The sequence below is a fragment of the Nocardiopsis sp. YSL2 genome (assembly GCF_030555055.1).
Taxonomy (GTDB): domain Bacteria; phylum Actinomycetota; class Actinomycetes; order Streptosporangiales; family Streptosporangiaceae; genus Nocardiopsis.
This window is the reverse complement of the sequence record NZ_JAMOAO010000001.1, coordinates 973,173-1,088,515: the sequence shown is the minus strand read 5'-3', so window position 1 is coordinate 1,088,515 and position 115,343 is coordinate 973,173. Positions and strand designations below refer to the sequence as shown.

Sequence of the window (115,343 nt, the reverse complement as noted above, 5' to 3'; positions counted from 1 at the left end):
TGGGATTCCGCTTCGAGTAGCTGGCATCGAGAGGGAAGTTCAATCATTTTTGGCGTTCAAGCCAGTGTTGATGGGCCTGTTGAATGCGAGGTGTGGAAGGCGGATCCGCCTGTAGTGCTTCCTGCGAAGCTCTTTGAGGTGCTACTCCCATGTCCGTCCGGGTGGCTCATATTGCACGACCCGAACGAATACGCCCGAATGCAGTTTTCGGGGTTCCGTGACTCTGTGATCTGTGAGGCAATGGTGGATGATGTGCAATTTCCGTCAAGGGTTCAGATCTTGCTAAGAGAAGTAGGAAACTAATGCTTCAGTAACTGCTTGGGTGCCTCGGATAAGCTGATTGGTTCGCCTGCGTGAGGCATCGCCGGCCTGTGAGTATGAGCGAGTGACCTCCTCCGCCCCGCGCTCGCCCTCCTATGAGGACCACGCCGCTCTGATCGTTGAGCAGGCCGCCACGCTCAGTCAGCTCCGCGCTGAGCTGGCACGGACCCGTGAAGAGCTCCGAGCGGCCCAGGAGCGGATCACATCGCCACGGACGCTTCGGGGTGTGCTGGCACGGGAGGCTTGCTGAAAGGCTCGTGGGCGGGCTCGTGTGTGCCCGACACCGTGCGCCGCCTGCTCAGGCCAGGCGCGCCAGGCTTTCGCGCTCGGGAAGGTGGATCCATCCCTCCCGCTCGGCCAGGGCGACTTCTTCGCCCTCAGGCCGGGCGGTGAGCCCGAGAGCAGCCGCACGAGCGGTCAACGCTGCGATCAGGGCATCGAAAGCGTGCTCGCTGGTGTGGACACCGGACCGACCGGGTGCGCCAGTGGCAAGTGGACGGGGTGGTGCCGGGGGAGGTGATGGTGTGGACACCCCAGCAGACCATCACCTTCCTCACCCACGCCCGCAAGTACCGGTGGTTGTTCCCGATGTTCCACCTCATCGCGGTCAAGGGGCTGCGCCGGGGGAGGCGGCGGGCTTGCCCTGGTCCCACACCCGCCTGGGCGACGGGGAAGCCGACATCCGCACCCAGGTGGTCACCCTGGGATGGAAGACGGTAACGACGACTCCGAAGAGCGCGGCCGGCCAGCGCACGATCACGCTGGACAAGGACACGGTGCGCGTGCTGCGGTCCTGGAAGCGGTTCCAGAACGAGGCCCGCCTCGCGGCGGGCCAGGACTGGACTGATTCGGGCCTGGTGTTCACCCGGTCCGACGGGTCGGGATGGCATCCGGGGGATGTGACCCGGTGGTTCAACCGGGTCGTCAGGGCGGCGGGTCTGCCGCCGATCCATTTGCACGGGCTCCGTCATGGGGCCGCCTCGCTGGCGCTGGCGGCGGGGGCGGACGTGAAGGTGGTCTCGGGAGAACTTGGCCATGCCACCACGCACTTCACCCAGGACACGTACCAGACGGTGTTCCCGGAGGTGGCCAGGGCAGCGGCCGAGGCGACGGCGGCGATGCTCAAACCCGTGAGCCGGTAGTGCGGTAGCCGGACCGGCGAGCACACCAGGAGCTATACGGCCCTACAGGCCCCAGGACAGACCACGGGTTCACCCCGGCTGGCCTGGGGTTTCCTCGCTCCCGGGGCCAGCATCCGATCGGATCAAAGGTCCGATTGACTCAGTGGGATGCCTTGCCGCTTCCCAGCGGGGATTCAACCTCACTGTGCATGAGCCGAGAGGTGCGCACGGTAGGCGCCAGTGCGCGCGTACTCGCAGGTCGTGGGTCTACAGGGCAGGCGGCGATACCCGTTGAAGTTCGGATGAAACGCGAGGCCCATGAGGGGTCGCATGATCGTGACCTTGCTTTGGAGTGGCTGGATGCGGCCATGGCGGTTTAGGTACTGGTCACGTGCATGGTTTACAGGAATCACATAACTATTCAAACAAGACATATCGCCCAGAAGTCGCATTTTTTCCTGGTTCTGAGTACCATCCCGTGTTGTTCGCACACCGTGCGGCCGAATCTCCGGATTCGTCATCCCACGAGGACTGGCATCCCCCATGCGTCGCGCCCTGACCCGAGCGACGGCGGTCTCGTCCGCCATGGCTCTGGCCCTGTCACTACTGACCGCTCCCTCCGCTCTGGCGGATGAGGAAGACTCCTCCAACACCGATCCGAGCTCTTCCGAAGAGGAACGGGACGCCCTCGCCCTGGCCGAGGAGACAGGTGAGCGGGTGGAGATCGCGGGGCTGACGGACGAGAAGACTCAGCACTTCGCGAACCCCGATGGCACCCTGACCATGGAGACCCACGCGGTCCCGGTCCGGGTCCGCTCCGAGGATGGCTGGGTGGACGCCGACCCCACCCTCGTCGCTACCGACGACGGATTGGTCCGCCCTCGCGCTGCGGGTATGGACATCGCGTTCTCTGGCGGTGGCGACGCGCCGATGGCGGAGATCGGTATCGGTTCCAACAGTGTCGAGCTCGGCTGGAACGGTGAGCTTCCCGAACCCGCGTTGGACGGCGATCAGGCCACCTACGCCGACGTGCTGCCGGATGTGGATCTGGTACTGACCGCGGGAGTGGAGGGTTTCACCCAGGTGTTGGTCGTGCACACCCCCGAGGCAGCACAGGCGCCCGAGTTGGCCGAGCTCCAGCTCGCGCTGGGCACTGAGGGTGTGACTGTGACCGAGGACGAGCACGGCAACCTCGAAGCGGTCGGCGATCAGGGCGGCCAGGGCGTGTTCGCGGTCCAGGCTCCGGCGATGTGGGATTCGGCCGGAGCCGAGGAAGCGGCGGAGAGTGAGGACCCGACGGTCGCACCGCTGTCCGGCTCACGCGTGGAGCAGGTCGAGACCGCAGTCGGCGTGGACTCGATCCGGCTGTTGCCCGACCAGGCGATGCTGGCGGATGAGGCTACCGACTACCCCGTCTACATCGACCCCTCGGTCAGTGCGAACCGACCCAACTGGGGCTACGTCGACAAGGCCTATCCGAACCAGGAGTACTTCAACCCCACGGTCGACTCGGTCGGCGTGGGGCGGATCGAGTGGGACCGCGTCTACACTCGCCGGGCCTTCTTCCAGTTCACGACCATGGGCCGGACCGAGCACTCGAACACCATCATCCACTCGGCGACGCTGCGCACCGAAGTGGATTGGGCCTATGACTGCAACAGCGACTCCCACATCCAGCTGCACCGCGTGGACCGGTTCAACTCCAACACCACCTGGAACAACCAGCCCACCACGCGCACCAAGCAGGACGAGAAGAACGTCACGGGCGGGTGGGCGACCTGCCCCTCTTCTAGCGGTGTGGAGTTCGATGCCACCAATGCCTACAAGTGGGGGCTCGACAACGGCGAGGCCTACATCTACCTGCGGCTGAAGGAGAAGGACGAGTCGGGCACGACCGCCTGGCGTCGGTTCGACACCAAGGACGAACCGCCGGTGCTGGTGGTGGACTACAACCACCCGCCGGAGACACCGAAGACCTCCACGATCTCCGACTCGCTGGGCGGTGTCTGCTCCACCGACCCTGAGCAACCGCGACTGATCAACGACACCACTGTTACGTTGCGTGCCCAGGTCCGTGACCGCGACTCCTACTGGGTGGGCCAGCAGGTCAAGGCCCGCTTCGAGTGGAAGGCCGTGGGCGAGACGGACACCTTGGGGTCTTCGGACTCGGCCTATGTCACCGTGGCCAAGTGGTCCAGCGGCAGCTACCGGTCTGCCACCGCCTCCGACTTGCCCGAACAGCAACTCATCGCCTACCGGGCCCGCGGCCACGACAAGACGAACTGGGGTCCCTGGTCCACCTGGTGCTACGTGGAGATCGACACCAGTAAGCCCGACAGCGGACCCGCCATCTCCTCCACCGACTACCCGGCCGGAGACGAGCCGTACGGCACGGTCGGCCGCACGGGTGAGTTCACCTTCACCAACAACGGTGTCGAGGACGCGAGCGCCTACCACTACAGCGTCAACGACGCCTCATGTTCCACCACCATCGACCTGGACACTCCGGGTGCCGAGGTGACGGTGCCGATCACCCCGCGCCGGGAGGGCCCGAACCTGATCCACGCCCGCATCACCGACGCCCACGGCAACTCCTCCGAGTGCGGTCTGGTGTACACCTTCACTGTCGCTCCGCCTAACGATCCGGTCTCCTACTTCCCTGTGGACGAAGGCCAGGGCACCACCGCCGCGGACGTGCTCGAAGCCGGCCGCACGGCCGACGCCACGGGGCCCGTGGACTGGACGCGGGGCCGAGTCGGGGAGCGGACCAGTGCGTCCTACCGACTGGAGGGCACGGCGGTGGACATCGACGGCTCCGTGTCGCGCATGGCGACCGACGCTCCCGTCGTTGACACCAGCTCCGCGTTCTCAGTCTCGGCCTGGGTGCGTATGGACGACAAGGACCGCAACCGCAGCGCTGTCGCCCAGACCGGTGAGGGCAACAGCGGCTTCTACCTCGGTTACCAGCAGACATTCGACCATGACCGGTGGGTGTTGAAGATGGCACCTTCGGACGAGGTGGGCGCTACGGGGTGGACGCGCGCTCTGTCGGACGAGCCCGCCGAGACCGGGGTGTGGACGCACCTGTTGGGCACCTTCGACCCGGCTAGCGGAGAGACCGTGCTCTATGTCGACGGTGTACGCCAACAGTCCACGGGGACCATGGACACGCCCTGGCAAGCCGAGGGGCCCTTGATGATCGGTGGCGGTCTCTCCTCGTCCGAAACTTCGGAACACTGGTTGGGTGGGATCGACGACGTGCGGGTCTGGGACCGCGTGCTGACAGACGAGTCCCTGAACGGCGACGAGGACACGCCCTCGGAGGCCTGGACGTTGGCCAACCGCCCCGCCGCACTGGAGGGCCGCTGGCAGCTGGACGAGACCGGTGGTACCGCGGTCGCCGACTCCTCCGACCACGGCCTCGACGCGACCCTGCACGGCGACCCGATGACCGCCTGGAACCAGGCCCTCAACGACGTCACCTTCGCCCCCGGCGTCAGCCTCAACGCCGATCACCAGGAGCACATCACCACCGACGCTCCAGCGGTGCGCACCGACCGCAGCTACAGCGTGGCCGCCTGGGTCCGGTTGGACGAGGTCGGCCACAACGCCACCGCGGTCTCCCAGGACGGCAACGACCACAGCGCCTTCTACCTCAGCTACCAGTCGACCTATGAGTGGAACAACTGGGTGATGAAGCTGCCGCCCTCGGACCAGACCGGGGCGACCGGCTGGCACCGGGCCCTGTCCGACCACGAACCGGAGTTCGGGCGGTGGACCCACCTGGCCGCGACCTACGACCACACCAAGCGCGAGGCGACGCTCTACATCGACGGTGTCGCCCAGGGCACCGCTGAGGTCCCGGCGGCCTGGCACGCAAGCGGCTCCACCGTGATCGGCGGAGCGCGATTCGAGCAGGCCTTCGAAGGTGAGTGGGACGGCGACATCAGCGACGTCCACCTCTACCAAGGCGTGCTCAATCAAGCCGACATCGCTCATGTCTATGAGGGCTTCCTACCGCTCAACTGATCCCGGCACCTGACCCGTACTTGTACTGCTCGACCAGCGATCTGCCCGGCGGACACTGTTCCGCCGGGCGGGAGGTTCCCCCTCGTGTCCGACATCCCCCAAACTCCCGCGACTCAGGCCCAGCCGGTCCCAGACCCCGCTGAATCCCGGCGTGGCCGCAAGTCCCTCATCTCCTTCATCGCCGTGACTGTGGCGGCGAGTCTGGCCGCAACGGTGCCGGCCTCCGCCTTGGCCTACAACACCCGCCCGGACGTGGCCGAGACCGAGTCCGTGCAGGGCCAGGCGGCGGTGCAGGCGGCGATCGAGGCCGACAGCGCCGCAGCCGATGCGTCGGTCTCCGCGCTCGACGAGGCGACATGGCCGGACCAGGGCACGGTCGCCTTCGATCTCGACGACCCGGGAGCCCAGCCCCTCAGCGGTCCGGCCGAGAACGGGACTCCGGTGAGCGTCCAGCCGGTGCAGGGGCAGGACTTCGAGGAATGGGACCCCCCGGTCCCCGAACCCGACAAACCCGTACCGGCTCCAGAGGAAACCTCTGAGTCGGACGAGGGCGCCGGTGAGGAGACCGCCCCCAGCGAGCGTCGACTGCCCGCCGAACCCGAGGACGGCCCCGAGGCCCCAGGCGCCGCTGATCCTAGGGAAGGAGCCGGACAGGAAGAGCCGAATGTTCCAGCCCGGCCCAGCCCGGAACCGGCCGAGCCCGAGCACGACAACGAAGACGCCCCCGAGGAAGAGCGTCCGGAACCAGACGAGGCTCCTGAACCCGCAGAGGTGGACGAACCGGAGGCACCGGAACAGCCCGAGCCGGTGACCGCCGCCGAGGTCGAGGTTCTGGACCGCGAAGAAACGGCTGAGCTGGGGCTGTCGGGCCTGGCGCTGCGTGTGACGCGTACCGACGGTTCCGAGACGGCCGGCCCGGTCCAGGTGGAGGTCGACTATGCCGACTTCGCCACCGCCTACGGCGCCGACTACGGATCCCGCCTGTCCCTGGTGGCCCTGACCCCGTGCGACGAGGATGACACTGAGGCCGACTGCCTGGCCTCCCACGAGGTGGACTCGGCCAACGACACCGAAGCCCAAACCCTGATCGCGATGGCCCCGGCCACGTCCTCGGGCACGCTGCTGACCACGGCCGCCACCGGCGACGGCGACGAGGGCACCGGTGACTACACCGCCACGTCGCTGAGCCCGTCCTCCACCTGGAACGTGGGCCCCCAGACCGGTAACTTCTCCTGGAACTACCCCATGGCCGCCCCGAACGTGGCCGGAGGCCTCAAACCGGAAATCAGCCTGGGCTACTCCTCCCAGTCCGTGGACGGACGTACCTCGTCCACGAACAACCAGACCTCCTGGATCGGGGAGGGCTTCGACTACCACCCCGGCTACATCGAACGCCGCTACACGGTCTGCTCCGAGGACGAGACCGCCGACATCCCCGACCAGTGCTGGTCACACCACAACGCCGTCCTTAACCTGGGCGGAAGCTCCACCGAACTGGTCTACGACGACGGCGAATGGACGCCCGAGCGCGACGACGGGTCCAAGGTCGAGCGGCTGACCGGGACCACCAACGGCGACGACAACGGCGAGTACTGGAAGGTCACCACCACCGACGGCACTCAGTACTTCTTCGGCCGCAACCGCCTGCCCGGCCACGCCTCGGGCGATGACGAGACCAACTCGGCCTGGACCGTCCCCGTGTTCGGCGACGACTCCGGCGATCCCTGCTACGACTCCACCCTGGACGACGCCTGGTGCGACCAGGCCTGGCGCTGGAACCTGGACTACGTCGTCGACCCCCAGGGCAACGCCCTGGCCCACTACTACGAGGCCGAGACCAACAACTACGGCCTCAACCTGGAGTCCGATCCCGTCGCCTACGACCGCGGCGGCTACCTGACGCGCACAGAGTACGGGCTACGGGACGACGACCCCTACGCCACCGCCCCCGCCCGGGTGAACTATGGCGTCTCCGAGCGGTGCCTGCCCGACGCCGACTTCGACTGCGCGGCCTCTGAGCGCACCGAGGACAACGCCGAGCACTGGCCCGACACCCCGCTCGACCAGGAGTGCGACGACGACTGCGCGGGTCAGCACTCGCCGACTTTCTGGACCACCAAGAAGCTCGACACGATCACCACCCAGGTCCACGACGGGACCGACTACACCACCGTCGACACCTGGGAATTGGAGCACAAGTTCCCCGAACCCGGTGACGGCACCGACCCGGCCCTGTGGCTGGACTCGATCACCCACACCGGCCATGTCGGCGGAAGCGAGGCCTACCCGGCCATCACCTTCGCCGGAACCCCGATGCCCAACCGCATCGACTCCACCACCGACGGCCTGGCCCCGATGAACAAATGGCGCGTCACCGCGATCTACACCGAGACCGGCGGCCAGATCGACGTCTCCTACGCCACCCCTGACTGCACCGAAGGGGCCACCCCCGAACCCCACTTGAACACCCAGGCCTGCTTCCCCGTCATCCGCACCCACAAGGCCGGCGCCGAAGAGATCACCGACTGGTTCGCCAAGTACCCCGTCGAGCAGTTGGTGGAGGTGGACCTGGTCGGCGGCCAACCGGACATGATCACCAGCTACGACTACGCCGGAGACGGCGCGTGGCGGTACATGGACGACAACGGGTTCGTCGACGAGGACAAGCGCACCTGGTCCCAGTGGCGCGGATACGACCGGGTCATCGTGCGCACCGGCCACCCCGACGAGGTCCAGACCGAGACCGAGCACCTGTTTTACCAGGGCATGGACGGCGACCACCTGCCCGACGGAACCCGCAGCGCGACCGTGGTCGACTCCACCGGCACCAGCGTGGCTGACGACGAGGTCTTCAACGGACAGAGCCGTGAGGTCATCGTCCGCGACGGCGTCGGCGGGGACGTGGTGTCCAAGACCATCACCACGCCGTGGAAGGACCAGACCGCGTCCACCTCCCACTCCTGGGACCTGGACGCGCACAAGGTCGACACCGGCCAGGTCGACACCTACACTGCCCTGGCCGACGGCTCCTTCCGCCAGACCCGCACCGCCAACACCTACGACTCCTACGGCATGATCAGCCAGGTGCACGACGCCGGTGACGTGTCCGATCCCGACGACGACCGGTGCACGCGCACCACCTACGCGCGCAACCCCGACAAGCACTTGCTGTCCCTGGTCGCCCAGCAGCGGAGCGTGGCCGTGGACTGCGAGGCGACGGTCTCGGTCGATGACGTCATCACCCACACGCGCACCCTCTACGACGACGGGGCCTTCGGCGACGCCCCCACTCAGGGGCGGCCCACCGAGACACAGCGGGCCGCGGACTATGACGGAACCGAACCGGTGTTCCAGACCGTGACCGCTTCGACCTTCGATGAGTTCGGGCGCGCGGTCTCGGTCACCGACGCCGAGGGCAACACCACCACCACGGATTACACCGCCGCCCACCCCGGCGGACACGACACTGCGGTGGAGACCACCAACCCGCTGGGCCACGTCACGGTGGAGGAGTACGACGCACGTTCGCAGGTGGTGGCCGAGACCGACGCCGAGGGCAACCGCACGGAGTTGGCCTACGACGCGTTGGGCCGCCTGACCGAGGTGTGGTTGGCCGACCGCCAACGGGACCTGGACTTCAGCCCGTCCATGCGGTTCGAGTACCACGTGTCCAAGGACGCCCCCACCACCGTGGTCACCCACGCCCTCAACGCCCAGGGCGACTACACCACCAGCTACAAGATCCTGGACGGGATGCTGCGCGAGCGCCAGACACAGGCACCCGCACCTGACGGGGGCCGGGTGCTCACCGACACCCTCTACGACTCGCGCGGCAACAAGGTCATCGCCCGCGACCCGTACTTCAACGCCGATGACCCGGCGGGGGAGCTGTTCGTGGTGGCCAACCACGACGAGATCCCCCGCTGGACCAGGACCGTCTACGACGGAGCCGACCGGACCACCGACGTGGTCAACATGTCGCGGGGTGTGGAGCAGTGGCGCACCAGCACCGAGCACCAGGGCGACCGCATCCTGGTCAGCGCACCCGAGGGCGGTACCGGGACCACGTCGATCACCGACGCCCGCGGCAACACCGTGGAGCTGCGCAAGCACCACGGTGAACAGGCCGCGGGAGACTACGACTCCACCCACTACACCTACACAGCTCGCGATGAACTGCAGACCGTGACCGACCCGGGCGGCAACGTCTGGGAGTACACCTACGACCTGCTGGGCCGCAAGATCGCCGCATCCGACCCCGACGCCGGCGTGTCGAACTTCGAGTTCGATGATCTCGACCGGCTGGTGCAAACCACCGATGCGCGCGGGCAGGTTCTGCACACCAGCTACGACGAGCTGGGCCGCACGACCCACCTGCGGGAGGACTCCGCCACCGGGCCGTTGCGTGCCTCGTGGACCTACGACACCGTGATGAAGGGCCAGCTGGCCACAGCCACCCGACACCACGATGGGCAGGCCTACACCACCCAGATCGCGGGCTACGACGAAGTCGGGCGCGAGCGCGCCCGGTACGTGATCGTCCCCGGATCCGAGGGAGAGCTGGGTGGCAGGTACCTGCTGCGCACCTCCTACAACCCGGACGGCAGCGTCCGTTCCCGGGTGCTGCCCGCGGCCGGTGATCTGCCTGGTGAGGCGGTGGTGTACGGCTATGACGAGCTGGGCAATCCCGTCACCATGTCGGGGGAGGACCACATCGTCACCGACACCGTCTACTCCAAGGTCGGCGACCTGGTCCAGCGCGAGCTTCACCGGGGCACGCTGGGCTCGGACAAGACTTGGCAGACCTTCGACTTCGATGAGAAGACCGACCGGCTGTCCATGGCCAGCGTCGTCCACGAGATCGGTGATGGATCGCTGTCCACAAAGACCTACGGCTACGACGACGTCGGCAACCTGCTCCGCCTGAGCGACGAACCCACCAGTTCCGAAGCCAGCAGCGACGTCCAGTGCTTCGACTACGACCATCTGCGCCGTCTGACGCAGGCATGGACTCCCGATGCCACGGGCGAGCAGGCATGTGAGGCTGTGCCGGAGGCCCAGAACTTGGGCGGTGCGGCTCCGTACTGGCATGCTTACTCCTATGACGCGGTCGGGAACCGGACCGAGGAGGTTCAATACGCTCCCGGCGGTGGACAGACCGTGCGCTCCTACTCCGGACCCGACCAGGGGGAGGGACCCGCGCACGCGGTCACCGGTGTAGAGGAACAGGGTGTCGGCGGCCTGACCGAGCACTCCTATGACTACGACGCGACCGGCAACATGGTCCGCCGCACCACCGGGGACCGCGACCAGGTCTTGGAGTGGGATGCCGAAGGCAACCTCGCCGGTGTCTCGGACGGGTTGGAACAGACCGAGTACGTCTACGACGCCGACGGCGAACGGCTGCTGCGCCGCGCCAACGGCGCCACCACCCTGTACCTTCCAGGGATGGAGGTGACCTGGGACTCGGCCGCGGGGACCGAGGAGGCCACCCGCTACTACATCCACGCCGGTGAGACCGTCGCGGTGCGGGAGAACGACGGAAGCTTGCACTGGGTGCTGTCCGACCACCATGGCACCGGTGAGATCGCGGTGGACGCCGTGTGGGGTGACGCGGCCCAGCGGCGGTTGACCGCCTTCGGTCAGGATCGCGCCGGCGATGGGGACGCGTGGCCGGGCGAGCGCGGCTTCGTGGACGGCACCATAGACGCCTCAACGGGGCTGACCCAGTTGGGTGAGCGCGCCTATGACGCAGACTTGGGCCGGTTCGTCTCAGTAGACCCGCTGATGGACCTGGCTGATTCCCAGCAGATGCACGGGTATGCCTACGCCAACAACAATCCGGCGAGTTTGACGGATCCTGATGGGCTGATGGTGGCGTCAGGTGGTTCGGGGAGTTCTTCGAGCTCGTCAAACGATGGTTGGTGGCATCCGGCGATGGGTGGTGCATACAAGCCCGATCACGTCGATTGGCCTCCCGCCCCTCCCGTGACGTCCAACGGTGGCTGGTGGCATCCGGCCATGGGCGGTGGGTACAAGCCCGATCACGTCGATTGGCCTGCGCCCAGGCCGGTGACTCCGCAGAGGCCTCAGACCAGTGCGACGGTCGACCCCAACACCCAGGCCAACAACGACGCGAGCTGGCTGAGTGAGGCTGGAGACTGGGCGAGCGGTACTTTGGGTTCTGCCGCTGATTGGACTTCGGACAACTGGGACACTATTTACAACGTCGGAACTGTTGTCGGTCTTGGTGTATGCGTGTTTGCAACCGCTGGGGCATGTGTAGTTGCTGGTGGAGCTCTGCTCGCCGCGAATGTTGGAATGGACGCCTATAATAATCGAGACGACTTTAGTCAGATGGATGTCACTGGCCATGTGACTGATGCTGCTATGCTTGCCGCTGGTGGCGTAGTTGGTCGAACGATTGCTGGTACGGGCAGTAGGTTTTGGAGAGACCAAGGATTGTCGCGGCTGAATCATTACACCAGGCGACCGCCAAGCCGCAACGCTGGAGATGTCGATTTGGGAAGTACAGTTTTTGTCTACGGGGCAAACGCGGCCCAGTGGGTGGCGCCACAAGGCCTCAGTGCCAGTGCGAAGTGGATGTACGATGACATGGGAGTTTGATATCCTTGGCCATCTATAAGAACGCTTCATTTGGTCGCGGAAAAGTCCTGAGGAACCGATGGACGGCTGCGTTTGGAATTCTTGTGTCGTTCCTCTTCCTTCTTTTCTGGCTCGCCTGGGCCATGGAAGAGTCGCTTGATCCTGATCCGATAGGAAGGGGATCAATTTGGTTTCTCTCGCTGTTCTTTCCTCTGGTTTGGTGGTTCCTTCTAAAGGCGTCATTCTTCACCAATATTAAGATTGATGAGAATGGCGTCATTGTAAGAAACCTCTTCAGTAAGACAGTAATTCCCGCTGGTAAGATTTCAGGCGTCACCTGGGAGGGGGGTGTCGACGTCATCACAAGCGATGGCAGTAAGTACTGGTGCTTTAACCTCGGGGGGTCGCTGATCGGTGCAATGTTTGGCTTCCCCACCAATCGCCGCTGCGCTCGAGAAATTGAAGCTTTCTTAAATGCGCGCAAGATTGAAAACCGCGGAGGGGTGGGTGGCGAAGTTCGTTTCGGTGCGCATTTGAACATCGTTTTCCTTGTTTCGTCTGTGCTCGTTTCATATTCCTCTTTGCGCATACTTGATTTCTTTTTATAGTCATCTACATAAGTTCTGGTGTTCTGAGTGCTTCCTTGAGAAGCAGTTCGCCGTGGTCGTAGGGGCACCGCAACACCTGGAGGAGGTCGTGCCCCGCGAGGAAGGGGGCGTCGGGTGCGTGGGTCCGGTGGAGCTGGACTACGGGGACGAGTTTGACCTCTCTGTCGTAGGGTTCCTGGGTATCGCGGTCGTAGTGCTCGCCGTCGCAGACGGGCCAGGGCTCGTCCTGGGGCCACAGGAGCGGTCCTCCGACAGAGCTGTCATGGCTGGAGGGTCGGCCGGGGCGGGGGTGGAGGCGTACGGTCTCCCTGCGCCAGGGGCGCAGCTCGGGATACAGCTCTTCGATGTTGGCCGGGCGGGGCGGGGTGCGGCGGTTCACGGAGGTTTCCGGGGGTGCGAGTTGTGCAGGTGATAGGGGACTCTAGGCTCCATAACCGACATCCCGCCGCTCGGCCTTGGGCCGGACAAGGGGACTGGAAATCCGTGGTGTTCGGACATGAGCGGTGTGGGATTGGAAGAGCGGGTCGAAGATCTGCTCTGCCGAGTAGGGTGCTCCCTGTCGCCGGTATCGGCGGTAGGAGACGGAGTGGGATCTGGTCGAGACGGTGCTGGGCGCGCAGACTTCAAGGTTCACGATGGCTCTGGGCTGGGCCGAGCGCGTTCCGTGGGGGATGATGCACCCTGCGGGGCCGTGAGGCACTGGCACGCGGTGGGCGCGCCGGACCATTGGCCGGTGATGGTCTCCTACAGCGGCTCTCTGTGGCGGGAGAAGTGCTCGCTGGAGGACTACCTCCCCTCCTTCGAACGGTCGATGGCGCGACGCGCTTGTCCCGGTTGGTCGAGGGCATGGTCCGTGACCCAGCGGATTCTTGACATGGGCGCGCCGCGCAGTGGGCTGTGGCGTTGTTGTCGTATTCGTGGGCGGCTGTCGTGCCGACCGGGGCGGGCAGGGCCGGGATCGCCCGTGTCGGGGCGGCTGTGAGGCGTTGACGGGCGGACGCGGGCTGTGCCCTGGCCCAGCGCCGACAGGGTCACGGGAGGGCAAAATGCTCCGTGAGGTGCTCGCCGACCTGTACTGGACCTTGTACTGGGGAGCACACACGGAGCATTTTAGGCCCGGATCCGGGCCTCGCGCCTCGTCTGTTCGACTCGTGCACCCCGTTTGACCTGGGGTTTTGTGGTGCACCCGGCAGGATTCGAACCTGCGGCCATCGGATTAGAAGTCCGGTGCTTTCGTGTCTCTGCGTGCCAAAGGCTGCCGTTTCGTCCCTATCGATCCGATCACCACTGTCGTTTCGTGTCAAGAGGTGCTGCCCGGTGCCGTGCCAGTACGGAACTGCGGAGCATAATCGGAGCACACACTGGCCCTTGGCGGCGTCCGATGGCACCTCGCGAGGTCTTCGTTGGCCAGAGACCAACTCTTGCTGCACGGTGAAGACCGACCACTAACACCCCCAGGAGGTCGTTTCCATGTCGTCCACACCGCTGTTCTCCACCTACAGCCACGGCGAGAACCGGGTCACCTCCTCCATGCTGGCCGTCTTCGAACGCGTCGGCCTGTCCCTGACCGAACGCATCCTGGCCAAGGCCTCAGGCGAGTCCACCCTGGAGATGGTTTCCTTCATCAACCAGCCCTCGACCGGTGAGGGCACCGTTCCCGACGCGCGTATCGCAGCCGACTTCATCTACCTGTTCGAGGTCAAGACCGTCCCTAACGCCATCAAGGACCGAATTCAGATCACCGGCCACCTGGAGCACCTCGACAAGGACGCTGGAAGCAAGTCCAAGAGGTTGCTGTTCGTACTCACCCCCGACCCCGTCAGGCCTGCGGTGATCGATGCTCTGGCGAACGAACGGGTGGTGTGGTTCGACTTCGCAGCTCTGCACGACGCCATCACCGAAGTCCTGAACGACACCCTCCTCCCGTCCTCGGAACGTGACCGCTTCCTACTGGGTGAACTCCAAGCCCTATTCGAGGCGGAGGGCCTGATCACACACGACGACGTCGTGGTCGTCGCGGCCGGCCTCGCCTACGGCGAGTACCTCAAGACTTCTGCCTACATCTGCCAACCGGACCGCTTCTTCCAACCCGGGGTGACACATCAGGGCTTCTACGCCGACCGGGCCATTCAACCGGAGATCGCGCACATCCGCGCCTGGGAGGATCGCGTCCCGTTCACCCAGGTCGAGGCTGATCGTCGCGAGGCCCTGGGTGGGAACGATGCCCGGATCGGGCAGCTCATCCGGTGGGCTCTGGACGCCCGCGTCAGGGAGGAAGGGGATCACTACAAGGTGTTCCTGCTCTCAGGTCCGAAGGAATCCGACACCGTGCGGCTTGACGCCCCGATCGTCAATGACAAGACCGCGTCGTCGGGTCGGCCGTGGGCGTGGACGATGAGTCAGGGCTACACCTCCCTGGCCGCTTTGACCAGGCCTGGGGTGTCCAAGACCAGCCACCTGAAGAAGTGACTTGACCGACCTCGACCTCTTGGCACCGCCCCTCCGGGATCCAAGCTGTCAGACGCGGGAAGGAGCACGCCGGACTTCCTGGCGACCAAGCTGTCCGAGGAACGTCTGCACACCAAGGGTGTTCGCAGCACCTCTGCCCCCTTGCTAAGGACCTCCCGGCCGCCAATGCCCGTGAAGCTGACTGGAACGAACGAAACAACCCTCGCTGTCATCGAGGATCTCTGGGCTCGGGAGGAGATCCAGGACGGCTGCCGCGTGCTCCTGGATCAGGGGGAGGACTGGGCCGTGCTCGAACCCGCTCGCCTTGTCCTGCGGCGGCTCTCGTCCTCCTAACTACCGCCCCATCATGACTACCTGCGAATACAGGAGTAGTCGCTGTGGGCGGGTGGCCGCGGCCACCGCCTCGGGATTCTGTGTCTTCACAACCATCGATGATCGGGCGGTGGCCGTTCGTGTGTGCTGGGAACGTCCGGGTCAGCGAGACTTCGTCTCGCAGAGTCCAGCAGGTGGTCATCTACCAGGGCAAACCGAATCTACAACTGGGGTACTAAGTCTGATCGTGCGTGGTATGCGAATGATTCGCCACTCGACCGCGACGCCGGGCTCGATCGATAAACGCCCCATGAGAAACTCTCGTAAATTCATTCACAGAGTTCACACGGAAGCTGTTCCCTTCAGATACGATTGTCCCACCGTTCTTCCCTGCCTGGATCTGTTGGGAGGTGGCCATGGTACCTGGAGACGTCGACGTCCCCGCCTGGGTGGCGTCGATATCCGCAGTCCTGGCGTTATCCAGCGCATGGATCACCTCACAGGTGGCCCGTCGGATGTACAAACTCGAAACGGAGAGGGATCAGCTCTCGCAAGAGGAGCGATCCATCCAAGAGGCCTCCAGGCGCAGGGCCCAGGCGGAACTCCTCAGTTGTTGGTGGCAGGAATCCCCGGAAACCAGTGAGAGCGGAGTTTTCATACAGAATAAGTCGGGCGCTCCTGTCTACCACGCGCACATCGTTCTGTTCTCGTCGGACGGCCGTTCCGAGTTACTGAAATTCCAGGTTGGGGTTCTGCCACCCAAAGCAGATGCGGAACACTTCACCGTCGAGAGCCCAGATGGAGGGGGAGAAGACGGGAGCGACTTCTTCCGTGTGAGGCTGACGTTCACGGACGCCAAAGGCGTCAGGTGGGAGAGAAACCAATATGGTCATCTAACAGATCTTTCCTCCGAAGTTCTTGTCCAAACGGACATGTCGCGCGCTTCCGCGATCAACCTATTCCGCGACGATTTTATGAACACCTATGGTGTGGCCGTGGACTTTGAAGAGGATGTCGGTTCGGGTGCCAGAGAGAAGTTCATTCGCGACTCCTTGGATGGGAAGCTGGTTCCGGATGCGATCATCGCTCCTCATGATTGGATCGGGAGCTTCGCCGACCACGGAGTATTGGAATCGACAACCCTTTCGGTCAAGCACCGGTCCCTCTTCCCTGGCTGGGCACTAGATGCGCTCACCTATAAGGGAGGGCTGTACGGACTTCCGACGACTCTCGACGCTGTCGCTCTGATCAGGAACAAGGAGTTGGTGCCCGAAGTACCCACAACGGTCGAGGAGATGATCACCCTCGGACTCGCTCTGCGAGATAGTGGCCGCGTGGACGAAGTCCTCTGCCTGAGGATCGGTGATCAGGGTGATCCGTTCCAGATATGGCCAATATTTTCCAGTGCAGGAGGGCGGGTACTAGGGCGAGCACCTGAAGCCCCCTGGGACAGGAGTCAGGTGCTTCTGGACTCTGAAGAATCCGTTAACGCACTGGAGACGATCGGACGAATGGGAGAACGCGGCTCCGGGATACTTCGCCGTACCATGGATGCTCGGGAGGCACTCGGCATATTCTGCAATCGCCGATCCGCCTTTCTGATTAGCACTTCAGACGGTCTCAGGCACGCCCGGAGATCCGGAGTTCCTACAGTAGTCAGTCCTGTCCCACCTTTCGCCGAGGGTGGCTCTGCGGTTTCCTTAACCCTGGTCCACGGCCTCATGATGGCAAGAAGAGGGAGGAGTAAGCTGATCGCCCACGACCTGTTCTCTGAGCACCTCGCTCAGGCTTCGGTCATGCAGACCCTGTCCAGTGCTGTCGTCGCACCTGCAGCTCGGAATGGAATCAACAAGGGCGACACCGATCTAGACGTCTACCAGGGGCTTTGTAAAAATGGGACTATGATGCCCTCCTTCCACGATGTCCACCTCATGTGGTCCGTTCTCGGTGAGGCTCAGGCCGCAGTCGTCTCCGGAGAACCCGCCAGGAAAGTTGCTGTTCGTGCAGCATCGAGGCTCCGTGCGTACTTCTCCGCAAACCAATGACCACCTCAGAATCTCGACTCCATACTGACCTTCATGATTGCGCAACCAGTCATAGAAGTACAAAACCCCTGAAAGGTGGGATCGTTCATGCCGCTGCAGCCAGACCCCGAGTGGTGGAAATCCAGTGTCGTCTACCAAATCTACCCCAGCAGTTTCCAGGACAGCGACGGGGACGGCGTAGGCGATCTGGCAGGCGTCATCGGCAGGCTCGACTATCTGAAATTGCTGGGTGTAGACGCGGTCTGGTTGTCACCTATCTATCCGTCACCTTGGGAGGACAACGGATACGATATCAGCGACTATTTTGACATCCACCCCCGTTTCGGAACGCTTGCGGACTGGGATCGGCTGCGGGACGGGTTGCACGAGCGTGGAATGCGCCTGGTAATGGACCTCGTGGTCAACCACACCAGCGATGAGCACCCCTGGTTCACCGAATCCAGATCCTCCGTCGATTCAGAGAAGCGTGGCTACTACTTCTGGCGTTCGCCGCGAGAGGACGGGCAAGCCCCCAATAACTGGGGGTCGGTCTTCTCAGGATCGGCCTGGGATTTAGATGAGGCGACCGGCGAGTACTACCTCCACCTCTTCTCCCGTCGCCAGCCCGACCTGAACTGGGACGACCCACGGGTGCGCAGGGAGGTACACGAGATCGCCCGCTGGTGGCTTGACCGAGGCGCCGACGGCTTCCGAATGGACGTCGTCAATTTCGTTTCCAAGAGCCCCGGACTACCCGACGGCCGACCCGTCGGCGACTTCGGATCTCCCGACGAACACGTCATCAACGGTCCGCGCTTGCACGAATTCCTCAGCGAGATGCACGAGACGGTCTTCGCCGGACGCAATGTCGTAACTATCGGAGAGATGCCCGGTGTCGACGTAGGCCAGGCCCGACTGCACACCAACCCCGACCGGCACGAGCTGAACATGGTCTTCCAGTTCGAGCATGTCGACGTCGACCACGGCCCCGGCGGCAAGTTCGATCCGGTTCCCCTGGATCTGAGGGTGCTCAAATCTTCCCTCAACCGCTGGCAGACCGAACTGGGCGATTGCGGCTGGAACAGCCTCTACTGGAGCAACCATGATCAGCCCCGCGTCGTTTCGCGATTCGGTGATGACGAGCGGTACCGCGAGACATCTGCCAAGACCCTGGCCACGACCCTGCACATGCTGAAGGGAACACCGTTTGTGTACCAGGGCGAAGAGCTAGGCATGACCAACGCCCACTTCGACGACATTGAAGACTACCGGGACATCGAGACGCTTCGTCACTACCGAGAAATAAGGGCCTCCGGGCGGACCACCGCCGAGGCGGTGATGCCGGCTATCAGACGGATGAGCCGAGACAACGCCCGCACGCCCATGCAGTGGGACGCTTCGGCGAATGCCGGATTCACCCCCGGCACCCCTTGGATCAGCGTTAACTCCAACCACACCGAGATCAACGCTCAGGCAGCCGTTGACGATCCTGGCTCGGTGTTCCATCATTACAGGCGGATAATCGATCTGCGCAAGCGGTATCCAGTCATCGTGCATGGCACGTTCGCGCCTCTGCTCGAGGAGCACGATTCGATCTACGCTTACACGCGGACGCTCGGTGAGCAGATCCTCCTGGTTCTTGCCAACTGGAGTGGGGAGGTGGCCGAAGTAAATCTGCGACCGGAGGAGTTCGGGAACAGCCCCCAACTCCTCCTCGGCACTCACAGGGAGCCAAACACCGTACTCGCGCCGCTACGCCCCTGGGAGTCACGCATCTATCTTGGACGCCGGGCCAAGTAAAAGGTGTTCCGTCCCGGGTGCGGTAGAGGTTCTGGTGTGTCGGGATCGCCTCCCGGCACTCGTGTGAACCTGGGAAGCCGTCGAAGGTGATGCTGGGTCCGGCCGGCACCGTATCGCCGGAGGCGGTGAAGCGAACGGCGTGGCTGGTGCTGCGCGACTCCGGCAGGTCGTACCAGCGGGGGCGGGCCGAAGGGTGAAGGGGAGGCTGGTCCCATCTCGGTCCCACCCTGGTCCCATCAGTGCGGCGGCTCCTCGAAGATGAGGCGACGCGCCCCGTTTGAACTGGAGTTTTGTGGCGCACCCGGCAGGATTCGAAGGCCGTCTGGGGCCGTGTGGTGCCGCCTGGTGTCGTGTCAGGACGGAACTGCGGAGCACGAACGGAGCACGAACCGGCGGTGGGCGGCGTCTGATGGCACCTCGCGAGGTCCTCGTAGGCCAGGAGAGTTCTGGTGCATCGTGCCACACTTGTGGCTCCCTCGCGCCTCCCGCTCCGGCTTCCCCCACACGGAGGTGTGCATGTCCCACTTGAGCCTGACACAGAGGGCCTCACAGGATGTTGATCACGGTTGGTGGCGTGGTCGCGCGTGGCGTATCTGTTGTTCAGCCCGGGGTATCCGGGTGCGGCATAGGTGGCTGCTGTTAGTGGTGTTCGCGGCCGCGCAGGTTCTGCCGAAGCAAGGAGAGTGAATGCCCCGCCCCGGGCCGACGCGCCTACCCCCAGCAGCGCGGAGTCGGGGGCGGGACGTGGAGTGCCCGGCAATGTGGGGGTGTACCGGCGAGGTTGCGGTGCCGGTCGCCGGGCAGATCGCGAATGCGCAATGTCGTACCCCGTGTTTAGCCTGCTAGGAACGTCTAGCGAAGGAGCCAACATGGCCAAAGGTTTTGATGCTCGTAAGTTCGAGCGGGAGCTTAAGAAGGTGACCAAGGACCTGGAGAAGCAGGTTACGAAGGAGCTGAACGCCGCCCAGGCCGACGCTCAGAGGGTGACCGACAACGCTTCCGGAAAGACGGAGAGCCAGGTCACGAGCGAGCTGATGCGGGTGTATCGCAAGCATAAGCTCAACCCAAACCAGTCTGAGGTACGCAAGCAGGCACGGTACATCATCGAGCAGTGGCAGCAGGGAGAGAGCTGAACGACGAAGACTCGGAGGCAGTGAGCCTCCGGGCCTTGGGCGCAAAGTCCGATCTCAGCATGAGGGTGCGGAAGTAACCTCCTGTGCGCAAGCCCGAGCTGTGTCAGTTCGACGTAGCCTGCACCTGGACCAGAGCCCAGTTGTCGACCTCGTCGAGCGGGACGCGCCACAGGATCGGCTGGTCGCTGTCGGCTACTCGGAGGTGGACGAACTCCGGCAGGTGCTCGCGCAGGCGTTCCACCGTGGTCTTAGCGGTGTTGATGTCGTAGAGCCCTTCCATCACGGGGCGCACGGCGCTCCGGCTCTCCAGAAGACGTTGGCTCGCCTCGAAGGCTTCGTTGCGGGCGATGCGGTTCGCGTTGGTGCTTCGGCCGGACTTATGCAGCCGCTCGGCCATCTCCTTGCGGTAGGTGAACTCGCCGATCAGTTCGCCCGTGAGTCGCACACTCTTCGTGAGAACGGTGACTTCAACGGTGAGAGCGGGGTCGTCGTTGAGGTCATACCGCCAGCCTTCCCTGGGCGTGTACTGATCTGGGGGAAGGAGCTGGCGGCCGTTATTCTCGACTTCGCTGAGGAGCACGACGAACTGGTCATCTGCACGGGGGTCGCTCATGCGCTGGCCTTCCTGCTTGGGAGGAGAGGTCCAGGATGTCACCGAGGAGGCGCAGGAGCGGAGAGGACGCGCTACGTGTGACCAACTTGCCGTCTTGGGCGAGCTGGCAGATCCACCGTGCGCTGACGGAGCACTCGGCGGCTTTCAATCCGTGGATTGAGCTGAGGCCTCCAACAAATCGCATTCGTCCACCCACCGAGCCAGCAGACTGAGAGTGGACAGTCGCTCCAAAGCGGCTTGCTCATCTAGTTCTTGAAGTTGATGAGTGGAGGAGTTGCGGATCGTCATCTGCACGCCCGGGGCGAAGTTTCGCAGGCCCGCGTTCATGTTTTTCACGTGATTATCGGCTGGATCTCCCGGCCAACGCAAGCGAGGCTTGCCCGGCTGCGGGGCCCTGTCCGCGAAGGTCTCCTGCCACAGAGACGTTTCGGCCACGTCGTTGCGTCCAGTTCGGTTCTTGACCATCTGCACGACCGCTTCAGCAGCTGCGGTCACTGCCTGCCGATAGTGCCTGTCGCGCCACAGACGCTTGGACGCACCCCACACCGTAGGGTGCATTGCCTCCGCTCCTACAGTGGGGGGCATTTCCGCCTCGGCTTGGAGGATCAACCCTTCCAAGTGCCCCAGTGCGTAGTCGCACGTGTGCAGGAGCTCTTTGGGCTCCACTAGGGGTTTGGGCCTGGTCATCGACTGCCAGTTCACGATCGGGTCGATGACGCCCACGCCCTGCACGTTCACTTGGATTCCGGTCAGTGGTGTCACGGCAGCCGCGCGCCCTGCTGCCCGGGACACCTTGGCTGACCGGCGCTCGATCTCTTCCGGGTCGGCGTTATCTAGAGCGAAGACTGCTGGTGCGAGCCCACGTCCGACGGCTCCTGGACCGTCATGAGTCATGTGCAGTTCGAGAAACTCAACGAGAGCGTCTCGAAAGTCCTCCAACGCACGGGAGAGTGACCGCAGGTAGTCGGGGTTCTTATGCGCTTCCATGGGGCCATGGTCGCATTCCGGTACGACAACACAAGGGGTGCTCTGACTGCGGGGCCAAGACACCTCCACGAGGCACAGCTGATTGGATCGTCTGCGGCCCGGAAGGATGTTGGGGCGGGCGTGGCCGTCTGGGGCCGTGTTCGCTCTCTGGTGGGCGGGCTCGGTGCCGCTCTGGCAAGGGGTCGAAGGGCCACGGAACGGCAAAATGCTCCGAACTTACGACTCCTGGGCACGACGGCTGGCCTCGGTCATGCCGTTGAACCCATCCGCGTGCAAGTCGGCCAGGCGCTTGTCCTGGCGCCAGTGGTTCATGGCCTTCCAGTGCTGGTGAGAGTCTTCGTGTTCGATGACGGCCTGAGTCAGTGGCAGGCTGTTGGGCCCCAAGACCTGGCGGGCTTGCTGCCACACTCGTCGTAGCTCGGGAATGACGGCGATCCCGGTGTCCACGTCATCGACATCCACCGCGATCGCGAACCTGTCATCGGTGGGCTCGATGTAGACGGCCACCGGGGTGTCGTCGTGTAGCCGTGGTGCCCACTCAGCCAGCAGACGAACGTTCTCAGGCAGTGTGCCGCACAGGTACGCACTGCAGGATGCGGTCACGGTTGGCTCCTCCGATGAGTGGATGCAGGGCTCCAAGGGAGTGGTGGCCATGGGGGCGTAGCCCCTCCATGACCATGATGCAGGCATGGGGTGGCGTGAGCAGGCAGTTCCCCTGAATCCAAGAGTTCCTTGTGCTGGTAGTGATGGAGGTCCTAGTGAGCCGGGATCGCCTCCTATCGCGCGCCGCAGAACAACTGATATGTAGGGTTTTTTGTCAAGAGCGCAGCGCTGACCAGCGGTGATAGGTGGTGATCTGCCACCGCTGGTCTCCCTGCTGGGGTGGTCCCTGGTCTTCTTCGACAGATGCCGATCCCTCGCGCTGAGCTGGAAGTCAAGGTGGAGCGCCCCGAGCGCAGCGAGGGACGAACGACCTTGACCACCAGCGAGGGCGTGAGGATCCTGAAGCTGGCGGAGAAGGCGCCACAGGTTCGTTATGGGGACCGGTGGGAAGGCAGCCTGCGGCCCGCGTGTCATGCACGACGCGTGGTCAGACTGATATGCGCGGGTTGGCTACCGCAGGACGGGCTGTTCGGCGGGAACGAGGCCGCGGCTCTAGAGAACGAGCGTGGCCCAGGGGGTCAGCCCCGGGCTGCTCATAGCTGTATCGCGGATCGTTCCTCACGCGGCGGCACGCAGCGCCCTCCCACCGGTCGGCTTATCGCAAGGGCTCACTCCTGCACCACGGCCAGTGCCCAGCACCACCCGGCCAGCTCCCGGGCGATCGCGACCACGGCCACCGACGGCTTCTTGCCGCGCTCATCGAAACGGGCCCAACGGCGGTGCAGGCGGTGGTTGCCCGCATGCCCCCGGGACCTGGCCGCTGCCGGGGCCCTCTCCCACCGGGCGCGCATCTCGCGGGTGGGCTGACGGTAGGGGCGGCGGTGGTGCCAGGCGGCCTCCACCAGCAGCCGGCGCACGTGGGTGTTGCCGGTCTTGGTGATCGGACCCAGCACACGGCGGGACCCCGAGGAGTGCTCGCTGGGCACCAGTCCCACATACGCGCCGATGCTGGACCCGGTGAAGCGGTGCCAGTCACCGATCTCGGTGGCCAGCCCGAACGCGGTGACAGTGGAGATCGCGCGCAGGCACCGCAGCCGCTCCACCACCGGCGCCCACCCGGGGTCGGCGGCCTGCTGGGTGATGGCCTCATCCAACCGGTCGCGGCGGTCCCGCACCATCAGGACCTGTTCGTGGGCGGCTTCGAAGGCCGCCTGCAGGGCCGGGTCGGTGAAGGATTGGCGGGCGATCCAGTCGTGGTGGGCCCAGGACCAGGTGTTCTTGCCCTCCCAGAGCAGACCCTGGCGCAGCAGGAGCTTGGACAGGCGGTGGCGGGCGCGCATCAGGTCGGCGCGGGCGTCCTCGCGGGCCCGGGACAGATCACGGGCGGCTTCCTGGGCCGGGGTGGGGACCCGGACCGGGGTGACCTCGCCGAGGCGGAGCAGGCGGGCCAGGTGCAGCGCGTCGCGGGCGTCGGTCTTGATCCGGTCGCCGCTGGGGCGCTGGAGTTTGGAGGGGGCGGCCACCACGCAGTCGAGGCCGGCCCCGGTCAGGGTGCGGGCCAGGGCGAAGCCGGTGGGCCCGGCCTCATAGACGACACGGACCGGGGTCGCGAGGCCGGTGAGCCAGCCGAGGATCTGGGTGTGGTCGCTGCTCAGGCGGATGGTGCTGATTTCGCCGGTGGGGCCGCAGATCGCGCACGCGGTGGTGGAGCGGGCGTGCACGTCCAGCCCGACGGTCGTAGGCTCGAAAGACACCGGGACCTCCCACACATGTAGGCACTACCGTCCAGGTTCTGCCTGGTCGGCAACCCACGGCAACGTGTGAGCGGGGTCCCGGCCTCTTCGCGAACCCTCCCTACATACCGTCTAGGTGAAGGTCCGGACGCACGCCGGCCCCCGGTGGGTGCTCCGGGGGCCGACACGAGGCGGGAGGGTCAGCGGACCTGGTTCTTCACTGGAGCGAGGAAGCCACGCCACTCCGAGACGGGGAAGTAGAGCTGCGCGTCGTCGGGGTGCTGGGAGTCGCGGACGGCGGAACCGGTCGGCAGCTCCGCCACCTCGACGCAGTTCTGCGCTCCTCCACCGCTGTAGGAGGACTTGCGCCACGACAGGTTCTGCATCAGTGTTCACTCTCTAACGCCGCCAGGACACCCTGGAGGAACTCGCGTGACTGAGCCGGGGTGGACGCCGCGTTGTGCACCTCGTGCCACATGGCGTTGTACCGGGCCAGCTCAGGATCGGTCTCTACAAACAGACTATCCGTAGGAGTCTCGGCGAATCCGATCGAAGGGTCCAGGGGCTCGGGGAAGTCCATGATGACGAAGCTGCCGATCGTCGCGGCGTGCAACCCGGCGCTGAACGGCAGGACGTGGATGTGGATGTTCGACCGTGTCGAGACCTCCACCAGGTGCTCGAGCTGTTCACGCATGATGTCGACATCCTGAGGCCTGCGCTGCAACGCGGCCTCATCGATCACGGCGTAGAACTCCGGCGGGTAGAACCGGGTCAGGATCTGCTGCCGCTCCATCCTGGCATCCACGTGCCGTTTGATCTCGGTGTCGTCCAGGGCCGCAGTACCCCGGGCGAGCGCGTCTGTGTAGCGCGGGGTCTGGAGCAGGCCAGGGACGACCTGGCACTCGTAGGTGCGGATCACCGACGCCTCGGCCTCGAAGTCGGGCAGGGCATGCGCGCCGAAGATGTCGCGGTAGCGCGACCACCATCCGCGTTCGCCGGCCTCCCGGGCGAGCGTGTGCATGGCTTCCCGGGTGCCCTCGACGGTGATCTCGTACAGGTCCATCAGGGCGTCAAGGTCGGTGGCCTTGACGGTCTTCAGGTCGCTGGTCTCGATCCTGCCCAGACGGCTCTTGGGGATGCCGGTGCGCTGAGCTGCCTGTTCCAGCGTCAGCCCACTCTTGGCGCGCAGGCGGCGCAGCTCCGCGGACAGCCGTCGTCGGCGCACGCTGGGGCTGTGGGTGCGAGGTATCCGTCTCATGGCTCAGATCCTAACCTTCCCTGTTGATTTAGCGATTCCCCTTGACACTTGGGAATCCCAAGTCATTATTGAAGAAGGTTAGAGCAGCGGACATCCTGGTTCGCACTCGATCTCCCCGTGCTTGCGCGCCACCGCCGGTAGCCGAGCGTGCGGGAGGGGCTCGAGCGTGAGCGCGGGAGGACAGGAGGAGGCGAAACCCTAGAACGACAGAGTCCCGGCGACTGTTCTCGCAGCCCCGGGACATGGTCATCCCTATGCGCTCTCGACACACCAGGTGACAACATGCAGGAGATTACCCGGCTTGGGACAGGCCGGGATAGCACCCCTGACCCTTCTACCGGCCTGTCGCGACTGCCTCGACGCATCAGTTGCGCAGACCCCAACAGGTGGATCGCGGAGTTCGGACATGAAGCCGAACACGTTCGACCGGCGGCCCGCTGGCTGCTGCGAGCGTGCGGGCTGCCGGTGGCTGAAGCCCAGCCGCTGCTGACCGCGATGGGCATCCTCTACGCCAACGCCCTGGAGCACACAGCCTCGGGCCTTCCCAGTGGGGCGGTGCGGATCAGCCTTACCCAGGAGCCCTTCTCCTTCCGGTTGGCGGTCACGGACAACGGCCCCCGTCCGGGCGAGCCGCTCACGTTCCCAACGCTCGCCGAGAATCCCGGCCCTGGTACGGGGAGAGGACTGCGCCGCCTCTCTGACCTGGCGCTCTATTGGGAGTGGGACGGCTGTGCCGGAGGCCCCATCACCGTGTGGGGGGTCTTCGACCGTCACTTCCCACCCGCGCGGTAGGGGCGGTGCCGTGGCCTGGAGCGTTCACCACGACCAGTCGCGCTACGAAGCCGCTCGTGCCCTGCGACGCGAGTACCGGCGGATGTGGACGATTCTCTGGTCGCCGTCCAAGCGGGCTTTCTATGCCTACTTCCACGGTCCCGAGCACGTCCGTCCGCTGATCGCGCCCACCTCCGACGACCTGCGCCGGGACATCCACCACTGCGAATACCGGATCTCCCGCGACCGCGCCGGCTACACGGCCCGGCACAGCTCCTAGATGCGGTGACCGCTCGGCAACCTATCCGGCTTCCTCGCGCCCCTTACCGAACGCCGCTGCCGACGAGCCCCGCAGTGCCCACACCCCTTGCACACCCCATTCCTTCGGAGAGGAAACCCAGACCGTCATGTCCACAGCACCGAAAACACCCGTCTCCGTCGCAGTCGACGTGCTCACCGCCACGGAGGTTGCTCAGGCCTTCCGCGTGGATGCCAAGACCGTCTCCCGCTGGGCCAACGAAGGCCGCATCAGCAGCTTCCGGACCCCCGGCGGCCATCGCCGTTTCCACAAGCACGAGGTGGACGCGCTGCTGGCCGCGAGCACCTCCCTCGCCCACTGACCCCGCCACCGACGACGAAAGTAGCCCCTATGTCCAGGTCCATGCTGTACCTGCTCAACGTCTCCAACGCCTCCCGACTCAGCGCCGACTCCGGGTGGATCTACGCCGACATCCTCACCTCGGCCCTCACCGACGCTGGATGCGAGGTCACCCTCGTGTGCCCGATCCCGGTCACCGACCCCCGCGTCCGCCACATGGTGCCCCCGCCCACCGCGGCCAGCAAGTACCGCGTGCGCCTCACCCACGACGTCGGCTACCTCGCTCAACTCCTGCGCGCCACACGTCCGGACACCGTCGTGGTCAACCAGATCGAGGCCGCCCCGGCTGTCCGCACCGCGATGCTCGACGCGGGCAGCAACGCCCAGGTCGTCGGCTACTGCCACTACCTGCCCTTCTCCGTGGACGAGCACGGCCACCTGCTCAAGGACACCTCCCTCAGTGATGGCGGCCTCGAAGTCCCCATCCGCCTGGCCTTCGCCAGCGGCCTGGCCGCCTGCGACCGGCTTCTCGTCCACTCCCGTACCGCCCGCGACTGGGTCCTGCAGGCCTCCGACACCTACCGGGCGGGCATCGACGACCTCATCCACATCGTCCCGCCGCCCCGCGACCCCCGCCTCGTACGTTCCGAGGCCGTCGCCCCCGAGCATCCGGTTGGGTTGTACAACCATCGGCTCTACCGCCACTACGGCACCAGCCACTTCATCGACATCGCCCAGAAGGTCACCGCCAACGGCCTCACCCTCCGCGTTATGGACCTCTTCGGCCGCCGCGACCCCGCCCGTATCGCCCTGGACCCCAGCCCCGAACACGCCCTCGCCCGACTCTCCGCCACCCCCGGCGTCACCGTCTGCTCCGATGGCGGCGACCGCGAGCGCTACCGCTCCTTCCTCGCCGACAGCACCCTCGGGTTCGCACCCTTGCGGCCCGGGTGTACGTGGTCGATGTCGATCATCGACCTGCACGCCATGGGCGTGCCCGTCATCGCACCCCGGATGGCGTGGATGGCCGAGGCGGTCCACGAAGACCTGCTCTTCGACCCCCACGACATCGACAGCGCCGTCACGCTCGCCGACCGCCTGGCCCAGGACCCCGCCTTCTGGGCCACCCACAGCCACCACGCCCACGACTCCACCCTCCCCCTGGCCCCCGAACGAGTGGCTGCCCGCTACCTGGAGGCGATCGCATGAACCCCCGCCCCGACGCGGTGATGCTCTCCTTCGACGAACCCCTCGCCAACGACCTGCACACCCACCTCGAACAGGTCCTGGACCGCCCGGTCAAGCGCCTCCACGGCGTGGTCGGCATGCGCCGCGCCTACCGACTGGCCGCCGAACTGGTGGACGCCGACACCTTCCTCCTCGCTGACGGCGACTTCCGCATCAACACCTCCTTCACCCCAGACACCGCACCTCTGGTCGAGGGTGTGGCCATGCGCGTGTGGAAGGCCTCCAACCCCGTCACCGGCCGCGCCTACGGGTACGGCGGCATGAAACTCATCCGCCGCGATGCCCTGCGCCACCTGGGCGAGGCCGTCGACGTCCTGGCCGCTCTGCCCGGCACCGTGGAGTTCTCCCCGCACGTGGCCGGCACCACCCGCTTCGACCAGAGCCCCTACCACGCCTGGAAGGCCGCCTTCCGCGAAGTCGCCATGCTCACCCGAGGCTGCGAATACGGCACCCACACCCACACCACACGCGAACAGCTCCGCGCCTGGCACACCCCCGCAGGTGGCGAATTCACCGATTGGGTTCAGCGCGGTGCGGCCGCGGGCGCCGACTTCGCCCGCACCACACCCGCCGACGCCCCGCAGTGGCAGCACCTCAACGACCCCCGCTGGTTGCGCGAGAGGTTCGAGCAGACACCTGAACAGAACGAGGCGCTGTGACGGGGCCAGTGGTGTTCGTGGAACCCGCCACCGAGCACGCGGGCCACTGGCAGGACGCCGTCATCAAGCTCGCCACAGCCGCCACCGCCCAAGGCCATCAGACGGTCGTGGTCACCCTCAACGGGATACCGGGCCACATCCACGATGCGCTCCGAGAACACGGCATACGTGTGGCTCCGCGAACGGAGGGACCGAGCAGCCGGTTCCTCGCCCTGCTGGGAGGCGCGGCCCACCGAACCGCTACGGCCGCCCGTTGCCTGCTGCCTCACCGGCGGCTGCCGCACCAGATCACCCTGCTCGCCCGGTGTCTAATCGAAGCCGCCTCCCTGCGCACCGCCCACCACACCCTGGGGCGCTCGCCGGAGGTGGCGGTGGTCCTCACCGCCAGCGAAGCGCTCCACGGCCTGACCCGGGCCCTGTCGCGAACCCGGCACCTGCGGGTGGTGCACGAGGTGATCACCACCGAGGACGGCCTCATCCGCGCGCTTGGACGCCTCACCCGACCCGGCGAGGTGACCGTGCTGTGCCCCACCGCGGCGGTCCAGGGCGAGATCAGCATCCTGTTCCCCGATCTGAACACCGACGTCCACCCTTTCGCTCTGGCTATCCCTGAGGACCGGATCACCGCTGACGAACGCACCCACGCTCGCCGAGCACTTGCCATCCCCCAAGGGGAGCCGGTCCTGTGCCTGGTGGGCGGCTGGTGGCCCCACAAGGACATGGCCACCGTGGCCGCCGCACTCGAACGACTCACCCGCCCGCTCCACGTCCTCGTCGCGGGAGGACCCACCGACCCGGTGCTCATGCACCAAGTGGCCACGGCACCCAACGTCACCCTGCACACCAGGCCCGGCTCGCTCACCCCCGCTGACATCCGGCAGGTATACGCGGCCAGCGACTTCACCGCCGTGATCCGCCATCCCGGGGTCGGCAAGGAATCCGGCCTGGTCGCGGACTGCGCCCGGCTCGGTGTCCCGCTCCTGCTCTCCGACCACGACCGAGACCTGACCAGCCGCGTGCACGGCTGGGCGGTCGTGGTGCCACCGCGCGATCCCGCCGCTCTCGCGTACGCCATCGACCACGCCGCGACCCACCCGCCGTCCATGCCCCCGCTCACCGCTGCGGAGGACCTGGGGCTGTGCACCCCGGCACAGATGCTCGCCCTCTTTCGCGAGCTGTCCGACACCCTGGCCGCGAAGGAGCCCACACCGTGACACCGCCCGTGATCGCCGTGATCGGCCCCGTCGAGACGGCCCTGCTGCGAGCCTGGGTCGAGCACTACCGCACCCTCGGCGCCAATGACTTCCACCTCGCGCTCCACCTGCCCGAACACGCACCACCAGGCGCGGAGGGCGCCCTACGCGCAACCCTGACGGATCTCGCGGTCACCTCGACCCTGGTAGAACACGGGCCCTGGCACGAGACCACCAACGTGATCCTGCGCGACCGCCTCCGCACCCAGGCAGGGGAGGGATGGCACCTGATCGCCGACAGCGACGAGTTCCACACCTTCCCCGACGCGCTTCCCGAGATGATCGCCACCGCCGAGCAGGAAGGCCACACGGTCGTACGGGGCCTGATGCTGGACCGCGTCACCCGTACCGGGGAACTCACCGGATGGTGCGCCCCAGAGGAGGTAAACACCAGGGCCGATCTGCGAGACCGACTGGATACGGCATATCCCCTGGGCGGTTGGATCACGCACCGGCTCCTCCATGGGGATCCCCGCAAAATCGTCCTCGCACGCTCCGACGTCCCGCTCTCCTCGGGCAACCACCGAGCACCCGGACACCACCCCGCCAACGGGCCGGTCGCGGTCGTCCACCACTTCAAATGGCGAACCGGGGTCGAGGCCGACCTGCGGCGCAGGATCGCCCGCCTCACCTCCGGCACCTGGACCGAGACCAACCCGGCCGTGCGCCACGAAGCCGCCCGCTTCCTCAACCACCTGCGCCAGAACGACGAACGGATCGACACCACCGACCCCGCGCTCGACTTCCGCCCGGTCACGCTCGACCGCACCCCTGCCGCCTGGCAGGGAGAAGCCCACCAGGTCCTCACCCAGTGGCGGCCGAGCCGTGCGGGAACGAGCCCGCAGCGATGACCTCCTCGCCCTCACCCTCCGGGGGATCGAACCGGGCCACAAAGTCCGCCAACGCCTCCGGTGTCACGGTCAACGCGTTGGCGTCCTCACGCCGGTTGCGCTCGGCCAAGCGACGCAGCAACTCAGCCTCGCCGACCGGAAAGTACAGCAGCCGCCACCGCGCCCCGGCCGCCTCGACCAGCTTCTTCCACTCCTCGCGCTCCGCACGCCGCCACAGACCGTGATCCACCACCACGTCACGGCCCTCGGCCACCAGCTCGTGCAGACGCTGTCGAGTCCACTCCACCACTGGGGCCTGGCGCTCGAAGTACTCCCACTCCGGATAGTCCACCCCGTACTGGCCATGCCTCCGGTGGACCTCCTCATCCACCGACAACCGCACCACACCGCGCGGCTCAAGGACCGACCGCGTGTAGGTGGTCTTCCCCGACCCGGTCAACCCGACCAGCAAGAACACCACAGGAACCCGTCCCACACTTCCTCCTCACCGGAGCCGCCGATGAACCCGCTCGCCCGCAGCGCTCTACGCGCCGCGATCCGCCACACACCCACCATCCCACCCGAGCAGGCGGTGCGGCGGCTGGACCGCGAACTCACACACACGCCCGTCACCACGCTCGCACGGAGCCGCTTGGGCGCTCGTTTCCCGGTCACTACCAGTGACATCATCCAGCGCTACCTGTACATGTTCGGCACATGGGAACCCCACCTGACCGCGTGGATCAGCCAACGCCTCAACCCCGGTGACACCTTCATCGACGTGGGCGCGAACATCGGCTACTACACGATGCTCGCCTCCCACCTCGTCGGGCGCGCCGGCCGAGTCGTGGCGATCGAACCCGTCCCCCGGTTCCACCGACAACTCCAGGCCGCCACTCGCCTCAACGGGGCGCGCAACGTACGGACCGTCAACCGCGCCGTGGCCGCCGGGCCAGGCCGAGTGGAAATGTACCTGGGCGGCCCCGGCAACCTCGGAGGTACTTCCATGGTTCGGCCGCGCACCGCAGACGAGTTCTTTTGTGTCACCACCGATGCGCTCCCGGACATCCTCACGTCCGCCGAACTCCAGAACGTGCGACTGATCAAGATCGACGTGGAAGGCGCCGAGGAAGCCGCACTCCGCGGCCTCACACCGGCCCTCTCCCGACTGCACCCGGACGTCGAGCTGATCATCGAGGTCACACCCCGCACCCTCGCCAAACAGGGGACGTCCGTCCAAGGGGTCATCGATCCGCTGCGCGAAGCGGGATTCCACATGTACCGGATCGCCAACGACTACGACCCGGCGAGCTACCCGACCGCACTCCGCTGGCCCTCACTACCGCAGCGGTGGGAACGGCCGGTCACCGAGATGAGCGACCTGGTGGCCTCCCGGATCGACGCCGCCCACCTCTGACGACCAAAACGCCTGATAACGGGCCTATTGGCTTTTCTGGCGTGACGGACTTGAAGAACCTCGCGAACCCAAGCGACCATCGACCACCCCGACGGAAAGGGCGCCCTTTCCGTGGGGTTTAGGGATTTCGCGGCCTTCGTGTGACGTGGGCGGGAAGCGCAGTTCCGGGGGCGTACGGCCCTGGGGCCATTGACACCCGCCCCGCCCAGCACGAAGGCGAACGAACCCCGAGAAAACACAGAAGAGAAGGCGCCTCGGGCGGTGTTCCAGCACCGCCCGAGGCGTGATCCGCCACCTGAGTTAGCAGGAGGAAGATCTATGAGTCATGGTACGGGTCGGCACCGCAGGCGCCGACAGGGATGGGCCGACCGTGTGCGGTGGGCTGTGGGTGTAGCTCTTGCCGCGATCGTCGGGGCGAGGTCCGGACCTCCTTCGCGCCCGGCTGAGCTGGAAGCTCACAAGCCCTCGCCGCGACGGGAACCCCTGAATCCCGCAACTTCGCGTCCGACTCCGGAACCGAAGTGGGTGAGGCGCTATGACGAGGCGCGGCGCTCCCACACGGATCGGGCGTGGTCCCTGTTCACCGAAGGCGGCAGTGGGGCCGCGTGCGATGCTCCGGTAGAGCTGCCGGAGTTCGGTTGGTGTGTGGACGAGGACGGCGTGCGGGCGGTGCGTCCGTACCTGGTCGCGCACGAACAACGCCAACGGGCCGGGCGGCGACGAGCGGCGCCGTCCACCTCTGGCCAGGGAAGGACCGCACCAAATGCCGCCGTCCAGGAGGCTGCTCTGGGTAGCCCTGGTGAGTGGGACGAACTGGCCGGGCTGATCCGCCAGTGGGAGGCGCAACGGGCGCCCGTGGCCTGACCTCGGGGTGCTTATGTAGGGCTGTCTCCTTCAGGAGGCAGCCCTTCTGCTTGCCTGATAGCGCATTCGTGCAGGTAGATCGTGCGACATCGAAAGTCGGTGGTTCTCTTCACACTTTTCGTTACAGCGAGTATCTAGAAAATGGTTGTGACGTCACTCTGTGTGTGGTTAGTGTCGCTCATCGAAAGCGCGGCATCAGGGCCGCGCCAGGTGTGGAATCGGCGGTGGGACGTGCGCGTGCTTGCGACGGGTTGGGCAGCGGTAGCAGCGGTGGCGCTGATGGGATGCGCGGCACAGGAGAGCGATCCCGTCAACGAGCCGACGCGCACGCCTCCCGCTCTCGCCGCACCCGCCAGCTCTTCGGCAGAGGAGCTGGCAGTGGATGCCTACCTCGGGATGATGCGGGCCCTGGTCGATGCCTCCTTGGAAGGTGCCGAGGACCATCCCGATCTGGAGGTGCATACCCGTGGTCAAGCGCTCGAGTTGACCACCGGCATGCTGGACGGAGCCACCGCGACCGGAGAGCCAGTGCTGAGGCCGGAGGTGACGGAGACCGATGTGGAGGCCGAGCCGCCGACCGTCGTGGTCGAGGACTGTATGGACGACACCGAATGGGTGCTGGAAGGTGCCCAGCCGTTGGATCCTGACGATCGCAACACGCGCTTGTTCATTGCCACGGTCACGGAACAGGGCGGAGAGTGGAAGGTCGATGACCTGTGGCTCGGAGAGGCCGACGCGTGCTGAGCTCTCGCGGAAGCGGCCTCGCCGTAGGCGCCTTGGTGTGTGTCCTGGCCACCGCTTCACCGGCTTGGGCTGATGACGGACGGTTCTCTCACAACGTTGAGTGTTCCTCGACCGGGTGTGCGGCCGGAGTCCGCAGCCCCGGCCATGAGCAGTCGACGCCCGGCACGCCTCCCGGTGAGGGCGGGAACACAGACGATCACGGTCCTGCCTGTGTGACGGCGGATGCGGAATTCGCGCAGTCCGGGTTGGAGGGGCCATTGGAGATGCCGCTGGGCATGGCCGAGTGTGAGGCGACCGCCAGCGGTACGGGTGCGGTGGAGGGATTCGATCCTGCGGTGTTGGCGGAGCAGGCGCGAGCCGTGATGAGTGTGCCCGAGCCCGCTATCGGTACCGCTCCGCCGTTGGGTAAGCCGAGGTTCGTGAACATGCCGTCGTGGATGTGGGTGGCTGAGCAGGACTGGGAGCCGGTCACCGCGACTGCTTCGGTGAGTGCGGGGTCGGTGACGGTGGTCGCGGTCCCGGAACGGGTGGTGTGGGACACCGGGGACGGTCATGAGGTGGTGTGCACCGGTCCTGGCACCGTGTTCTCCTCGGACGTCTACCGCGAGGAGGGCTCTCCGGACTGCGGCCACACGTACACGGCCCTGCCTTCGGGCGGTGCCGGGGCGAGGGTGGGTCTGGTCGCGGTGTGGGAGTGGGGAGTGTCCTGGTCCACCACCGATGGGCAGGGCGGGGTCTTGGAAGACCTGACCACAACGAGCACGGTGTCGGTGCCGGTGAGCGAGATCCACTCAGTGGTCACTGACATTCGCTGACCGGGTTCTCGTTGGGATGGTGCTTTGTTCAAGATCCTTCGCGACCGCCTGTGGGCTGCGCTGCGGGTGTCACGAAAGGGGGATGAAGGTCTTCTTTGTATTCGATTGGAAAAGTTTATGATGCTGATCCCTGCGGTCCCTTGAAGCCGGAGTGAGAGCGATGTGAGAACGAAGTGAACCCGGGCCAACGGGTGGTCCAACAAGGGGTCCAACGGGTGGTCCGCCTCGTTGGACCCCCTCTCCACGTGGATAACCGCAGGTCAGGGCCTACTCAAGTGGTCCAACGCGTGTCCAGACTTATACCCAGCGGGTAGTCATCCTCACGTAGGGGGCGGGCGGCGCCCCCGGCGAGCGGGAGGCACCACCCGCCCTGGACACCTCCGTGGGCTCACCCACACCTTTTTCGATCCCCCGTTCTCCTCTCCCCGTATTAACCTTTCTTTTCTTTATGAATCATGAATAAAGGATCCTGTGTGCGGGTTTTCGGGGAGGCGATGCGGGCGCTCGAGTCGCCCGGCGCCGAGCGCTGCACGCCCCCTGGTCCCCTGCACCTGCTCGTGTGGTCTGCGGAAGTGGGGCGTGCGAGGCGCAGCGGGCCGTCCGGCGGGCGAGATCCACTCGGTGGTCACCGGTATCGGCTGAGGGTGTCGGGCCGATGGTTCTTCTGGTCTTGGAGGTGAGGTGGTGTCGTGTCGGGTGCGAGGGGTGGTCTCTTCGAGGTTGGCGGCACCAAGATGGAATGCGAACATTGTTGGTGTCATGCTCACGTTTGAGTATGGGCCGGTAAGTGGGCCTGTGACTCCGCCTATAGGCGGGCCGGTAAGTGGACCGGTAAGCGGGCCTCTGGGAGGGCCGCTTTGAACGGATCACCCTGTTGGCGTTATCAGTGCAGGTCGGGGCCGCTACGGGTGGGCCGATGGGTGCCCAGACTTATACCCAGTGGGTAGTCATCTTCACGTAGGGGGCGGGCGGCGCCTCACGGTGTGAAGGCACCGACCGCCCCCGCTCCCTCGAAGCGGTACCCGTGTCCTGCCATCGTCTCTGCGGTCCATCCCTCTCTGTGTCCAGGTCTGTGTCCCCTCTCCCGCCATAGGGGCGCCACAAGAAGGGTCCCCGAGTTAGTGGCGCGGGTGGAGATCGCCCACCGCCGTGGCCTGGATGATCCTGGCGTTGTCGCCTCGGGCGCGTCTTCTCCGGTCTGGTGGGGTTGTGCTCCGCGCTGGGCGAGGCGAACGAGGTCTTGGCTGCTCATCTCGCGGCGTTGTGAGATCTCAGATTCGATGTCGAATCCGTCCTGGAGGCGTCTTCTTTGGGGGTTATCAGGGCGAGACGACGACACGACGAAGAGGATCGCCGATGACGAGACCCCACCACCTGCACCTGACATCACGGCCCTGGCCAGCGAACCACCCCTGGGGGCGGCACCACCCGGGGGCGGCCTGCGCGGGGTTGTCCCAGCCGGGGGCGTGTGCGGCCACCAGCGCCCCGACATCGGCCCCACCGCCCGGGGCCGGTTCAGCACCCCATGGGGCGCCGCCCGGGGCGGGCGGGCCGTCTGACGGCCCCGCCCCGCCCAGCCCCGGCTCCCGGGCCGGGCGGCCACCCAGGGGGAATGGGGTGAACTCCTACAAAACGGTCTCTCGGGCGAGGTTCTCCGCCCATCGGACGGGGAACCCGCCGAATCCGCTTGACCACCTCGGCGAGATCGAGCGTGGATGCGTACTGCCCTGCCAAACGCAGGGCCGCGCAGTGCATCCGTGCACATCAGAGGTGGTGGGGAGGTGGACGAGGTGGCAGTGAACAGCCCGGCCACGCTGGCTGAGGTCGGGTCGTTGCCGGTGGTGCTTGACCCGGTCACGGCGGGTCGGATGCTCGGTCTGGGCCGCACCACCACCTACCGGCTCCTCCGCCAAGGAATCTTTCCTGTCCCGGCTCACCGGACCGGCAGGACCTGGGCCATCCCCACAGCCGGGGTGCTCGTCTATCTCGGTCTGCCGGTGGGCGGCGGGTGTGGCGGGTGCGGGGCGCGCGAGAACACGCAGACGAATGCGAGGTCGTAGATGGCATCACGTGAGGGGTCCACGTTCAAACGGTGCGGGTGCCGCGAGGAGACATCCGGACGTGCCCTGGGGGTGAGGTGCCCTCAGCTCAAGCGCAGGGGCGGGGGCTGGAATCCGGCGCATGGGGCGTGGGCGTTCCAGTACGAACTCCCACGCACCGCAGACGGGAAACGGCGTCAGGCCCGCCGGGTCGGACTGTCCACCTACACCGAGGCTCTGGAGGGGCTGGACCAGGTCAAGGCGCTGATGGTCCTGGCCTCGGGGGATGAGGACGTTGAGGTGCAGGTCGCGGACCTGATCCAGACCGCACTCAACCAGCGCCGACCACTCCCCGATGTGGAGGAGGTCCGCAAGCGCATCGGTACCGGGGTGGACGTACGGGCCGAGGTCCCCACCGTCGAGTCCTGGCTGAAGGAGTGGTTGGACGGCAAACCCGACCTGGCCCTCGGAACCCGGGCGTCCTACGCCGGCCACATCACCAAGTACCTCGTGCCGCACCTGGGTCGGCGGCGGTTGGACAAGCTCCAGGCCCGCCACGTCGAGGCGATGTTCGCCTCGATCGAGGAAACCAACATCCACATCCTGGAGTGCCGTGAGTCCGACGATGCGAAGGTCAAGGCGTCGGCGCGCGGACAACGGGTCATCTCGCTCTCTACCAAGCACCGGATCCGCGCCACGCTGCGCAGCGCCCTGTCGGACGCGGTGCGCCGCCCGGACCTGCCGGTATCGGTGAACATCGCCTCGCACGTGCGGCTCCCCTCGTGCCCAAGGGTCAAGCCGATGGTGTGGACGCCCGACCGGGTGCGTCAGTGGAAGGCGGACGGGACGGTGCCGGGCGAGGTGATGGTGTGGACCCCGGAGCAGACCCGTGCCTTCCTGGCCCATGCGAGGAAGTACCGGTGGCTGTATGCGATGTTCCACCTCATCGCCGTCAAGGGCCTGCGCCGAGGGGAGGCGGTCGGGCTGCCGTGGTCCAACACCCGGTTGACGGACGGGCAGATCGACATCCGAGTCCAGGTGGTGCAGTTGGCGTGGGAGACGGTGACGACGACGCCGAAGAGCGCGGCCGGTCAGCGCACCATCACCCTGGACCAGGACACGATCAAGGTCCTGCGCACGTGGCGACGCTTCCAACTGGAGGCCAAACTCCAAGCGGGAAAGGAGTGGACGGACACCGGGTTGGCGTTCACCCGCCAGGACGGGTCGGGGTGGCATCCGGCGCAGGTCAGTGACTGGTTCCTGCGCATCTCCCGCGCGGCGGGTCTGCCGCCGATCACGCTGCACGGGCTGCGCCACGGGGCTGCCTCGCTCTCGCTGGCCGCGGGAACGGACGTGAAGGTCGTCTCCAACGAACTGGGGCACGCGACCGTCCACTTCACCCAGGACACGTACCAAACGGTGTTCCCCGACGTCGCGAAAGCGGCGGCCGAGGCCACCGCGTCGCTGCTGCGCGGCGTGCCGGTCCCGGCGAAGGCCCCGGTGTCGTAGCCGGACCACCGAGCACACCAGGAGCTATACAGCCCGACCGACCCCAGGCCAGAGTACGGTTTCACCCCTGTTGGCCTGGGGTTTCCTCGCTCCCGGGGCCATCACCCGATCGGATCAAAGGTCCCCTGGCTGTTCGAACAAACAGCAGTGTGTTCGCGCAGCCCAAGGTGACGCTTATACATAGCCGATTCAAATACCCAAGGATTCGCGTCTTCATCACACCTGGCGGGATTCAGTCGCCTACTGCTACTCGCACTACGTCCTCGAAACCCAGTCCTCGACCCTGCTCCATCAATTCCACCAACCGTTCCTGCCCCAGCGCTTCCCGGATTCGTCCGTGTGTCCCCCGGTGCAGGGCCACCAGCCCTTCAAACCGGAACAAGCGTGGAGCGGTGGTGCCCCACAGCGCCTCCGCTCCGCCCAGCAGAAGAGCGGCGTGCTCGTCGTCGCCCTGCTCCTGCGCATACCAGGCCAATGTCTCTACCACGGCGGGTATCCCCAGACGGTCACCGATCGATGCCTTGAGGCTGAGTGCGTGCCGCAGGTACCCATCGGCCGACAGGTCGCCGCGCAGGAGCAGGTTAAGACCCATGGCCCAGAGGTTGTAGGAGTGGTGCCAGATCTCCCCGTGGCGCTCAGCTATCTCACGTGATCTGGCCAGCCATGCCATCCCCTCGTCCAACCCTCCCTGCAATGTGTAGGCCAGTCCCGTGACGGATGCGCAGAGCTGTCTCATGAATCCCGACCCGTCGGTCGTACTCCACGAGCCCTGGGCCAACTCCAACGAGCGGGACAGGCCACCCCGACCGAGGGTGGTCAGGGCCAGCAGTACGCGGGCGCCGTACTCGGACTCAGTATTGCCCAGACTTCGGGCGATCTCCAGGGCGCGCTTGGCGTGATCACGCGCCACCCCGTGATCACCGTGAACGAAAGCGAGGTACCCGCAGGCCCAGAGTGCCCGGCACAGCGAGTAGGTGGGCTTCGCTGACAGCGACAGTGCGCGCTCCAGCCGACTCCGTCCTTCGGCCAGACGCCCGTTGACCATCCAGTACTGCCACAGGTCGGCGGCGGTGACCTGGACGTGTTCGGGGTCGGTTCCGTCGTGGCAGGCGTTGTCGAGCGCGAGGCGGATGTCGTTGATGGAGGTGCGCAGCCGGGACAGCCAGCACGCCTGATCAGGTCCGTAGCTGCGCGTGTAGGCCTGGTGCACCAGTGCCATGAACCATTCCTGGTGTCGTTCGCGCAGGAGGGGTTGCTCTTTCGTCTCGGCCAGCCTGTGGTGTCCGTAGTCGCGCACGGTCTCCAACAGGGTGTATCCGCGTCCTGTGGGGGTGTCGACCGGGACGACGATGGACTGGTCGACCAGGGAGTCCAAAGCGGTCAGGGCAGAGTCGGCGTCCAGGGGGTCGAACCCGGCGACGGAGCACACGTCCTCGGCCGTGACGGGCCCGGCGAACACGGACATGCGCGCCCACAGGGTCCGCTGTCCGGGGGAGCACAGGTCGTGGCTGTGGTCCAGGACGGTGTGCAGGCTCTGGTGGCGGGCACGGCCACCCGGGCTTGACGAGCGCAGGCGGTGTCGGTCGAGGAAGTGTTCGCGGATCTGGCGGGGGGATAGGGTGCGCGTCCAGCGGGCGGCCAGCTCGATGGACAACGGTAGACCCTCCAGATGGCGGCACAACTCGGCGACGTCACCGATATTGGCCCCGGTCAGGGAGAAGTCCGGCCAGGCCGCTGCGGCCCGGTTCGTGAAGAGCTGGACCGCCGGGTTGGTCGTGGCTTGGCCGTTAGCTCCGCCGTCTGGCACGGTCAACGGAGCCACAGGCCACACGTGCTCTCCCGCGGTGCCCAGGGAACGGCGACTGGTCGCCAGCACCGTCAGACCGGGAGCGGCCTCAAGGAGCGCGTCGACCAGCCGTGCGCAGGCCGCCAGGGCGTGCTCGCAGTTGTCCAGGACCAGCAACATGCGCCGGTCGCGCAGCTGGCGAGCCAGCTGCGCGACCGCGTCCGAGGGGTCGTCCTCCTGGACTCCGAGTGCGGTGGCGACCGTCCAGGCCACCGCCTCGGGGTCGGTCACCGGGGCGAGCTCCACCAGCCAAGCCCCGTCACGGTGGGCCGTGGCACGCCGGGCGGCCACCCGGCGCGCCAGTCGCGATTTGCCCACACCGCCGATGCCGGTCAAGGTCACCAGGCGGGCGCGTTCCAGACGGTGAGCGAGCGCCCGGAGATCGTCGTCGCGGCCAACGAAGCTGTCCGTCTCGGCGGGCAGGTTCCCCTTCGGCCGTCGTGCCGAAGGCACTTCCCTTACGCCACCGGCTCCCTCCTCACCATCGTCTCCGGCTCTCTCGGTCAGATGCCCCCAGCGCTGCTGCCAGTTGCTGAGGACCTCCTTCCCAGCGCCGGGGGTCAACGACAGGCACACCCGAACGAAGGCGGTGACAGTTGCCAGACTGGGGAACCTCTCTCCCGATGCGGCGTTGCGCAGCGAGGTGGCCGACACCCGCAACTCCAGGATCCTCGCCTGTTCGGCCATCCGCTGGAAACTGGGCGAGCCTGCTTCTTCCCTCAACACGCGTAGTCCGAGGGCGAAGGTTCCGAGAGGGCTGTCCGGGGCTGGTACCGGGTGGGAGGGGCGTCCGGGCCGAGGGGGGGTGGTCACCATCATCCATCCATGACGTCTGGGGGTGCGACGCGAGCAAGGTTGATTATCCCCGATCTTCCGGACGAAAACCTCCAGTTCAGGGATCTGGCCTCGGACTCCGCCCCTCCCAGGGCGCCTTCGGACACTATGCGCATAGATTAATTAATCATCATCAACCCAGGGAATTGGAAGAGGATAAGATTATGGACGCATATGGAAGTAAGATGGATGCGCCTTAGTCTGTCGAGAAACAGAGCGGATTGCTGATGGCTACCGGGTTGGAAGTCATCCGAATTTGTTGTGCTGGCTTCGTCCCCGGATCTGCACCGCTGTGGGGCCGTTGAATACGTTCCTACCGGAGGATGCGGGTGGGGAAGGTGATTCCTGTGCGGGTTCCGCGTCAGACTCATGCTTCTTGGAGGAGGCTCGACTCATGAAGACCGTGACTCCAGTGAGGAAGAGACTAACGGATGTGAGAAAGAAGCCGAGAACGCTCGCGAGCTTGTCAGCAGAGTCCAGCCCAAGATAGATGAACACGCCTCCTGCTGCAAGGAACAAGGGGATGAGGATGAAGGTCGCGGTGATTAGGGTGGTTCGCTTGGTCTGCTGGTTCATGTCCTCAAATATATCACTTATGGAGCTGTCTTGGTGATCGATCATTGAAGGTGAAGACGCATGATGTATAAGATTCAGGTAGTGCACTTGTTATGTTGTGTCTCATTTATGGCGCTTTGTGCCGTTTGGCTCGTTCTTATTTCGAACGTAAGAGTGATTGATTAAGTGTGGGTCGATAGATTCAAGGAATTGGAGCCCTTTAATGGAACCCCTGTCTCCTCGAAGTGGCGAGAATGCTCGGAACGAGTTTTCCGGGCCGACGGCCTATCAGCAGAACGGCGAACATCAGAAGCAGTACAACTACTTTGGGATACCCACTAGGGTTCTAGTCATCCTGCTGGCGGCGCTTGTGGTGCTTGCTATCGTTGCATATTTGGGGATAACGAGGCTTCTCGTGCCATCTGTATCCCGCTCGATCCAGGATCCATTCCATGTTGATGTGAGGGCGATCAATGAAGACCTGGGTGGGATGACCTGGGTTTTTCAGGATGCAATTTCTCTAGATGATCAGGAGGTGATTGAACAACTTGATCCTGATCCTTCTGGGAGTCAAGTCCCAGACTGGAATTATGTGGATGAGCAAATAACCGATCTCGGTGGGATTAGGGTTCCACTTTTCTGCGCTGATCCGGAGTCGCCTTGTGCTGGAAGTGGAAAATATCAAATAGTTCTCACGGGGAATTGGGATCAGAGGGTTCGAATCAGGGACATTGAGGCTGTTGTCCAAGAAAGAAGTCCGGCGCCCAGTGCTGCTCGAGTTGAGATTCAGGGAGAGGGGGTGGAAAATGCGGAGTCGATTGTTTTCAATCTTGATGCTGATGAGCCAGTTGCATTGGCTTTGGAAGATGGATTGCTGGCTGGAAACTACTTTGACGGCAAGGCTATTCATCTTGAGAATGGAGAGCCTATTCCGATCAATGTGACGACTTACAGCGGTGAGTGCTGGTGTCGTTGGGAAATCATTGTTCATATTTCCACTGATGGAATTGAAGATTCCATCACAGTGCGGGCCGATGGAACAGAAAATGGACCGTTCTTTGAGAGCCTCGGTGTGTACCCAGAGGCATCCGACTATGTTCTTGACTACGAATATGATTACATGGTCCAACGATTTGTGGAGGTGGGGTAAAATTCGAACTTATTGCAGAGGACCTGCGAGCTGGCTAATAGCCTGCGCGGTTCCTGTGCTGTTGAAGGCTCGGGTCGCGTTTGACAGTCTTGCCGACCTCGTGGCGGAGCGCCCGGCAGCGATTCCTTGAGTCGGATGGGCGGCGCGCTGGTCGGGCAAGCCGCCTTAACCCGGAGGCTGCGAGATCCCCGCAGCGCCCGAGCAGGGGTCGAACGGCTCGGCTCGACGGGCCGCTCCCAGGGACGCGCAAGATCCTCGGCCAAGGGCCAGACGCAGGTGGGTGTGCGCGGCGATCACCAACCAGGTCCACTGGTCGGCCGCCTCACAGGAGCAGACCCTCAGGCAGGTCCAACGCAAGGTCTGCTTGAACAAGCGGAAGGTGTGCTCCAGATCGCCGCCAAAACCTCCGGCGAGGTGAGGCGGCGGGGCTGTCATAGATGAACACCCGGCTCACAGACAGGCAGATCGACATCCGCGTCCAGGTCGTCCAGCTTGCCCGAGAGACGGTGACCTCGATGCCGAAGAGCGGCGAGGTTGCCGCCGATCACGGTGCACGGGCTGTGCCATGGGGTGGCCTCTCTCAGCCTGGCCGTAGGGGCGGACGTGAAGGTGGTGTCCAATGAACTCGGCCACGCGACCACCCACTTCACCCAGGACACCTTCCGGGCAGTGCTCCCGGATGTGGTCAACGCGGCGGCGACAGCGACCGCGCTGTTGTTGCGCGGGGCGGCGCCCGTGTCGGGTCGTGTGGGCGGCTGACACGCCCCGACAGTCATCAGGGTAGCGGCTGGGGTCTTGGGGCACCTGTGGCCGTGCCGGGCCGTGTCTGGCCCTAACCGGCGGACGGACACGGGGCGTCCCAGCACGGGGCCCAGGGTCACGGGAGGGCAAAATGCTCCGCGAGGTCCTCGCCCTGATGTACGGGACCTTGCACTGGGGAGCACACACGGAGCATTTCAGGCCCGGATTCGGGCCCGGCGCCTCGTCTGTTCGACTCGCGCACCCAGTTTGAACTGGGGTTTTGTGGCGCACCCGGCAGGATTCGAACCTGCGGCCATCGGATTAGAAGTCCGGTGCTCTATCCACTGAGCTACGGGTGCCTGATTCAATTGTCGCTCGCCGCGGCTGGCCGCGACCACGCTGTTACCCGTGGTCCGCGGGTGTTTCCGCATGTCGGAAGCGCCGGGGCTGGGGTGCGGCCTACGGTCGGGAGGAACCCCGTGTCGTGGCGCCTGTGGCGCACTGGTCAGACATTCTAGGGTATTCGTCAGATCTCGCCCACAGGTGGGCAAAGCCTCACCAACTACGGTGATTCGTAGTTGTCTCTCGTTACCACTCGCGCTCCACCAAACCGGTCGCTATGGGCCCCGTGCACCACGTTACCGGTGATTAACTCCTGGTGCTGCGCTGTCCCGCTGGCGTTTCGTGATGTGTCGGGTCCGGCGTGCGGGTTGAGCGGGTCAGAAGAACCACCACTGGCCTGCGGGGACGATGACCAGGGTCAGCAGGTGGAGCATCCGGCGCCTCCCCGTGGGCAATTGACTACACTGAGTGTATGGGCAACTACGCAGAGTAACAATCATTAGTTGGTCGGGCGTTGGGCCCGGCCAGGGCTGCTCCTGGCGCGGCTACCGTGGTGGCGTGCGAAGTCTGGGTTTGGTGGCGGGGTTCCTGCTCGACGCGATGGTGCCGGATCCCCCGCGGGGGCATCCTGTGGCGCTGTTCGGCCGTGCCGCTGGTTGGTGGGAGCGGCGGATCTACCGGGACGACGAGCTCACCGGTGCCGCCTACGCGGTGTCGGCGGTCGCTCCCGTGGCGGCGCTCGGGGCGGTGGCCGAGCGCGGGGGCGCGACCGCCACCGCGGCCGCCACGTGGGCCACCCTCGGGGGCAGCATGCTCGCAAGGGAGGCCGAAGGGGTCGCGCGGGCACTGGAGGCGGGCGATCTGGAAGGTGCCCGATCCCTGGTGCCGCGCCTGTGCGGGCGCGATCCCGCCGGGTTGGACGAGGCGGGTGTCGCGCGTGCCGTGGTGGAGTCGGTCGCCGAGAACACCTCGGACGCGGTGACGGGCCCGTTGGTGTGGGGTGCCCTGGCCGGAGTGGGCGGGCTGGCCGGGTTCCGCGCGGTGAACACGCTGGACGCCATGGTCGGTCACAGGAGCGCGCGCTACCGGCGCTTCGGGGCCGCGTCGGCCCGATTGGACGACATCGCCGGCTGGGGTCCCGCCCGGCTCACCGCGGTGCTGGCGGTCCTGGCCGCCCCCGCCGTCGGCGGCGACGTCGGCCGGGCCTGGCGGATCTGGCGCAGGGACGGCCACCGGCACCCCAGCCCCAACTCGGGGCAGTGCGAGGCCGCGTTCGCCGGCGCGCTCGGGCGGACCCTGGGCGGGGTGAACGTCTACCGGGGGCGTGAGGAGCGGCGCCCGGAGATGGGGGAGGGGCCCGCGGTGGACACCGCCGACATCCGGCGGGCCGTCCGGCTGGCCCGGGCGGTCAACGTCGGCGCGCTGGCCGTGGCGGCGGGTGTGGCGCGCGTGCGCGGGTAGCCCTCGCGTTCGCGGTCCCCGCCCGCGGCCCTCGCGCCCCCGGGCCGGCGGGCCCGGGGGCGGTGTGGTCAGGCGGCCAGGCCGCGCGCGTAGTTGACCTGCTGGTTGATGTGGAAGGCCGCGCCCGGGTTGCCGACCGGGATGGCGGTCGCGTGGTAGTGGCCGTGCCCCTGGACGGTCACCTGTACGTGGCCGGACGTTTTCTGCTCCTTGACCAGCAGGAACAGCAGGCCCAGGAGGCAGGTCCACCAGAAGACGAGGATCGCGGTGATGATCGCCCACGTCGGTGTGCCGCGTTCGGTACGGCTCATGTCGGTGACCGTCCACACCGTTCCCCTGATGGGAAAGCGCCCGGCCGGGGTGATCACCGTGCTCTGGGAGATGGCGATGTCGCCGATGGTGGCGAGAGGTGTCTCGCCGGGGGCCGGGTATCCGGCGTCGGCGGGCTGGTAGCCGCCGGTGCCGTAGGGCTGGAGTGCGCCGCCGTGGTGCTGCTCGGGGGGAAGGCCCCATCCGGGGGTCTGGCCGCCGGGCTGCTGCCAGGGCTCGCCCCGGCCCGAGGGGGATTCGGGGTGCTGGTTCATGCGCCGATTGTGTCAAAGAGCCCAGAGCTGTAGGGCGGGACCGGTCGAATGGTCCACGTGCCCTTCCAGATGGGCCGGGTGCGGCGCCGGAGTCGTGGCCGGATGTGGCCAACGACGACTCCTCGTGTCGGCGCTGGTGCGGGTAGTGCCGGTGCGATCGCGGCTGGATGTGGCGCTCGTCACTTCAAACCGACGGATGGTCCGGCGGCCGGTTCCCGGCCGGACGGCAAACATGAAACTCTTTCGCACTTTGCCTACCCGTGCGTAGCATTCCGCTGATCCATCGCCCGCACCCCCCAGGTGGTGAAGCACGTGAGATCCCCGTACCCCCAACGGCTCCGCACGGGTGCCGCAGGTGCCGCGCTGCTCGTGGCCGCGGCCACCGCGGCCGCGCTCCCGAGCACACCCGCGGCCGCCGACCCCCCGCCCGACTACTGCGCCCCCAACGGCTGCCACGACATCGTCCCCCCGGGCCAGAACGGCAGCGCCACTCTGGCCGAGATCCTCGGCCACCAGATCTTCGGGACCCGCCCCCAGCACTCCTCCAGTCAGCTCGACATGTACGACGACCTCGTGCACCACTACGACGGCCTCACCGAGGAGGGCCTGGACGACTTCTTCCTCGACGCCGGGTTCGGCGTCGACTCCGACGACGTGGGCCGGGAGTACCAGCCGCGCCAGGACGTCACCATCACCCGCGACAAGGGCCACGGCATCCCGCACATCGAGGGCACCACGCGCGAGGGCACCATGTACGGCGCCGGCTACGCCGCCGCCGAGGACCGCCTCTTCCTCATGGACGTGCTCCGCCGCGTCGGCCGGGGCGAGCTCACCCCCTTCGCCGGCGGCGCCGGGGGCAACCGGGCCCTGGAACAGGACCTCTGGCGGACCGCTCCCTACACCGAGGAGGACAAGCAGGCGCAGATCGACCGCGTCGCCGGGGCCGGCGAGCGCGGGGCCCAGGCCCTGGCCGACGTCGACGCCTACCTGGAGGGCGTCAACGCCTACATCGAGGAGGCCGACGGGAACCGCACCTTCCCCGGCGAGTACGTCCTGACCGGCCACAAGGACGCCATCACCAACGCCGGCGACATCGAGCCCTTCACCCCCACCGACGTGGTCGGTATCGCCGCCATGGTCGGCGGCATCTTCGGCGGGGGCGGAGGCGGGGAGGTCCGCGCCGCCGTCGTGCGCGCCAACTTCCTGGACCGCTACGGCGCGGAGGAGGGCGCGGAGCTCTACGCCGCCTGGCGCACGGAGAACGATCCCGAGGCCGTGGTCAGCGTCGACGGGGAGTTCCCCTACGCCCAGACCCCCGACGACCCCGTCGGCGAGGTCGTCCCCGACCCCGGCTCGGTCGAGCCCTACGGCATCGTCCACGACGAACACGGTTCCGCGGCCGACGAGGTGACGGCCGCACCCCTGGCCGCCGCCGTCGAGGAGCCGGCCGCGCCGGACGACCCGGCCGAGCCGCCCACCCTGGACGACCTCAGCGCCGCCGACCAGGAAGAAGTCGACCAGATGGTGGAGGAGGGCGACCTGTCGGAGGCCGAGGGCCTGTTCAACGACGGTGTCCTGCCCGACGGCTTCCTCGACCCCCGCGGCATGTCCAACGCCCTCCTGGTCTCCGGTGAGCACACCGAGAGCGGCAACCCCGTCGCCGTCATGGGTCCGCAGACCGGCTACTTCTCACCCCAGCTGCTCATGCTCCAGGAGCTCCAGGGCCCGGGCATCAGCGCCCGGGGCGCGTCGTTCGCCGGCGTGAGCTTCTACGTCCAGATGGGCCGCGGTGTCGACTACGCCTGGAGTGCCACCTCGGCCGGCCAGGACCTCACCGACACCTTCGCCGTCGACCTGTGCGAGACCGACGGCTCGGCCCCTTCCACCGACTCGCGTGCCTACGTCGACTCCTCCGGTGAGTGCGTCGCCTTCGAGGAGCTCAGCGTCACCAACGAGTGGTCGCCCACCGTCGCCGACCAGACCCCGGCCGGCGGATACACGCTGACCTCCCTGCGCTCCGAGTTCGGCCTCGTGGAGTCCTTCGCCACCGTCGACGGGACCCCCGTGGCGTTCACCTCGCTGCGCTCCACCTACCGGCACGAGGTCGACTCCATCATCGGCTTCCAAAGGTTCAACGACCCGGGCGAGATCACCTCGGCCGCGTCGTTCCAGGACGCGGCCCACGACATCGGCTACGCCTTCAACTGGCACTACGTCGACGACGAGGACATCGCCTTCGTGAACTCCGGCGCCAACCCGGTCCGGGTCGAGGGCACCAACCCCACGATGCCCATCGACGCCTACGCGGATGCGGGCTGGTCGGGCTGGGACCCCGAGACCAACGACGCCGACCTGCACCCGAAGGAGGACCACCCGCGGGCCGTCAACCCCGACTACATCGTCAACTGGAACAACAAGCCCGCACGGGGCTACACCTCCGGCTGGTCCACCGGCTCGGTCCACCGGGGCGACCTGCTCGACTCCCGGGTGTCCGCGCTGGTCGAGGACGGGCACGCGTTCACCACGGCCTCCCTGACCCAGGTGATGATGGAGGCCGGGACGGCCGACCTGCGTGCCCAGGAGGTCCTGCCGCGGCTGCTGGAGGTGATCGACGCCCAGGAGGTGGAGGACCCCGACCTGGCCGCGACCGTGGCGGAGCTGCGGGCCTGGCAGGAGGCCGGATCGCTGCGCCGCGAGCCCCAGCGCGACGCCGGGTACTACGAACACGCCGACGCCATCCGGGTGATGGACGCGTGGTGGCCGGCGCTGGTGCGCGCCCAGTTCGAGCCGGGGCTCGGCGAGGACCTGTACGCCGCGCTGACCCGCGCGGTCCAGGTGGACGAGTCGCCCTCGGGCGCGATCGGCGGCGGTGAGGCCGGGAGCGTCAACCAGGCGCAGCCGCACCGGGGCTCGGCCTTCCAGTACGGCTGGTGGTCCTACGTCGACAAGGACCTGCGCGCGGTGCTCGGCGAGGACGTCCAAGGCCCGCTGGGTGGAGAGGCCTACTGCGGGGAGGGCGATCCGGACGGGTGCCGGACGGTCCTGCTGGACAGTCTGGCCGAGGCCGCCGCGGTCCCCGCGGGCGAGGTCTACCCGGGCGACGAGCACTGCTCGGCCGGTGACCAGGTCTGCGCGGACGCGGTGGTCCACCAGGCGGTGGGCGGGATCGGCATGTGGCCGATCGCGTGGCAGAACCGTCCCACCTACCAGATGGTCTACCAGTTCTCCGGCGGGCGCTAGCGGCGGTGGGTCCGTGGCCGGGTCCTGCCGGGACCCGGCCACGGTCGGGCCCCGTCCCAGGCCCTTGGGCGGGTCCGCTCCGGTCTCCGCCTCCTCCCGCCCTTGCTCCCGCCTCTGCCCCCGCCTCCGTCCCCGGACCGGAGGCGGGGGCGGGTTCCGTGCGACTCGCGCGGAGGATGTCCCCGGTGAGGCTTCGGAGGCGGATCACGAGAGCGCACGGGATTCACGTGCTTCGGCGGGCCTGTGTGGGTAGCGTAAGGAATACCCGATACGTAGCGGGAGGGCCCAAGGACAATGCCCGCGTGGCTGATCTGGATCATTCTGGCCGTCGCCCTCGGAGTCGCCGAGGCGCTGACGCTGACGTTCGTGTTGGGTCTCGTCGCGGTGGCCGCACTGGTCGCCGGACTCCTCGGCGCCATCGGCCTGCCCGTGGTCGTTCAGATCATCGGCTTCGCGGCCACGTCCGCCGCGGGCATCATCCTCGTGCGGCCCATCATGCAGCGGCAGATGCGCAGGGAGCCCGACGCGCGTTCGGGAACCGCCGCGCTCATCGGCCGATCCGGGGTCGTGCTCCAGGAGGTCGACGGGGACAGGGGCCTGATCAAGCTCTCCGGAGAGGAGTGGTCGGCACGGTGTATCGACGAGGACCTCGTGATCCCGATCGGCGCACACGTCGACGTCATGGAGATCGACGGGGCCACCGCGGTGGTCTACCCGCGTGAGGCCCTGCCCGAGTCCCACACTCCCGAGTCATAGCCACGAGCTCTAGGCCAGGTGCCCGACATGATCGATCCGGCTATCCCTCTCATCATCCTCGCCGTCCTGTTCGTCGCGATCGCGCTGTCAGCGATCCGGATCGTTCCTCAGGCGAGGGCGTACAACATCGAGCGGTTCGGCCGCTACACCAGGACGCTCAATCCCGGTCTGAACTTCATCATCCCGGGTGTCGACCGGGTCAACACCAAGTTCGACCTCCGTGAGCACGTCTTCACCTCCCGGCCGCAGCCGGTCATCACCGAGGACAACCTGGTGGTCAACATAGACACCGTCCTCTACTACCAGATCACCCAGCCCAAGGCCGCCGCCTACGAGGTCGCCAACTTCCTCCAGGCCATCGACCAGCTCACCGTCACCACCCTGCGCAACGTCATCGGCTCCATGGACCTGGAGAAGACCCTGACCTCCCGGGAGGAGATCAACACCCGGCTGCGCGGCGTGCTCGACGACACCACCGGCAAGTGGGGCATCCGCGTCAACCGTGTGGAGATCAAGGCCATCGACCCGCCGCCGACCATCAAGGAGGCGATGGAGAAGCAGATGCGGGCCGACCGTGACAAGCGGGCGGCGATCCTGCACGCCGAGGGTGAGCGCCAGGCCCGGATCCTCAAGGCCGAGGGCGCGCGCCAGCAGGCGATCCTGGAGGCCCAGGGTGACCAGCAGGCCGCGATCCTGCGGGCCGACGGTGAGGCCAAGGCCGTGGAGCGCGTCTTCCAGGCCGTGCACGCCAACAACGCCGACGCCAAACTCCTCGCGTACAAGTACCTGGAGACCCTGCCCAGCCTGGCCCAGGGCGAGGGCAACACGTTCTGGGTCATCCCCGGTGAGCTCACCGAGGCGGTCAAGAACGTCTCCCACGCCTTCGCCGGGGACGCCGCCCAGGCCGGCCCGTCCACCGAGAAGGACGGCCGGGAGAAGGCCGAGCGCGGCCCGGCCGAGATCACGGGAGCGGACCCGGCGCAGTCCGCGTCGGCCCAGGCCGCCGTGGACGCGGCGGAGCAGGCCGAGAAGGCGGTCGCCGACGCCCGCGACGACGTGCGCAGAGCCGGGGCCAGGGCGGCATCGATGCCCGAGCCGCGGGAGGAGCCCTGAACACGGGCGCCTCCGAACGGGCCTGACGGAACCTCGGGGGCCGGGCTCCGACAACCTCGACCCCGAGGACCCCGAGGACCCCGAGGACCCGATGGGCTGATGGGCCTGAGGGCCCCGTTGATGGCGAGGCCGACCGGGCGCCGGGCGCCCGGTCGACCCATGTCGGCATCAGGTCAGCAGCAGCTTGCCCGTCGTGCGCCGTGCGGCGAGGTCGGCGTGGGCCCGGCCGGCGTCGGCCAGCGGGTACGGTCCGCCGATCCGCACGTCCAGGCGCCCCGCTTCCAACAGGGAGAACAGGTCCCGGCACCGGCCCAGGAGCTCCTCGCGGTCGGCGACGAAGTAGGCCAGTGAGGGCCGGGCGAGGTAGACCGACCCCGCCGCGTTGAGCCGCTGCGGGTCCACGGGCTCCACCGCGCCGCTGGCCTGGCCGAACAGCGCGAGCATGCCGCGCGGGCGCAGCGACGCCAGACTCGCGTCGAAGGTGTCGCGGCCGACGCCGTCGTACACCGCGGCCACACCCTCGCCGCCGGTCAGGTCGCGGACCGACTCGGCGACCGGGCTCTCGGTGTAGCGGATGACCTCGTCCGCGCCCGCCGCGCGGGCCACGCGCTCCTTCTCCTCCGTGGACACGGTGCCGATCACGCGTGCCCCGCGCTCCTTGGCGAGCTGGGTGATGAGCAGACCCGTCCCGCCGGCGGCCGCGTGCACCAGGACCGTGTCGCCCTCGGCGACCGGGTGCACCGAGTGCGTGAGGTAGTGCGCCGTCAGGCCCTGCAGGAACAGGGCCGCCGCCTGGTCGGCGGAGACACCGTCCGGCAGCGGCACGAGCAGGCCCGCCTCGACCACGGCACGGTCGGCGTACCCGCCGGGGGCCATCGCCCAGCCGACCCGCTGGCCCACCGACAGGTCGGTGACGCCCTCGCCCACGGCGGCGACCACACCCGCGGCCTCCATACCCGGAACGAAGGGGAGGGGGACGCTGTACGCCCCGCTGCGCTGGTAGATGTCGATGAAGTTGACCCCGCGCGACTCCACGTCCACGAGGGCCTCGCCGGGGCCGGGGGTCGGATCGGGTCTCTCCGTCAGCCGCAGGACCTCGGGTCCGCCGTGTTCCTCGATGACGATGGCGCGCATGGTCCACCTCTCCTCGTCTGGTCCGTCTCCCGCATCATGGCAGCACGGACCGGCCCCCTGACAGCACGGACGGGTCCAGGCGTCCCACACGGGTGGGCGTCCGTGCCGGGAACGCGGTCCGCCCTACTCCTCCACCACGATCTCGTGGACGGAGAACGCCGTGTAGAGCACTCCCAGGGGGTCGTTGCCCGGGCCCGGCCGTGTGACCAGGCCGACACGGCGGCGGTCCTCGGGGTCCTCGGCGTCTTCGGGCAGGGGCTCGGGGTCCGTGGTCGTCAGGACGTGCTCGCCGTTGACCCACATGGACAGCTCCATCACCGCGTCGCCCTCACCTTCCTCCCGCAGCGCGCACGAGAGGGTGACGGTGTTGGTGGGGACGGACTCGACGTCGAAGTCGTAGGGGCCGCCGCTCGTGCCGTCGCCGGACTCGCTGCGCGCCGACGCGTCGAAGAGGGGGTAGGCCTCGTACGCGGGGACCTCGTTGGTCCGGGAGAGGGTGCGGTCCCCCTCGCCCTCGTGCATCCGGTGGATCTCGGCGCGCTCGCCGTCGTAGCGCAGCAGCGCCTCGTACTGGCTGCGGTACTCCTCGCCGTCGTTGTCCCAGCAGCGCACGCCCAGTGTCGCCTGCTCGGGTCCTTCGGCCGCGTACGCGGTGGTGCTCACCAGCACCTGGTCGGGCAGGGGGTCGTCGCGCTCCAGGGGCACGATCGTCCCCCGGCTCTCGCCGTCCTCGGGGTCGAGCGTCATCACGACGCCGCTCTGCTCGGCCCAGTAGCCGTCCTGCTCCCCGGCCTCGAAGGCGCTGTTGGTCCAGCCGGGATCGGTGGTGAAGTCGGTGTTGTAGATGGAGACGGTGTTCTCCGGTATCGGCGTGTCCCTGTTCATCCAGAACACCGTGCCCGCGCCCGCCACCAGGACGACGGCGCCCACGGCCCCGCCGATCACCGTGAGTCTCCTGCGTGCTCCGCCGCTCCCGGGCGGTGTCCCGTCGCCGGTGCCGTTCGGCCGTCCCGGGCCGCCGGGTCCGCCCGGACCCGCGTAGGCGGCGAATCCGGCCTGCCCGTGCGGAGGAGACTGGTGTCCGTACACCTGCCCGCCCGGGTGGCCGCCCGAGGGGCCGTAGTGCGCCGGTCCGCCGTAGGGGCCGGGGTATCCGCGCCCCGGGGGCGGATGGCCGCCCTGGCCCGGGGGCTGTTGGGCCCCCGACGGGGGCCGGCCCTGAACGGGCTGTTGGACGTGCGGAACCGCGGCGAGCGCGGGGGCCGCGGCACCGGGCTGCTCCTGTGCGGGCTGGATCCGGGTCGGCCGCTCGTGCGGCTGCCGCGCCCGGGTGTCCTGACCGCTGGCGGGCGTGGGCGCTTCGGGCGGTGTCGGCCCTGCCGCCTGACCGTCGGGAGCGCCCGACCGGCCCGCGGACGGCTCCGGGAACGGTTCCGCCCCGGACCGGTCCGCCTCGGACGCCCCGGGCTGGGACCGTTCCGGTTCGCGGTCCCGCGCCGCCGTCTCGGGCGGAGTGCCGGGCACGGGAGCGGAGGACGGCGGTGCCCACGAGGTCGTGATGGTGCGGCGCACCTCGGCCTCCGCCGGGTCCTGCTGACCGACCAGCCGGTCGAGGATCTGCTGGGAGCTCGGACGGTTCCCCGGCTCCTTGTCCAACGCGGAGGAGACCAGGTCGTACAGGCTCGGGTCCAGACCGTCGAGCCGGGGCGGCGCCGAGGAGATGTTGTGCAGGACGGCGGGCACGGTGGCGGCGTCGAAGGGCGCGGCGCCGGTCCCGGCGAAGACGATCAGACAGCCCCAGGCGAAGATGTCGGCCGCGGGGGTGGGCTGTCGGCCCATGATGAGCTCGGGCGCCGTGTAGGAGGGGGTGCCCATGAGCTGGCTGGAGCGGGTGACCGCGCCCCCGGTGCCGTCCAGGGCGCGGGCGATGCCGAAGTCGATGACCTTCGGGCCGACCGGGGAGAGCAGGACGTTGGCGGGCTTGAGGTCCCGGTGGATCACCCCCGAGCCGTGGATGGCGGTGAGGGCGGCGGCCACGCCCAGCGCCAGGCTCTCCAGAGTCCCTCCGGCCATGACGCCGTCCGCGCGGACGGCCTCGTCGAGATTGGGGCCGGGCACGTACTCCGAGACGATGTAGAGGGGATCGCCGTCCAGGCGCGCGTCGATCACGCCGGCGGTGGAGAAGCGGGCCACGCGGCGTGCGGACTCGACCTCGCGGGCGAAGCGTCGACAGAAGGCCTCGTCGTCGGCCAGGTCGGGGTGGATGAGCTTGACGGCCACGGTCCGCTCGGCGGAGTCCCTGGCGAGGTAGACGGTGCCCATGCCGCCCCGGCCGAGGCGGCTGACGATGCGGTAGCCGTCGAGTTCGCGCGGGTCCCCCGCGCGCAGGGGCTTGCCGCTCTGGTGGCCGTTCGACGTCACAGGTGGGGTCCCTCGTATGGATCGTGTGATGCGCGGCTAACAGCGTACCGAGGACGACACGCCGTCTCGCTTCTGGTCTGGTGGGGCGGGGCGGGTGGTCAGCCGGTCAGGATCGCGTCCCGGGGGGAGTCCTCGAGGGGGACGGCGACGGGCCGGGCGACGGCCCCGTCGTCCAGGGCTCGGGCCCGGCAGCCGTCCGACCCCCGGCAGCCCTCCACCCCCGCTCGCCGCCGGCCCGCTCCGGGCGGGGCGGTCGCGGTGGCCTGGAGCTGTTCGACATCTGAGGGCCTCGTCGGTGGTGGGGTGCGGCCCAGCGTACGGACCGAGACGGACGCCCGGGGGCTCGGGGAGGCCGCGGGCGGATCACCAGTGGTGATGCCGCGTGCGCGGAAACGGTTCCAAGCGCACTCCGATTTCGCTAGGGTTAGAACACATGTTCGAACGCTACGGCGAACTTCCCCACGAGCAGTGTCCCGGCGGTGTGCGCCGGGTGCGGGAGTCGGTCGGTGTCGAGGGGAAGCGGGGAAGCGTCGTGGGACGGTACTACGGGGCGTCGGTCTCGGTCGTGGAGGACCAGGGGCGCCCGCTGCGCTTCACGTGGAACGGCAGGGTCTACGGCGTGCGCCGGATCATCGACCACTGGGTCACACTGCGGATGGACTGGACACCGACGGTCGAGCCCCAGGTGCCCGAGCGCCGGCACTGGCGGGTGGAGGCGGGCGCTCTGGAGGCACAGGGCGTGTACGAACTGCTGCACGACACCGTGTCCGACCAGTGGCTGCTCTCCCGTGTGTGGGACTGAGCGGCCTCAGAGCAGGTCGGCGGGCAGCAGGCTGTACACGGCCAGGTGGGTGCGGCCCTCGTGCAGCGGCATCGCGTTGCGTTCGACGCCCTCGGGGGAGAAGCCGGCCCTGACGGCCACGCGGCGCGAGGCCGTGTTGCCGACGGCGGCCTTCAACTCCACGCGCTGGAAGCCCTGGTCGACGGCCCAGCGGGAGACGGCCACGGCCGCCTCGGTCGCGTATCCCCGGCCCCGTGCCCAGGGCGAGACGGCGTAGCCGATCTCGGTGATCATCGCGGGCCACTGCGTGCGCAGCAGGCCGAAGGCGCCCACCAGGCGGCCGGACTCGCGCTCCACGGCCGCCCACTGCTGCCCGTCGCCGCTCGTCCGCAGCGCGGGCGCGGCCTCACGGCACCAGTGCTCGGCGATCTCGCGGGTGTAGGGGACACCCGGTGCGGGGAGGGGGACCCACCGCTGCACGGCCGGGTCGGAGTAGGTGCGGAACACGTCGTCGATGTCGGCTTCGACGAACGCGCGCAGCCGCAGCCGTTCCGTCTCCAGGATCACGGACGGCATCATCGGTCTGGTCTGGGTGTCGGTCACGCTGGAGGTCTCCCGGAACGGCGGTGGGCTGCGCTCACGATACGCGGGCGGGCCCGGTGACCTGGCACGGGGCCGTCCCGCCGCCGTCGGTGCCGTGACCACCGCCGCACGGGCGACCGGCCGCGTGCCCCCGATGACGTTCGGTCGTGCCCCCGTGTCTGGTCGGCGTAGGCGTGTGGGCTGTGTGGGGTGGGATGGGCTAGTGTGCCCTCGTTTCGAGGGGGAGTGTGGACATGGGCTACGACCTGCGGCATCACGGCGACGCCGAGACCGGCGGCGGACTGCTGGACTTCGCCGTGAACGTGCGCGGGACCGCGCCTCCGGCGTGGCTGGGCCGCCGCCTCGCCGACTCCCTGGCGCACCTGGGCGCCTACCCGGACCAGAGCGCGGCTCGGGCGGCGGTCGCCCGGCGCCACGATCGGGATCCCGCCGAGGTACTGCTCACCGCGGGCGCCGCCGAGGCGTTCGTCCTGCTGGCGCGCGCCCTGGATCCGGTCCGGGCGGTGGTCGTGCACCCCCAGTTCACCGAGCCCGAGGCCGCCCTGCGCGCAGCCGGGCACAGCGTCGACCGGGTCGTGCTCGACCCCGACTTCACCCTCGACCCGGCCCTGGTCCCCGACGACGCCGACCTCGTCGTCCTGGGCAACCCCACCAACCCCACGTCCGTGCTGCACCCGGCCCGGACCCTGGCCGCCCTGGCCCGCCCCGGGCGGGTGCTCGTGGTCGACGAGGCGTTCGCCGACTGCGTCCCGGGCGAGCCCGAGTCCCTGGCCGGGCGTCGCGACCTGCCGGGACTGGTGGTGGTCCGCAGCCTCACCAAGACGTGGTCGCTGGCGGGCCTGCGCGCCGGATACCTGCTCGCCGAACCCGCGCTGGCCGCGCGCCTGGCCGCGGCCCAGCCCCTGTGGCCCGTCTCCTCCCCGGCGCTGGCCGCGATCGAGGCCTGCTGCTCCCCCCGCGCGGTCGCCGAGGCCGACGCCTGGGCGGCGCGGCTGGAGGAGCGGCGCCGGGACCTGGCCGCTGTGCTCGAGGCCGCGGGGCTGCACGTACTTCCCGGTGCGCGGGGGTCGTTCCTCCTGGTCAGAGCACCCGAAGCGGATCGGCTGCGCGAGCGCCTGCGCGATCGGGGCGTGGCCGTTCGGCGGGGCGACACCTTTCCCGGGCTGGGGCCGGAGTGGCTCAGGGTGGCCGTGCGGGAACCGAGTACCCACCGCGTACTGGGGCGAACTCTGGCACAGTTGGTGGTGACTTGAGGCGCTCGGCGACCGTGCCGGGCCCGGTTGTCCGGGGTCTGGGGGGACCCGTGCGGATGGGATGAACGCCGCACACTACGCTTACCGGTCTCTAGACGGATCAAGCGGACTACGGGCAGTCGACACACCTCCACGGGGAGCGATCATGACCAACGATGACCGCGAGGACGCCCGGCGCGGCGAGCCCGCGCCGACGGCCGACTCCGGCCTCGGCGGGCTGCTCGACGGCCTGCCGGAGAGCGGCCGCGGCACGCGGGCACAGCGCCCGCGCGCGTCGGCCGGACCCGCCAACCCGTTCCGCCGACCGCCCACGGCACCGGCCGAACCCGCGCCGACGGCGACGCCCCACCCCGAGCCCCGGACCGCGCCGACCCGCCTGCCCCGGGCCGAGGATCCCGCGTCGGCACCGGACCGCACCGAGCCCGAGCCCGAGCCCGAGCCGGAGCCGGAAACCGAACCCGGAGCCGCGTCCGCCGGTGAACCCGACGCCGCCGCGCCGACGGCGACCGACCACCGCCCCAACGTCATCCCCTTCCGCGGCGGCGAACGCGAGCCGGAGACCCGGACGGCCGAGCCCGCCGAGGGCCGTCACCCCGCCACCGCGCGCACCAGCGCCGAACGGACGCCACCACCGTCCGACACAGCCCCCGAGCCCGCGCGGACCCGCGCCGTGGCACCCGAGCCGGAACAGAGCATGTACGCACACGAAGCAGCCGCGCCCGTCGAGGAACCGGACCGCACCGGACCGCAGAGCCACACCGGCCCCCGGGCGGTTCCCGCCGACCAGGCGCAGACCACCACGTCCCCCGCCGACGACCGGCCGGCCCCGTTCGACGACCGGGCCGGACACGCCTTCGACGACGCCGAACGCGACGCCGTCTACCGCGCCATCCGCGAACGGCGCGACGTCCGTGTCGGATTCCGGCCCGACCCGGTGCCGGACGACGTCCTCACGCGCGTTCTGCAGGCGGCCCACCAGGCGCCCAGCGTCGGACACGTCCAGCCCTGGGACTTCCTGGTCATCGAGGCCCCCGACCTGCGCTCCCGCGTGCGCGACCTCGCCCAGGCCGAGCGGGACGACCACACGCGCGCCATGCCCAGCGTCCGCGCCCGGGCGTTCTCCGGGCTCAAGGTCGAGGCGATCCTCGACTCCCCCCTCAACATCGCCGTCACCGTCGACCCCACCCGCGGCGGCCGCCACGGCCAGGGCCGCCACGCCCAGCCGGCCAGCGCCGCCTACGCCGCGGCCCTGGCGGTGGAGAACCTGTGGCTCGCCGCCCGCGCCGAGGGGCTGGGCGTGGGGTGGGTCGGCTTCGTCGACGAGCGGGACGTCGCCGACGCCCTCGAACTCCCCTCCCACCTCGACGTCGTCGCCTACCTCTGCGTCGGCTACGTCGAGCAGTTCCCCACCGAGCCCGAACTCAGCCTCGCGGGCTGGGCCAAGGGGCGTCCCCTGTCCTGGGCGGTCCACCGCGACCGGTACGGTCACCGCGGTCTACCCGGCCAGGAGCCCACAAGCCTGCTGGAGGAGACCATCACCACCATCGGAGGCCTGAACCCCCGTGCCGTGGAGGAGGCGAGGGACCGCCAGAACCGGATGACCAAGCCGCCGGGCTCCCTCGGGGTCCTGGAGGAGGTCTCGGTGCAGCTGGCCGGGCTCGCCGAGGAGTGCCCCCCGCCCATCCCCGAACCCGCCGCCGTCGCCGTCTTCGCCGGTGACCACGGCGTCCACGCGCAGGGGGTGACCGCCTGGCCCCAGGAGGTCACCGCGCAGATGGTGCAGAACTTCCTGGACGGCGGCGCGGTCGTCAACGCCTTCGCCGAGCAGGTCGGCGCGGAGGTCACCGTGGTCGACGTCGGCGTGGTGGGCGACCTGCCCCGCGCCGCCGGACTGCTCCCCCGCAAGGTCGCGCGCGGCACCGCCGACTTCACCCAGGGCCCGGCGATGACCCGCGCCCAGGCCCTCCAGGCCCTGGAAGGCGGCATCGAGGTCGCCCGCGACCTCGTCTCGGCGGGCAACCGCTGCCTGATCACCGGGGACATGGGCATCGCCAACACCACGCCGGCGGCCACGCTCGTGTGCGCCCTGACCGGCGCGGACCCGGCCCGGGCCACCGGCCGCGGGACCGGCGTGGACGACGCCATGCACGAGCACAAGGTGGAGGTCGTGCGGCGCGCCCTGGCCGCCAACCCCGTGGACCGCTCCGACCCCATCGGTGTCCTGGCCGCCCTGGGGGGCCTGGAGCACGCCGCTCTGGCCGGGTTCGTGCTCGGCGGCGCCGCCCTGCGGGTGCCCGTGCTGCTGGACGGCGTCATCGCCGGAGCGGCCGCCCTGGTCGCGTCGGCGATCTCGCCCGAGTCCATGTCCGCCTGCTTCGCGGGCCACCGTTCCAGCGAGCCCGGGCACACGCTCGCACTCGAACACCTGGGGCTGCGCCCCCTGGTCGACCTGGAGATGCGGCTGGGCGAGGGCTCGGGCGCCCTGCTGGCGCTGCCGCTCCTGCAGGGGTCGGCCCGCGCGCTGCGCAACGTCGCCACCTTCGACGACGCGGGCGTGTCCACCGTCCACTGACGGCCGGAGCGACGGATCGCCCGCGCCCGCCCGTACCCGCCCGACTCCACGCGGGTGCGGGCGGGGTCACACTCACGGCGTTGATCCGTTTACGCGTCCGTAATAGCGCTTTGACAAGCTAATTTGGAGCAATCGCCGAACATCGCCGGCGGCGCGGCGGACCCCACCGCCGCGCACCCCGCCGTCGCCGCCGGGGAGCCGGCAGGGACGACCGAAGGGGCGCGAACCATGACCTATCTCCTCGGTCTGCGCATGCAGGGCCGCGACGTCCTCGTCGTCGGCGGGGGCAGAGTCGCCCAGCGCCGGGTTCCGGTACTGGTGGAGGCGGGTGCGCGCGTCACCCTCATCTCCCCGGCCGTCTCCGCCGCACTGGAGGACCTGGCCGCCGCGGGGCACATCACCTGGTCGCGCCGTACCTTCGCGTCCGGCGACGTCGCAGGGGAAGGGGCGCCCGCCTACTGGCTCGTGCACGCGGCCACCGACGACCCCGGGGTCAACGCGGCCGTGGCCGCCGAGGCCGAGGACGCCCGTGTGTGGTGCGTGCGCGCCGACGACCGGCACTCCTCCTCGGCCTGGACGCCCGCCAGCGGAAACATCGGCGACATCACCGTCGGTGTCGTCGCCTCCGGCGACCCCCGCCGATCCGCCGGTCTGCGGGACGCCATCGCCGACGGGCTGGCCGACGGCACCCTCGACGCCCGGCGCGGACGCGAGCGGCTCACGGGCGTGGCCCTCGTCGGCGGCGGCCCGGGTGATCCCGGTCTGATCACGGTTCGGGGACAACAACTGCTGTCCCAGGCCGACGTCGTGGTCGTCGACCGGCTCGCGCCGACCTCCCTGCTCGACCGTCTGGCCGCCGACGTCGAGGTCGTCGACGCCGCCAAGATCCCCTACGGCCGGTCCATGACGCAGGAGGACATCAACGCCGTCCTCGTCGACCGGGCACGGCAGGGCAAGTTCGTGGTGCGGCTCAAGGGCGGCGACTCCTTCCTCTTCGGACGCGGCGGAGAGGAGGCGGCCGCCTGCGCCGCGGCCGGTGTCCCGGTCATCGCCGTGCCCGGCGTGACCAGCGCGCTGGCGGCTCCCGCCAGCGCCGGGATCCCCGCCACCCACCGGGGCGTGGCCCAGGACGTGCACATCGTCTCGGCCCACGTGGCGCCCGACGACGAGCGCTCCACCGTCGACTGGAAGGGCCTGGCCACGGCCGGGGGCACCGTGGTGGCGCTCATGGGAGTGGAGCGCATCGAGGCGATCTGCGACGCCCTCATCGCCCACGGCCGTTCGCGGGACACCCCCGTCGCCGTGGTCCAGGAGGCCACACTGCCGGGGCAGCGAACCGTGACGGGTACGCTTGCGGGCATCGCTTCCGCGGTGCGATCGGCCAACGTTCGGCCCCCGGCGGTGGTGATCATCGGAGAAGTGGTCAAAACAGCGCGGGATCTTGACATACTGCACACGGGAACCCAGTTCGAGATCCATCGACAGGTGACCGGGCGCGATCTCCAGTGAGACCTCAGCCGGCGGTGTTCGTCGCCCGGACCGGCGGGGACCGTCAGCAGCGTTGAGGAGGGCAGACCGACATGACCCGGCCGTCGGCCGCACCGGACACCTCCGGTTCCGGTGCCCCGGACCGGTTCGCAACCGGACCGGACGCCACCTCTGACCAGACCGACCAGGGCTACGTACCGATGCCCTCCGCGGGCAGCGGGGACGCTGCCCGGGGCGGGGGGTCCCACCAGCCGGGCCGGCCCGCCGAGACGGACCCGGCCACACACCGGGGGCCCGCCCCCGACGAACGCCGGTTCGAGCAGATCCTGGAGTCCCTGCGCGGCCACGTCCGCGACCTGGAGTTCTCGGACGGGCTCCCCGGCGCCGAAGAGGGGCGCGCCCTGCGGGCGGACGTCCTCGCCCAGCTGTCCGACTACGTCCTTCCGCGCGTGCGCCGCCCCGACATCCCGCTGCTCATCGCGGTCGCCGGGTCCACTGGCGCGGGGAAGTCCACCCTGGTCAACAGCCTCGTGGGCGAGCAGGTCACCACCACCGGCGTACGCCGCCCCACCACCAACAGCCCGGTGCTGGCCTGCAACCCCGCCGACGTCGACTGGTTCAGCGAGGCCTCCTTCATCCCCACCCTGCCCCGCGTGCGCCAGCAGGGCCTGGCCATGCCCGGCAAGGACGGCATGCTCGTGCTCGCCGCCAGCGAGGCCATGCCCCCCGGGGTGGCCCTGCTGGACACGCCCGACGTCGACTCCGCCGTCGCGGCCCACCACGAGTTCGCGGCCAAGTTCCTCGACGCCGCCGACCTGTGGGTGTTCGTCACCACCAGCACCCGCTACGCCGACGCCCGCGTCTGGGAGTTCCTCCAGGTCGCACGGGACCGGGACACCTCGTTGGCCGTGGTCCTGTCCCGCGTGCCGCGCAAGGGCCGCCGTCAGCTGCTCGACCACTTCGGCGCCATGCTGGAGGCCAACGGCCTGGGCAACGCGGCCCGTTTCGCCATCCCCGAGACCGACCAGATCCGCGGGGAGCGCTTCACCTCCAACGTCGCCGACCACATCCGCGAGTTCCTCGCCGACGTGGCGGGGGAGGCCGACCAGCGCGACCGCGTCTCGCGCCGCACGTTCGTCGGCGTCATCGACAGCTTCCGCTCCCGGGTGCCCGAACTCGCGCGCCAGGTGGAGACCCAGATCGAGGCCGGGCGCGCGCTCGGCGCCGCCATCGACGACGCCTACGCCACCGCGGGCCGCCGCATCGACACCGGACTGAACGACGGGTCCCTGTTGCGGGGCTCGTTGAGCGCCCGCTGGCAGGAGGTCGCCGCCAGCGGCGACCTCGCCAAGAGCCTGCGCATGCGCGGCAAGCGCGGCCGCAAGGCCCGCAGCGAGCAGGCCGAACGCGGCCAGCGGGTGGCCTCCCTGGAACGGGCCGTGCGCGACGCCCTGGAGGCCCTGGTGGTCTCCTCGTGCGAGCGCGCCGCCGACCAGGTGGAACAGTCCTGGCGCGCGGTCAGCGGCGGCTCCGCGCTCGTCGAGCGCGCACGGGAGCGGCCGACGGCCGACCTCGCCAAGCGGATCCGCAAGGAGATCGCCGAGTGGCAGGACGAGATCGCGGGGATGACCACCGCCAGCGGTGCCACCAAGCGGTCCGTCGCCCGGTTCGTCACCTTCGACCACGACATCGTCGCCCTGGTCCTGATCATCGACCTGCTCGGATACGAGCGATCCCACTCCGGAGGCGGCGCCCACGCGGCCGACACCTCCGGTCCATCCCCACAACGCCTGCTCAAGGGCTTGTTCGGTGCTCAGTCCCTGCGCAGTATGGGCGGGACCGCACGGGACAACCTGCGTCGGCGCATCCTCGGGCTGCTCGACCACGAGCGGGTGCCCTTCGACGGCGCCCTGGCGTCCGCCGCGATCCCGACCGAGGACAGTGCCGTCCAGCTCTATCAGGCCACGTACAACCTTGAGATTTCACGATGACGACTCAGTGGAACCCAGCGCAGGCCTACCGGGCACCGGACACGGCCGACCACCGGCCCGACGCCGAGGAACGCGAGAGCGGTCCGACCGGATCCGGGCCCTGGAACGAAGAGCGCCCCGACAGGGGTGAGGCGGCGTCGACCGACAGCGGTCCCTGGCGCGGCTACACCATGCCCGTGCCCGAGCACCCCGACCACGCGGACGCCGTCGGCGAGCCCGCCCACGACGGGATCTCGGGATACCCGGACCCGCAGGAGGGCGCGGCTCCCCAGACCGACCGCGGCGGGGAGCCCGCCGCGCGGGAGCCCGCCGCCGGTCGCGAGCAGCCGGAGCCCTCGCGGCGTCCCGGACGCCACGCCCGGCCCTCCTCGCGCTCGGCACGGGCGCACGCCGCCTCGGCGGACGGGGAGGCCGGGGCGTCCCGGGACGACGGTGGGCGCCAGAGCGCGGCCGAGCCCCAGGACCCGGCCGCGACGCACAGCGCGGTCACGCCTCCGGGCGCCGACGCGGACCCCGGTGCCGCGCAGGCCCCGGGCACGGCGGAACCGGGCGCGGACCGAGCCGGGGATTCCGACCACGACGACCCCGAAGGGCTCGCCGGCTGGGTGGGCAGCCTGGCCGAGGCGGCCGAGGACGCCCAGATCGCCGGGCGCACCACCGGCGCCTTCCCGATCGTGGCCTCGCCGTCGTCCGGCGGCGCCCAGCGGTCGCTGCGGGACGGCCACGCGGTCGAGGACGAGGCCGCGTCCACCGGCACCGGTCCGGGGCCACGTCGACACACCATGGCCGAGACGGTCGCCGGGGACACGGCCACCGGTCCGGCCGAGGAGGCCGCCCCGTCGGCCCCCGCACCGCTGCCGCGCCGGGTGCCCGGGCCCTCCGCCGTCTCCGGTGCCTTCCGTTCGGTGGGTCCCGACACGGCCGCCCCGTCCGAGGGCGCCGACGAGGGGAGCGGTGCCGCGGCCGAGTCCGGGGCCCGACCGGTCCGTGTGCCGGAGGAGACCGCCGGTGCCGGTGCCGCCACCGAGCGGGAGGACGAGGAGTACCGTCCCACCACCCACGACCACTGGCGGCCCACGTCGTCGATCAGCCGCGCCGAGCTGGTCGAGCGCCTGGACGCGCTGTCCACGCTGACAGAGCTCGGACAGGACGACCTGCCCGGGGAGCTGGTCGCGCGGTCCGGGCAGCTCCTCGACCACGCGGGTGCCCGGCTGCGCCTGTCCGCCGACCACACCGTCGTCGCGCTCGCCGGCGGCACCGGCAGCGGCAAGTCGTCGCTGTTCAACGCCCTGTGCGGGCTGGAACTGTCGCAGACCGGCGTCACCCGGCCCACCACCTCCAAGGCCCACGCGTGCGTGTGGGGCCACGAGGGGGCCGACGCCCTGCTGAGCTGGCTGGGCGTGCCCAACCGCTACCGGCACTCGCGCACGAGCGTCCTGGACGCCGGCAACTCCGAACTGACCGGCCTGGTCCTGCTCGACCTGCCCGACCACGACTCGGTCCGCAGCATGCACACGGCCGAGGCCGACCGCCTCATCGGCTCGGTCGACCTGCTCGTGTGGGTGCTCGACCCGCAGAAGTACGCGGACGCCGCCGTCCACCACCGCTACCTGGCCCAGATGGCGGGGCACGGCGCGGTCACCATCGCCGTCCTCAACCAGGTCGACAAGGTCGCGCCGGACGAGCTCGAGGAGCTCCTGACCGACCTGCGGCGCCTCCTGGAGTCGGAATCGGGTGTGCACCCGCGGGTGATCACCACGTCCACCATCACCGACCAGGGCATTCGCGACCTGCGCGAGTTCCTGGCCGAGACCGTGGGGGAGCGGCGCGCCCTGGTCGACCGCCTGGCCGCCGACCTCGACCAGGTGATCGAGCCCTTCGGGGAGTTCCGCGGCGACGCGCCGATCCCGGAGGGCGTCCCCGCCGACACGCGCAGGCGCATCGAGATCGGTCTGGCCGACGCCGCGGGCGTCTCCGCGGTCGCCGACGTCGTCGAGACCAACGACGTCAGGCGCGGCAAGCGCCAGGTCGGCTGGCCGGTGGCACGGCACTCGGCGAGGCTGCGCAAGGATCCGCTGGCCGCGGTCCAGCTCGATTTCCTGCGCCGCGACGGCGAACAGGACGTGAGCGGCCCCGTCGACGCGCACGAGGCCGAACTGGAGACCGTGCTGGGCGAGGCGGCCGACGCCGTCTCCGAGGACATGCCGGAGCTGTGGCGCCGACGGATGCGCACCGCCGCGCGCAGCGCGCTGTCCGACCTGCCCGCCGAACTCGGCGAGGGGGTCTCCGGCGCGGCCGGCGACCCCGGACAGGGCCCCGCGTGGTGGAAGGCGGCCAAGATCGCCCAGTTCGCGCTGGTGGCCGCCGCCGGACTGGGGCTCGTGTGGGTGGTCGTGTCGCTGGTGAGCTGGCTCGGCGGAGGCTTCACGGGGGTGCGGATGTTCGACGACCCGGTGTTCCTGGCCTACGCCGGCGCACTGGTCGCCGCCGCCCTGTTCGTGGGCTGGCTGATCGGTGTCGGATGCGGCAACCTCGTGGAGGTGGCCGCCGTCCAGCGCCGCGAGGAGGTCGAACACGCCGCCCTGGCCCGGGTCAGGGAGATCGCCGGAACACGGGTGGTGGAGCCGATGGAGGCCGAGCTGGGACGCTACCGGGCGTTCCGCGCGGCCTACGAGGTCGCCGCGACATCCGACTGAACCGTGGACGCGCTGCCGGGGGCGGACGGTGTTCGTGCCGCCCGCCCCGGTCGCTCCGCGGCGCCGGTGCGCCTAGATCCAGTGGATGCCGCTGTTCATCTGACTGCTCCTTCGCTGAGTGTTGAGGAACCCGGACATCGGCGTGCCGAAGGTGGATGCCCAGTGTCACGAGTCGGGTACCCGGACGGGATCCCAACGACAGGATGCCGCACTTCGGGCCCGAGTCCAACCCTTCGTGTTCCACTGTGTGTGACCACTGGCGTGACGATGCGTGTCCGGCCGTGACCGACTCCGGCCAGGGCGCGACCCCGTCCGCACCGGGAGGCCACGCCCGGCGGCCTGCTGCGACGCGCCGCTTCGTGGGGCCCTCCGGCCCGCCGCTGCCCGCCCGTGCGAGTCGGACGTTGCTTCCCCCTGTCCTCCGGCCTGCGTTGATCGTACAATCAGCAATTAAGCTATTACCCAAAGTAATGTAAAGTTACGGGTGGCGTCTGCGGCTGCGGGTCCCACTGGCGTAGGGGCGTCGGCCCGGAGGGCGTCGTAACCGAGTGGCACCGTGGGGGAACGCGGTGCGAATCGGGCCCGTCGAAGGGAGAACCGCGGGGGGCGGTGGGCTCATCAGAGACGGGTGTAGGGAACTGGGGGCAGAGAGTGACCGAGGGAGGGAGGGAGAAGCCGTGAGTATCTCGGAGAAGCCGATGGCGGCCCGGGGCAACCCCTCTGGGGATCAGGGCCGCTGGCCGATTCTCCAGCAGCCCCGGGGCCTGCTCGTCTACATGGGGTTCCTCCTCTTCGCCGTGCTGTTCCTGTTCGGCGCGACCATCGCGTTGACCGACGTGCTGATCACCGACCTGACCACCTTCCTCGCGCTCGTGATGAGCGCGTCGGTGTGCGTGGAGGCGATCCGCCGGCTCGGGATGCCCGCCGGGCTCACGCGTGACCTGTTGGGCGCGTGGTGGTTCCCGGTGGTGGTGCTGCTGCCGCCCCTGTACTCGCTCCTGATGCCCCTCCCCGTCTACCTCATGCTCCAGCTCCGCGCCCGTCCGGCCATGGCGCACCGGCGGGTGTTCAACGCCGTCTCGGTGGCGCTGTCGGGCTTCCTGGCGTCAGTGGCCTGGCACGCCTACTGGGCCGGGGACGTCCTCCAGGGCTTGCGGGGCACACAGGACGCGCACGAGAGCCTGGCCACCGGGCTGGGGGTGGTCGTCGCACTGCTGTGCTGCGCGGGGTTCACCGTCCTCAACACGCTCATCGTGGCCGTGGCGGCGCGGATCAGCAGCGGTCCCGGGCACAGCCTCCGGCCGATGTGGGACCGGGAGGCGTTGATCGTGGACGCCGTCGAATTATGTGTCGGCGTCACGGTCGCCATCCTCGCTCACCTGACACTGTTCCTGCTGGTCATCGCGATTCCCCCGGTGGTCCTGCTCCAGCGGAGCCTGCTCTACCAGCAGCTCCAGACGGCCGCGCGGACCGATCCCAAGACGGGGCTGCTCAACGCCCCGACCTGGGAGCAGGAGGCCGCGGTCGAGATCGCCAGGGCCCGTGCCTCCCGGAGCAGGGCCGCGGTGCTGATCGTGGACATCGACCACTTCAAGAGGGTCAACGACAGCCACGGCCACCTCTTCGGGGACCAGGTGCTGCTGGGTGTGGCGACGACGATCGCCCAGCAGCTGCGCCAGTCCGACCTGCTCGGCCGGTTCGGCGGGGAGGAGTTCGTGGTCCTGCTGCCCGGGTCCGACACGACCGAGGCGTGGCAGGCCGCCGAGCGGCTGCGCTCGCAGGTGGGGCGGATGGAGATCTCGGTGGACGAGGTGCCGGTGTCGATCACCATCTCGATCGGTGTCGCGGTGATCGGCGACCACGGCAACGACCTGGTGGAGCTGCTGACCGCGGCCGACCTCGCGCTGTACCGGGCCAAGGAGACGGGCCGCGACCGCGTGTGCCTGCCCGCCGGACGCCCGGGCGTCAGCGGTCGCATCCCCGGGCCACGGGAAGAGGAGATCCCGGAGCCTCCCGACGCCCTGGGCGCCTGACCCGGTCCCGGCGGTGGCGAACCGGGCCCGGTCCTGCGGGCCCGGGGCGTGAGCGCGTCCGGGCCCGCAGGACCGGAGCGGGCCGCGCGCCGCTCGTCCACAGGCGTCACGAGGCCGTTGCGGACGGCCCCGGAGTCACGCACCGTGAGTATATGGACGCAGAAAAGCCACGCTCCGCACGCGAACCCTCCACCCCTGCCACCCCCGAAGACGACCGTTCCCGCCAAGCGCCCGACGGCGGCGGGCGACCCGCCGGCCCCGGCGCGGACGAGGGGGCGCGGATCCCCTCGGACGGTACGGCCGCACCCCTCCACGGGCCGACGGGCGACGGGCCCGCCGAGCCCCCGGAGCCGGCGGTGGCCGTGCCGGCGCCGCGGACTCCGGCCGAGGACGGTTCGACGGCGCTGACCCTGAGCACACCGACCGACGTCGTCGCGGCCCTGCCCTACCTGGTCGGTCAACCGCCGGACCCCGGCATCGTGGTGGTGGCCCTGAGCGGCACCCGTGCGCGGGCCGCCTTCGTCGCCGACCTCGCGCGGGTCCCCGCCGGCCAGACCCCGCTGGAGCGGTCCCGGACCGTCGTCCGGCTGGCCGCCGAGGAGGGGAGCACCGGCCTGGTGGCCGTGGGGCTCGGTCCGGCGGAGGTGGTGGGACCCTACCTGGACGGCGTGGTCGGCGCCGCCCGGGAACGGCGGCTGGACGTGCACGACGCCCTGCGGGTGGCGCGGGGACGCTACTGGTCCCACCTGTGCCGCACACCCGGATGCTGTCCGCCCGAGGGCCATGTCCTGGACACCGGCCGGTCCGCGGTTCCCGCTCAGGCGGTCCTCATGGGGATCGCGCCCGCCGAACCCGTCCGGGCGCCGGGCGAGGGGTGGGCCCGGCTGCGCGCACTGGTGCCGGCGCCGGACGAGGCGGCCGCGGCCGTGATGGAGGGCGTGACGGCCGCGGTGGAGCAGCAGGCCCGGCGGATGGCCGCGGAGGCCGGGGAGTCCGCGCTCGTGCGCCGGGCCACCGCCGAGGTCCTGGACGCGGTGCGACGGGAGAAGGAGGGCCACGGCGTCACCGGTGAGGACGAACTGGCCTGGCTCGGCGTCCACCTCACCCGGACCGGGGCCCGGGACCAGGCCTGGGCCCGCCTGACGCGGGAGGACGCCGCGGTGCAGCAGCGGCTGTGGGCCCGGCTGACCGGACGGGTCTGCCCGCGGTACCGCCCGGCCCCGGCCGCGTTGCTCGCGGTGGCCGCCTGGCAGCTCGACGACGAGCCGCTGGCGCGAGCCGCCCTGGAGGTGGCGCTGGCCGCCGACCCCGGCTACGGGATGGCGGTCCTCATGCGCCGCGCGCTGGACCTGGGCCTGCCGGTCCAGCGGTGGCGGGCGCACGCGCCCGCCTGGCTCGACCGCCCGCCCGACACCTCCGGCCCTCCAGGGACCTCCGGGGCTCCTGATCCGCCCGAGGGGCCGGTATGACCTCCGGCGTGGACGAGCGGGGGCCTCAGGGCCGGACCGACGGCCCAGGAGGACCCTGACGCGTCACAGGACGAGCCGCGCGCTCCGATGACCGGTGGGGTCCGGGCCCCCGCTCGGCTGGGAGCGCCGAGGTCGTGCCCTGCGTGCCCGGGCCGGCCGGGCCCCGCCCCTCGCCGGGCCGGTGTCCGGGATCGCCGGAACCGTCCGGAGCGCGCACGCGCGGGGAGGGCACTCCCGGTCGTCCTGGGATGCGCCGTGTGGTCTCGGCAAGCGACGGGACCCCGTAGCCTGGGAGGCATGCCGGAGTACATCTACACAATGCAGAACGTGCGCAAGGCGCACGGCGACAAGGTCGTCCTTGACAACGTTTCGGGGTCGTTCCTGCCCGGAGCCAAGATCGGTGTCGTGGGCCCCAACGGTGCGGGTAAGTCGACGCTGCTGAAGATCCTGGCCGGCATCGAGCAGCCGTCCAACGGTGAGGCGCGGCTCATGCCGGGGTTCTCCGTGGGGCTGCTCGCACAGGAGCCCGTCCTCGACGCGGACAAGACGGTGCTGGAGAACGTTGAGGACGGAGTCGCCGAGACCAAGGCGATGATGACCCGCTTCAACGAGATCGCCGAGCAGATGGCGACGGACTACTCCGACGACCTGTTGGAGGAGATGGGCAAGCTGCAGGAGCAGCTCGACCACCGCAACGCCTGGGACCTCGACAGCCAGCTGGCCCAGGCCATGGACGCCCTGCGCTGCCCGCCCGGCGACGCCTCCGTCACCCAGCTCTCGGGTGGTGAGAAGCGCCGCGTCGCCCTGTGCAAGCTGCTCCTGGAGCAGCCCGACCTCCTCCTTCTCGACGAGCCCACCAACCACCTCGATGCCGAGAGCGTGAACTGGCTGGAGCAGCACCTGGCCAAGTACCCCGGCACCGTCGTGGCGATCACACACGACAGGTACTTCCTGGACCACGTCGCCACCTGGATCCTGGAGCTGGACCGCGGCCAGTTCTACCCCTACGAGGGCAACTACAGCACCTACCTCGAAACCAAGCAGACGCGTCTGAAGGTCGAAGGGCAGAAGGACGCCAAGAAGGCCAAGCGCCTCAAGGACGAGCTGGAGTGGGTGCGCTCCAACGCCAAGGCCCGCCAGACCAAGAGCAAGGCCCGTCTGCAGCGGTACGAGGAGATGGCCTCCGAGGCGGACAAGACCAGGAAGCTGGACTTCGAGGAGATCCAGATCCCCCCGGGCCCGCGTCTGGGCAACACCGTCGTCGAGGTCAAGAACCTCACGAAGGGCTTCGACGACCGGGTGCTCATCGAGGACCTGAGCTTCTCCCTGCCGCCGAACGGCATCGTCGGTGTGATCGGCCCCAACGGTGTCGGCAAGACCACGCTGTTCAAGATGATCGTCGGGGAGGAGACCCCCGACGAGGGCAAGATCAACGTCGGCGAGACCGTCGAGATCTCCTACGTCGACCAGTACCGCGGTCGGATCGACGACACCAAGAACGTCTGGGAGACCATCTCCGACGGCGAGACCTTCATCGAGGTCGGCAAGGTCGAGATCCCCAGCCGCGCCTACGTCGCCGCCTTCGGCTTCAAGGGGTCGGACCAGCAGAAGCCCTCCGGTGTCCTCTCCGGCGGTGAGCGCAACCGCGTCAACCTCGCGCTCACGCTCAAGCAGGGCGGCAACCTCCTGCTCCTGGACGAGCCCACCAACGACCTGGACGTCGAGACGCTCGGCTCGCTGGAGAACGCGCTGCTGGACTTCCCCGGCTGCGCCGTGATCACCTCCCACGACCGGTGGTTCCTCGACCGCGTCGCCACGCACATCCTCGCGTGGGAGGGCGACGCCAACTGGTACTGGTTCGAGGGCAACTTCGAGTCCTACGAGAAGAACAAGATCGAGCGCCTGGGCCCGGACGCCGCGCGTCCGCACGCGGTCACGCACCGCAAGCTCACCCGCGACTGACACGCGCGGGCAGCGCACGAGGGCGAGCCCCGCGGGTCGGACGAGTCCGACCCGCGGGGCTCGCCCGTCTCCGGGACGGGCCCGGCGATACTCCCTGTACGGCCCGCACGGGCACGGCTAGAGTCCCGCCATGACGATGCTGAGCGTGCCGTACCACCTGGACGAGTACCTGCCGGACTTCCGGCTCCCGTGGCGCGGGCACACGGAGGTGCTGAGGGTGGGGCTGCCGGACTCCGACATGTGGAGCCGGATGGCCGCCCTGCACCGGGCCGTGGCCGCACGCGTCGCCGACGAGGTCCGGGCCGGCCGGGCCCCCACGATCGTGTCCGGCGACTGCATGGTGGCGCTCGGGGCCGCCGCCGGAGTCCAGCGGGTGGTCGAGGGCCCCGCCGTCGTGTGGTTCGACGCGCACGGTGACGTCCAGACGATGGAGACCAGCGCCTCCGGCTACGCCGGTGGCATCCCCCTGCGAGTACTGGCGGGCTACCGGCCGGACCCGGCGATGGACCGGCTCGGATTGCGGGCGATCCCCGAGGAGCGGCTCCTGCTCGTGGACGGGCGCGATCTGGACCCGCCCGAGGCCGAGTACCTGCGCGCGTCGGCCGTCCGGCGCTCCACCGTCGCCGGCCTGGGAGCCGGGGACCTCCCGGAGGGACCGCTGCTCCTGCACGTGGACGTGGACGTCATCGACTCGGACGAGGTGCCGGGGATCCTGTTCCCGACCCCGGGCGGCCCCAGTGCCGAGACCGTCGTCGGGGCCGTCCACCGCGTGCTGGACACCGGTCGCGTCGCGGCGGTGAGCGTCGGCTGCACGTGGCGGCCGGACCGTGACGAGGACCACCCCGGCGGTGTCCGGGCTAAGCTGCTCGCCGCGCTCCTGCGGAGGCGGCACTGAGGGAGCGGGCGCCGTGCCCGCGTGGGGGAGCGGCCGGACCCCGCCAGGGGGACCCGGTTCGGAGCCCGGCCCGGATTCCCGGCCCGCTCCCTCCCCGAACCCGCGCCCGGGCCGGCGCTCCCGGCCCCTGCCCGGCGCCGGCGGTGTCGCATACGCTGGTGGGCGATGACTTCCGCGCGAGATGACCAGCAGAGCAGGGACGAACAGCCGGTGCGAATGACGTTCTACGAGGCCGTGGGCGGGGAGGAGACCTTCACTCGCCTGGTCCGCCGCTTCTACGAGGGTGTGGCCGACGACCCCGTGCTGCGGCCCATGTACCCCGAGGAGGACCTGGGCCCGGCCGAGGAGCGCCTGCGCCTGTTCCTCATCCAGTACTGGGGCGGCCCGCGCACCTACAACGAGCAGCGCGGCCACCCCCGCCTGCGGATGCGCCACGTACCGTTCCGGATCGGGGCCGCCGAGCGCGACCGCTGGCTGGCGCACATGCGAGCGGCCGTGGACTCCATCGCGCTGCCCGCGGCCCTGGAGCGCCAGCTGTGGGAGTACATGGTGATGGCCGCGCACAGCATGGTCAACGTCGCCGAGGACGCCGCGCCCCCGGCCGTGGCCGACCCCACCTCCCTGTCGGTGACCCCCAGTGACAGCGGCGATGACGACGACGGCGAGACCGTCACGATCTCACTGAAGTGACCCGTGCCCGGACCCCGTCCGCCGTGACGGACACGGGGCGCCGACCGCCGCGGTCCGGGCTCAGGCGTAGGCGGCGAGGAAGGCGCGCTCCCGTTCGTTGAGGCGGCGGGCGCGCTGCGTGTCGACGTCGAAACCCACCAGCACCGTGCTGGCGCGCAGGAACACCCTCGTGTCGTCACGGATCTCGTAGGCCAGCGTGAAGCTGGCGTTGCGCACCTCGGTCACCCACAGCTCCACGCGCACGGGCGTGGACCTGGGCAGCAGCGGCGCCACGTAGTCCGCCTCCTGGCGGGCCACGACCATGGCGCCGAACACCTCCTGACCCTCCTCCACCACGCCGTCGTAGCGCAGGAACGAGATCCTGGCGTCCTCCAGGTAGGTCAGCATCCGGACGTTGTTGACGTGGTGCTGCGGGTCAAGGTCGGCGTAGCGGACCTGAGCCAGGTGCACATGCCGCCGGGGCTGTGTCCCGGTGTCCGGGCCGCCGGCCTCGATCTGTGTCACGTCCTGGTCCTCTCGTGGGCGTTCTCCTGGGAAGCGTGTCCTCCATTGTCCCAACGCTCCCCAGGAGATCTCGCGGCCGCCCGTGCCCGAACGCTGTGGCATTGCTCTCGGGCCGACCGGGATCAGGGCAGGACGATCCCCAGGTGGTGGGCGAGGAAGGCGAGCTGCTCGGCGCTGAGCGCCACGCTCCGGCTGACCGAGCGCGCACTGTGCCCGACCTCCGACTCACGGCGCAGCAGGATCGGGGCGTCCTCCAACGGTGCGGAGGTGGCCTCCTGCAGCAGCGCGCACAGCTTGCGCGCGTGCAGCGGGTCCACCCGGGTGTCGTTGTCGAACACGGTGAAGAGCGTGGCCGGGTACCGCGTCCCCTCCCGCACGTTGTGGTACGGCGAGTACCCCAGCAGCCAGTCCAACTGCTCCGGATCGTCCGCGCTGCCGTACTCCACGTTCCACAACTGGCCCAGGCCGAACCGCTCGTAGCGCACCATGTCCAGCAGCGGGGCCGAGCACACGGCCGCCGCGAACAGGTCCGGGCGCTGGGTGATCATGGCGCCGACCAGCAGTCCGCCGTTGCTCCCGCCCATCACGGCCAAGCGCTCGGGCGTCGTGACGCCGGTGGCCACCAGGTGTTCGGCGGCGGCCGCGCAGTCGTCGAACACGTTCTGCTTGCGGTCGAGCATCCCGGCCTCGTGCCACTCCTCGCCCTCCTCCAGACCGCCGCGCAGGTTGGCGACGGCGTACACGCCGCCGGCGCGCACCCATGCCAGCGTGGTCGCCGAGTACCCGGGGCTCAGGGAGATGCGGAAGCCGCCGTACCCGTAGAGGATGGTCGGCCGCGGGCCGTCGGCCTCCTCCGCGGGGGACACCACCAGCATGCGCACCGCGGTTCCGTCCTTGGACGTGAACGTGACCTGTTCGGTGCGCACCGGCGGCACGTCGACCTCGCCGGGGGCCTCGTCCCACAGGGTCACCTCGCCCGTGCGGGCGTCGTAGCGGTACACCGCCGACGGGTGCGCGCTGTCGGTGTAGCCGAACCAGCACTCGTGGCCGCCCTCGGGCCGTTCGAGCAGCCCTCCGATCGTGCCCAGACCGGGCATCGCCAGGGCGCCCAGCCGTTCCCCCGTGGCCAGGTCGTGGCGGGTGACCTCGTCGATCGCGTGGCGGCTCCAGGCGACCAGCAGCTCGGGCCGCTCCATCCCGGGGCCGTCGAGGATCGCGAAGTCCTCCATCACGGCCTCGGGGTCCTCCGCGACCAGCGTGGTCCAGTGCTCAGCGCCGGGCTCGGCCGGATCGGCCACGCACAGGCGCCCACGCGGAGCTTCGCGGTCCGTCTGCAGGTACAGGCGGCCGTCCCGCCCCACGTACGTGTCCAGGGCCGCCACCATGCCCTGCTGGACGGGCACCAGCCGGGGCACCTCCAGACCGCTCTCCGACAGGTCGGCGATCCAGGCGTCGGTCCCCGGTGCGGTGCCCCGCACCGCGCTCAGCAGCAGCCACCGCCCGTCGCGGCTCACCGAGGGAACGAAGTACTCGGTCTTGTCCCGGCCGGAACCGAAGACGAGGACGTCCTCGTCGGTGGACGCGCCCAGCCGGTGCAGGTAGACGCGCCGGTGGTAGCCCTCCTCGCCCTCCGGCACCTCGTCGGCCGGCAGGCGGCGCACGTAGTAGAAGGCCGAGCCGTCCGGCAGCCAGGCGATGGGGGAGTAGCGGGCCCGGTCGATGGGGCCGTCGACCGTCTCGCCGGTGTCGACGTCCATCACCCGCAGGACCGACTCCTCGTCCCCGCCCTCGGAGAGCTGATAGGCGAGGAGGCGGCCGTCGTGGTCGGGCCGCCAGGAGTCCAGCGTGGTCAGGCCGGTGGAGTCGAGCGCCCCGGGGTCCAGCAGGACGCGCTCGGGTCCCTGCCCGTCCTGGACGTAGAGCACCGCGTGCTCCTGGTCGGCGGTGCGCCGCAGATGGAAGCGGCGCTCTCCGCGCCACACGGGCGAGCCCACGGTTCCGGCGCCGAGCAGGGCGCGGACGTGGTCGGCGAACCAGTCCCGGCTGTGGAACCGGGCGGCGAATTGCGAGTAGAGGCCGTCCTGGGCGGTGGCCCATTCCTTCGTGGCGGCGGAGTCCGTGTCCTCCAGCCACCGGTAGGGGTCGGCGACGGCGCGGCCGTGCAGGGTTTCGAGGAGGTCCAGCCGTTCGGCCGGCGGGTAGCGGAGTTCACGCATGCTTCGCACCCTATCCACCGCTATCCACCCCGCAGTGTTCGGCGCGGCGCCAAGGTGAATCCGGGTTCTGAGGGAGCACAATGGGGCACAGAAAGCGGAGTTCAGGCGATTCTGGGGTTCCCAACGTAAATTGGGGTGGCGCCGAAGCGGTCCGACCACGCAAACTGAATGCGGGACGCAACTCGGCGGGACCACCGGGAGGTCCGTGTGGCAAGGCGAACGGAACCACTGATCCTCGGATCAGTGCACAGGGAGGTCTCCTGGCTGGCCGAACGGCTGGCCGGGGAAGAGACACGGCCGACGGCCGGGGCGAGGCCATGAGCGCCGCGCGCAGCAGGGAGGGCGGTCCAGGCACCGCCCGCCGCCACGTGTTGCTGCTCAACGCCAGCTTCGAACCACTGACGACACTGCCGCTGCGCAGGGCGATTCTCCTCGTCCTGCGGGAGAAGGCGGAGGTCGTGCACGGAGACGACGCCGGAACCGTGCTCCACTCGGCGACACGCTCCTACGACGTGCCGTCGGTCATCCGGCTCAGACGTTACATCAGCGTCCCGTACAGCCGCAGGGTGCCGCTCACCCGCGTGGCACTTATGCGTCGGGACCGACACACCTGCGGTTACTGCGGGAAGAAGGCGGAGACGATCGACCACGTCGTGCCCAGAAGCCGAGGTGGCGCGCACATGTGGGAGAACGTGGTGGCGGCGTGCAAGCCGTGCAACCACCGCAAGGCCGACAAGTTCCTGGACGAGCTCGGATGGGAACTGCGCATCACCCCCAAGGTGCCCAAGGGCCCCCACTGGCGGCTGATCAACGGTGACCTGCACGGCGACCCCCAGTGGGAGCCGTACATGGCCCACCTGGCGGCCTAGGTCGGCGAAGGATCCGTCCTCCGGCGGGCCCGGACACGGGCCCGGAGCGGAGGACCGGGGCGAGGACGAGGGGCCGGGACCAGGCGTCCCAGCCCGGCCCCCGTCGCACCGAGGGGAGTCCGTATCCTGGGTCCATGCCCAGATACGACTTCCGCTGCCGCGAGTGCGGCGACACCTTCGAGCTCTCCCGTCCCATGTCCGACTCGGACACACCGGCCGACTGCCCCCAGGGGCACGGCGACACCGTCCGGCTGCTGTCCACCGTGGCCGTGGGCGGGCGTGCCGCCGCCCCCGCGCCCTCCGGTGGCGGAGGGTGCTGCGGGGGCGGTTGCTGCTCCTGAGGTTCGGGGGCGCTCTATGCCGGGGCCTTCATCGTCGACGTGCCTTGCTCGTTCCTCGCTGCGGCCCCGTCTCCTTCTGCAGACACCGGCGCGCCCCTCACCCCAGTGCCTTCTTTGGGCCTCCGCTCGTGCCCACGCCGTCGCCCACCACCACCCTCAACGGACGGCCTTCGGCCGCAGCCCTTCCTGCTTTGGCCCGATCAACCCCCTGGGGCCCCGGGAGGCCGAACCGCCCACCTTTGACCCCCTGGGGGTTCCGCAGCCCCCACGTGCACCTCTAACCCCCATGCGTCCTGCAGGCTTGCATGCGCACGTTCAACCCCCATGCGTTCCGCGCGCCCACATGTGCACGTGTTCGGCCCCCAGTGGTCCCGGGGCGCGGGACCACTGGGGGCCGGGTGGAAGACGGGGCCGTCGGTGTGTTCGCCGAGCGGCGGGGCGCGTCAGTCCTCGATCTGGGAGACGTCGCGGGCGGCCCCGGTCGAGGCGGAGGTCGCCATCGCGGCGTAGGCGCGCAGCGCGGCGGTGATCGGCCGCTGCCGGTCACGCGGCCTGAACCGGCCCAGCTCCTTGAGCAGGCGCTCCCTGCGCGCGGCCAGCTCGTCCTCGGACACCTCCAGGACCAGGCCCCGGTTCGGGATGTCGATGCTGATCACGTCGCCGTCCTCGACCAGGGCGATGTCGCCGCCCGCGGCGGCCTCCGGGGAGGCGTGCCCGATCGAGAGCCCGGACGTGCCGCCGGAGAAGCGGCCGTCGGTGATCAGCGCGCAGGCCTTGCCCAGGCCGCGTCCCTTGAGGAAGCTCGTCGGGTACAGCATCTCCTGCATGCCGGGGCCGCCCTTGGGGCCCTCGTAGCGGATGACCACGACGTCGCCGGGCTCGATCCGCTTGTTGAGGATGCCGTCGACCGCGTCCTCCTGGGACTCGAACACCTTGGCCGGCCCGGAGAAGGTCCACAGCTCCTCCTCCACACCGGCGGTCTTGACGATCGCGCCGTCGGGGGCCATGTTGCCGAACAGCACCGCCAGGCCGCCGTCCTTGGTGTAGGCGCTGGCCACCGAGCGGATGCAGCCCCCGTCGCGGTCGGTGTCCAGGGTGTCCCAGCGGACGCTCTGCGAGTAGGCCTTGGTGGTGCGCACGCCACCGGGGGCCGCGTGGAACAGCTCCACGGCCTCGGGCAGGACGGTGTCGGAGACGATGTCCCACTCGGCGATGAACTCGCCGATGGTCTTGCCGTGCACCGTGGGCAGCGAGGTGTCCAGGAGGCCGCCGCGGGCGAGTTCGCCCAGGATGGCGGGGATACCGCCCGCCCGGTGGACGTCCTCGATGTGGTACTTCTCCGTGTTCGGGGCCACCTTGCACAGGCACGGCACCCGGCGGGAGACCTCGTCGATCTCGGGGAGTCCGAAACCCACGCCCGCTTCGGTGGCGGCGGCGAGCAGGTGCAGGATCGTGTTGGTGGAGCCGCCCATGGCCACGTCCAGGGCCATGGCGTTGCCGAAGGCGGCGGGCGTGGCGATGGACAGCGGCAGGACGGAGGAGTCGTCGTCCTCGTAGTAGCGCTTGGCGGCCTCGACGACCCGGCGTCCGGCGTCCTCGTACAGCGCCTTGCGGGCGGTGTGGGTGGCCAGCACTGTGCCGTTGCCCGGCAGGGCCAGGCCCATGGCCTCGGTGAGGCAGTTCATCGAGTTGGCGGTGAACATGCCCGAGCACGAACCACAGGTCGGGCAGGCCGCCTCCTCCATCTCGTCGAGTTCGGCCTGTGAGACGCTCTCGTCGGCCGCCGCGATCATGGGATTGATGAGGTCGAGCTTGCGCACGGTGGTGGCGGTGCCGTTGACGACGGTGACCTTGCCGGCCTCCATGGGCCCGCCGGAGACGAACACCGTCGGGATGTTCAGGCGCAGCGCGGCCAGCAGCATGCCCGGGGTGATCTTGTCGCAGTTGGACACGCACACCAGCGCGTCGGCGCAGTGGGCGTTGACCATGTACTCGAGGGAGTCGGCGATGAGCTCGCGGCTGGGCAGCGAGTAGAGCATGCCGCCGTGTCCCATGGCGATGCCGTCGTCGACGGCGATGGAGTTGAACTCACGGGGGACGCCGCCCGCCTCGCGGATGGCGTCGGCCACGACCTCGGCGACCTCGCGCAGGTGCACGTGGCCCGGAACGAACTCGGTGAAGCTGTTGGCGACGGCCACGATGGGCTTGCCGAAGTCCTCACGCTCTACGCCGGTGGCGCGCATGAGGGCGCGAGCGCCGGCCATGTTCCGGCCGTGGGTCACCGTACGAGAGCGTAGGGCTGGCATGGGGAGACTCCCATCGATTCGGGTGTTTCCCCCTGATGGTAGCCCCCTCGCAGGACGAATGTGGTCTCGGGACGGAAGACTGTCCGTCCGCATACTGAGATGATCGGCCTTCTCCGCGCCACCGGGCGCGGAGAAGGGCTCAGTACCGCGGCGGCAGTGCCCGCTGGGCCGCCTGGTAGATCTCCTCGATCTCGCCGTCGGTCAGCCGGTCCCGTCCGCTGCGCAGCCACTTGCGGACCTTGGTGCCGGTGATGATGTCGACGCCGCGCAGCCGGTGGCTGTCCCAGGGCATGCCGGGGCCGTAGATGGCCAACGACGCCCGGACCTTGATGTCGCGCCCCAGTTCGGCGCTGATCAGTTCCTCGGCCCGTTTGGCCTCCTCCAGTGCCTCGTCGATCCGCTCGTTCTTGTTGAAGCGGCCGTGGTAGAGCTGCTCCAGCTTGTTGCGCAGGGGAAGGCGCTTGTCCCACGACTCGGAGTCGATCGCGAACGCGCCGCGCCGACCCACGATGAAGTGGTCGATCTGGCCGTTCCCGCCGGGAACCGAGCGCGCGTGCAGGACGCGGTAGCCGAGCTGCTTCATGACCTTGAGCTGGGCCTCGGTCTTGCGCTGGGCCGCGGCGGGTTTGCGCCACCGCGGGATCTCGGACTCGCGGCGCGCCTTGTACACGGCGATCCCGATGACCGTGAGGATCGCGAAGGTGGCACCGATCCGCCAACTGGAGGTCAGCAGGCCCACGGCGAGGCCGACCGCCAGGGCGATGCCCGCGCGGACCGCCCACCTGCGAGTGCTCTCGCTGGACTTGAGCGCACCGTAGAGGGCCCGGCCGGCGGAGGCGTCCCGGGTGCTTTTCTGGTTGGGGAAGAAGAGCGCTTGGTGCCTGTGCGGCTGCGCGTCGTCGGACGGTGGGGTGGTGCCGTTCACTCTGGTTGCCGATTCCACGTCGGTCAGATTAGTTCCATCCATATCCGAGTCCTAGTGCATTACTTCTCACACTTTTCTCACCCCGTTTCATGCCGCGAACACGTGTCATCGGCATGGGGACGGGGAAGGTCATCATGTTCGCCGGTCTCTCTAGAGAGGTTCCGCCATCACTGGGGTGCCCGGTGTCGTGCCCGTTAACCTGTGTCGGTATGACCCGGATTCATGAACTCTCGGCGCACCGGCTCGCAACGCTGGTCCACAGTCGTGAGCTGTCCCCTGTTGAGATCACTGAGCACTATCTCGAACGGATCGAGAGGCTGGACCCCCAGTACGGGTCGTACATTACGGTCACGCCAGAAAAGGCCCGAGAACAAGCCCGTTATGCGGAGAAGCGGGTGATGGGCGACACGCCGGACACGCTGCCGCCCCTGCTCGGTGTTCCCGTCCCAGTCAAGGACCTCGACCCGGTCGCCGACGTTTCCCTCACCTTCGGATCCCGGGTGTTCCGCGACGCGGTCGCGCCCTTCGACTCGGACATGGTCTCCGCGCTGCGCGCCGCCGGCGCGGTCCTGCCGGGCAAGACCAACACCCCCGAACTCGGCTCCTCCTGCTACACGGAGAACGAGATCGCGCGGCCCACCCGCAATCCCTGGGACACCGCGCTCAGCCCCGGCGGTTCCAGCGGGGGCGCGGCCGCGGCCGTCGCCGCCGGACTCGCGCCCGTGGCCCAGGGCAGCGACGGCGGCGGTTCGATCCGCATCCCCGCCAGCGCCTGCGGGCTGTTCGGACTCAAACCCACCCGCGGCCGGATCTCCGGCGCGCCCGCCAAACCCGACCTGGTCGGCCTGTCCACGGCGGGCCCGCTGGCCCGAACGGTCCTGGACGCGGCCCTGTTGCTGGACGCGATGGCGATCAGCCGTCCGGGCGACTACTACTCCGCCCCGCCCCTGCCGCCGGGCCGGACCTTCGCCGACGCCGCCCGCCGCGAGCCGGGCAGGATGCGCATCGGCCGCTACGCCACCACCGGCGACCTCGCCGTGCCCGTCCATCCGGAGGTCCTGGCGGCCTACGAGGAGGCCACCCGCCTGCTCACCGACCTCGGCCACGACGTCGAGGAGATCCCCGAGCCGCAGGACACCCACTTCAAGGGCACCTTCGGCAGGGACTTCGCCGTGGTCTGGGCGGCGATGGCCTCCGCCACCCCGGTCGCGCCCGAGCGCGAGCGGGAGCTGGGCCCGCTCAACCGCTGGCTCCGCGAGCGGGCCCGCGCCACCCCGGTGCCCGACTACATCGCCGCCTGCGCGAACCTGCAGAGGGGCGTGCGCTCCCTCGTCGCCGCCACCGCGCCCTTCGACGCCGTGCTGTCCCCGACCCTGGCCCAGCCGCCGGTCCCCATCGGGCACTTCGGCGCGGAGGGGCCCGAGCGGGAGTTTCGGCTGATGACCGAGTTCACGCCGTTCACCTCCGTGTACAACGTCACCGGCCAACCGTCGGTGAGCGTCCCGCTGCACTGGTCGGAACAGGGGCTGCCGATCGGGGTCATGCTCTCCGGACGGATGGGCGCCGAAGGCACTCTGCTCTCACTGTCCGCCCAGCTGGAGGCCGCCCGCCCGTGGGCGCACCGGGTGCCGCCCGTGTGGTGAGGGGCGTCAGGAAACGGTCCGCTCCGGCAACGGGCTCGCGGCCGCCCGGCGCCGAACGGCGAACAGGCTCAGGACCGACGCCACGAGCAGGGCGCCCACCGTGGCGGCGGTGCCGCCCGCGATACCGAAGCCGTCGATGAGGCCGCCGGCCAGCGGACCCGCGATCGCGGCGCCCACACCCATGGCCGTGGCCAGCCAGCCGAAGGCCTCCGCCCGCCGATCGGAGGGGGCACTGTCCCCGATCCGGCCCATCACCGCGGCCAGGGTCGGAGCGACCGCCAGTCCGGCCAGGAACAGCACCGGCGTGGCCAGCAGGGGTGTGGGCAGGTGCGTGATCGGAGGCAGGAACGGCAGCACGAGGGCCAGGCCCAGCGTGGTGGCGAAGCAGCGGCGCACCAGGTTCGGCGGGCCCTTCACGGCTCCGGAGACCATTCCGCCGACCAGGGAGCCCAGCGCCCACACCGACGCCAGCACCATCACGTACTCGGGTGCGTCGAGCTCGTTGGCCCACGCCACGATCATCAGGTCCGTGCCGATGATCCCGACGATCATCAGCAGGCACATCGCGAAGAGCAGGCCCAGGACCGGGTGCAGGACCAGGCTCCGCCGACGGCCGGCCCCGGCACGGCCAGCGGCTCCGCCCGCGGCCCCGGACGCGTCTCCGGCCGCCGCGGCGGCCGGTTCGACGGGAGCCGGCCCGGTGACACCGGCCCGCCGCAGAGCCAGAGCGAACCCGATGGATCCCGCCAGCGCCAGGACGGCGAGCACCAGCAGCGACCAGCGCGCACCCCAGGACGCCACCACACCGGCCGTCAGGATCGGGGAGAACACGAACAGCAGTTCCTGCGTCGTCGCCTCGGCGGCGTAGATGGCCTGGCGCTCGGGGCCGCGCGTCAGCCGCGGCCACAGGGCGCGCACGATCTGGTTGGCCGGGGAGCCGAACAGGCCGGTGCCCAGGGCCAGCGGAACCGCCAGCCACCACAGTGACGCCGGGAACAGTGCCAGCACCACCAGTCCCGTGGTGAACACCGCGCCGCACACCAGAACCAGGCGGTCGCTGCCGCCCCGGTCCGCCATCCGCCCGCGCAGCGGCCCCACCAGTGCCATGCCCAGGGTGAACGCGCCCGCGACCACACCCGCGTAGGTGTAGGACCCCGTCCACTCCACCACCAGGAAGGTGACCGCGATCATCTGGCCCGGCATGTAGAACCGGGCGAGCAGGGACCAGCTCAGCAGGGACAGGACGTGGGGGACGGCGAACAGGCGCCGGTAGTTGGACCACACGCGCTCATTATCCACTCGGGACCGACACCCGGCGATCCCTGTGACGGATCGCCGGCTCCCGCGACGGCGAGTACGCACGGTGTGACCCCTGAGGCGGGCGGTCCTGGTGTGGGAAGCGGGCGGAGCACCGGACATGATCTGGCCCCACGCCGGGTCGTCCTGCGGTGTACACGGCCCCCGGTAGGGCATGATCGGTGTCTGTGAAGGACGTTCAGCTGGCCCGCGTGGCCGAGCAGTACGGGATCGCGACGAGCTACGAGGACTGGCGGGGCCGACGGGTGCGGGTGGGACCCGACACCATCCGCCATGTCCTGTCGGCGCTGGGGGTGGACCCGGACCGGCCGGCGGCGGACTCCGCCCCGGGTCCCCTGCCGCCCGCGGTCGTCGTCCGCGAGCACAAGGCACCCGACCTGGTCCTGCCCGAGGGCGCCCGCAGCGGGGTCGAGACCTCCGACGGCTCCCTGCTGCCCTTCGGTCCCGGACTGCCCCTGGGTGTGCACACCCTCCACGTCACCGTGGGCGGTGCCGAGCACGACGCGCCCCTGCTCGTGGTCCCCGACCGGATCGAGCCGAGCGCCCTGCGCCACGACCGGCGCCTGTGGGGACTCATGACCCAGGTCTACAGCGTGCGCTCCCGCGCCTCCTGGGGCGTGGGCGATCTGCGCGACCTGGCCGAACTCGCCGACTGGAGCGGTCGCGACCTGGGCGCCGACTTCGCCCTGATCAATCCGGTGCACGCCACCGAGCCGCTCCCGCCGCTGGAGCCCTCCCCGTACCTGCCGGTGAGCCGCCGCTACGTCAGTCCCCTCTACATCCGCATCGAGGACGTGCCCGAGTACGCCCGTCTGGACCCGGCCCAGAGGGAGGGCATCCAGCGCCTGGCCCGGCCGCTGCGCGAACGCGGGCGCACCGCCGACCTGCTCGACCGCGACGCCGTGTGGGAGGCCAAGCGCTCCGCCCTGGAGATCCTCTTCCAGGTGTCCCGCGCCCCCGGCCGCGAGGCCGCGCTGCGGACCTACCTCGAACGCGAGGGCCAGCCGCTGGTGGAGTTCGCCACCTGGTGCGCGCTGGCCGAGGAGTACGGGGCCGACTTCCGGTCGTGGCCGGTCCGCCTGCGCGACGTCTCCGCCCACGCCGTCGGCGAGGAGGCCCTGCGCCGGTGGCCGACCGTGGAGTTCCACCGGTGGCTCCAGTGGCTGCTCGACGACCAGCTCTCCCATGCCCAGGCCACCGCGTGCGCGGCCGGGATGGATGTCGGCATCGTGCACGACCTCGCCATCGGGGTGCAGGCCGGCGGCGCGGACGCCTGGATGTACGGAGACGCCCTGGTGCCGGGGCTGCACGTGGGCGCCCCGCCGGACGAGTTCAACCGGCGGGGCCAGGACTGGGGACAGCCGCCCTGGAACCCGCGACGGCTCGCGGAACTGGGCTACGCCCCCTTCCGCCAGATGATCTCCCAGGCGCTGCGGCACTCCGGCGGGGTCCGCGTGGACCACGTCATGGGGCTGTTCCGGCTGTGGTGCGTCCCCGAGGGAGCGCCCGCCGACGAGGGGACCTACGTGCGCTTCGACCACGAGGGCATGGTGGGCACCCTGGCGCTGGCCGCCCACCGCGCCGACGCGGTGGTCATCGGCGAGGACCTGGGCACGGTCGAACCGTGGGTGCGCGACCACCTCCGCGACCGTGGACTGCTGGGCACGTCCGTTCTGTGGTTCGAGCAGGAGAGGGACGGCACACCCCGCGCACCGGAGGACTGGCGCGCCGACTGCCTGGCCACGGTCGCCACCCACGACCTGCCGCCGGTGGCGTCCTTCCTGTCCGCCGAGCACGTGGAGCTGCGGGACCGCCTGGGCCTGCTCGGCCGTCCCGTGGAGGAGGAACGCGCCGACTCCGAGGAACGGGTCGAGCGGTGGCGCGCCCACCTCGTCGGGCTCGGGCTGCTCGACCCCGGTGTGGACCCGGTGGCCGACCCGGCCGCCGTGGTCGCCGCGATGCACGCCTACCTGGTGCGGACCCCGGCACGCATGCTGGGGGTGGCGCTCACCGACGTGGTGGGGGAGCGCCGGATGCAGAACCAGCCGGGGACCAGCACGGAGTACCCGAACTGGCGGATCCCGCTCACGAGCGCCGAGGGCGAGCCGGTGCTGGTGGACGAACTCCTCGCCGACCCGCGCATGGTCGCGCGGATCCGCCGCACCCTCGGCCCGCTCGGCCACGGCGGCGCGGCCGACGACCTCCCCTGACCCGCGGACGACGGCGGCCCCGGGGAGAACCCCCGGGGCCGCCGCGCGTCAGGTGGCCGTCAGCCGCGCTGCTGACCCGCGGCGATGTCCATCGCCCGGGCGCGCAGCGCGCGCTCCACACCGGCGCGGCCCTCGACCAGCAGGCGGCGCAGGGCCGGGGCCGGGTCCGCCTCCTCGATGTAGGCGTCCGTGCGCTCCAGCGTCGCCTCCTCCACCAGGGAGCTCGGGTAGCACATCTCCGCGAACGACTGGGCGAACTCGCCCGTCCACTTCTCCCAGGCCGGAGCCAGCTGCGCGAAGTACTTCTCCATGTAGGGCCGGTACAGCTCGGCCTGGCCCGGCTCGGTGAAGCCCATCAGGGTCGCGCGGAACTCGGCGTTGGCCAGCTCCTCGCCGACGATCCGGTCCCAGGCGGCCGCCTTGGCCTCAGCCGTGGGGATCGCGGCTCGGGCGCCGGCGGCGTGCCGCTGGCCGGTCGCCGTCGGGTCGCGCTCCAGCTCCGCGGTGATCTCGTCCTCGCCGGCCTTGCCCTTGGCGACCAGGCGGCGCAGCAGGGTCCACCGCAGGTCGGTGTCCACGGTCAGGCCGTCCACCGTGATGGCGCCGTCCAACAGGCCCCTGAGCAGTGACAGGTGGGCGTCGCTGACCGCCGTGTCGGCGAGCGCGTTGGCGTAGGCGAGCTGGAGGTCGCCGCCGGGTTCGGCGGTACCGAGCAGCTCGCGCAGGCGGTCGGCGAGCAGCTCGAAGCCGAACGGGCGCCACGCAGGGTCGGCGTAGTTCAGCAGCGCCGCCGTGGCCTGGCGCAGCAGGGTCTGCGCGACCATGACGTCGTCCACACCGCTGATGCCGGAGATCACCAGCTGGACGTAGTCGCGGGCGGCCATCTCCGCGTCCCGGGTCATGTCCCAGGCGGCGCCGAAGCACAGCGCGCGGGGCAGCGACTCGGTGATCTCGCCGGCGCCCTCCACCACGGTGCGCAGGGAGCGCTCGTCCAGGCGGATCTTGGTGAAGGTGAGGTCGTCGTCGTTGATCAGCACGAGGTCGGGCTGGGCCCGGCCGACGAGCTCGGGCACCTCGGTGCGGGCGCCGCTGACGTCCAGTTCCACGCGCTCGCGGCGCACGATCCCGGCGTCGGTGCGGTCGTACAGGCCGATCGCCAGGCGGTGCGAGCGCAGCGTCGGGTGGTCCTCGGCGGCCTCCTGCAGCACGGCGAACGAGGTGAAGTGACCGTCGCCGTCGACCCCGAAGTCCGGGCGCATCGTGTTCACGCCCGTCGTCTCCAGCCACTCGCGGGACCAGCCCGACAGGTCGCGGCCGGAGGCGGCCTCCAGGTGGCGCAGCAGGTCCTTCAGCTCGGTGTTGCCGAAGGCGTTCTCCTTGAAGTAGGCGCGTACGCCCGCGAAGAAGGAGTCCACGCCCACGTACGCCGCGAGCTGCTTGAGGACGGAGGCGCCCTTGGCGTAGGTGATGCCGTCGAAGTTGACCTCCACCGCCTGGATGTCGACCATGTCGGCGGCGATGGGGTGGGTGGAGGGCAGCTGGTCCTGGCGCAGGGCCCAGGACTTCTCCACGTTCGCGAACGTGGTCCACGCGTCCGTCCACTTGGTGGCGTTGGCCTGGCTGTAGACGCTGGCGTAGGTCGCGAACGACTCGTTGAGCCACAGGTCGTCCCACCAGCGCATGGTGACCAGGTCGCCGAACCACATGTGCGCCATCTCGTGCAGGATGGTCTCGGCGCGCCGCTCGTAGCGGGCGTCGGTCACGCGGGAGCGGAAGACGTAGTCCTCCAGGAACGTGACCGCCCCGGCGTTCTCCATCGCGCCCGCGTTGAACTCGGGGACGAAGAGCTGGTCGTACTTGCCGAACGGGTAGCGCAGGTCGAACAGCCCGTGGAAGAAGTCGAAGCCCTGCTTGGTGACCTCGAACAGGGCGTCGGAGTCCAGGTGCTCGGCGAGCGAGGCCCGGCAGTACAGGCCCAGCGGGATGCCGTCGTGCTCGTCGCGCACCACGTGGTACGGGCCCGCGATGAGGGCGGTGATGTAGGTCGACACCACGGGGGTGGCCGGGAAGTGCCAGCGCACCCGGTCCTCGGCGCCGGTCGCCTCCTTGCGCACGTCCGGCGCGCTGTTGGACACGACCTCCCAGGAGGAGGGGGCGAACACCGTCAGCTCGAAGGTCGCCTTCAGGTCGGGCTGGTCGAAGCACGTGAACATGCGGTGCGCGTCGGCCGTCTCGAACTGGGTGTACAGGTACACCGAGTCGTCGACCGGGTCCACGAACCGGTGCAGGCCCTCGCCCGTGCGCATGTAGGCGGCGTCGGCGACGACCGTCAGCTCGTTCCGGGCGGCCAGGTCCGGAAGGACGAGGCGCTCGCCGTCGAACAGCTCCTCCGTGTCGAGCTCACGGCCGTTGAGGACCGCCGAACGCAGCGCGGGGGCGGTCAGGTCCACGAACGTGCGGGCACCCGCCTCCGTGCTGGAGAACCGGATGACGGTGGTGGACCGAAAGGTCTCGTCCCCCGTGGTCAGGTCCAGCTCCACGGCGTAGGAGTCCACGCTCAGGATCCGAGCCCGTTCCCGCGCCTCGTCCCGTGTCAGGTTCCCTGCCACTCCACGCTCCCTCCACGGCCGCCGTCGTCGCCGGCCGGAATCTGTACCGACCGCGGCGAGTCCGCCGTGCGGGCCGGAGCGTCGTCGGGGTCGGAGGTCACTTTCGCTCGGTTCCGATCCTGCCACGCGCGGGGCCCCGATGCGCAACCGATCGCCGGGCGCGCGCCCCGGTCGCGGCTCCGGTGGGAACGAAAACGCGCGCGCCCTTGTTCGGCGTGAGTGACCACGGAGATCCGAGCCGGGCCCACCCCGCCCCGTGCCGACGAGGAGAAGCGATGCCCCAGTCCGCCGCCCCCGCCCAAGACCAGGACGTCCTGTACGCGGACATGTGGTTCGACCCCGCGTGCCCCTGGGCCTGGATCACCTCCCGGTGGCTGCTCGAGGTCGAGAAGGTCCGCCCCGTCAAGGTGCGCTGGCACGTGATGAGCCTGGCCGTCCTCAACGAGGACAAGGACGTCCCCGAGGACTACCGCGCCCTGCTCCGGACCGCCTGGTCCGCGGTCCGGGTGTGCGTGGCCGCCGAGCAGCGCTTCGGCCCGCAGGTCCTGGGCGACCTCTACACCGCGCTCGGCACCCGCTTCCACAACCGGAAGCAGGAGCGCGACGACGACACCGTCCGCGCGGCCCTGGCCGACGCGGGCCTGCCCGAGGACCTCGTCGAGGCCGGCGGCTCCACGGACTACGATGAGGCCCTGCGCGCCTCCCACGCGGAGGCGATGAAGCTGGTCGGCGAGGACGTCGGCACCCCCGTCGTCCAGGTCGAGGGCGTGTCCTTCTTCGGGCCGGTCCTCACACCGACCCCGCGCGGGGAGGATGCCGGACGGCTGTGGGACGGCGTGCGCCTGGTCGCCGGAACCGACGGCTTCTTCGAGCTCAAGCGCACCCGTACGCGGGGCCCCGTCTTCGACTGAGCAGGTGCGGCCCCGGCGTCGCGCCCACGAAAGGAACCGGCCATGCCCGGACCCCAGAACCGCCGTCCGAACCCGTTCCTGGACGACCTCGACCTCCTGCCCGACACCACCAGCGACGAGCGGGCGGTCGGCTGGGGCGAGGACGTCGAGCGCGACGACACCGACCGGCTGAACGCGGACCGCCCCCCGCACTGGGGCTGAGCGGGCCGCCCGGAGAGGGCCGGGATCGGTGGAACCACCGGTCCCGGCCCCCCGCCCCGCCGGTGCGGGGCGCGCTGTTCATTTCCGAACGGCGTTCTGGGACAGTGGGTCCATGCGATCCCTCTACATCGACGGCGCCTGGACGGACTCCGCCTCCGACGAGGCCCTGGACGTGGTCAATCCGGCGACCGAGCAGGTCATCGACTCCGTACCGGCCGGAGCCACCGAGGACGTCGACGCGGCGGTGCGGGCCGCGACGGCGGCCCTCCCGGGCTGGTCGGCGCTCACACCCGGACAGCGCGTCACCCACCTGGCCAAGGCCCTGGAGCTGTACAACGCCCGGATCGGCGACATCGCCGAGATCCTGACCCGGGACATGGGAGCACCGGCCGTGTTCGCCCGCAAGGTGCAGGCCGGCCTGCCCTCGCTGATGTTCCAGACCTTCATCGACCTCGTCGAGGAGGCTGGTGAGCGCTACTTCGGGGGCGAGCGCCAGGGCACCTCCCTGATCGTGCGCGAACCGATCGGTGTGGTCGGCGCCATCACCCCGTGGAACTACCCGCTGCACCAGATCGTGCTCAAGGTCGTTCCGGCGATGCTCGCGGGCAACACCGTGGTGCTCAAGCCCAGCGAGATCGCCCCGCTCAGCGCCTACGCGCTCGCCGAGGTCCTGCACGACGCCGGGCTGCCCGCCGGAGTGTTCAACCTGGTCTCGGGCACCGGCCCGGTCGTGGGCGAGGCCATCGCCGCGCACCCGGACATCGCCATGGTCTCGTTCACCGGCTCCACCCGGGCCGGGACCCGGGTCAGCCAGGTCGCCGCCGAGACCGTCAAGAAGGTGGCCCTGGAACTGGGCGGCAAGTCGCCCAACGTGGTGCTGCCCGACGCCGACCTCGCCCAGGCCGTCAAGCGCGGCGTGGCCGACGTCATGCGCAACACCGGGCAGAGCTGCAACGCGCTCACCCGGATGCTCGTCCACCGCGACTCCTACGAGGAGGCGGTCGCGCTGGCCGCCGCCTCCGCGGAGAAGTACGTCCCCGGGGACCCGGCCGACGACTCCACGCGGATGGGGCCGCTCGTCTCGGCCGCCCAGCTCGACAAGGTCCGCGAGTACGTCCGCCTGGGCGTGGAGGAGGGCGCCCGCCTGGTCACCGGCGGCGCCGAGCCCGTCGAGGGCCGCGAGAGCGGGTACTTCGTCCGGCCGACGGTCTTCGCCGACGTGCGCAACGACATGCGCATCGCCCAGGAGGAGATCTTCGGCCCGGTCCTGGCCCTGATCCCGTACGACACCGAGGAGGAGGCCGTGGCCATCGCCAACGACACGGTCTACGGTCTCAACGCCGCGGTGTGGTCGCAGGACTCCGAGCGCGCCCTGGCCGTGGCCCGGCGCCTGCGGGCGGGCCAGATCGAGGTCAACGGCGGTGCGCTCAACCCGCGCGCGCCCTTCGGCGGCTACAAGCGCTCCGGAGTGGGGCGCGAGTGGGGTCTGCACGGGCTCGACGAGTTCTGCGAGCTCAAGTCCGTCCAGCTGTGACCCGGGCCGGGCTCCGCGCCGCCGCGCGGTGTGTGCGGAGTCACGGCTCCCGGCGGGCCTCCGCCGGAATCGGCCCCGGTCGGAAGCGCGTTGTGCGGTGTGGAAAAATTCGGACCGGTAGCCCCTGGTCGAACCCAATCGAGGTGTGAGTTGAGCAACAAGCCCGCGGTCTCCAAGGCAGGTCCTCTCGGCAAGGACATCAAGTCGATCCTGATGTACAACGTGATCGCCGTTGCGTCGATGGCCCTGTTCGCCGCCCTCGGTCTGAGCGTCGCGGCCGCCGCCGGTTCCTGACCCGGCCCGCCCAGAGCGTCGAGCCCCGCCCCGTCCCCGGGGCGGGGCTTCGCCGTGCCGGCGGGGGCGGGTGCTCGGCCGCAGACGTGGAGGCGGGGCGGCGCACCGGTCGCCCCCCGCACCTGCCACACTGGTGACGTGCGTGTTTACCTTGGATCAGATCATGCGGGCTTCGAGCTCAAAGAACACCTCGTCTCCTGGTTGAAGGAGCGCGGCCACGAGGTCGTCGACAAGGGACCGGCCGTCTTCGACGCCGTCGACGACTACCCCCCGTTCGTCCTGCGCGCGGCCGAGGCCGTCGCGGCCGACCCGGGTGCGCTGGGCGTCGTCATCGGCGGCTCCGGCAACGGCGAGCAGATCGCCGCCAACAAGGTCGAGGGCGTCCGGGCCGCTCTGGCCTGGAGTGAGGACACCGCGCGCCTGGCGCGCGAGCACAACGACGCCAACGTGCTCGGCGTCGGCGGCCGGATGCACTCCCTGGAGGAGGCGACCCGGTTCGTGGAGGTCTTCCTCTCCACGCCCTACAGCGACGAGGAGCGGCACACCCGCCGCATCAGGATGCTGTCCGACTACGAGAGCACCGGCGACCTGCCCCCGCTCCCCTGACACCCACCGCGTCCGTTCCGCGCCCTCGTCCGGCACCACCGCACGGGGGCGCGTTCTCGTGGACGGGGACGGCGCTGACGGCGCCCCCCCGTGGCCGGGAGCGATCCGACGCACAGGTGACGTCGGCCACTGGTTCCGGACCACCCGGTATGAGACCCTGAGCCAGGGCGTGTCGGGGCGACACGCCCGTGGTGTCCGGGACGCGGATCCCGTCCAGGGCCGTCCCGGCTCGGGAGGCGTTCGGGCACGGCGTCCGAGAGAAGAGTGCGGGACCCGAGGGCGGTCCCCGTGCGGAGTGCACGCCCGACTCCGCACAACCGGTTATCGGCTGACCCGATAACCGGGGTTATGGGGGATAACTCCGCTGGTGGCGCGTGCTTCGCCGGCGGTCGCCGCGCTACAGTTCGTGCACAGTGGCGGGCCCTCGACGCCCATAGCACGGCAGAGCCGCCGTCCGGTACCGAAACAGCCACCGGGACCCGACCCGCACCGCCGCCGGTCCGCCCGACCGACCCCGGAACCGGCCCGGCCGTGGCCGCCCCCGCCCGTGCCACCGCGAGCCGACCGAGAACCGACCCCCGCTGGTGAGCGGGCGTGCCTAGGCCAGAGGATCCATGAAGCCGACACCCACCGCCAAGACCACCCGACTCCTGCGATCGACCACGCAGCGGCTCGTCGCGGTGCTCCGGCGCAAGGTGTTGTTCCGCTACCGACTCGTCCTCATCACGCTGGTCACCATCGCGGTGGGCATCGGCATCGGCGCCGTGTGGGGCCCCAGCGGCTGGTTCCCGCCCAGCTCCACCATCCTCACCGTGCTGGCCGGCGGCCTGCTGCTGAAGCGCAAGAGCCTGGCCGCTCTGCTGGGCGTGGTCGCGGCGGTCCTGCTGTTCGTGGCCTACATGCTCGACTTCGGCCAGGTCGGGCCCGGCCTGCTGGTCACCATCGGGGTGACCGCCGTGCTGTCGTACCTGTTGTCCGGCGTGCGCGAACGCCTCGGTGTCCAGGGCCTGAGCGGCGAGATGATGCTGCTCGACCTGCGCGACCGGCTGCGCCACCAGGGCCGGCTGCCCGAGTTGCCCCAGGGGTGGGGCCGTACCGCGGTCCTGCGCCAGGCGGGCGGGTCGTCCTTCGGCGGCGACTTCGTCGTGTCGATCCGCCGCGAGAACCGGCTGGACGTGGCCGTGGTGGACGTCTCGGGCAAGGGCGTGGACGCCGGGACCCGGGCCCTGCTGCTGTCCGGCGCCTTCAGCGGCCTCATCGGGGCCGTCCCCACCCGCGACTTCCTCGCGCACTGCAACGACTACCTCATGCGCAACAGTGGCGGCGAGGGCTTCGTCACCGCGGTGCACCTGAACGTGGACCTGGACTCGGGCGCGTACGAGATCGCCTCGGCCGGCCATCCTCCCGCGCTGCACTACGACAGCGGCACCGGCCAGTGGGACACCAGCGAGGCCAAGGGCGTCGTGCTCGGTGTCATCCCGGAGATGACCTACACCTCGGTCCAGGGCAAGCTGCGACCCGGCGACGCCATCCTGCTCTACACCGACGGCCTCATCGAGACCCCGGGCGAGGACCTCGACGCCGGGATCGACCGGCTCCTGGGCGCGGCGGACACCATGGTCACCCGCGGGTTCAGCAGCGGCGCGGGAGCGGTCGTGGACACCCTGAGCAGGGACAAGAACGACGACTGCGCGCTCGTCGTGCTGTGGCGGGACTGACCCGGGACACCCGGACGGCGCCCGACGTTCACGTCGCGTACGGCGCCACGCGGCCCCTCCGTGGGCCCGCGCATCGGCGGTGGCGGTAGGGTCGACGTGTTCCCCGGCCCCAGCACGGCGGGTTCGGCCGTGCACCGTCCCCGGATCGCCGTGCCCGCCCCTTTCGCCCCTCGGCGTCGACGCACGTACGGCTCACCACACCAGCGGCGACGGGGCCGGCACCGGACCGCGTCGAGGTCCGGTACTTCCAGGATGTCGCGGTTCGGTGGGCGCGTGCCCGCCGGGCCCTGGAGACGCGAGGGGGTGCTTCGCATGTCAGACGGCGAGCGCGCTGAAGAACTCATCGATCTGGTCGAGCAGAACGATCTGACCGGAATCAGGCTCTGGTTGGCCGAGCACAGACCCCACGAGGTCGCCGACGAGCTCGCCCGCATGAACGACCCTTCCGTCATGGTCCCCTTCCGGCTCCTGGACAAGGACCGCGAACTGGAGGTCTTCGAGGAACTCGACCCCGCCCTGCAGCAGATGATCCTGCTGGGCCTGCGCGACACCGCCTTCCACGAGCTCCTGGAGGAGATGGACCCCGACGACCGGGCCCGTCTCATCGGCGAGGCCCCCGCGAAGATCGCCACGCGCGCGCTGGCGGGGCTGAGCCCCGCCGAACGCAAGATGACCGCCGCGCTCCTCGGCTACCCCGAGGACTCGGTCGGCCGCTACATGACGCCGGAGACGGTCATCCTGCACCGCGACCTCACGGTGGGCCGCGCGCTGGAGGTCGTCCGGGCCAAAGGGGCCGACGCCGAGACGATCTACACCCTGCCGGTGGTCAGCGACGGCCGCCGCCTCGTGGGCACCATCACCCTCAGCGACCTGGTCATCAGCGACGACGAGGTGCTGCTGAAGGACCTCGTGGACGTGCTGGCCCCCCGCGTACGGGCCACCGAGCCCGTCGAGGACGCCGCCCGCCTCATCCAGGAGGCCAACCTGGTCTCCCTGCCGGTGGTGGACTCGGAGGAGCGCTTCGTCGGCGTCTTCACGTTCGACGACGCCCTGGAGGTCATCGAGGCGGCCGACTCCGAGGACATGGCCCGCCAGTCGGGTGCCAGCCCGGTCGGTGAGCACTACGTGTCCGTGAGCGTGCTGCGGCTGGTGGGGGCGCGCTCGGTGTGGCTGATGCTGCTCATCGTCGCGGCCACACTGACGGTCAACGTCATGCAGGTCTACGAGGCCACCCTGGAGGAGGTCACGGCGCTGGCGCTGTTCGTGCCGATGCTCGTCGGCACCGGCGGAAACGTCGGCGCGCAGTCGGCGACGGCGATCGTGCGCGCCCTGGCCGTCGGCGAGGTCCGCGTTCGCGACCTGCCCTCGGTCATCTGGAAGGAGGGGCGGGTCGGGCTGCTCCTGGGGGTGATGCTGGCGGGTATCGCGCTGACGATCGGGGTGCTGCTGGTCGGGCTCGACATCGGCCTGGTGGTGGCGTGCTCGGTGATCGCCATCTGTACCTGGGCGGCGATCATCGGGTCGTCGATGCCCCTGCTCGCCCGCAAGGTGGGTGTGGACCCGGCGGTGGTGTCCTCCCCGATGGTGGCGACCCTGGTGGACGCCACAGGGCTGTTGATCTACTTCTCGATCGCGCGCCTGGTCCTCGGCATCTGACCGCGGGACGCGCGCACGGGGTGTCGATACGGCGTCCCCCGGCATGAACGCGCGGTGGGACGGGTATCGGGGGGACAGGTCAGGATGGATCTGAGGGGGGTTCCATGTCCGGTACCGGAGACGCGTTCAACAGGATCAAGAAGGCCGTCGACGACAACGCCGACAAGGTCCAGGGCGCAGTCGGCAAGGCCGCCGAGGCAGCGAAGAAGGCCACGGGGGGCGCCCACGACGACAAGATCGACAAGGGAGCCGGAGCCGCGACGGAGTACCTGCGCAAGCGGGCCCAGCAGGACAAGAAGGAATAGTCGTACCTGACCGGTCGGGGACCACCCACCGGGGCCGCGGGCCCTGGTCGGTGGTCCCCGGTCTTTGTGTGGCGGGCCCCGGGGCGGCTCGTCCTGCGGCGCCGGGCGTCCCGAGACCTGGCGCGCCGATGTGCGCGGGGCAGGACCCGCTGGTCAGGGCTTTGCCCACGAAAGCTACTCTGGTGAGGTAAGGCGTACCTAATGTGAGGATGGGGGTGGGTGTGAACGCAGTCGACGGGCGTCCCTGCCAGCTGACCGTCTGCCGTGGCTGTTGCTGCGGGACCAAGAAGAAGGTCCCCGGCGTCGACCACAAGGCCCAACTCGCCCGTCTGAGCACGATCGACGACCACTCGGGCCGCACCGTCCCGGTCCGCACCAGCAAGTGCCTGGGTATCTGCTTCCAGGCCAACGTGGTCGTCGTCCAGCCCTCCCAGGAGGGCCGGGCGGCGGGCGGCCGCCCGGTCTGGCTCGGCCAGGTCACGGAGGACAAGCTGGTCGAGGCCATCGACGACTGGATCTTCGAGGGCGGCCCCGGCCTGGTCCCGCTGCCCGCCGTTCTGGCCGACCACGTCACGTCCAAGGACGCCAAGAAGCCGAAGAAGCGCAAGAAGCCCAAGCACTCCAAGTCCGCGAAGAAGGAGCGGCGCAAGGAGCGCGAGAAGGCCGAGCGCAAGGCCGAGCGCAAGGCGGCGAAGCGGGCGGGCGAAGCAGAGCCGGACGGGAAGAAGTCCGAGACGGAGAAGCCCGGCAAGAAGAAGCCTGGCAAGAAGGACAAGAAGCACAAGAAGGGCAAGAAGAAGTCCGGCAAGGCCGGGAAGAAGTAGCGGCGGCCCGCCGGACCGGACCCCTGGCTCAGCGCGGGGCCGGCCGCCCCGGGCCCTCCGGGACGGCCTGGGCGTGGTGGTCGGTCCCGGTCACGACTCGTGCGCTCCCTCACGCCGCTGCGGTGCGAACTGGGTGCGGTACAGCGCCGTGTACAGCCCGCCGCGCGTCAGCAGCTGGTCGTGCGTGCCCCGTTCGAGCACGCGGCCGTCCTCCAGCACCAGGATCTGGTCGGCCTCGCGCACGGTGGCCAGCCGGTGGGCGATCACCAGGGACGTGCGCCCCTCCAGAGCCGCGGCCAGGGCCTCCTGCACCGCCGCCTCCGACTCCGAGTCCAGGTGCGCGGTCGCCTCGTCCAGCACCACCACCGACGGCGCCTTCAGCAGCAGCCGCGCGATGGCCAGCCGCTGCTTCTCGCCGCCGGACAGGCGGTAGCCGCGGTCCCCGACCATCGTGTCCAGGCCGTCGGGCAGCCGCTCCAGGAGCGGGCCCAGGCGGGCCATCCGCAGGACCTCCTCCATCTCCGCGTCGGTGGCCTCCGGGCGCGCGTAGCGCAGGTTCGCGCCGACGGTGTCGTGGAAGAGCTGGGCGTCCTGCGTCACCACGCCGACCCGGTCGCGCAGGGAGTCCCCGGTGGCCTCGCGCAGGTCGATCCCGCCGACGCTCACCGAGCCGTCGGTGGGGTCGTACAGCCGTGACACCAGGTGGGTCAGTGTGGTCTTGCCCGCTCCGGAGGGGCCCACGAGAGCCACCATCGTCCCGGGCTCGGCGGTGAATTCCACGCCGCTCAGGACCTGGGTGTCATCGTCGGTCTGCGCCTGCGGGGTCAGTTCGAGCGAGGCGACCGACGCGTCCTTGGCGCCCGGGTAGCGGAACGACACGTGGTCGAAGCGCACGCTCAGCGGCCCCTCGGGCAGCGGGCGGGCGTTCGGACTCTCCTTGATCCGCGGCTCCAGGTCCAGGACCTCGAAGACGCGGTCGAAGGAGACCAGCGCGGTCATGATCTCCACGTGGACGTTGGACAGCGTCGTCACCGGGCCGTACAGGCGGGCCATGAGCGTGGTGAGCGCCACCAGCGTGCCGACCTCGAAGGCGCCGTCGATCGCCAGGACGCCGCCGACGCCGTAGACCATCGCCATCGCCAGGGCGGTGATCATGCCGAGCAGGGAGAACAGCAGCGATCCGTAGACCGCCTGGCGCACGCCCAGATCGCGCACGCGGCTGGCGCGACGCGCGAACGCCTCGGACTCCTCGGCCGGGCGTCCGTAGAGCTTGACGAGCATCGCTCCGCCGACGTTGAAGCGCTCGGTCATCAGCGAGCTCATGTCGGCGTTGTTGTCCATGGCCTCGCGGGAGATGTGCGCGAGGCGGCGGCCGATCAGCTTGGCGGGAACGAGGAAGAGCGGGACCAGGGCCAGCGCGATCAGGGTGACCTGCCACGACAGCGCGAGCATGGTGATGATCACCGCGGTGGCGCTGATGAGGTTGGAGACCACCGACTGCAGGACGGACGTGATCGCCCGCTGGGCGCCCACCACGTCGGTGTTGAGCCGGCTGATCAGGGACCCGGTCTGGGTGCGGGTGAAGAAGGACAGCGGCATGCGCTGGACGTGCGTGAACACCTGCGTGCGCAGGAGGTAGATGACGCCCTCGCCGATCCGTGACGACAGCCACCGGCTGAGCAGGGACAGGACGCCTTCCAGCACCGCGAGTCCGGCCGCCGCCACCGCCAGCCAGACGACCAGCGACGTGTCCCCGTTGAGGATGCCCCGATCGATGATGGTCTTGAGCAGGAGCGGGTTGGCGACCACGATCGCGGAGCTGACCGCCGTCACCAGCAGGAACATCAGGATCGTCCGCCAGTGGGGGCGGGCGTAGGAGATGATGCGTCGGGTGAGCCCGGGGGGCAGCGAATGCCCCTTGGCGCTCCCGTCGTTGACCAGGGCCCGGTAGGAGGGCCTGCCTGACATCATGGACGGCCTCGTTCTTCTCGCTCGTTCGCCACGAAGGGGACAACACCGGTCCGTGTGCGCCGCTTCCCCGTGGCGGGGCGTCGCGGACCGGGGACGGGTGGGGGCCGCCGGCCCGGGGGCCGTGCGGTCGGTGGAGGGGCGCTACAACGAGGTGGCGAGGCGGCCCAGCGCCGCGGTGGTGGAGCGGCCGGGGGTGAAGGGCAGCTCCCAGGCGCGGGCACCGAGGGCCTCGGCTCCCAGGATCTTGGCCTGGGTGTAGCGGTCCCCGGCGGTGAAGGCCAGGGCGGCGGGCGCGAACGGGCGCAGGAGTTCGGCGTAGGCGGCCCAGTCGGCGACCGAGGGCGGTCCCTCGATGGTGAAGGCGCCGCTGACGCAGGCCAGGGCGGCGATGGTCTCGGCGCGTTCCTCGGCCGGGTTGACGGGACGGCCCGGACCCTTCCAGGCGCGCACGCGTTCGTCGGACTCGATCCCGACCACCAGCGGTAGGCCGCGCTCGGCGATCGAGCGGAGGAACCGGACGTGGCCGACGTGCAGGACGTCGAAGACCCCGGTGACGATGACCGGCCGTTCGAGGGTGGCCGGGCGCTCGAACCACTGTGCGCTCAGAGGGGTGACCAGGTCGTCCGCCGCGTTGGTGTCCGTCAAAGTAGCCCCGTTTCGACAAGCTCCAGGGTGCCCGTGTCCGGTCGCGCCGACGGGCCACCCGCAAGGTCAACGTACCGGTTGGTACCGGCTATTCCACGGCTCGGGGTGCGCAGGGCCGCCCCGGCGGTCGCCGCGGACCGGTGGACGCGGTGTGGGTGATGTCATGGAGCATCCTTCCGCGCTGTGTCCGCTCTCACACGGCGCGACGGACACGAGCGGCGGCTGGAGGCGGTGTCGGCGGAGCCCGGTTCGCGGCGGGGGCCGAGACCCGCGGGGGTCCGGGGGCGGTCCTCTGCGGGGGAGCGGTGGGGCGGGCCGGTGTGGAAGGACGCGGTTCGCCTCGAGGTCCGCGGGGGTCTGGGGGTCGTCGCCCAGGGGAAACGGCGAGGCGGGCCGGTGTGGAAGGACGCGGTTCGCCTCGAGGTCCGCGGGGGTCTGGGGGTCGTCCTCCAGGGAAAACGGCGAGGCGGGCCGGTGTGGAAGGACGCGGTTCGCCTCGAGGTCCGCGGGGGTCTGGGGGTCGTCCTCCAGGGGAAACGGCGAGGCGAGCCGGTGCGAAAGCACACGGCTCGCCTCGAGACGAGCGGGCGACGAGAATCGAACTCGCATGGCCAGCTTGGAAGGCTGGAGTTCTACCATTGAACTACGCCCGCGTGGGCCCGGGAGCTTCGAGTTTCCTCTAGACTCGTGGGGCCGACGGGGACCAGAGTACAGTGTCCTGGCGGTGGTCGCACACTCGTGTGCGACCTTTCCGTGTACGGGGTGTAGCGCAGCTTGGTTAGCGCGCATGCTTTGGGAGCATGAGGCCGCGGGTTCGAATCCCGCCACCCCGACGACAGCGAAGCATCCGCGGCAGCGGCCCCTGGGCCGTGCGCCGTGGCCCCCTGCGTATCTGCCCTAGACTTGGTGCGATCAGCAGGAAACTGTAAGTCCCAGCCCGTCGCAGGGCACCCCAGGTTGAACGTGGTCATCAGACTGGCCGGGGTGCGTGCGTGCATGCGCCGTTGTGTGTGGTGCGCCTGCGGGCCGACGCGGACACCAGCCGGCAAACCTAGGAGTACCGCCCCGTGAAGACCGATGTCGAGGAGCTCAGCCCGACCCGGGTCAAGCTGACCATCGAGGTGCCCTTCGATGAGCTCGAGCACGCTTTCGACGAGACCTACAAGTCTCTCGCCAAGCAGGTTCGGATCAAGGGCTTCCGCCCGGGCAAGGCGCCGGCGCGGCTGATCGACCGCTACGTGGGCCGCGGCGCGGTGATCAGCGAAGCCGTGAACCACGCCGTTCCGGAGCTCTACAACGAAGCCATCCAGAAGGAGGAGCTCTTCGCGCTCGGCCAGCCCGACGTCGAGGTCACCAAACTGGAGGACAACGACGAACTCGCCTTCACGGCCGAGGTCGACATCCGCCCGAAGTTCGAGGTCTCGGACTACAAGGGCATCGAGGTGACCGTCGACAACGCCGAGGTCACCGACGAGCAGGTCGACGAGCAGGTCGGCACGCTGCGCGAGCGCTTCTCCACCCTCGTGGGCGTCGACCGCCCGATCGAGGACGGCGACCACCTGTCGATCGACCTCTCCGCCGCCATCGACGGTGAGAAGCTCGAGGACGTCGCGGTCAGCGGCTACTCCTACGAGGTCGGCACCAACACCATGCTGGAAGGGCTCGACGAGACCCTGCGCGGCATGGAGTCGGGCGGCGAGGCCACCTTCAAGACCACCCTCGTCGGGGGTGAGCACGAGGGCAAGGAGGCGGACGTCACCGTCACCGTGCACAGCGTGAAGGTCAAGGAGCTCCCCGAGCTGGACGACGAGTTCGCCCAGCTGGCCAGCGAGTTCGACACGATCGGCGAGCTGCGCGACGACGTGCGCAAGCGCATGACCGAGGTCCGTCGCCTCCAGCAGCTCTCCGCGGCCCGTGACAAGGCCCTGGAGAAGCTCATCGAGTCCGTGGACATCCCGCTGCCGGACTCCGTCGTCGACGAGGAGATCACCCGTCGCCGCCAGAGCCTGGAGCAGCAGCTCGCCCAGGGCGGGCTGACCAAGGAGGCCTACCTCGAGTCGCAGGAGAAGACCGAGGAGGAGTTCGAGGAGGAGCTGACCAGCGGGGCCCGCTCCGCGGTCAAGGCCGGCTTCATCCTCGACCAGCTGGCCATCCAGGAGGACCTGAGCGCCGACCAGGGCGAGCTCAGCCAGTACGTGTTCGAGCAGGCCCAGCGCATGGGCGTGAGCCCGGACCAGCTGGCCCAGCACCTGGTCGAGTCCAACCAGATCCGCGTGGCCTTCACCGAGGTCGTCCGCGGTAAGGCCATGGACCTGGTCCTGGCCGGCGCGAAGGTCACCGACGAGGACGGCAACGTCGTCGAGCAGGAGACCACCGCCGACGCCGAGGGCGCCGACGAGGCCGTGGAGACCGCCACCGAGCCGGTCGACGACACCGCCGCCGCCGAGGCCGCTGACGACTCCGCCGACGAGGCCGAGTCCGCCAAGTAGGCACCGCGCCCAGTGACGCGAACGGGCCCCGTCCGACTTTCGGGTCGGGCGGGGCCCGTCGTGTTCGCCGGCAGAGGAAAGTCCACGCGGGGCCTTGCCCACCCTGCGCTCAAAGCGAACAGAGACGCGATCGGTGCGAGCACGGTGCTCGTCGGCGTTAGTGTCGCTGTATCGCAACCGTTTCGATTCCGGAGCAGGTGACGAGAGTGCCGCCGACCTTTGATGAGTCCCCGCGATTCGACGCACGTACGTCGGAGCCGCAGATTTCCCCTTTTATTGAGCAGACGCCTCAGCGCCTGTTGCGCCAGCGAATCGTATTCCTCGGCCAGCAGGTCGACGACGACATCGCCAACCGCCTGGTTGGTGAGCTTCTGCTGCTGTCCGCCGAGGACCGCCAGCGAGACATCACGATGTACATCAACTCGCCCGGCGGATCCGTGACCGCAGGCATGGCGATCTACGACGTCATGCAGTACATCCCCAACGACGTGCGTACCGTCGGTATCGGCATGGCCGCGTCCATGGGCCAGATGCTCCTGTGCGCCGGTGCCCCCGGCAAGCGCTACGCGCTGCCGCACACCCGCGTCATGATGCACCAGCCCTCCGGTGGCATCGGGGGCACCGCCTCCGACATCCGGATCCTGGCCGACCAGCTGATGTACGTGAAGAAGATGTTCATCGAGAAGATCTCCGAGCACACTGGTCAGGCCGTCGAGCAGATCGAGAAGGACGCCGACCGGGACCGCTGGTTCACGGCCCAGGCGGCCAAGGACTACGGAATGATCGACGAGGTCCTCGAGGGCACGCTCGACGTCGCCATCTGAACGGCCGGCTGAGTGGACCCAGACAGACCCCGCGTGACCCAGTCCATGGATCGGCGCAGTGCGTGGAAGGCGTGAAATGACCGAGTTCAATCCCAGTCTCATCGGCGGCGCGGCCTCGATGGCTCCCCAGAGCCGCTACGTCCTGCCGTCCTACGTGGAGCGTACGTCGTACGGCGTCAAGGAGATGAATCCGTACAACAAGCTCTTCGAAGAGCGGATCATCTTCGTCGGCGTGCAGATCGACGACACCTCGGCGAACGACCTGATGGCCCAGCTCATCACCCTTGAGCAGCTCGACTCCGAGCGGGACATCCAGATGTACATCAACTCGCCCGGCGGATCCTTCACGTCGCTGATGGCGATCTACGACACGATGCAGTTCGTGCGTCCCGACATCCAGACCGTGTGCATCGGGCAGGCCGCCTCGGCGGCCGCGATCCTGCTGGCGGGCGGTACCAAGGGCAAGCGCGGCGCGCTCCCCAACGCCCGCATCCTGATCCACCAGCCCGCCACGGAGGGCATGCACGGTCAGGCCAGCGACATCGAGATCCAGGCCAACGAGATCACCCGGATCCGTACGCAGTTGGAGACCACGCTGGCGCACCACACCGGGCGCTCGGTCGAGCAGGTGTCCAAGGACATCGAGCGCGACAAGATCCTCACCGCTGAGGAAGCCAAGGATTACGGCATCATCGACTTCGTCCTGCCGTACCGCAAGGCGTCCCTCAAGTAGCGGCGCGTCAACCCTGGTCCTGCGGCCTCTCCCACAGTCGTGGGGGAGTGCCGCCGGGTCCGGGGCCCGGCGGTAGGAACACCGACCGGACCGGTTCTCGATCCGGCTGGGGCAGCCCAGTGGCGAAGCCGGTCCGGTTTTTCGCTTAGTCTGGCGGGAGCGACACACAGATCGCCTCGTCCGTGGCCCGGGCCGTGGACGGGTTCGGGAGCTGGACTTCCGGACGGTTCGCGCGAGCGGGACCGACGGGGCGGCCTTAGTTTTGAGGAGTGGCTGGGTGGCACGCATCGGCGACGGCGGGGACCTGCTGAAGTGCTCATTCTGCGGTAAGAGCCAGAAGCAGGTGAAAAAGCTCATCGCCGGCCCCGGGGTCTACATCTGCGATGAGTGCATCGACCTCTGCAACGAGATCATCGAGGAAGAGCTGGCCGACTCGACCGATCTGGCGTGGGACAGTCTGCCGAAGCCGCGTGAGATCTATGAGTTCCTGGACTCGTATGTGATCGGGCAGGACCAGGCGAAGAAGGCGCTGTCGGTGGCGGTGTACAACCACTACAAGCGTGTGCGTTCGGAGGGTGACCGTCCGGGCGACGAGGGTGTGGAGATCGCCAAGTCCAACATTTTGCTGTTGGGGCCGACGGGGTCGGGGAAGACGTTGTTGGCGCAGACGCTGGCGCGGATTCTGAATGTTCCGTTCGCGATCGCGGACGCGACGGCGCTGACCGAGGCGGGGTATGTCGGTGAGGATGTGGAGAACATCCTGTTGAAGTTGATCCAGGCGGCCGATTACGACGTGAAGAAGGCCGAGACGGGGATCATCTACATCGATGAGGTCGACAAGGTCGCGCGTAAGAGCGAGAATCCCTCGATCACGCGTGATGTGTCGGGTGAGGGTGTGCAGCAGGCGCTGTTGAAGATCCTGGAGGGGACGACGGCGAGTGTGCCGCCGCAGGGTGGTCGTAAGCATCCGCACCAGGAGTTCATCCAGATCGACACGACGAATGTGTTGTTCATCTGTGGTGGTGCGTTCGCGGGTCTGGAGGCGTTGATCGAGTCGCGGGCGGGTCGTCAGGGGATGGGGTTCAACGCGGTGTTGCGGCCCAAGTCCGAGGCGGCGGAGTCGGCGTTGTTCGGTGAGGTGATGCCGGAGGACCTGTTGAAGTTCGGGATGATTCCGGAGTTCATCGGTCGGTTGCCGGTGATCACGAGTGTGCATGATCTGGATCGTCGGGCTCTGGTGGAGATTCTGACGCGTCCGCGGAATGCTCTGGTGAAGCAGTATCAGCGGTTGTTCGAGTTGGACGGCGTGGAGTTGGAGTTCACGTCGGATGCGTTGGAGGCGATCGCTGAGCAGGGGATCATTCGTGGGACGGGTGCGCGTGGTCTGCGGGCGATCATCGAGGAGGTGTTGTTGTCGGTGATGTACGAGGTGCCTTCGCGTGAGGATGTGGGTCAGGTGATCATTACGCGGGAGACGGTGATCGACAACGTGAATCCCACGATCGTGCCGCGTGCCCAGATGGAGGACGACCACCAGGAGCGGTCCGCCTAGGCGTGTGCTCCGGAGCCCCCGCACGCTCGGCCGTGCGCTCGGAGCGCGCCCCGCGCGAACCCACCTGGGGTGACGGAAGGCTGAACGGCCTGCCTCTCATCCCCTGATGTCCTGCAACGGCCCACGGCCACCCGAGTTCGTCGGGTGGCCGTGGGCCGTTCGTGTCGCTCCGAGGTGTGTCGGCTACTCCTCTTCGAGGATCTCGGCCATGCGGTTGATCTCGGAGCTCTGCTCGGCGATGAGGTCGTTGGCCATCCGCAGCACCGTGTGGTCCTTGCCCTCTTCCAGGACCTCCTCGGCCATCGTGACGCCGCCCTGGTGATGGGTCGTCATCAGCTCCACGAAGAGCCGGTCGAAGTCGTCGCCCTCGGCGGCGGCCAGGTCGTCCAGCTCCTCATCGGTGGCCATGCCGGGCATGTCGTCGTGATCGACCTCCAGCCGGCAGGTCGGTACGTCACCGCCCTCGTCGTGGTGGGTGCCGTCGCCCTCCAGGCCGCAGAAGTTCTGGTGGGCCTCGTTCTCCCTGGCCGGACCGAAGACGTTCTCCTCCAGCCAGCTCTCCATGGCGGTGATCTCGGGGCCCTGCGCCGCGGAGATGCGGTCGGAGATGCTCTCGATGTCGTCGCGCTCGTGGCGCTCGGCGACCAGTTCGGTCATCTCGATCGCCTGGCGGTGGTGCTCGATCATGTTCACCAGGTAGAACACGTCGGCCTCGTTGTGGCCCTGCTCCTCGGCGAGGGCGGCGATCTGTTCGGCGGTGGCCGGTGAGGCCGACTCACCCGGGGCGCCGGGTGCGATGACGTTGCCCGACACCGGCTCCTCGGCGCCGGTGCAGGCCGAGGCTCCGAGCAGTACGAGAGCGGTTCCGGCCGCGAGTGCCAGGCGTCGCACGAATGTCCTCCAGGGTGGGGGTGGCCGGACGGGGGTCCGCGGTGCCGAGTGGACGCGACACCCTGCCGGTTTTCTACTCACTCCATGGGTGTTTTGTCCAGCCCCGGGTGCGTGTTGGCGCTGATTCGTTCACTCGTTCGTGACCCGTTGTGCCCAGGGCTGATTCGCCTGCGATGTCCGGTGTCGGAGTTTCGCCTGGTCCGCAAGGGAAACAACCATGTGTGATCAAGTGATGGCAATGGGTGGTATTCGGAGGTGGGCGATGGTGGCGCTCGACGGGCGACGGGGAGGCTGGGGTGCTGCCGCCGCGGTGCTGGGCGTCGCGGCCGGTGGTCTCGGAGCCCCGTCGGCGTGGGCGGGGGAGCCCACCGGGAGCGGTGTGGAGCATGTGGCGAACATGCCCAAGCCCGAGGCGCTCACCGACACCTTCAACTCCGACCTCGCGTTCTCGGGCGACTACGCCATCGGCGGCAACTACGGCGGCTTCGTCATCTACGACATCTCCGAGCCCGCGCGGCCCGAGATCGTCTCCGAGGTCCTGTGCCCCGGCGGCCAGGGCGACGTGTCGGTCAGCGGCGACCTGCTCTACTTCTCCGTCGACTACCCGCGTGCGACCGATGAGTGCGGTGCGCCCGCGGTCCGGCCCAGCGACCCCGACGGGTTCGAGGGCATCCGCGTCTTCGACATCTCGGACAAGACCGCCCCGGAGTACGTGACCGCGGTGCGCACCGACTGCGGTTCGCACACCAACACACTCGTCCCGGGCTCGGACGGCGAGAGCGACGTGGTCTACGTGTCGTCGTACTCGCCCTCGGAGCGGTTCCCCCACTGCCGGCCGCCACACGACAGGATCTCGATCGTCGAGGTGCCGCACGACGCGCCGGGGGAGGCCGCGGTGGTCGGCGAGCCCGTGCTCTTCCCGGACGGGGGAGAGGCGAGCACCACGGGCTGCCACGACATCACCGCCTATCCGGAGCGCGGACTGGCCGCCGCGGCGTGCCTGGGCGACGGGCTGCTGCTGGACATCACCGACCCCCTGGACCCGGTGGTGGTCGAGCGTGTACGGGACGCCAACTTCGCCTTCTGGCACTCGGCCACGTTCACCAACGACGCACGGCACCTGCTCTTCACCGACGAACTCGGTGGCGGCGGTGCGGCGACCTGTACCGAGGAGATCGGACCCGAACGCGGCGCCGACGCGGTGTACGCGCTCGATCAGAACGAGGACCTGCCGAAACTCGACTTCCGGAGTTACTACAAACTGCCCCGCCATCAGACCGAAACCGAGAACTGTGTGGCCCACAACGGCTCGTTGATCCCCGTTCCGGGCCATGACTACTTCGTGCAGTCCTGGTACCAGGGCGGCGTCTCGGTCATCGACCTTGACGATCCCGCCGCTCCCCGGGAGATCGGCCACTTCGACCGCGGCCCCTGGGATCCGGCGAATCTGGCCACCGCCGGGTCGTGGTCGGCGTACTACTACAACGGCCACGTGTACTCATCGGACATCCGACACGGCCTCGACGTGCTCAGGCTCACCGATCCCCGGCTGGAGGCGGCCGAAGCGGCCCTCATGACGGAGTTCAATCCCCAGTCGCAGCCCGTCGTGTCGCCGGAGGTGTGACGCGGCGGAGGGCCGTGCCGGGGGACACCTGCGTCCCCCGGCACGGCGGCGGCGGCCCGGAGCGGGCCGGTTCGCGCCGGAGGAGGCCCGCCACCCTAGGCACCGTGTGTAGCCGGATCAGGTCAGGGTGGCAGCGTGTTAACTGTCGTGATTCTTTCGTCTCCCCCTATACATATTGATGTTGAATTGTGTACGTTCTTCCTGCTTAGCTCCAAACTGCATCAGGAGTACACATGGCGTCATCCCCCATCTCCCCCCGGGCCCGACGGAGACGTGGAGCCGCGTTCGCCCTCACTGGCGCCGCAGCCCTTCTCGTCGGTCTCCTGGCCCCCTCAGCGGCCGCCGCGGACGATTTCGTCAGCGACGCCGAGACCAGCGACAACGTCACCCACGTCGCGAACATCCCCAAGACCGAGGCGATGGGTAGCGGCTTCAACTCCGACCTCGCGTTCTCGGGCGACTACGCCATCGGCGGCAATTACAACGGCTTCGTCATCTACGACATCTCCGAGCCGGAGCGGCCCGAGATCGTCTCCGAGGTGGTCTGCCCCGGCGGTCAGGGCGACGTGTCGGTCAGCGGCGACCTGCTCTACTTCTCCGTGGACTACGCGCGCGCCAGCGAGGACTGCGGTGCGCCGGCCGTGCCCACCTCCGACCCGAACGGGTTCGAGGGCATCCGCGTGTTCGACATCTCGGACAAGACCTCTCCGGAGTACGTGACCGCGGTGCGCACCGACTGCGGTTCGCACACCAACACGCTCGTCCCGGGGGCGGACGGGGAGTACGACTACGTCTACGTCTCCTCCTACTCACCCCGGTCGAACTTCCCGAACTGCCAGCCGCCGCACGACAAGATCTCGGTCATCGAGGTCCCCGTCGACGACCCGGCCTCGGCGGCGGTCGTCGAGGAGCCGGTGCTCTTCCCCGAGGGCGGCAACAGCGGCACCGCCGGCTGCCACGACATCACCGCGTACCCGGAGAAGGGCATCGCGGCCGGCGCCTGCATGGGCGACGGCATCCTGATGGACATCTCCGACCCGGCGCACCCGGTGGTCACCGACGTCGTCCGCGACCCGAACTTCGCGTTCTGGCACTCGGCGACCTTCACCAACAACGCCGACACGGTGATGTTCACCGACGAGCTCGGCGGCGGCGGCGCGGCCATCTGCACCGGCGAGTACGGCTCCGAGCGCGGCGCCGACGCCATCTACTCGATCGGCGGCGGTGACGCGGAGCCCGAGCTGGGCTTCGAGGGCTACTTCAAGATCCCGCGCCTGCAGTCCGACACCGAGAACTGCGTGGCGCACAACGGCTCGCTGATCCCGGTCCCGGGGCGCAACTTCTTCGTGCAGTCCTGGTACCAGGGCGGCGTGTCCGTGCTCGACTTCAACGACCCGTCGGCCGCCACCGAGATCGGCCACTTCGACCGCGATCCCATCGACGAGGACGACCTGGTCCTCGGCGGCTCCTGGTCGGCCTACTACTACAACGGCTACGTCTACTCCTCCGACATCACCAGGGGACTGGACGTGCTGCGCCTGGAGGACCCGCGCCTGCGCGTGGCCGCACAGGTCCACATGGACGAGTTCAACCCGCAGTCCCAGCCCAGCTACCGGCCCGGGCGGGGCAACGGCCGTCACTGACCGGCGCGCTCCGGCCGCCCCACCCCATGGCGGCCGGGGCATCCGACTCTGATCCGCCCGGCCGCGTGCCGGGCGGCGGGAGGGGGCCGCGGCCCTGACCACGCCGTGGCCCCGATGCGTTCACCACCCCCAACGCACACAGGAGTGCCCATGCCCCCTTCACCCTCCCGCGCGGCAGGCGCAGGACGCCGACGATCGACCGCCGCGGCCCTCGCGGCGTCGGCCGCCCTGGCCGCCGGACTGCTCGCTCCGGGCACCGTGGCCGCCGACACCACCCCGCCGGCGGACGCCATCTCCAGCGACAACGTCACGCACGTGACCAACGTGCCCAAGCCCGAGGCCGTGAGCAGCGTCAACTCGGACCTCGCGTTCTCGGGCGACTACGCCATCGGCGGCAACTACGACGGCTTCGTCATCTACGACATCTCCGAGCCGGAGCGGCCCGAGATCGTCTCCGAGGTGGTCTGCCCCGGCGGTCAGGGCGACGTGTCGGTCAGCGGCGACCTGCTCTACTTCTCCGTGGACTACGCGCGCGCCAGCGAGGACTGCGGCGCGCCGGCCGTGCCCACCTCCGACCCGAACGGGTTCGAGGGCATCCGGGTCTTCGACATCTCCGACAAGTCGGCTCCGGAGTACGTGTCCGCGGTGCGCACCGACTGCGGTTCGCACACCAACACGCTCGTTCCGAGCAAGGACGGCGAGAGCGACCTGCTCTACGTGTCGTCCTACTCGCCCAGGGCGAGCTTCCCGAACTGCCAGCCGCCGCACGACAAGATCTCGGTCATCGAGGTGCCGCACGACTCCCCGGAGGACGCGGCGGTCGTCAACGAGCCGGTCCTGTTCCCGGACGGCGGCAACCACGACCAGGACAACCTGCTGCTGCCGACGCAGGGCTGCCACGACATCACCGTGTACGCGGAGAAGGACATCGCGGCCGGCGCCTGCATGGGCGACGGCGTCCTGATGGACATCTCCGACCCGGTGAACCCGGTCGTCACCGAGCGGATCCAGGACCCGAACTTCGCGTTCTGGCACTCGGCGACCTTCACCAACGACGCCGCGACGGTGATGTTCACCGACGAGCTCGGCGGCGGTGGCGCCCCCACCTGCACCGAGGAGATCGGCCCGGAGCGCGGCGCCGACGCGATCTACACGATCGGCGGCGGCAGGAGCGGCCCGCCGAGCCTGGACTTCGCCAGCTACTTCAAGATCGAGCGCCACCAGGGCGACCAGATCTGTGTGGCGCACAACGGCTCGCTGATCCCGGTCCCCGGCCGTGACTACTTCGTGCAGTCCTGGTACCAGGGCGGCGTGTCGGTGATCGACTTCAACGACCCGACCGACCCGCAGGAGATCGGCTACTTCGACATGGACTCCCGTGTCGAGGAGGGCGTGCGGGACAACGACACCTGGTCGACCTACTACTACAACGGCTACGTGTTCTCCTCCGACATCGAGCGGGGCATCGACGTGCTGCGCCTGGAGGACCCGCGCCTGCGCGCGGCCGAACAGGTCCACATGGACGAGTTCAACCCGCAGTCCCAGCCCAGCTACCGGCCCGGGCGGGGCAACGGCCGCTGACGCGGACGCCGACGGAAGGCCCCGCCGAGGGGCACTGAGGGGCCGGGGGCACGTGAGCTGCTCCCGGCCCCTCGCCGTGCCGAACGGCCGCGTCGGCCGCCCCGGGCCTAGCCCCGGGCCGCCTCGAAGAGCCGGTCGGTCGGGGCCCGAACGGCCTCCAGGACGCGGCCGGTGAAGTACACCGTCCCCAGTGCCAGGATCCGGTTCCCCAGCCCGGCGAGGAGGTCGGGGGAGAGGTCCTCCGCGGCCACGGTCCTCCAGTGCGCGGGCAGCGCGCGCTCGAACCGCAGGTGCGACTCCGGCAGGACCACTGTGGTCACCGGCAGGTCGCCCAGCGACTCCACGACCCCGGACACGTCCTTGTGGTCGGGCAGGCACAGCAGCACGTGGTCCACTCCGCCCCACAGGCCCCGGGCGTGCTCCAGGGCCGCCGCGACCCCGGCGCCGTTGATCGCCGAGTCCACCACGACCTCCGCCGACGGGGTGCCGGGCACGCCGTGGCGGGACAGCCGGGCCGGCAGGCGCACGGTGCTCAGCACCTCGTGCAGGCGCTCCGCGTCGGGGCGGGGGCGGCCCAGGACGTCCAGCGTGCGCAGGGCCGCCGCCGTCCCCAGGACCCCCGAGGCCGCCGACAGGCCGGGCGGGCGCAGCGCGGTCGGCGGCTCGGTTCCGGGCACCGCCGGATCCACGGTCTCGGCGGTCACGCGCCCGTCGGTGGCCCGTGCCAGCGCCTCGGTCATCGCCTCGGTCACCTCGGGCGTCTGCGGCAGCGTCACCAGGGCCCGCGTGCGCGGCCCGGCGACCCGGGCCTTCTCCTGGGCGATCTCGGGAACGGTGTCGCCCAGCACCCCCAGGTGCTCGCCGAAGACCACGCCCATCGCCACGACGTCCGGTCCGATGAGGCGGAGCTCGTCGCGGTGCCCGCCCGCTCCGGCCTCCAGGACGCACACGTCGGCGCCCACGTCGCGTGCGCGCAGCAGCCCCGCGATCAGGAACAGCCCGCTCGGGGCCAGGTGGCCGCCGGTCTCGCGCACCGACGGCAGCCGGAGCCGGGCCCGCTCGACGCGCTCGCCCAGCGCGTCCATCTCCTCGTCGGTCACCGAGGCGCCGTCCACCCGGACGCGCTCGCGGTAGGAGCGGAAGCTCGGCCCGGTGACCAGGACGGTCCGCAGCCCCGCGGCGCCCAGCGCGGCGGCGGCGTAGGTGGCGGTACTGCCCTTGCCCTTGGACCCCACCACGCCCAGGACCGGCACCGCGGCCGGATCCAGGTCGAGGGCGCGCATCAGGGCGGCGGCGCGGTCCAGGCTGCGGGTCTGCCCGGGGCGCCGGTCCGCCCACTCGCAGAAGAACGGGTCAAGGAATCGCATAGCCCAAGTATGGTCTCTGTGATTTCCGCCGTCGTACCCGGACTCGGCGCCCGGGCGCAGGTGGGGGCGCGTACACTGGCGCGGGTGTACACCCCTACGACCGACACGCCGTGAGCGGCGACAGCGCCCATGAGCGCTACGCCGAGGTGACGGCGCAGATCCTGTCCCGTGCTCCCGAGTCCGAGATCGATCCGACCCTCGACCGGGTCCGCACCCTCCTGGACCTTCTGGGCGATCCGCAGCGCAGCTTCCGGGTCATCCACGTCACCGGCACCAACGGCAAGACATCCACAGCCCGCATGATCGACGCGCTCATGCGCGCACGGGGCCTGCGCGTGGGCCGCTACACCAGCCCGCACCTGCGCACCGTGCGCGAGCGCATCGTCGTCGACGGCGAACCCGTCTCCCAGGCGAGGTTCGTCGAGATCTACGACGACATCAGTCCCTACGTGGACATGGCGGACTCGATGAGCGACACACGCCTGTCGTTCTTCGAGATCCTCACCGTCATGGCCTACGCCGCCTTCGCCGACACCCCTGTCGACGTCGCCGTGGTCGAGGTGGGGATGGGCGGCCGATGGGACGCCACCAACGTCGTCGACGGAGACGTCGCCGTGGTGACCCCGATCGGTATCGACCACACCGAGTACCTGCCGGACACACTCGACGGCATCGCCGACGAGAAGGCCGGCATCATCAAGTCGGACTCCATCGCGGTCATCGCCCAGCAACCGGTGCCCGCGGCCGAGGTCCTGGTCCGCCACGCCGCCGAGGTCGGCGCGCGGGTGGCCCGTGAGGGCCTGGAGTTCGGCGTCACCTCCCGCGAGGTGGCCGTCGGCGGCCAGCAGGTCGCCGTCAAGGGCCTCACCGGAGGATACGAAGACCTGTTCCTGCCCCTGTTCGGCGCCCATCAGGCCGGCAACGCCGCCGTCGCCATCGCCGCCGTGGAGGCGTTCGCCGCCACGGGCGAGGACGCCGAGGGGTTGGACCCCCAGATCGTCGGCGAGGCCCTGTCCGGGGTCGACTCCCCGGGCCGGATGGAGGTCGTGCGCACCAGCCCGACCGTGATCGCCGATGCCGCACACAACCCGGCCGGGATGACCGCGACCGCCGCCGCCGTCGAGGAGGCCTTCGGATTCAGCCGCCTGGTCGGCGTGGTCGCCATCATGGCCGACAAGGATGTCGAGGGGATTCTCGAACCCCTCGAACCACTGCTTGACGAGATCGTCGTCACCCGCAACTCATCGCCGCGCTCCCTCGACCCCGCGCGGCTGACCGCCATCGCGCAGCAGATCTTCGGTGAGGACCGCGTCCACGCGGCCGCCCGACTCGACGACGCCATCGACCAGGCCGTGGGCCTGGCGGAGGAGACCGGCGAGTTCGGCGGCAGCGGGGTGCTCGTCACCGGGTCGGTCGTCACCGCCGGTGACGCCGTCCACCTGCTGCGCGGCGCGGGCGAGTAGCGGACCCGGCGTTCCACCGACGAAGGGATCTGCGCCATGCGCGTCGTCTGCGCTGTCGTTCTCGCTTTCGAGGCCATCGTCCTCGGACTCGCCATACCCGTCGCCATCAACACCGAGGGCATCGATCCGGCGCTGGCGGGTGGCGTCTGGGGCGGTATGGCCGCGGCCGTGCTCGTCCTGTCCGCCCTGCAGAAGTACACCTGGGCGCACTACGCCGCCTGGGCTCTGCAGGCCGGGTTCCTCTTCACCGCCTTCCAGGTGTCGGGGATGCTGCTCATCGCCGTGGTCTTCGTGTCCCTGTGGGTGACCGGCGTCATCGTGGGGCGCCGTACGGACGCCCTCAAGGCCGCCCGCGACAGGGAGAGCGGGGCCGAGACCGTCGACGCCTGACCGCCGTACGCGCCGTGCCCGGAAGCGGTAGTGTGGCGCGTATCCGGGCAGGCCGCCCGTGGGGCGTTCCTCCCGCGGCTTCGGCGCCCGCATCCTGTACCCGAACCTCCGCGTGCGGCCGGAGCCGTGGGCGAACGCCCACGCGTGCCACGCGGACGTCCCCTGAGGAGTTGACACGCACGTGGAGCGCACTCTCGTTCTCATCAAGCCCGACGGCGTCCGCCGCAACATCGTCGGCGAGGTGATCTCCCGCATCGAGCGCAAGGGCCTGAAGCTCGTCGCGATGGAGCTGCGCACGCTGGACGCGGACACCGCCAAGACGCACTACGAGGAGCACGCCGAGCGTCCGTTCTTCGGCTCCCTGGTCGAGTTCATCACCGGTGGACCGCTGGTGGCCATGGTCGTCGAGGGCGAGCGCTCGGTGGAGGCCTTCCGTGCCCTGGCCGGCGCCACGGATCCGGTCACCGCCGCTCCCGGCACCATCCGCGGCGATTTCGCCCTGGAGGTCCAGCAGAACATCGTGCACGGTTCGGACTCCACCTACTCCGCCGAGCGCGAGATCAAGCTGTTCTTCCCCGACCTGGGCTGAGCGGTCCCGCGGCACCGCCCGGTTCGTGGACGACCACGGACCGGGCGTTCTCATGTGCGGGCCCGGAACGGGACCGCGCGAGGCCGGTGCGCGGTGCGGGGCACGGGCCGTCGGCGGTGCACCGGTGGCGGACACCGGGCGCGCACGACTAGGATCGTCACGCTGAGTGCTGATCTGATGCCCCAGTGCGACGATATGACCGATATGGCCGTCTCGCGCTGCGTCGTCCGAAATCGAGGCAACAATTCGGTGTGTTTGCGTAGCCGCCTAGGTGCTGACCGTTACGATACGGGGGACTGTTTACCTATCGTGCCGGATCGACTACGTATGGTCGCCCCGTGCAACCACGTCCGTCACGGCGCCTCTGAGGACGTTACATGCCGAACAACCTTGCATTTCTCGGCCGGGACATGGCCGTCGACCTTGGCACCGCCAACACGCTCGTGTACGTGCGCGGCCGCGGCATCGTTCTGAACGAGCCCTCGGTCGTCGCGCTCAACACGTCCACGGGCAAGATCGTCGCGGTCGGCACCGAGGCCAAACAGATGATCGGCCGCACCCCGCACAACATCACCGCCGTACGCCCGCTCAAGGACGGCGTGATCGCCGACTTCGAGATCACCGAGCGGATGCTGCGCTACTTCATCCAGAAGATCCACCGCAGGCGGCACTTCGCCAAACCGCGCGTGATCGTGGCCGTGCCCAGCGGGATCACCTCGGTGGAGCACCGCGCTGTGAAGGAGGCGGGCTACCAGGCGGGCGCGCGCCGGGTCTACATCATCGAGGAGCCCATGGCCGCCGCGATCGGCGCCGGGCTCCCGGTCCACGAGCCCACCGGCAACATGGTCGTCGACATCGGCGGCGGCACCACGGAGGTCGCCGTCATCTCCATGGGCGGCATCGTCACCTCGCAGTCCATCCGGGTCGGCGGCGACGAGCTCGACCAGGCCATCATGACCTTCGTCAAGAAGGAGTACTCGCTGATGGTGGGGGAGCGCACCGCCGAAGAGCTCAAGATGGCCATCGGGTCGGCCTATCCGACCGGTGCCGAGGAACTACACGCCGAGGTGCGCGGCCGGGACCTCATCAGCGGCCTGCCCAAGACCATCGTGATGTCGGAGAGCGACGTCCGCCAGGCCATCGAGGAACCGGTCACCGCCATCATCGACGCGGTCCGCACCAGCCTCGACAAGTGCCCGCCCGAACTGTCGGGCGACATCATGGACCGCGGCGTCGCCGTCACTGGAGGCGGCGCGCTGCTGCGCGGCCTCGACGATCGGCTCCTGCACGAGACCGGCATGCCCATCCACGTCGCGGACAACGCCCTGGACTCGGTCGCGATCGGCTCGGGCACCTGCGTGGAGAACTACGAGCGCCTGCACCAGGTGCTGGTCCCGGAACGGCGGCGCTGACATGTTCCGCGACTCAACGAGATCCCGGCTCGTGCTGCTCGTGCTGGTCGTGGTCTGCGTGGCCCTGCTCGTCCTGGACACCCGGCCCGGGCCGGATCCGCTCACCGGCGCCGGCCGCGCCGCGGGCGAACTCGTCTTCGCCCCCGCCGCGGCCGGGGCCGGCCGGGTGGGCGGCCCCGCGGCCTCGCTCTACGAAGGGCTGGCCC

85 protein-coding genes, 3 tRNA genes and 1 pseudogene (1 of these 89 only partly in view) are annotated in these 115,343 nt (G+C 69.3%); 62 read left to right on the top strand and 27 right to left on the bottom strand.

The features are described from left to right. Nucleotides 1–619 precede the first annotated feature (619 nt). On the bottom strand, nucleotides 620–742 hold the full coding sequence (locus tag M1P99_RS04630) for a hypothetical protein (protein WP_304455850.1): 123 nt from the start codon (nucleotides 740–742) through the stop codon (nucleotides 620–622). 31 nt (nucleotides 743–773) lie between these two features. Here M1P99_RS04630 and M1P99_RS04625 point away from each other — a divergent pair. The 4 genes and pseudogenes from M1P99_RS04625 to M1P99_RS04610 all read left to right on the top strand — a co-directional run. After that, nucleotides 774–1,463: pseudogene (locus tag M1P99_RS04625) on the top strand (site-specific integrase); the annotation flags it as partial. A 522-nt stretch (nucleotides 1,464–1,985) separates the two neighbouring features. Then, a complete protein-coding gene (locus M1P99_RS04620) occupies nucleotides 1,986–5,471 on the top strand; it encodes a LamG-like jellyroll fold domain-containing protein (protein WP_304451428.1) in 3,486 nt (1,161 codons plus the stop codon). Nucleotides 5,472–5,699: 228 nt separating this feature from the next. Beyond that, nucleotides 5,700–12,098 carry an RHS repeat-associated core domain-containing protein gene (locus M1P99_RS04615; protein ID WP_304451427.1) on the top strand — a complete coding sequence of 2,133 codons (6,399 nt, stop codon included), beginning with the start codon at nucleotides 5,700–5,702 and terminating at the stop codon, nucleotides 12,096–12,098. Between the two features lie 5 nt (nucleotides 12,099–12,103). Continuing rightward, nucleotides 12,104–12,685, top strand: coding sequence for a hypothetical protein (locus M1P99_RS04610; protein WP_304451426.1), 582 nt, complete (start codon nucleotides 12,104–12,106; stop codon nucleotides 12,683–12,685). 4 nt (nucleotides 12,686–12,689) lie between these two features. Here the strand turns inward: M1P99_RS04610 and M1P99_RS04605 are convergent, their stop codons facing one another. Further along, nucleotides 12,690–13,064, bottom strand: coding sequence for a hypothetical protein (locus M1P99_RS04605; RefSeq protein ID WP_304451425.1), 375 nt, complete (start codon nucleotides 13,062–13,064; stop codon nucleotides 12,690–12,692). A 1,091-nt stretch (nucleotides 13,065–14,155) separates the two neighbouring features. Between M1P99_RS04605 and M1P99_RS04600 the strand changes: the two genes are divergently transcribed. From M1P99_RS04600 to M1P99_RS04585, 4 genes are all read left to right on the top strand, one after another. Further along, on the top strand, nucleotides 14,156–15,154 hold the full coding sequence (locus M1P99_RS04600) for a hypothetical protein (RefSeq protein ID WP_304451424.1): 999 nt from the start codon (nucleotides 14,156–14,158) through the stop codon (nucleotides 15,152–15,154). Between the two features lie 827 nt (nucleotides 15,155–15,981). After that, nucleotides 15,982–17,511: an extracellular solute-binding protein gene (locus M1P99_RS04595; RefSeq protein ID WP_304451423.1), complete on the top strand. Its 1,530-nt coding sequence runs from the start codon at nucleotides 15,982–15,984 to the stop codon at nucleotides 17,509–17,511. Between the two features lie 87 nt (nucleotides 17,512–17,598). Continuing rightward, the gene (locus tag M1P99_RS04590; protein WP_304451422.1) at nucleotides 17,599–19,290 is read left to right on the top strand and encodes an alpha-glucosidase; all 1,692 of its coding nucleotides are present in this window, start codon (nucleotides 17,599–17,601) and stop codon (nucleotides 19,288–19,290) included. A gap of 869 nt (nucleotides 19,291–20,159) precedes the next feature. Further along, on the top strand, nucleotides 20,160–20,423 hold the full coding sequence (locus M1P99_RS04585; RefSeq protein WP_304451421.1) for a hypothetical protein: 264 nt from the start codon (nucleotides 20,160–20,162) through the stop codon (nucleotides 20,421–20,423). A gap of 103 nt (nucleotides 20,424–20,526) precedes the next feature. Here the strand turns inward: M1P99_RS04585 and M1P99_RS04580 are convergent, their stop codons facing one another. The 6 genes from M1P99_RS04580 to M1P99_RS04555 all read right to left on the bottom strand — a co-directional run bounded on the left by M1P99_RS04580 (nucleotide 20,527) and on the right by M1P99_RS04555 (nucleotide 25,617). Continuing rightward, the gene (locus M1P99_RS04580; protein WP_304451420.1) at nucleotides 20,527–21,036 is read right to left on the bottom strand and encodes a hypothetical protein; all 510 of its coding nucleotides are present in this window, start codon (nucleotides 21,034–21,036) and stop codon (nucleotides 20,527–20,529) included. A gap of 144 nt (nucleotides 21,037–21,180) precedes the next feature. Further along, nucleotides 21,181–22,023 (bottom strand): TIGR02391 family protein, encoded by an 843-nt coding sequence (locus tag M1P99_RS04575; protein ID WP_304451419.1) that lies wholly within the window; start codon nucleotides 22,021–22,023, stop codon nucleotides 21,181–21,183. A gap of 216 nt (nucleotides 22,024–22,239) precedes the next feature. Further along, the gene (locus tag M1P99_RS04570; protein WP_304451418.1) at nucleotides 22,240–22,626 is read right to left on the bottom strand and encodes a hypothetical protein; all 387 of its coding nucleotides are present in this window, start codon (nucleotides 22,624–22,626) and stop codon (nucleotides 22,240–22,242) included. Nucleotides 22,627–23,294: 668 nt separating this feature from the next. Further along, complete coding sequence (locus M1P99_RS04565; protein WP_304451417.1) at nucleotides 23,295–24,380, bottom strand: IS110 family transposase; 1,086 nt, start codon at nucleotides 24,378–24,380, stop codon at nucleotides 23,295–23,297. Nucleotides 24,381–24,559: 179 nt separating this feature from the next. Beyond that, on the bottom strand, nucleotides 24,560–24,745 hold the full coding sequence (locus M1P99_RS04560) for a DUF397 domain-containing protein (RefSeq protein ID WP_304451416.1): 186 nt from the start codon (nucleotides 24,743–24,745) through the stop codon (nucleotides 24,560–24,562). Further along, nucleotides 24,745–25,617 carry a helix-turn-helix transcriptional regulator gene (locus M1P99_RS04555; protein WP_304451415.1) on the bottom strand — a complete coding sequence of 291 codons (873 nt, stop codon included), beginning with the start codon at nucleotides 25,615–25,617 and terminating at the stop codon, nucleotides 24,745–24,747. Before M1P99_RS04555 ends, M1P99_RS04560 begins: the two co-directional genes overlap by 1 nt. 282 nt (nucleotides 25,618–25,899) lie before the next feature. Between M1P99_RS04555 and M1P99_RS04550 the strand changes: the two genes are divergently transcribed. The 7 genes from M1P99_RS04550 (at nucleotide 25,900) to M1P99_RS04520 (ending at nucleotide 30,997) form a co-directional block, all read left to right on the top strand. Continuing rightward, the gene (locus M1P99_RS04550) at nucleotides 25,900–26,409 is read left to right on the top strand and encodes an ATP-binding protein (protein WP_304451414.1); all 510 of its coding nucleotides are present in this window, start codon (nucleotides 25,900–25,902) and stop codon (nucleotides 26,407–26,409) included. Between the two features lie 10 nt (nucleotides 26,410–26,419). Further along, a complete protein-coding gene (locus M1P99_RS04545) occupies nucleotides 26,420–26,668 on the top strand; it encodes a hypothetical protein (protein WP_304451413.1) in 249 nt (82 codons plus the stop codon). Between the two features lie 127 nt (nucleotides 26,669–26,795). Beyond that, entirely contained in the window at nucleotides 26,796–27,008 is a 213-nt protein-coding gene (locus M1P99_RS04540) for a BldC family transcriptional regulator (RefSeq protein WP_304451412.1), read from the top strand. A 29-nt stretch (nucleotides 27,009–27,037) separates the two neighbouring features. Next, nucleotides 27,038–28,195, top strand: a complete 1,158-nt coding sequence (locus M1P99_RS04535) for a glycosyltransferase (RefSeq protein ID WP_304451411.1) — start codon at nucleotides 27,038–27,040, stop codon at nucleotides 28,193–28,195. After that, nucleotides 28,192–28,893: a hypothetical protein gene (locus M1P99_RS04530; RefSeq protein WP_304451410.1), complete on the top strand. Its 702-nt coding sequence runs from the start codon at nucleotides 28,192–28,194 to the stop codon at nucleotides 28,891–28,893. Before M1P99_RS04535 ends, M1P99_RS04530 begins: the two co-directional genes overlap by 4 nt. After that, a complete protein-coding gene (locus M1P99_RS04525; protein WP_304451409.1) occupies nucleotides 28,890–30,107 on the top strand; it encodes a glycosyltransferase in 1,218 nt (405 codons plus the stop codon). Before M1P99_RS04530 ends, M1P99_RS04525 begins: the two co-directional genes overlap by 4 nt. After that, nucleotides 30,104–30,997, top strand: a complete 894-nt coding sequence (locus tag M1P99_RS04520) for a glycosyltransferase family 2 protein (protein WP_304451408.1) — start codon at nucleotides 30,104–30,106, stop codon at nucleotides 30,995–30,997. The genes M1P99_RS04525 and M1P99_RS04520 overlap by 4 nt, the downstream gene beginning before the upstream one ends. On the opposite strand, the gene M1P99_RS04515 is transcribed toward M1P99_RS04520, so the two are convergent. Further along, nucleotides 30,951–31,472: an ATP-binding protein gene (locus M1P99_RS04515; protein ID WP_304451407.1), complete on the bottom strand. Its 522-nt coding sequence runs from the start codon at nucleotides 31,470–31,472 to the stop codon at nucleotides 30,951–30,953. The two genes, M1P99_RS04520 and M1P99_RS04515, sit on opposite strands and share 47 nt — an antisense overlap. A gap of 24 nt (nucleotides 31,473–31,496) precedes the next feature. Between M1P99_RS04515 and M1P99_RS04510 the strand changes: the two genes are divergently transcribed. The 4 genes from M1P99_RS04510 (at nucleotide 31,497) to M1P99_RS04495 (ending at nucleotide 38,364) form a co-directional block, all read left to right on the top strand. Further along, nucleotides 31,497–32,393: an FkbM family methyltransferase gene (locus M1P99_RS04510; RefSeq protein ID WP_304451406.1), complete on the top strand. Its 897-nt coding sequence runs from the start codon at nucleotides 31,497–31,499 to the stop codon at nucleotides 32,391–32,393. Nucleotides 32,394–33,428: 1,035 nt separating this feature from the next. Next, nucleotides 33,429–34,001: a hypothetical protein gene (locus M1P99_RS04505; protein ID WP_304451405.1), complete on the top strand. Its 573-nt coding sequence runs from the start codon at nucleotides 33,429–33,431 to the stop codon at nucleotides 33,999–34,001. Between the two features lie 263 nt (nucleotides 34,002–34,264). Beyond that, nucleotides 34,265–34,816: a hypothetical protein gene (locus M1P99_RS04500; protein WP_304455576.1), complete on the top strand. Its 552-nt coding sequence runs from the start codon at nucleotides 34,265–34,267 to the stop codon at nucleotides 34,814–34,816. Between the two features lie 2,060 nt (nucleotides 34,817–36,876). Beyond that, entirely contained in the window at nucleotides 36,877–38,364 is a 1,488-nt protein-coding gene (locus tag M1P99_RS04495) for a site-specific integrase (protein WP_304451404.1), read from the top strand. A gap of 232 nt (nucleotides 38,365–38,596) precedes the next feature. Here M1P99_RS04495 and M1P99_RS04490 read toward each other — a convergent pair whose 3' ends face one another. Further along, a complete protein-coding gene (locus tag M1P99_RS04490) occupies nucleotides 38,597–40,897 on the bottom strand; it encodes an AAA family ATPase (protein ID WP_304451403.1) in 2,301 nt (766 codons plus the stop codon). A 393-nt stretch (nucleotides 40,898–41,290) separates the two neighbouring features. Next, on the bottom strand, nucleotides 41,291–41,620 hold the full coding sequence (locus M1P99_RS04485) for a hypothetical protein (protein WP_304451402.1): 330 nt from the start codon (nucleotides 41,618–41,620) through the stop codon (nucleotides 41,291–41,293). 202 nt (nucleotides 41,621–41,822) lie between these two features. Between M1P99_RS04485 and M1P99_RS04480 the strand changes: the two genes are divergently transcribed. Together M1P99_RS04480 and M1P99_RS28615 are read left to right on the top strand one after the other, a co-directional pair. Next, complete coding sequence (locus tag M1P99_RS04480; RefSeq protein WP_304451401.1) at nucleotides 41,823–42,749, top strand: hypothetical protein; 927 nt, start codon at nucleotides 41,823–41,825, stop codon at nucleotides 42,747–42,749. Between the two features lie 534 nt (nucleotides 42,750–43,283). Then, a complete protein-coding gene (locus M1P99_RS28615) occupies nucleotides 43,284–43,508 on the top strand; it encodes a hypothetical protein (protein WP_369696494.1) in 225 nt (74 codons plus the stop codon). A gap of 265 nt (nucleotides 43,509–43,773) precedes the next feature. Here M1P99_RS28615 and M1P99_RS04470 read toward each other — a convergent pair. Further along, nucleotides 43,774–43,849: transfer RNA gene (locus tag M1P99_RS04470), tRNA-Arg, on the bottom strand. Nucleotides 43,850–44,390: 541 nt separating this feature from the next. On the opposite strand from M1P99_RS04470, the gene M1P99_RS04465 reads away from it, so the two are divergent. After that, a complete protein-coding gene (locus tag M1P99_RS04465; protein WP_304451400.1) occupies nucleotides 44,391–45,293 on the top strand; it encodes a cobalamin biosynthesis protein in 903 nt (300 codons plus the stop codon). A gap of 68 nt (nucleotides 45,294–45,361) precedes the next feature. Here the strand turns inward: M1P99_RS04465 and M1P99_RS04460 are convergent, their stop codons facing one another. Next, nucleotides 45,362–45,877 (bottom strand): hypothetical protein, encoded by a 516-nt coding sequence (locus M1P99_RS04460; RefSeq protein WP_304451399.1) that lies wholly within the window; start codon nucleotides 45,875–45,877, stop codon nucleotides 45,362–45,364. A gap of 312 nt (nucleotides 45,878–46,189) precedes the next feature. On the opposite strand from M1P99_RS04460, the gene M1P99_RS04455 reads away from it, so the two are divergent. The 3 genes from M1P99_RS04455 to M1P99_RS04445 all read left to right on the top strand — a co-directional run bounded on the left by M1P99_RS04455 (nucleotide 46,190) and on the right by M1P99_RS04445 (nucleotide 50,986). Beyond that, nucleotides 46,190–49,117 (top strand): penicillin acylase family protein, encoded by a 2,928-nt coding sequence (locus tag M1P99_RS04455; RefSeq protein ID WP_304451398.1) that lies wholly within the window; start codon nucleotides 46,190–46,192, stop codon nucleotides 49,115–49,117. 294 nt (nucleotides 49,118–49,411) lie between these two features. Further along, nucleotides 49,412–49,873: an NfeD family protein gene (locus tag M1P99_RS04450; protein WP_304451397.1), complete on the top strand. Its 462-nt coding sequence runs from the start codon at nucleotides 49,412–49,414 to the stop codon at nucleotides 49,871–49,873. A 30-nt stretch (nucleotides 49,874–49,903) separates the two neighbouring features. After that, a complete protein-coding gene (locus tag M1P99_RS04445; RefSeq protein ID WP_304455575.1) occupies nucleotides 49,904–50,986 on the top strand; it encodes an SPFH domain-containing protein in 1,083 nt (360 codons plus the stop codon). A gap of 168 nt (nucleotides 50,987–51,154) precedes the next feature. Here M1P99_RS04445 and M1P99_RS04440 read toward each other — a convergent pair whose 3' ends face one another. Next, complete coding sequence (locus tag M1P99_RS04440; protein ID WP_304451396.1) at nucleotides 51,155–52,120, bottom strand: quinone oxidoreductase; 966 nt, start codon at nucleotides 52,118–52,120, stop codon at nucleotides 51,155–51,157. Between the two features lie 123 nt (nucleotides 52,121–52,243). Continuing rightward, nucleotides 52,244–54,541: a serine/threonine-protein kinase gene (locus M1P99_RS04435; RefSeq protein WP_304451395.1), complete on the bottom strand. Its 2,298-nt coding sequence runs from the start codon at nucleotides 54,539–54,541 to the stop codon at nucleotides 52,244–52,246. Between the two features lie 433 nt (nucleotides 54,542–54,974). Between M1P99_RS04435 and M1P99_RS04430 the strand changes: the two genes are divergently transcribed. Further along, on the top strand, nucleotides 54,975–55,343 hold the full coding sequence (locus M1P99_RS04430) for a DUF6504 family protein (RefSeq protein ID WP_304451394.1): 369 nt from the start codon (nucleotides 54,975–54,977) through the stop codon (nucleotides 55,341–55,343). Nucleotides 55,344–55,349: 6 nt separating this feature from the next. On the opposite strand, the gene M1P99_RS04425 is transcribed toward M1P99_RS04430, so the two are convergent. Then, entirely contained in the window at nucleotides 55,350–55,925 is a 576-nt protein-coding gene (locus M1P99_RS04425) for a GNAT family N-acetyltransferase (protein WP_304451393.1), read from the bottom strand. A 233-nt stretch (nucleotides 55,926–56,158) separates the two neighbouring features. Here M1P99_RS04425 and cobC point away from each other — a divergent pair, with 233 nt between their 5' ends. From cobC to M1P99_RS04375, 10 genes are all read left to right on the top strand, one after another. Continuing rightward, on the top strand, nucleotides 56,159–57,178 hold the full coding sequence (cobC, locus tag M1P99_RS04420; RefSeq protein ID WP_304451392.1) for an Rv2231c family pyridoxal phosphate-dependent protein CobC: 1,020 nt from the start codon (nucleotides 56,159–56,161) through the stop codon (nucleotides 57,176–57,178). 145 nt (nucleotides 57,179–57,323) lie between these two features. Then, nucleotides 57,324–59,750, top strand: a complete 2,427-nt coding sequence (gene cobT / locus M1P99_RS04415; RefSeq protein WP_304451391.1) for a nicotinate-nucleotide--dimethylbenzimidazole phosphoribosyltransferase — start codon at nucleotides 57,324–57,326, stop codon at nucleotides 59,748–59,750. Between the two features lie 228 nt (nucleotides 59,751–59,978). Further along, complete coding sequence (gene cobA / locus M1P99_RS04410) at nucleotides 59,979–61,259, top strand: uroporphyrinogen-III C-methyltransferase (protein ID WP_304451390.1); 1,281 nt, start codon at nucleotides 59,979–59,981, stop codon at nucleotides 61,257–61,259. A 71-nt stretch (nucleotides 61,260–61,330) separates the two neighbouring features. Beyond that, entirely contained in the window at nucleotides 61,331–63,229 is a 1,899-nt protein-coding gene (locus M1P99_RS04405) for a dynamin family protein (RefSeq protein ID WP_304451389.1), read from the top strand. Continuing rightward, nucleotides 63,226–65,925: a GTPase gene (locus M1P99_RS04400; RefSeq protein ID WP_304451388.1), complete on the top strand. Its 2,700-nt coding sequence runs from the start codon at nucleotides 63,226–63,228 to the stop codon at nucleotides 65,923–65,925. The genes M1P99_RS04405 and M1P99_RS04400 overlap by 4 nt, the downstream gene beginning before the upstream one ends. A gap of 677 nt (nucleotides 65,926–66,602) precedes the next feature. Then, the gene (locus M1P99_RS04395) at nucleotides 66,603–67,958 is read left to right on the top strand and encodes a GGDEF domain-containing protein (RefSeq protein WP_304451387.1); all 1,356 of its coding nucleotides are present in this window, start codon (nucleotides 66,603–66,605) and stop codon (nucleotides 67,956–67,958) included. Between the two features lie 152 nt (nucleotides 67,959–68,110). Next, a complete protein-coding gene (locus M1P99_RS04390; RefSeq protein ID WP_304451386.1) occupies nucleotides 68,111–69,427 on the top strand; it encodes a DUF4192 domain-containing protein in 1,317 nt (438 codons plus the stop codon). A gap of 297 nt (nucleotides 69,428–69,724) precedes the next feature. Continuing rightward, nucleotides 69,725–71,389 (top strand): energy-dependent translational throttle protein EttA, encoded by a 1,665-nt coding sequence (gene ettA / locus M1P99_RS04385; protein ID WP_304451385.1) that lies wholly within the window; start codon nucleotides 69,725–69,727, stop codon nucleotides 71,387–71,389. Nucleotides 71,390–71,519: 130 nt separating this feature from the next. Further along, nucleotides 71,520–72,284, top strand: a complete 765-nt coding sequence (locus M1P99_RS04380) for an arginase family protein (RefSeq protein ID WP_304451384.1) — start codon at nucleotides 71,520–71,522, stop codon at nucleotides 72,282–72,284. 165 nt (nucleotides 72,285–72,449) lie between these two features. Next, complete coding sequence (locus M1P99_RS04375; protein ID WP_304451383.1) at nucleotides 72,450–72,974, top strand: globin; 525 nt, start codon at nucleotides 72,450–72,452, stop codon at nucleotides 72,972–72,974. Nucleotides 72,975–73,034: 60 nt separating this feature from the next. Here M1P99_RS04375 and M1P99_RS04370 read toward each other — a convergent pair whose 3' ends face one another. Together M1P99_RS04370 and M1P99_RS04365 are read right to left on the bottom strand one after the other, a co-directional pair. Further along, a complete protein-coding gene (locus M1P99_RS04370; RefSeq protein ID WP_304451382.1) occupies nucleotides 73,035–73,478 on the bottom strand; it encodes a thioesterase family protein in 444 nt (147 codons plus the stop codon). Nucleotides 73,479–73,600: 122 nt separating this feature from the next. Then, entirely contained in the window at nucleotides 73,601–75,694 is a 2,094-nt protein-coding gene (locus M1P99_RS04365; RefSeq protein WP_304451381.1) for a prolyl oligopeptidase family protein, read from the bottom strand. Nucleotides 75,695–76,062: 368 nt separating this feature from the next. Between M1P99_RS04365 and M1P99_RS04360 the strand changes: the two genes are divergently transcribed. Together M1P99_RS04360 and M1P99_RS04355 are read left to right on the top strand one after the other, a co-directional pair. After that, nucleotides 76,063–76,563: an HNH endonuclease gene (locus M1P99_RS04360; protein ID WP_304455574.1), complete on the top strand. Its 501-nt coding sequence runs from the start codon at nucleotides 76,063–76,065 to the stop codon at nucleotides 76,561–76,563. A gap of 134 nt (nucleotides 76,564–76,697) precedes the next feature. After that, entirely contained in the window at nucleotides 76,698–76,904 is a 207-nt protein-coding gene (locus M1P99_RS04355; RefSeq protein ID WP_053616471.1) for a zinc ribbon domain-containing protein, read from the top strand. Nucleotides 76,905–77,347: 443 nt separating this feature from the next. On the opposite strand, the gene ilvD is transcribed toward M1P99_RS04355, so the two are convergent. Together ilvD and M1P99_RS04345 are read right to left on the bottom strand one after the other, a co-directional pair. After that, on the bottom strand, nucleotides 77,348–79,210 hold the full coding sequence (ilvD, locus tag M1P99_RS04350; protein WP_304451380.1) for a dihydroxy-acid dehydratase: 1,863 nt from the start codon (nucleotides 79,208–79,210) through the stop codon (nucleotides 77,348–77,350). 139 nt (nucleotides 79,211–79,349) lie between these two features. After that, entirely contained in the window at nucleotides 79,350–80,135 is a 786-nt protein-coding gene (locus M1P99_RS04345; RefSeq protein ID WP_304455573.1) for a nuclease-related domain-containing protein, read from the bottom strand. A 209-nt stretch (nucleotides 80,136–80,344) separates the two neighbouring features. On the opposite strand from M1P99_RS04345, the gene M1P99_RS04340 reads away from it, so the two are divergent. After that, nucleotides 80,345–81,778 carry an amidase gene (locus M1P99_RS04340; RefSeq protein ID WP_304451379.1) on the top strand — a complete coding sequence of 478 codons (1,434 nt, stop codon included), beginning with the start codon at nucleotides 80,345–80,347 and terminating at the stop codon, nucleotides 81,776–81,778. Nucleotides 81,779–81,784: 6 nt separating this feature from the next. On the opposite strand, the gene M1P99_RS04335 is transcribed toward M1P99_RS04340, so the two are convergent. Beyond that, nucleotides 81,785–83,062, bottom strand: a complete 1,278-nt coding sequence (locus tag M1P99_RS04335) for an MFS transporter (RefSeq protein WP_304451378.1) — start codon at nucleotides 83,060–83,062, stop codon at nucleotides 81,785–81,787. 200 nt (nucleotides 83,063–83,262) lie between these two features. Between M1P99_RS04335 and malQ the strand changes: the two genes are divergently transcribed. Beyond that, nucleotides 83,263–85,305 carry a 4-alpha-glucanotransferase gene (gene malQ, locus M1P99_RS04330; RefSeq protein WP_304451377.1) on the top strand — a complete coding sequence of 681 codons (2,043 nt, stop codon included), beginning with the start codon at nucleotides 83,263–83,265 and terminating at the stop codon, nucleotides 85,303–85,305. Between the two features lie 59 nt (nucleotides 85,306–85,364). Here the strand turns inward: malQ and pepN are convergent, their stop codons facing one another. Continuing rightward, on the bottom strand, nucleotides 85,365–87,914 hold the full coding sequence (gene pepN / locus M1P99_RS04325; RefSeq protein WP_304451376.1) for an aminopeptidase N: 2,550 nt from the start codon (nucleotides 87,912–87,914) through the stop codon (nucleotides 85,365–85,367). A gap of 275 nt (nucleotides 87,915–88,189) precedes the next feature. Between pepN and M1P99_RS04320 the strand changes: the two genes are divergently transcribed. From M1P99_RS04320 to M1P99_RS04280, 9 genes are all read left to right on the top strand, one after another. Beyond that, a complete protein-coding gene (locus M1P99_RS04320) occupies nucleotides 88,190–88,825 on the top strand; it encodes a DsbA family protein (protein ID WP_304451375.1) in 636 nt (211 codons plus the stop codon). Between the two features lie 42 nt (nucleotides 88,826–88,867). Beyond that, the gene (locus M1P99_RS04315; RefSeq protein WP_304451374.1) at nucleotides 88,868–89,026 is read left to right on the top strand and encodes a hypothetical protein; all 159 of its coding nucleotides are present in this window, start codon (nucleotides 88,868–88,870) and stop codon (nucleotides 89,024–89,026) included. A gap of 112 nt (nucleotides 89,027–89,138) precedes the next feature. Further along, nucleotides 89,139–90,560, top strand: coding sequence for an aldehyde dehydrogenase family protein (locus M1P99_RS04310; protein ID WP_304451373.1), 1,422 nt, complete (start codon nucleotides 89,139–89,141; stop codon nucleotides 90,558–90,560). 150 nt (nucleotides 90,561–90,710) lie between these two features. Continuing rightward, the gene (locus M1P99_RS04305; protein ID WP_304451372.1) at nucleotides 90,711–90,854 is read left to right on the top strand and encodes a hypothetical protein; all 144 of its coding nucleotides are present in this window, start codon (nucleotides 90,711–90,713) and stop codon (nucleotides 90,852–90,854) included. A 138-nt stretch (nucleotides 90,855–90,992) separates the two neighbouring features. Next, nucleotides 90,993–91,460, top strand: coding sequence for a ribose-5-phosphate isomerase (locus tag M1P99_RS04300; protein ID WP_304451371.1), 468 nt, complete (start codon nucleotides 90,993–90,995; stop codon nucleotides 91,458–91,460). Between the two features lie 614 nt (nucleotides 91,461–92,074). Further along, nucleotides 92,075–93,178: a PP2C family protein-serine/threonine phosphatase gene (locus tag M1P99_RS04295; protein ID WP_304451370.1), complete on the top strand. Its 1,104-nt coding sequence runs from the start codon at nucleotides 92,075–92,077 to the stop codon at nucleotides 93,176–93,178. Nucleotides 93,179–93,490: 312 nt separating this feature from the next. Further along, on the top strand, nucleotides 93,491–94,834 hold the full coding sequence (gene mgtE, locus M1P99_RS04290) for a magnesium transporter (RefSeq protein ID WP_304451369.1): 1,344 nt from the start codon (nucleotides 93,491–93,493) through the stop codon (nucleotides 94,832–94,834). 104 nt (nucleotides 94,835–94,938) lie between these two features. After that, on the top strand, nucleotides 94,939–95,139 hold the full coding sequence (locus tag M1P99_RS04285; protein ID WP_304451368.1) for an Rv0909 family putative TA system antitoxin: 201 nt from the start codon (nucleotides 94,939–94,941) through the stop codon (nucleotides 95,137–95,139). 221 nt (nucleotides 95,140–95,360) lie between these two features. Beyond that, on the top strand, nucleotides 95,361–95,963 hold the full coding sequence (locus M1P99_RS04280; protein WP_304451367.1) for a (2Fe-2S) ferredoxin domain-containing protein: 603 nt from the start codon (nucleotides 95,361–95,363) through the stop codon (nucleotides 95,961–95,963). A gap of 90 nt (nucleotides 95,964–96,053) precedes the next feature. Here M1P99_RS04280 and M1P99_RS04275 read toward each other — a convergent pair whose 3' ends face one another. From M1P99_RS04275 to M1P99_RS04265, 3 genes are all read right to left on the bottom strand, one after another. After that, on the bottom strand, nucleotides 96,054–97,934 hold the full coding sequence (locus tag M1P99_RS04275; RefSeq protein WP_304451366.1) for an ABC transporter ATP-binding protein: 1,881 nt from the start codon (nucleotides 97,932–97,934) through the stop codon (nucleotides 96,054–96,056). A 141-nt stretch (nucleotides 97,935–98,075) separates the two neighbouring features. Next, on the bottom strand, nucleotides 98,076–98,579 hold the full coding sequence (locus tag M1P99_RS04270; RefSeq protein WP_304451365.1) for an adenylyltransferase/cytidyltransferase family protein: 504 nt from the start codon (nucleotides 98,577–98,579) through the stop codon (nucleotides 98,076–98,078). A 582-nt stretch (nucleotides 98,580–99,161) separates the two neighbouring features. Then, nucleotides 99,162–99,232, bottom strand: a tRNA-Gly gene (locus tag M1P99_RS04265). A 105-nt stretch (nucleotides 99,233–99,337) separates the two neighbouring features. Here M1P99_RS04265 and M1P99_RS04260 point away from each other — a divergent pair. The 5 genes from M1P99_RS04260 to clpX all read left to right on the top strand — a co-directional run bounded on the left by M1P99_RS04260 (nucleotide 99,338) and on the right by clpX (nucleotide 104,177). Beyond that, a tRNA-Pro gene (locus tag M1P99_RS04260) sits at nucleotides 99,338–99,412 on the top strand. 234 nt (nucleotides 99,413–99,646) lie between these two features. After that, on the top strand, nucleotides 99,647–101,068 hold the full coding sequence (tig, locus tag M1P99_RS04255; protein WP_304451364.1) for a trigger factor: 1,422 nt from the start codon (nucleotides 99,647–99,649) through the stop codon (nucleotides 101,066–101,068). Between the two features lie 275 nt (nucleotides 101,069–101,343). Next, nucleotides 101,344–101,892: a ClpP family protease gene (locus M1P99_RS04250; RefSeq protein WP_121187974.1), complete on the top strand. Its 549-nt coding sequence runs from the start codon at nucleotides 101,344–101,346 to the stop codon at nucleotides 101,890–101,892. A gap of 76 nt (nucleotides 101,893–101,968) precedes the next feature. Beyond that, nucleotides 101,969–102,625 (top strand): ATP-dependent Clp protease proteolytic subunit, encoded by a 657-nt coding sequence (locus M1P99_RS04245; protein WP_304451363.1) that lies wholly within the window; start codon nucleotides 101,969–101,971, stop codon nucleotides 102,623–102,625. Nucleotides 102,626–102,902: 277 nt separating this feature from the next. Next, nucleotides 102,903–104,177 carry an ATP-dependent Clp protease ATP-binding subunit ClpX gene (gene clpX, locus M1P99_RS04240; protein WP_304451362.1) on the top strand — a complete coding sequence of 425 codons (1,275 nt, stop codon included), beginning with the start codon at nucleotides 102,903–102,905 and terminating at the stop codon, nucleotides 104,175–104,177. A 183-nt stretch (nucleotides 104,178–104,360) separates the two neighbouring features. Here the strand turns inward: clpX and M1P99_RS04235 are convergent, their stop codons facing one another. Next, the gene (locus tag M1P99_RS04235; protein WP_304451361.1) at nucleotides 104,361–105,068 is read right to left on the bottom strand and encodes a DUF305 domain-containing protein; all 708 of its coding nucleotides are present in this window, start codon (nucleotides 105,066–105,068) and stop codon (nucleotides 104,361–104,363) included. 262 nt (nucleotides 105,069–105,330) lie between these two features. On the opposite strand from M1P99_RS04235, the gene M1P99_RS04230 reads away from it, so the two are divergent. The 3 genes from M1P99_RS04230 (at nucleotide 105,331) to M1P99_RS04220 (ending at nucleotide 109,916) form a co-directional block, all read left to right on the top strand. Further along, a complete protein-coding gene (locus tag M1P99_RS04230) occupies nucleotides 105,331–106,692 on the top strand; it encodes an LVIVD repeat-containing protein (protein ID WP_304451360.1) in 1,362 nt (453 codons plus the stop codon). A 233-nt stretch (nucleotides 106,693–106,925) separates the two neighbouring features. Next, complete coding sequence (locus M1P99_RS04225) at nucleotides 106,926–108,335, top strand: LVIVD repeat-containing protein (RefSeq protein WP_304451359.1); 1,410 nt, start codon at nucleotides 106,926–106,928, stop codon at nucleotides 108,333–108,335. Between the two features lie 150 nt (nucleotides 108,336–108,485). Next, nucleotides 108,486–109,916: an LVIVD repeat-containing protein gene (locus tag M1P99_RS04220; protein ID WP_304451358.1), complete on the top strand. Its 1,431-nt coding sequence runs from the start codon at nucleotides 108,486–108,488 to the stop codon at nucleotides 109,914–109,916. A 107-nt stretch (nucleotides 109,917–110,023) separates the two neighbouring features. Here the strand turns inward: M1P99_RS04220 and M1P99_RS04215 are convergent, their stop codons facing one another. After that, nucleotides 110,024–111,283 (bottom strand): hypothetical protein, encoded by a 1,260-nt coding sequence (locus M1P99_RS04215; protein ID WP_304451357.1) that lies wholly within the window; start codon nucleotides 111,281–111,283, stop codon nucleotides 110,024–110,026. Nucleotides 111,284–111,393: 110 nt separating this feature from the next. On the opposite strand from M1P99_RS04215, the gene M1P99_RS04210 reads away from it, so the two are divergent. From M1P99_RS04210 to mreC, 5 genes are all read left to right on the top strand, one after another. After that, a complete protein-coding gene (locus M1P99_RS04210) occupies nucleotides 111,394–112,746 on the top strand; it encodes a folylpolyglutamate synthase/dihydrofolate synthase family protein (RefSeq protein ID WP_304451356.1) in 1,353 nt (450 codons plus the stop codon). Between the two features lie 36 nt (nucleotides 112,747–112,782). Then, a complete protein-coding gene (locus tag M1P99_RS04205) occupies nucleotides 112,783–113,136 on the top strand; it encodes a DUF4233 domain-containing protein (protein WP_304451355.1) in 354 nt (117 codons plus the stop codon). 181 nt (nucleotides 113,137–113,317) lie between these two features. Further along, on the top strand, nucleotides 113,318–113,725 hold the full coding sequence (gene ndk, locus M1P99_RS04200) for a nucleoside-diphosphate kinase (protein ID WP_304451354.1): 408 nt from the start codon (nucleotides 113,318–113,320) through the stop codon (nucleotides 113,723–113,725). 377 nt (nucleotides 113,726–114,102) lie between these two features. Then, on the top strand, nucleotides 114,103–115,137 hold the full coding sequence (locus M1P99_RS04195) for a rod shape-determining protein (RefSeq protein WP_304451353.1): 1,035 nt from the start codon (nucleotides 114,103–114,105) through the stop codon (nucleotides 115,135–115,137). Between the two features lies 1 nt (nucleotide 115,138). After that, nucleotides 115,139–115,343: the 5' end (the start) of a rod shape-determining protein MreC gene (mreC, locus tag M1P99_RS04190; RefSeq protein ID WP_304451352.1), read on the top strand. Its footprint extends 695 nt past the window's final position; only the first 205 of its 900 coding nucleotides appear in the window; the start codon lies at nucleotides 115,139–115,141; the stop codon falls past the right edge of the window.

Coding starts and splice junctions, on each gene's coding strand:
- M1P99_RS04230 (WP_304451360.1), top strand. CDS start 105,331: ATGGTGGCGCTCGACGGGCGACGGGGAGGCTGGGGTGCTGCCGCCGCG.
- M1P99_RS04560 (WP_304451416.1), bottom strand. CDS start 24,745: ATGCAGAACCTGTCGTGGCGCAAGTCCTCCTACAGCGGTGGAGGAGCG.
- M1P99_RS04500 (WP_304455576.1), top strand. CDS start 34,265: ATGCCGCTGGGCATGGCCGAGTGTGAGGCGACCGCCAGCGGTACGGGT.
- M1P99_RS04495 (WP_304451404.1), top strand. CDS start 36,877: ATGGCATCACGTGAGGGGTCCACGTTCAAACGGTGCGGGTGCCGCGAG.
- M1P99_RS04430 (WP_304451394.1), top strand. CDS start 54,975: ATGTTCGAACGCTACGGCGAACTTCCCCACGAGCAGTGTCCCGGCGGT.
- M1P99_RS04295 (WP_304451370.1), top strand. CDS start 92,075: ATGAAGCCGACACCCACCGCCAAGACCACCCGACTCCTGCGATCGACC.
- M1P99_RS04555 (WP_304451415.1), bottom strand. CDS start 25,617: ATGAGACGGATACCTCGCACCCACAGCCCCAGCGTGCGCCGACGACGG.
- M1P99_RS04245 (WP_304451363.1), top strand. CDS start 101,969: ATGACCGAGTTCAATCCCAGTCTCATCGGCGGCGCGGCCTCGATGGCT.
- M1P99_RS04375 (WP_304451383.1), top strand. CDS start 72,450: ATGACTTCCGCGCGAGATGACCAGCAGAGCAGGGACGAACAGCCGGTG.
- M1P99_RS04540 (WP_304451412.1), top strand. CDS start 26,796: ATGTCCACAGCACCGAAAACACCCGTCTCCGTCGCAGTCGACGTGCTC.
- M1P99_RS04440 (WP_304451396.1), bottom strand. CDS start 52,120: ATGCGCGCCATCGTCATCGAGGAACACGGCGGACCCGAGGTCCTGCGG.
- M1P99_RS04315 (WP_304451374.1), top strand. CDS start 88,868: ATGCCCGGACCCCAGAACCGCCGTCCGAACCCGTTCCTGGACGACCTC.
- cobC (WP_304451392.1), top strand. CDS start 56,159: ATGGGCTACGACCTGCGGCATCACGGCGACGCCGAGACCGGCGGCGGA.
- M1P99_RS04580 (WP_304451420.1), bottom strand. CDS start 21,036: ATGAGCGACCCCCGTGCAGATGACCAGTTCGTCGTGCTCCTCAGCGAA.
- M1P99_RS04485 (WP_304451402.1), bottom strand. CDS start 41,620: ATGAACCAGCAGACCAAGCGAACCACCCTAATCACCGCGACCTTCATC.
- M1P99_RS04205 (WP_304451355.1), top strand. CDS start 112,783: ATGCGCGTCGTCTGCGCTGTCGTTCTCGCTTTCGAGGCCATCGTCCTC.
- M1P99_RS04320 (WP_304451375.1), top strand. CDS start 88,190: ATGCCCCAGTCCGCCGCCCCCGCCCAAGACCAGGACGTCCTGTACGCG.
- M1P99_RS04535 (WP_304451411.1), top strand. CDS start 27,038: ATGTCCAGGTCCATGCTGTACCTGCTCAACGTCTCCAACGCCTCCCGA.
- M1P99_RS04550 (WP_304451414.1), top strand. CDS start 25,900: ATGCAGGAGATTACCCGGCTTGGGACAGGCCGGGATAGCACCCCTGAC.
- M1P99_RS04225 (WP_304451359.1), top strand. CDS start 106,926: ATGGCGTCATCCCCCATCTCCCCCCGGGCCCGACGGAGACGTGGAGCC.
- M1P99_RS04400 (WP_304451388.1), top strand. CDS start 63,226: ATGACGACTCAGTGGAACCCAGCGCAGGCCTACCGGGCACCGGACACG.
- M1P99_RS04530 (WP_304451410.1), top strand. CDS start 28,192: ATGAACCCCCGCCCCGACGCGGTGATGCTCTCCTTCGACGAACCCCTC.
- M1P99_RS04355 (WP_053616471.1), top strand. CDS start 76,698: ATGCCCAGATACGACTTCCGCTGCCGCGAGTGCGGCGACACCTTCGAG.
- M1P99_RS04490 (WP_304451403.1), bottom strand. CDS start 40,897: ATGGCCGAACAGGCGAGGATCCTGGAGTTGCGGGTGTCGGCCACCTCG.
- M1P99_RS04285 (WP_304451368.1), top strand. CDS start 94,939: ATGTCCGGTACCGGAGACGCGTTCAACAGGATCAAGAAGGCCGTCGAC.
- M1P99_RS04585 (WP_304451421.1), top strand. CDS start 20,160: ATGGCCAAAGGTTTTGATGCTCGTAAGTTCGAGCGGGAGCTTAAGAAG.
- M1P99_RS04275 (WP_304451366.1), bottom strand. CDS start 97,934: ATGATGTCAGGCAGGCCCTCCTACCGGGCCCTGGTCAACGACGGGAGC.
- M1P99_RS04310 (WP_304451373.1), top strand. CDS start 89,139: ATGCGATCCCTCTACATCGACGGCGCCTGGACGGACTCCGCCTCCGAC.
- M1P99_RS04390 (WP_304451386.1), top strand. CDS start 68,111: ATGGACGCAGAAAAGCCACGCTCCGCACGCGAACCCTCCACCCCTGCC.
- cobT (WP_304451391.1), top strand. CDS start 57,324: ATGACCAACGATGACCGCGAGGACGCCCGGCGCGGCGAGCCCGCGCCG.
- M1P99_RS04510 (WP_304451406.1), top strand. CDS start 31,497: ATGAACCCGCTCGCCCGCAGCGCTCTACGCGCCGCGATCCGCCACACA.
- M1P99_RS04215 (WP_304451357.1), bottom strand. CDS start 111,283: ATGCGATTCCTTGACCCGTTCTTCTGCGAGTGGGCGGACCGGCGCCCC.
- M1P99_RS04620 (WP_304451428.1), top strand. CDS start 1,986: ATGCGTCGCGCCCTGACCCGAGCGACGGCGGTCTCGTCCGCCATGGCT.
- M1P99_RS04590 (WP_304451422.1), top strand. CDS start 17,599: ATGCCGCTGCAGCCAGACCCCGAGTGGTGGAAATCCAGTGTCGTCTAC.
- M1P99_RS04460 (WP_304451399.1), bottom strand. CDS start 45,877: ATGAACCAGCACCCCGAATCCCCCTCGGGCCGGGGCGAGCCCTGGCAG.
- mgtE (WP_304451369.1), top strand. CDS start 93,491: ATGTCAGACGGCGAGCGCGCTGAAGAACTCATCGATCTGGTCGAGCAG.
- M1P99_RS04380 (WP_304451384.1), top strand. CDS start 71,520: ATGACGATGCTGAGCGTGCCGTACCACCTGGACGAGTACCTGCCGGAC.
- M1P99_RS04480 (WP_304451401.1), top strand. CDS start 41,823: ATGGAACCCCTGTCTCCTCGAAGTGGCGAGAATGCTCGGAACGAGTTT.
- M1P99_RS04595 (WP_304451423.1), top strand. CDS start 15,982: ATGTACAAACTCGAAACGGAGAGGGATCAGCTCTCGCAAGAGGAGCGA.
- M1P99_RS04575 (WP_304451419.1), bottom strand. CDS start 22,023: ATGGAAGCGCATAAGAACCCCGACTACCTGCGGTCACTCTCCCGTGCG.
- M1P99_RS04600 (WP_304451424.1), top strand. CDS start 14,156: ATGTCGTCCACACCGCTGTTCTCCACCTACAGCCACGGCGAGAACCGG.
- M1P99_RS04220 (WP_304451358.1), top strand. CDS start 108,486: ATGCCCCCTTCACCCTCCCGCGCGGCAGGCGCAGGACGCCGACGATCG.
- M1P99_RS04405 (WP_304451389.1), top strand. CDS start 61,331: ATGACCCGGCCGTCGGCCGCACCGGACACCTCCGGTTCCGGTGCCCCG.
- M1P99_RS04450 (WP_304451397.1), top strand. CDS start 49,412: ATGCCCGCGTGGCTGATCTGGATCATTCTGGCCGTCGCCCTCGGAGTC.
- M1P99_RS04195 (WP_304451353.1), top strand. CDS start 114,103: ATGCCGAACAACCTTGCATTTCTCGGCCGGGACATGGCCGTCGACCTT.
- M1P99_RS04340 (WP_304451379.1), top strand. CDS start 80,345: ATGACCCGGATTCATGAACTCTCGGCGCACCGGCTCGCAACGCTGGTC.
- ettA (WP_304451385.1), top strand. CDS start 69,725: ATGCCGGAGTACATCTACACAATGCAGAACGTGCGCAAGGCGCACGGC.
- M1P99_RS04365 (WP_304451381.1), bottom strand. CDS start 75,694: ATGCGTGAACTCCGCTACCCGCCGGCCGAACGGCTGGACCTCCTCGAA.
- cobA (WP_304451390.1), top strand. CDS start 59,979: ATGACCTATCTCCTCGGTCTGCGCATGCAGGGCCGCGACGTCCTCGTC.
- ilvD (WP_304451380.1), bottom strand. CDS start 79,210: ATGCCAGCCCTACGCTCTCGTACGGTGACCCACGGCCGGAACATGGCC.